Origin of the sequence: Rhodovulum sp. YNF3179, from assembly GCF_050586465.1 — a bacterium.
GTDB lineage: Bacteria > Pseudomonadota > Alphaproteobacteria > Rhodobacterales > Rhodobacteraceae > CAJXYS01.
Window position 1 is genome coordinate 436,805 of the sequence record NZ_JBOCEG010000001.1, and the last position, 110,107, is coordinate 546,911.

The following is a 110,107-nucleotide window of genomic DNA, read 5'->3' on the forward strand; positions in this document are numbered from 1 at the left end:
CCGCACGAATTGCGCGACCTGCTGAAGGCCCAGGAAGAGCTGGACTTCTACGTCTGAACTTTCGGGCGCGATGCCCGTGGTGTATTGCTGCGCCGAGATGCGCAGCCTCGGAGGCCGAATTCATGGTGACGACTGAAGATCAGTCGAGCAGGCTCGCGGGCACGCTGGACATGGTGGTCTCGCGTCTGGAGCAGGCCCGTCCTTTCGCGAAACACCGTCACCAGCCGGCCGTTCTGGACGTTGTCGGCCGGCTGCTGGCCGAACCCGGCGGACTGCAGGTCGTTTTCGGGGAAGCGTCCCGCATGGACCGGGCGGGCCTGTTCGGCGGTTCGGATTGGGATGCGCCCGAAGCGCTGCTGCCGCAGTTGGTTGGGCAGACGCTGGAGAGCGGCGATCGCGCCCTCATCGCGCTGGAGGTGGCGAGCCTGCTGCGGTTCCTGGCGATCGCCACGGGGGACGGCACCCATCGCAATCTCCATGCGGATGCCGCGCGGCATTTCCTGACCCAGGTCCTCGCGCATAACCTGCGGTACTTTTTCGAGGCCGCGAACGAGGCCGACCGGGAAACCGACCCCGATGGCCTTCGCCGGCGGGTTTTCGGCTTCATCGTCGCGCGGATCGGCTTCGGCGACGTGCTCGGGACCCTTGTCGAGGAAATCTGGCGGATCCTCGACCAGCGCCCCGTCGAGGTCGGGCCGGTCAAGGAGATGATCATGCAGATCTCGCTGGCCATGAGCGGCCAGGGCGTGGATCCGGGGCAAGAGCGACTTGGTGCCGACCGGCTTGTGAGCGCCCTGTTCGGGCCGACCTCCGCCTGCATCGACGATCCCGGGGTCGACCTGTTTCTCGACCGTATCGCCGCGCTCGATGAAAGCGGGCTGCAGCGCGAGGCCCTTGGCTTTTCAAGGGCCATGCACGACACGGGCCTCGTCTCCGACTACCACGCGGTGTTCCTGCGCTGGATTGCGACCAAGACCGACGCCGACTTCCTGCCCGATACGTTGGGCCTGGGGCCGACGGGCAAGGATTCCCTGCGTCGCTGGCGGGGGCTGGTCGGCGATCTCATCGAAACGGCGATTTCCGAGCACACGCCGCAGTCGGTTTACGGGCTGGCGCTGCTGCTCGATCGCGGGATCCTGCATTCCCCCCCGATCGTCCCGGCCCTGCAACGCCAGCTCCGGACGCGCCTGACAGCGCCGGTCGCCGAGCGTATCCGGCTTGCCTTCGGGGATCTGGTGGCGCCCGAAAGGCTGTTGCTGGCCGGGACGCTTTCGGTCCTGGGGCAGCCGCTCGGCCTGGGCCAGGGCGCCAACCCGACCTGTCAGTCCGCACGTGCGATCGCGATGTGGTCGTTCAACGATCCCGACTTCGTCCTGCACCTGATCCGGCAGGTCAGCGAGGTCGACAGCATCCTCATGCATTTCGAAGGCCAGCCCATCGAGTCGCGGGATATGCCGGCCGGCCTTGCGGCCGGGGCCCCGATCGATGCCGATCCGGTTTCCGTGGCGCTCGTGCCCCACCTGGACCGGATCTACGCCGAGATGGGGCGGCGCTGTGTCGGTCGGACCGGCGATCCGCATCGCTGGGTCAATCCCGAGTTCCATGGATGGTGGGTCGCGCGCGATTGCGTCGTCGCGGTCGATATCGCGACCGGCCTGCTCAGCGACTACACCGGCTTCGTAGAGCGGTTCTGCAGGGGCTATCATCCCGCCTTCAACGGCGGGCGCCCGGTCATCCACCCCCAGCCGGCCGGTATCGCGGTCACGGATTCGGCGGCGCGTTTCGTCGGGTGGCACGCGATCGCGATCCTGCGTGTGGAGACCGATCAGACCGGCGCACACCGGGTCTATTTCTTCAATCCGAACAATGACAGCGGCCAGGATTGGGGGGCCGGGGTCGTGGTGTCCACCAGCGGCAACGGCGAGCGCCATGGCGAGGGATCGCTGCCGTTCGAGCAGTTCGTCTCGCGGCTGTATCTTTTCCACGACGACCCGACCACAAGCGACACGGAGATCTACGTTCCGGAAGAGATTGCAGGCCGTATCGAGCGGATGGCGCTCGAAAGCTGGGCGGCGGACCGGAAGGTTCCGGATCCCGGCTCGATGGTGGGGTCAGCCGATCCTGGCACCTGACGACGCCGGCCGCCGGTCACGACCGCAAGCTGGTCCGGTCGAAGGCCGGGACAGCTGCCCCGGATATCGCATGGGGCGCGGCCGGCCGTCCTGACCGACCGTCGGAGAAACCGGCGCGTTCAGGCCCCGCCGACCGGGTCCCCCTTTTCCCGGGCCCCCGCGCGGCTTAGGTCTGCAAGAGGAAAGGAGGCCCGGTTTGAACACACAGGCATCCAAGCTACCCCCCGTTGACCCGGCATGCGTCGCCGCCGTGGAAAGAATTGGCGGTACGATCACCCCGCTGGACCCGATCGGCGCGCAGGTCAGCGGCATCGACCTTGCGTCCGGCGAGACGCCGCCGCGTGACGTTCTGGACGCGCTTGAACTTGAAATGGCGCGTCGGGGTTTCCTGGCCTTCAAGAACCGGAAGGCGATCGAACCCGAGGACTTCCTGCGCGCCAGCTGCTGGTGGGGCGGACGGGAGCTGCACAGCACGCATGGCGTCCACCCGGCGACGCCCGGAGGCAATCGCCACATCTTCCGGCTCTCGAATGATCGCCGGCACGGGATTCCGGATGTGGGGCCGCAATGGCACAATGACGGCAGTTTCACCCCGGCCACGTTTTCGCATTCGGGCTATCACATCATCCGGCCGGCCGAGCATGGCGGCGGGACGTATTTCGCCCATCAGGGCATCGCCTACGATATGCTCCCGGACGCGCGCAAGGAGCGTTGGGGGCGCCTGTCCTCCGTGAACTCCGCGTCGGGCGTGGTGCATCCGCTGTTCCACGAGCATCCCGTATCCAGGCAAAAGTGCATCTGGCTGCACCTGGGCATGACCGGCGCGGTGATCGAGAAACTGCCCGATGCGCCCGGTTTCCGCCTCTTGCAGGCGGACGAGCTGAAGCAGCTCTGTCACGCGTATAACGACATTCTGAATGCGGGTTTGGCGCAGGGATACGCGGTCGCCTACGAATACGAGGCGAACGATTGCGTCTTCATCGACAACCTGGCCGTCGCCCATCGCGCTGCGCCCGAGGCCCACATGCCGGCTGCGCAACAGGGCCTGCGGATCATGCATCGCAGCACGGTTCGCGGCGTAAAGGACCTGGCGCCGGGCTTCGAGCTGCCGCTCTACCTCGACATCGGTGCGGCCAGCCCCTTCGGCGAGGGCGTCTGGCAAGGCGGAGGCCTGGGCTTTCGCTGGGACGATGATATCCCCATGCAGAACTAGCAAGATCCCCGCCGGGCCGAGACGTCCGGGGCGCCGGGGGAAAACGCCCGGTGGCGGGGCAGGCGGTCACCGGCGGCTTTCCTTTTCGTCACGTCGCCGCATGATGGTTTGCACCGCCACCCCAGAGCGGCGAGAATGCCGGGGAAAACGGGCGCCGCAGTGTCGTGGCCAGCCCGCGTACCGTTCCACCCGATCCGGAGACCGATCTGATGCCAGGCCCCTTACAAGGAATTCGGGTCATCGACCTGACCACGATGATCTCGGGTCCGCTTGCCACGATGACCCTGGCCGACCAGGGCGCCGAGGTGATCAAGATCGAGCATCCGGACGGCGGCGACCACAGCCGGCAGGTCACGGGACGGCGGGGAGGCTTCTCGGCGTCTTTCCTGAACAACAACCGCGGCAAGAAATCCGTCACGCTGAACCTCAAGGATCCGCGCGGGGTCGAAGCGGCGCTGCGGCTCTGCGCAGGCGCGGACGTGTTCGTGCAGAATTTCCGCCCGGGCGTGGCGGACAGGATCGGCCTGGGCGAGGATGCCGTGCGCGCCGTTCGGCCGGACATAATCTACACGTCGATCGCGGGATTCGGCTTCGAAGGCGACTGGGCGCGCAAGCCGGTATATGACCCGCTGATCCAGGCCCTGTCGGGGCTGGCAAGCATCCAGGGCGGGGCCGATACGGCGCGCCCGCGGCTGGTGCGCACGATCCTGCCTGACAAGCTGACCGCGATCCAGACCGCCCAGGCCGTAACCGCGGCCCTCCTGGCGCGGGCCCGCACGGGTGCGGGCAGCCACGTGCAGATCTCGATGCTGGACACCGTGCTGGCGTTTCTATGGAGCTCGGACATGGCCGGCTATACCTTCGTGGGCGACGAAGCCAAGCCCGCCGGGCGTGCCGAGGCGCAAAGCTTTGTCGAGCTCATCTACCAGACCGCTGACGGGTGGATGGCGGTTTCGGCGCATACGGACAGCACATGGGCAGGGCTCTCGGCCGCGGTCCGCCGGCCCGACTGGCTTACGGATCCGCGCTTTGCAACCGTGGCCGCCCGCGAAGAAAACAAGCCCGCCAGGCTGGAGCTGACGCAGGAGGAACTGTTGAAGGACACGACCGACAACTGGATGCGCCGGCTGAGCGCGCAGGATGTCCCCTGTGCGCCGGTCCTGACCCGCGCCGAGGTCTGCGAGCACCCGCAGGTGCAGGCCAATCGCACCGTGATCGAGCAAGATCATCCCCAGGCAGGCCGCATACGCCAGGCCCGAACGCCCGCCCGCTTTTCCGCGACCCCGCCAGACGCCCCGCAGCCCGCCCGCAAGCTGGGTGAGGATACGCGCGCCGTGCTCGCAGAGGCAGGCTACGACGACGCGACCATCGACGGGATGATCGCGCAAGGCATCGCCACCGACACCCAGGATGCGTTCTCATGATCGACCTGTACTACGCGCCGACGCCCAATGGCTGGAAGGCCGCCATCATGCTCGAGGAGACGGGCCTCGCCTACCGTCCGGTACTGATGCGACTGGGCGAAGGGGACCAGTTCACGCCGGAGTTCCTGGAGATCAGCCCCAACGCCAAGATGCCGGCCATCGTGGATCATGCGCCGGATCCAGCCTGGGGGAACGATCCCGTTCCGGTGTTCGAATCGGGCGCGGTGCTTTTGTACCTTGCCGACAAGACCGGGCAATTCGCCCCGGGCAGGGACGATCTGCGCGCCCGCAAGGAATTGATGGAATGGCTCTTCTGGCAGGTGGGCAACCAGGGGCCGATGGCTGGACAGCTCAGCCATTTCCGGAACTATGCGCCCGAGGCGGATCGTGACTACGGTTTCAAACGCTACCTGGGCGAATACGACCGCAACCTCGGTGTCCTCGAAAACCGCCTGCAGGACCGCGACTATATTCTCGGGGAATACTCCATCGCCGACATGCTGGCCTTCCCATGGGCCTTTATCGCGAAACCGCTGGGCGCCTCGCTGGACGCGTTCCCGCGTGTCGCCGACTGGCGCGCACGGATCAAAACCCGCCCCGCCGTGCAACGCGCGATTGATCTGCACAAATCCGAGCAGAACAGCGGTCGGCACCGGGTGGACAACAACACGGTTCTTTTCAGCCAGAGCGCCGCATCCCTGAGGCCGAAAGCCAAGTGAGATCCGGCGCGACCATGTCCGGGCATGGCTGCCGCGCCCGTTTTCCGAGGCCGCGCGTGGCGCAAGGACCGGGGTCGCGACACCCGGTCCGTCCAGGCGGCGGATGATCTTTCCGGCGCGTCGAACGCGGGTCACGGGGCCTCGGGCAACTTGACCGTTCTTGCCGCCTTGAGTACAAGGCCGACATCGAGCGGGTATGGTGTAATGGTAGCGCCCCAGCCTTCCAAGCTGGTCGTGCGGGTTCGATTCCCGCTACCCGCTCCAGCCTTCTTCCCACGCCCTCCTGTCCGGCGGGTCGCACCGGCCCCGAGGCCCTTGCGGGAGCGGTCCCTTCGGACCGCCGCGAGGCCGGATCGCGGCCCGGTGCCGGCCCTGCGGCACCCGCGGGCTTGTGCCTGCGCGCGGGCTGTCCTAATTGGGGCTTCGGACCCCGGGAGGAACAGCGCGCATGGCTCGCCAGCCCAAGACCGTGACGGAAGAGCGTGACAAGTCCAAGCGCATCGGCGCGCTGCGGGCCCTTGTGCCGTTCCTGGCCCCCTATCGGCGCCTGCTTGCCGCCGCCGCCCTGGCGCTGGTCCTGACCGCGGCGGTGTCGCTGATCCTGCCGATGGCCGTGCGCCGGGTCGTCGACGGGTTCGGCGCCGGAGACGCGGCGCTGCTCGACAAGTATTTCGCGGCCGCGCTCGCCATCGCCGGGCTGCTCGCCCTGGGAACGGGGCTGCGCTATTACCTCGTGACGCGCCTGGGCGAGCGGGTGGTCGCGGATATCCGCAAGGCCGTCTTCGCGCGGGTGATCTTCCTGTCGCCCGCCTTCTACGAGAAGATCATGACGGGCGAGGTGCTGAGCCGCATCACCACCGACACCACGCTGATCCTGAGCGTGATCGGGTCCTCGGTCTCGATCGCGCTGCGCAACGCGCTGATCCTTTTGGGCGGCATGTCGCTGATGCTGGTGACCAGCCCCAAGCTGACCGGGCTCGTGCTGCTGATCGTGCCGCTGGTGATCGTGCCCATCATCGTGCTGGGCCGCCGCCTGCGCGTGCTGAGCCGCGAGAACCAGGACTGGATCGCGCGCAGTTCCGGCAACGCCTCCGAGGCGCTCTTGTCGGTGCAGACGGTGCAGGCCTTCACCCACGAAGCGCTGAGCCGCGCCCGCTTCGACAAGGTGACCGAGAACAGTTTCGACGTCGCGCTGCGCCGCGTCAGCACGCGGGCGCTGATGACGGTGATCGTGATCTTCCTGATCTTTACCGGCGTGGTCGGCGTGCTCTGGATCGGGGCGCGCGACGTGCAGGCCGGGTCGATGTCCGCCGGCGAGCTGGTGCAGTTCGTCATCTACGCGGTCATGGTCGCCGGCTCCGTGGGCGCGCTGACCGAGATCTGGGGCGAGCTGCAGCGCGCCGCGGGCGCGACCGAGCGCCTGCAGGAGCTTCTCGGCGCCGAGGACGGGGTGACGGATCCCGAGGCGCCTGTGCCGCTGCCGGCGGCGCCGCAGGGACGGATCGCCTTCGACGAGGTGACCTTCCACTATCCCGCGCGCCCCGAGACGGCGGCGCTGAACGACGTGTCGCTGTCGATCCGGCCGGGTGAAACCGTGGCGCTGGTCGGCCCCTCCGGCGCGGGCAAGACCACGGTGATCCAGCTGCTTCTGCGGTTCTACGACCCGGCGTCGGGGCGGATCACGCTGGACGGCACCGACCTGCGCGACATGGCGCGGGCTGACTTCCGGCGTGCGGTCGCCATGGTGCCGCAAGACCCGGTGATCTTCGCCGACACGGCGCGCGAGAATATCCGCTTCGGCCGGCCCGAAGCCACCGATGCCGAGGTCGAGGCCGCGGCGCGGGCCGCCCACGCACATGACTTCCTGTCTGCGCTGCCCGAGGGTTACGACACCTATGTCGGCGAGCGGGGCGTGATGCTGTCGGGCGGGCAGAAACAGCGGGTGGCGATCGCCCGGGCGATCCTGCGCGACGCCCCGGTGCTGTTGCTGGACGAGGCGACCTCGGCGCTCGACGCGGAATCCGAACGCGCGGTGCAGGACGCGGTCGATGCGCTGGCGCAGGAACGGACCACGATCATCGTCGCCCACCGTCTCGCGACCGTGAAGAAGGCCGACCGCATCCTGGTCTTCGAGGCCGGTCGCATCGTCGCCCAGGGCAGCCATGACGAGCTGGTGGCCCAGGGGGGGCTCTATGCCCGCCTCGCCCGGTTGCAGTTCACCGAGGGGCTCGCGGCAGAGTGAGAGACCCCGCCCGCGGCCGCCCGCGGCGGGCCGAATACCGTGGCGTCACACTTGCGCGGCGGCGGTTTTGACCACATCCTCCACGAATAAAGGGAGATCGGCGCCGCGGAAGACGGCGCAACGGGGAGGATGACGATGGCGCGTATGGCCACGCTCGCCGACAAGCGGGCGATCGAGAACGAGAAGCCATGGTCGGAGCGGTTGACCGCCCGCACCATGTACGAGTTCCTGACCCGGACGCGCGACGCCTTCCCCGACCGCGACGCGGTGTCCTTCCAGATCCTGTCCGGCGCGCGCGACAAGGCCGAGACCCTGACATGGCGCGACCTGCACGGGCGGGTCACGCAGGCGGCCAACCTCTTCCGCAGCCTCGGCATCGGCGAGACGGACGTGGTGGCTTACCTGCTGCCCAACGCCAACGAGACGGTGGTCACGCTTCTGGGCGGGTCGGTCGCGGGGATCGTCAACCCGATCAACCCGCTGCTCGACGCCGAGCAGATCGGCGCGCTGCTGCGCGAGACCGGTGCGAAGGTCCTGGTCACGCTGAAGGGCTTTCCGAAGACCGACGTCGCGCAGAAAGCGGCCGAGGCGGTGGCGATGGCGCCGAATGTCGAGACGGTGCTCGAGGTCGATCTGAACCGCTACCTGACCCCGCCCAAGTCCTGGATCGTGCCGCTCGTCCGGCCCAGGGTGCGGCCGGGCCACGCGGCCCGCGTGCTCGATTTCGCCGCCGAGATGCGCCGCCAGCGCGGCGATCGGCTCGACTTCGCCGACGCGGCAGGGGATCGCGTCGCCGCCTGTTTCCACACCGGCGGCACCACCGGCATGCCGAAGATCGCCCAGCACACCTATGCCGGCATGATCTACAACGGCTGGTGCGCGCATGAACTGCTCTTCACCGAGCAGGACGTGCTGATGTGCCCGCTGCCGCTGTTCCATGTCTTCGCGGCCTATCCGATCATGATGTCCAGCCTGGCCTCGGGGGCGCATGTGGTCTTTCCCACGCCCGCGGGCTATCGCGGCGACGGCGTCTTCGACAATTTCTGGCAGCTGATCGAACGTTGGCGGGTCACCTTCCTGGTGACCGTGCCGACCGCGGTCTCGGCGCTGATGCAGCGCCCGGTCGATGCCGACGTCTCGACGCTCAAGACGGCGATCTCGGGCTCTGCCGCGCTGCCGGTCGAGCTCTACACCAAGTTCCGCGATTCCACCGGGGTCGAGATCCTCGAGGGCTACGGCCTGACCGAGGCCACCTGCCTCGTCGCCTGCAACCCCTATCACGGCGAGAAGAAGGTCGGTTCGATCGGGCTGCCCTTTCCCTATACCGAGGTCCGCATCCTCAAATGCGCCGAGGACGGCACGGTCGAGGCGGAATGCGCCACCGACGAGGTGGGCGAGATCTGCGTGAGGAACCCGGGCGTCCTGACCGGACGGACCTATCTCGAGGATCATCGCAATGCCGGGCTCTTCGCGGATGGCGACTGGCTGCGGACGGGCGATCTGGGCCGCGTGGATGCCGACGGGTACGTCTGGATCACCGGCCGCGCGAAGGATGTCATCATCCGCGGCGGGCACAACATCGATCCCGCCATCATCGAGGAAGCGTTGGTCTCGCACCCGGACGTGGCTTTCGTCGGCGCGATCGGCCAGCCCGACGCGGTCGCGGGGGAACTGCCCTGCGCCTTCGTGGAACTGGTCGAGGGCGGTCGGGCGACCGGCGAAGACCTGCTTGCCTACGCCCGCGACAGGATCCATGAACGCGCCGCCATCCCGAAGCATGTCGAGGTTATCGGCGAACTGCCCAAGACGGCGGTCGGCAAGGTCCTGAAGAACGAGCTGCGCAAGAGCGCGATCCGCCGCGTCTATAGCGAGGCCCTCGCGGCAGAGGGGCTCGCCGCCGAGGTGATCGAGGTCTACGAGGACAAGAAGCGAGGCCTCGTTGCGCGGGTCGAAAGGACCGCGGCGGATGTCGATGCGGATGGCGTGTCGCATTGCCTCGGCAATTTCACGCGGCCCTGGGAATGGGCCGTCGACACCGCCCCGGCCCCCTGAACCCGCTCAGGCCCCGGCCTGGGCGAGGCTCCGCTCGACCAGCCCGCGATAGCCTTCCCCGAAGAGGCGCATGTGCACGATGGCCGGCCAGAGCTGGTAGATCGCGCGGCGCCGGGGCCAGCCGGCGTCCGGGGCGCCGTAGCGCGCCCAGAAGGCGGGCGCCGGGGTGGCGAACAGGCTCAGCATCGCCAGGTCCACCTCGGGATCGCCGTAGTAGCAGGCGGGGTCCACGAGGCCCGCGATCCGGTCCCCGTCGACCAGGATGTTCCCGGTCCAGAGATCGCCATGCAGCAGCGCCGGGCGCGGTGTCGCCGGCAGCAGCCCCGGCAGCCGCGCGGCAAGGCGCCTGATCCGGACGGCCAGGTCGGCCGGCAGATGCGCGATCTCCGGGCGAAGCCGCCGTTCGGCCCAGAAACCGGGCCAGTCCGGCGTGGCGGCGTTGGGGATGGCTACCGCGCCGAAGGCGTAGTCCTCGGGCCAGCCGTATCGCGGCCCGGTGGCCGCGTGCATCCCGGCCAGGACGGCGCCGAGCGCGCCCCAGGCCGCGGCCGAAATTCCGCCGCCGTCGGGCAGGCGTTCCATCACCAGAACGCGGTGGTCGGCGGCGATCACCGCGGGCGCCGGCGCGCCGGCGGCCCGGAGCGCGCGCAACATGGCGGCCTCGGTCCGGGGGGCGGGGCCGGACTTCGCGACCACGGCGCGCCCGTCGGCAAGCTCGAGGCCCAGCACGTCCGACAACGCGCCGCCGGCCAGCGTCGCGATCCGGACCGGGGTCTGTCCGAGCAGCCGCGTGGCGTCGGGGGCGATGGATGTCATGGGGCCACACTGCCACGCCCCGCGAAAGGCGCAAGCGGCGTCAGGCGTCGCCGGGCGGCCGGGTCAGCCTGCGGGGCCGCCGAGGATGTTGCGCACGGCGTCGCGCCGCATCTTGCGCATCGTCTCTTCGCGGTCCGCCACGCTGTTGCCAGCGCATTCCGCCGCGCCCGCACAGGCGGGCATGCCCGGCGTCTCGACCACCGTGGCGATGCGCCCCGGATGATCCTGGTAGCTGGGCTGGTCCGCCTGGTAGAGCAGGGCGCCCAGCCCAAGCATCACCCCGGCGACGGGGCCATATTCCTGGAGGCCCGCGGAGAGCTCCTCCAGGGCGACCCGCAGCTTCTGACGCGCATCCGCGCGCCATGCGCCACGGCGGGTATATAGGTCTGCAGATGACATGACCTGCCTCACTGTTGCTGCTCGATGTTTTTTGCTTCTTATGGTTAATATATAGTTGAAAAATCGATTTGTTTCAAATTTGGCAACAATTCGAAATCCGAGTGTGATATTAAAGTGCTGGAATTATAGGCGTTTTTGAAACGGCCCCACCCGTGGAAACCGCAGGCGCGCAGCGCTGCTCCCTGCAGGGAGCGCCGGTGGTCCAGTGACCGGATATCAGGTGGAAAAGGGGGGCGATGGTGCCGCAGGGGAGGATTGAACTCCCGACCTCACCCTTACCAAGGGTGCGCTCTACCACTGAGCTACTGCGGCCCGAATTCGTGCGGGTGCGTTTAAGCGCATTCGCGCCGGGACGCAAGCGCAATCTGGACCCTTTTCGCTGCCTGCGCTAGACATCCCCCATGACAAGAACACCCCCCAAATCCGGCAGTGGCGACGGCAAGCCCGGCAAACCGGCGACGGACCGCGAGACGCGGCTCAAGGCCGCGCTTCGGGCCAATCTGCGCCGGCGCAAGGCGCAGGCCCGCGCACGCAAGCCGGCCGACGGGGCCGGGGACAAGGACTGAGGCAGGCACATGGATTCCATCGTCATCCAAGGGGGCGCGCGGCTCGACGGCCGGATCCCCATCGCGGGCGCCAAGAACGCCTGTCTCACGCTGATGCCGGCGACGCTGCTGACGGACGAACCGCTCACGCTGACCAATGCGCCGCGCCTCTCGGACATCCGCACCATGGCCGAGCTGCTCGGCTCGCTCGGCGCCGAGGTCTCGACTCTGCAGCACGGCCAGGTGCTCGCCATGAGTTCGCACGACATCCGCAGCTTCAAGGCCGAGTACGACATCGTGCGCAAGATGCGGGCGTCGATCCTGGTGCTCGGCCCGCTCCTGGCGCGCCACGGCGAGGCGGTGGTCTCGCTGCCCGGCGGCTGCGCGATCGGCGCGCGGCCGGTCGACCTGCATCTGAAGGGGCTCGAGGCGCTCGGCGCGGAACTCGACCTCAGGGATGGCTATGTCCATGCCCGCGCGCCGCGCGGGCTTACCGGGGCCGAGGTGAGCTTCCCGCTGGTCTCGGTCGGTGCGACCGAGAACGTGCTCATGGCGGCGACGCTGGCCCGCGGCACGACCGTGCTGAAGAATGCCGCGCGCGAACCCGAGATCGTGGATCTCGCGAACTGCCTGGTGCGGATGGGCGCCCGGATCGAAGGCGCCGGCACCGATACGATCACCGTCGAGGGGGTCGACAGCCTGCACGGCGCCACCCACCCGGTGGTGATCGACCGGATCGAGCTCGGCACCTACATGCTGGCGCCCGCCGTCACCGGCGGCACGGTGGAGCTTCCGGGCGGGCGCCGGGACCTCGTGGCAAGCTTCGCCGACAGGCTCGAGGCGGCCGGGATCGAGATCGCCGAGACGCCCGGGGGGCTCCGGGTCAGCCGCCGGAACGGCGCGGTCCGCGCCGTCGACGTGACGACCGCGCCCTTCCCGGGGTTCCCGACCGATCTGCAGGCGCAGATGATGGCGCTGATGTGCACCGCCGAGGGCACCAGCCGGCTGGAAGAGACGATCTTCGAGAACCGCTTCATGCATGCGCCCGAGCTGATGCGGATGGGCGCCGAGATCGACGTGCATGGCGGCGTCGCGACCGTCAAGGGGGTCGAGCGTCTCCGGGGCGCGCCGGTGATGGCGACGGACCTGCGGGCCAGCGTGTCGCTGATCCTCGCCGCGCTCGCCGCCGAGGGCGAAACGGTGGTCCGCCGGGTCTATCACCTTGACCGCGGCTACGAGCGGGTGGAAGAAAAGCTCTCCGCCGTCGGCGCGACGATCGAAAGGGTGCCCGAGACATGACCGAGGATGCGCGCTTCGAGGACGGGGCGGAACGGCCCCTGCGGCTCAAGGCGCTGGACGCCGAGGATCTCTCCGTGATCTCCGCGCTGACCCAGGACGCGGTCTTCCCCGCGCGCGAGATGACCTGGCAGCCCGGCGCCCGGCGCTTCGCGCTGCTGATCAACCGGTTCCGCTGGGAAGACCGGGCTCGCACGGCACCCCGGAACCATGCGCCCGAACGCGTCCAGAGCCTCCTCGTGATCGAGGACGTCCGGGCCGTGGCCAGCCAGGGCGTGGCGCGCGACGATCCGGACATGGTTTTCTCGCTTCTGTCCATCGGTTTCGCGCCGGGCGCGGACGGCACCGGGCGGCTGACGCTGACGCTGGCCGGCGACGGGGCGATCGCGCTGGACGTGGAATGCCTCGACGTCCTGCTCAGGGACGTCACGCGGCCCTACGGCGCGCCCTCGGGCCGGGCGCCGGAGCATCCCCTGGACTGACCCCGTCCAGGTGGTGGAAATATCCCCGCCGGAGGCATGGAATCCCGGCCCTGCGGCCTGCCACGCGCCTTGACGCTTGAGGCCCCGGCGCGGCGGCGCTATGTCGGGGCCTGATCAAGGAGTTGCCGCATGCCCGTCTTCCTCTCCACTGCCGAGGCCGGTTTCGAGGCCCGCTTCGCCGATTTCCTCGATGCCAAGCGCGAGGCGGAAATCGACGTGGACGAGACCGTGGCCGGGATCATCGCCGATGTGCGCCGGCGGGGCGACGCGGCGGTGATCGAGCTGACCGCGAAATTCGACCGGCTCGACCTGACGCCCGCGACGCTGGCCTTCACCCCGGACGAGATCGAGGCCGAGATCGCCAGGGTCGACGCCGGGGACCGGGCGGCGCTCGAGCAGGCGGCGGAGCGCATCCGCGCCTACCACGCCCGCCAGCGCCCCGAAGACGCGGGCTGGACGGACGCGGCGGGCGCGGCGCTCGGCTGGCGCTGGACGCCGGTGGAGGCCGCGGGCCTCTACGTGCCCGGCGGGCTCGCCTCCTACCCGTCCTCGGTATTGATGAACGCCATCCCCGCCGCCGCCGCCGGGGTCGGGCGGCTCGTCATCTGCGCGCCCACCCCCGACGGCGTGGCCAATCCGCTGGTCCTGCTGGCCGCCCGCCTCGCCGGGGTCGAGACGGTCTACCGCATCGGGGGCGCGCAGGCCGTGGCGGCCATGGCCTACGGCACGGAGACCATCGCGCCGGTGGACAAGATCACCGGCCCCGGAAACGCCTTCGTCGCGGCGGCCAAGCGCCGTGTCTTCGGGCAGGTCGGGATCGACATGATCGCGGGCCCGTCCGAGATCCTCGTGATCGCGGATGCCGACAACGATCCGGACTGGGTGGCGCTCGACCTGCTGAGCCAGGCCGAGCACGACGAGAGCGCCCAGGCGATCCTGATCACCGATGACGCGGCCTTCGGGCAGGCTGTCGCGGCGGCCGTCGCGGCCCGGCTCGAGACGCTGGCCCGCCGCGCCATCGCCGGGCCGTCCTGGCGGGATTTCGGCGCGGTCATCACCGTGCGCGACCTCGACGAGGCCGCCGCCCTCTGCGACCGGATCGCGCCCGAGCACCTGGAACTGGCCGTGGCCGACCCCGACGCGCTGGCCGCGAAGATCCGCCATGCCGGCGCGATCTTCCTCGGCCGCTGGACGCCGGAGGCGATCGGCGACTATGTCGGCGGGCCGAACCACGTCCTGCCGACCGGCCGCTCGGCGCGCTTCTCCAGCGGCCTCTCGGTGCTGGATTTCATGAAGCGAACGACGCTGGCCAAGATGACGCCGGGCGCGCTGGCGGCCATCGGCCCGGCGGCCGAGCGGCTGGCGATCGCCGAGAGCCTCGAGGCGCACGGCCTGTCCGTGCGCGCGCGGCTCGACAAGCTGAACGAGGGCGCCCGATGACCGAGACCGGCCGCCTGTCCCATGTCGAGATCGACGATACCGGCCTGCCGGCGCCGACGCCCGAGATCGAGCAGGAGCGCCGCGTCGCGATCTTCGACCTGCTGGAAGACAACAGTTTCGTCCCCGAGATGCGCGAGGATCGCGCGGTGCCGCCCGGTCCCTACCGGCTGAACCTCTCGATCCGCGAGGGGCGGCTCGTGCTCGACATCCGCACGGAGGCGGGCGACCCGGCCGGCGAGGTTCACCTGTCGCTCGGGCCCTTCCGGCAGGTCGTGAAGGACTACTTCCAGATCTGCGAAAGCTATTTCGACGCGGTGAAAAAACTGCCGCCCAGCCAGATCGAGGCGATCGACATGGGCCGGCGCGGCATCCACAACGAGGGCGCGCGCATCCTCCAGGAGCGGCTGGAGGGCAAGGTCAGGGTCGATATCGACACCGCGCGCCGTCTCTTCACGCTGATCTGCGTGCTGCATTTCGGGGGCTGACGGGGTCGTGGCGGAAGATTTTCCCTCATCGGTGCTCTTCTGCTGCGACCATAACGCGATCCGCTCTCCGATGGCCGAGGGCATCATGAAGAAGTTGTACGGCCACCGCGCCTATGTGCAGTCGGCGGGCGTCAAGAACGATCTCGAGATCGACGGCTTCGCCGTCGCCGTCTGCCAGGAGATCGGCGTCGAGCTCTCGCGCCACCGCTCGCGCAGTTTCGACGACATGCAGGACTGGGGCGACGATCTCTCGGGCTTCGACCTGATCGTCGCGCTGTCCCCGGCCTCGCAGCGCCAGGCGCTGGAACTGACGCGCTATGCCGCGATCGAGGTGGAATACTGGCCGATCCTCGACCCGGCCGGTCTCGGGGAACACCGCGAGGACAAGCTGGCCGCCTACCGGCAGACCCGCGACCAGATCGTGGCGCGCATGATGGATCGCTTCGGCCCGCCGGATGTGACCGAGGCGGGCGCATGACGCTCAGGATCGCGCCGCTGACCGGCGCCGCGCTCGAGGCCGCCCTCGACGCGGTGGCCGAGCTGCGGGTTCGGGTGTTCCGGGACTGGCCCTATCTCTACGACGGCGACGCCGCCTATGAGCGGGCTTACCTGTCGGTCTACCGGGAAAGCGCCGGGGCCATCCTCGTCGGCGCCTTCGACGGAGACCGGCTGGTCGGCGCCGCGACCGGCACCCCGATGGAAGACCATGCCGGCGATTTCGCCGCGGCCTTCGCCGGGACCGGCTATGCGCTCGACGAGATCTTCTATTGCGCCGAGTCGGTGCTGCTGGCGGACTATCGCGGTCAGGGGGCGGGGCATCGTTTCTTCGATCTGCGCGAGGCCCATGCCCGCGCGCTCGGGCGGCGCTACTCGGCCTTCTGCGGCGTGGTGCGGCCGGCCGATCACCCGCGCCGGCCCGCCGGGTACCGCCCGCTCGACGGGTTCTGGCGCAAGCGCGGCTATCGCCCGCTGGACGGCGTGACGGCGCGGTTTCGCTGGAAGGACATCGACGAGGACGGGGAAACGTCCAAGCCGCTTCAGTTCTGGATCCGGGAGCTCTGAGCATGCGCATCGCCGCCGCCGCCTATCCGCTGGAACCGCTGCAGAGCTGGGGAGCCTACCAGGACAAGCTGTCCGCCTGGGTGGCCCAGGCGGCGGGGCAGGGGGCCGACCTGCTGGTCTTTCCGGAATACGGCGCGATGGAACTGGCCATGATCGCCGGGGCCGAGGCGGCGGGTGATCTCGAACGCGCGCTCCATGCGGTCTCGGCGCTGATCCCCGAGGCCGATGCGCTGCACGCCCGGCTGGCCGCCGATCACGGCGTCCATATCCTGGCCGCGAGCGCGCCGGTTTTCGCGGGCGGACGCCGCCCGGTGAACCGCGCGCGTCTCTTCGCGCCGGGGCAGGCGGGCCACCAGGACAAGCAGATCATGACCCGTTTCGAGCGCGGGCAATGGGATGTCGCGCCGGGCGGGGGGCTGACGCTCTTCGATACCGCGCTGGGCCGGATCGGCGTCCTGATCTGCTATGATGCCGAGTTCCCGCTGCTCGCCCGCGCGCTGGTCGAGGCTGGCGCCGAGATCCTGCTCGTGCCGTCCTGCACGGACAGCCTGGCCGGGTACTGGCGCGTGCGGATCGGCGCGATGGCCCGCGCGCTGGAAAGCCAGTGCATCGTCGTGCAGGCGCCGACCGTGGGCCCGGCCGGCTGGTGTCCGCCGGTGGACGAGAATGTCGGCGCGGCCGCGATCTATGGCCCGCCCGACCTGGGCTTCCCCGCGACCGGCGTGATCGCCGAGGGCGCCCTGGACCGGCCGGGATGGGTCTATGCAACCGTGGCGCGGGACGATATCGCCCGGGTGCGCGGCGGGGGCCAGGTGTTGAATCATGCCCACTGGTCCGAACAGGCCCGCCGCGTCCGGAACGTCACAATCACGCCCTTCGCCGCGATGCGGCCTTGAAAACCTGTCCAATTGGGCGCATTTAAGGGGCGCTTCGCGAGAAGCGACGTGCAACGAACAAAGGAGTGACCATGGCCAAGGAAGAAATGCTCGAATTTCCTGGTGTCGTGAAAGAACTCCTGCCGAACGCGACATTCCGGGTCGAGCTTGAGAACGGCCATGAGATCATCGCGCACACGGCAGGCAAGATGCGCAAGAACCGCATCCGGGTTCTGGCAGGCGACAAGGTTCAGGTGGAGATGACGCCCTACGACCTGACGAAGGGCCGCATCAACTACCGCTTCAAGTAATCCAGATGCGACTGGTTCTGGGCTCGGCCAGCCCCCGGCGGCGCGACCTGCTCGCGCAGATCGGGGTCGAGCCCGACGCCATCCGACCCGCCGATATCGACGAAACGCCAGCGCCCGGCGAGTTGCCGCGCCCCTATTGCGCGCGCATGGCGCGCGAGAAGGCGGCCGCCGTCGCGGCCGGGCCGGACGAGCTGGTGCTGACCGCCGACACGACCGTGGCGCTCGGCCGGCGCATCCTCGGCAAGCCCGCCGACGCCGCCGAGGCGGTGGAATTCCTGATGATGCTCTCGGGGCGGCGCCACCGGGTCATCACCGCCGTCGCGCTGCGCCACGGCGACACGATCCGCGCGCGCGACGTCGTCACCACCGTGCAGATGAAGCGGCTCTCGGACATGGAAATATCCTGGTACATCCGCACCGGCGACTGGCAGGGCAAGGCCGGGGCCTACGGCATCCAGGGCCCGGCCGGGGCGCTGATCCCCTGGATCAACGGCTCTTTCACGGGCGTGGTGGGCCTGCCGCTGGCCGAGACGGCCAACCTGCTGCGGGGCGCGGGCTACACGATTCCCGACGGGCCGGCGTCATGAAGGGGCGGGTCATCCTGCTCGATGAGATCGCGGGCCGCCGCGCGGCGGCGCTGATGGTCGACGGCCGGCTCGAGGACCTGCTGATCGACCCGCCCGAGAGCGCGCCGCCCGGCCCGGGCGCGATCTACCGCGCCCGGGTCGACCGCCAGATGAAGGGGCAGGGCGGCGTCATCCTGCAGCTCGGCGACGGGCAGCGCGGCTTCCTGCGCCAGGCCAGGGGCCTGACCCCGGGGCAGAGCCTTTTGGTGCAGGTCAACAGCTACGCCGAGCCCGGAAAGGCGCCCCCGGTCACGACACGCCTTCTCTTCAAGAGCCGCTACGCCATCGTCACGCCTGGCGCGCCCGGGCTCAACGTTGCGCGCTCGATCCGCGACGAGGCGGAGCGTGACCGGCTGCTCGAGATCGCCCACGCGGCGCGGGCCGATATGGATGCGGCCCTCGGGCTGATCCTTCGCTCCGCCTGCGCCGGGGTCGATGGGGACGCCATAGCAGAGGATATCGGCACCATGACCGATCTTGCGCGGAAGATCATGGCCGAGGACGGCGCCGGCGCGCCCGCGCCCCTGCTCGATGCGCCGGATGCAGAGCTGCTCGCCTGGCGCGACTGGGCCGATCCCGACCCCGACGCCGTGATCGACGAGGCAGGCGCGTTCGTCGCGCATGGCGTGCTCGACGAGATCGCGGCGCTCGCGGATCCCGTGGTGGCGCTCAGGGGCGGGTTCAGCATGGCGGTGGAACCCACCCGCGCGCTGGTCGCGGTCGACGTCAACACGGGCGGCGACACCTCGCCTGCGGCGGGGCTCAAGGCCAATCTCGCGGCGCTCCGCGCCCTGCCGCGCCAGCTCCGCCTGCGCGGGCTGGGCGGGCAGGTGGTGCTCGACCTCGCCCCCAGCCCCAAGAAGGACCGCCGCCAGATCGAACAGGCCGCGCGCGGCGCGCTGCGCACCGATCCGGTCGAAACCGCCCTTGTCGGCTGGACGCCGCTTGGCCATCTTGAGCTGCAGAGGAAACGCGAGAGACTGCCGCTCAAGGAGGCGCTGCCCGGATGACCTGCCCGATCTGCCACAAGGACACCGACCCCAAGTACCGGCCCTTCTGTTCGAAACGCTGTGCGGATGTCGACCTGGGCAAGTGGCTGACCGGGTCCTATGCCGTGCCCGCCGATACCCCCGAAGACCTGGACGAGGCCGCCGACGAGATCGTGACCGAGAGCCGGAAGCTGCACTGACACCCCGGTCGCGGCGCGGCGAAAAAACCCGCAATTCCGGTCTGGACACGCCCGGAAAGCTGTCCTAGTAAACCGCGACGGTCGGGCTGCGCCCCGGTCGCTCGCCCGGGTAGCTCAGTGGTAGAGCAGTGGATTGAAAATCCTCGTGTCGGTGGTTCGACTCCGCCCCCGGGCACCATTTTTCACCCAGATTCAAGGTCCCTGGGCCAGCCAGCCATTGCGGCTCCAGCGTATTCGCGGCGTGCGGGGGCGGGGCGTTCCGGGCGGTCCGCTGCATGGTTTGCATGGCAGGGATAGCCGTGTCGCGGCGTCGGGCGGGGCCGTCCCGTTGTCACGCGCGTTGATCCGGAGGCCGGACCGGGCCGCGGGCCCGAGGCCCCGGCCGGGCGATCCCGGACGGGCCTTGCGTTTTCAGCGGGCGCCACCGGATGCGCGCGGGGCTAGTTGTTGCTGCGCCCGTTGCCCCTGCCGCGGGCGGGGGCGCCATTGTCCCGGGCCCGGACGATTTCGTCTTCGTCCTCGTCTTCCGTCGCTTGCGCGCCGTCGATCTCTATGCCGAGCGCCTCGCGGGCCCGGTCGTCGGCCTGTTCGGGCAACGCGGGCGGCGTCCGGCGCGCTCCGGGCGGGGTCGCTTCGTCGCCATCTTCCGCCGCTGCATCGTCTTCCGCCCCGGCGACCTCTTCCGCCTCCGCGGCGTCTTCTGCCCCGGCGCCTTCATCTTCCCCGGCGGCCGCGGTGCGATCCTCGTCTGCCGGCTCTTCTGGCAGGGTTTCCTCCGCCGCGCTCTCGGCCACGGCTTCGGCGCCGGGCTCTTCCGCGCCCTCTGCCACGGCCTCGGCGCCGGGCTCTTCCGCGTCGTCGTCTTCTGCCGCCAGGGCCTCTTCCTCGTCCTGATCTTCCTCGTCGTCACTCACGGTCGCGCCAACGCCCGATCCGCTGACGGCCCCGCCGAAACGGCGCGTCGGCGTGCTGCCGGCCCCGTCGTCGGACATGGCGTCCTCTTCCGTCTCGGGGGACGGAGCCCCCGGCGCGGTCCCGGGGATCTCCACGCCGCCCAGTTTCTGGGTCGAGAGCGTTTGCCCGAGGGAGTCGGTCATCTTGCCGCTGCCGCTGGCGACCATGCTGAACACGCTGAGGGTGATCGAGATCGCGCTCGCCGTCAGCACGACCCACTCGACGGTCGTGCCCCCCGCGTCATCCCGGCGGAACAGTCTTACTGCAGCGCGCAAGTCTCGCATCTCGGTCCTCCGGCCGCCGGATAGACGGCCCCGGAATCCCGTTAACCAAAGGAATATGTCTTGGGATTGCTCCGATTCGGGCCATTCTTCGCCCAAATCTGGCGCTCGAGAGGCGCGCCGGCCGCGCGGGGGGGCGCGGAACCGCGTGGTGCGGGCGGCCGGACTCGAACCGGCACGGCCTTTCGGCCCAGGCATTTTAAGTGCCATGTGTCTACCATTCCACCACGCCCGCACGGCGCGGACGGGGCGCACCCCGTCCGCGTTTCCTAGCCGCGGGCCGTGGCGTTGACAATGGCGGGATGGCTCAGAGCTCGGTGCCCGGCTCCTCGATGAGCAGCCCGCGTTCGGGCAGCCACGGGTTCAGCTTGACGGCCTCGCGAAGCACGCCCTGGCTGGCCTTGATACGGCCGAGCTGCATCAGCGTCAGCGCCTTGCCCGACAGCGCGCCGACATGGTCCGGGCGCCGCGCGAGGGTGCGGTTCAGATCTTCCAGGGCACCGCCGTAATCGCCGGTGAGAAACCGCACGAAGGCGCGCTGGTTGTAGCCCTCGTAGTACTCGGGGCAGTAGGCGATGAGATCCTCGAACGCGGCGCGGGCGCCGTCGAAATCATAGGCGGCGCGGCGCGCCATGCCGCGGTCGAGCATTTCCTGCGCCCGCGCATCCGGGGCCGTCGCCCAGAACGCCCACATCGCGTCGGAGGCGCGCTGCCCGGCCAGCGGGTCGGGGGCGTTGCGCAGGTCTTCCATCAGCCGTGCGCGTTCCTCGGCGCGGTCGGGCAGGGGCGGGCAGTCGGCCAGGGCCGGGGCGGGCGCCGCAAAGGCGAGGGTAAGGACGAGCCAGCGCATGATGTCCCAGCATGACGCCGCAACGTGGCGCGTCAAGTCACGACGCCGTCAGCCCCGCCCGCCGGCAAAGCGGTCGTGCCAGGCGTCGCGCTCGTCGTCGCTGATCTTGCGGAAAAGCACGTCCGGCACCGTGAAGGCATGGCCCGCCGGCAGAGCGTCGAGCGCGGCGCGCATGTCCTCGGGCCAGCTGTCGTCCCGGGTCTGCAGCGCGCCCATCAGCGTGGCGCTCGCATCGGGGATGAAGGGCTGCGAGAGCACCGCGTAGACCCGGATCAGGTTGAGCGACAGCCGGATCGCCGCCGCGGCGGCCTCGGGATCGGTCTTGAACTTGGCCCAGGGCTCGGCGGCCTGAAGATACTCGTTGCCCTCGACCCAGATGGCGCGCAGCTCGGCGGCGGCCTTGCGGATTTCCATCGCCGCCATATGCGCGTCATACGCCGCGACGCGTTCCTGCAGATCGGAGACGAGCGCCTCTTCGGCAGGCCCCCAGGCGCCGCCGGCGGGCACCTCCTCGCCGAAACGCGACCGGCAGAACTTGGTGACGCGGCTGACGAAATTGCCGAGGACGTCTGCCAGGTCCTTGTTCGCGTTGGCCTGGAAATTCTCCCAGGTGAACTCGGCGTCCTGGTTCTCGGGCGCGTGGGACAGCAGCCACCAGCGCCAGTAATCCGCCGGCAGCAGCTCGAGCGCCTGGTCCATGAACACCCCGCGCCCCTGGCTGGTGGAGAACTGTCCGCCGTCGTAGTTGAGGTAGTTGAACGACTTGATGTAGTCGACCAGCTTCCAGGGCTCGCCCGAGCCCATGATCGTGGCCGGGAAGGAAAGCGTGTGGAACGGCACGTTGTCCTTGCCCATGAACTGGACGTAGGTGACGTCCTCCGCCCCTTCGTCGAGCCGCCACCAGCGCCGCCAGGCGGCCTCGTCATGGCCGTGGGCATCGGCCCATTCGGCGGTCGCCCCGATATACTCGATGGGCGCGTCGAACCACACGTAGAAGACCTTGCCCTCCATGCCCGGCCAATCCTGGTCGCCCTTCTTGACCGGCACGCCCCAGTCAAGGTCCCGGGTGATGCCGCGGTCGCGCAGACCCTCGCCGTCATGGAGCCATTTCCTGGCGATGGAGGTGGTCAGAACGGGCCAGTCGGTCTTGGAGTCGATCCAGGCCTCGAGCTGGTCCTTCAGCGCCGACTGGCGCAGGTAGAGATGCTTGGTCTCGCGCACTTCGAGGTCGGTCGAGCCCGAGATCGCCGAACGCGGATCGATCAGGTCGGTCGGGTCGAGCTGCTTGGTGCAGTTCTCGCACTGGTCGCCACGGGCTTTCTCGTAGCCGCAATTGGGGCAGGTGCCCTCGATGTAGCGGTCGGGCAGGAACCGGCCGTCGGCGTTGGAATAGACCTGCCGCTCGGTGACCTCCTCGATATAGCCGTTCTCGGCCAGCTTGCCGGCAAAATGCTGGGTCAGGGACTCGTTGCGCCCCGAGGACGAGCGTCCGAAATGGTCGAAGGACAGGCGGAACCCCTCGCCCAGCTTCTTCTGCACCTCGTACATCTCGGCGCAATAGGCCGCCACGGGCTTGCCGGCCTTGGCCGCGGCCAGCTCGGCGGGGGTGCCGTGCTCGTCGGTGGCGCAGATGAACATCACCTCGTGGCCGCGCGCGCGGCAGTAGCGCGCGTAGAGATCCGCCGGCAGCTGGCTGCCCACGAGATTGCCCAGATGCTTGATCCCGTTGATATAGGGGATCGCCGAGGTGATGAGGATGCGTGCCATGTCGTTGCCTTCGGTCCCGGTTCGCCCCCCGTGTAACGCCAAGCCGGGCCGAGGGCCAGAGGCCAGTGCGCGCCCCGCCCGCGGCGGATCCGGCCCCGCCACGGGGCGGGCCGGAGATGGTCCCGCGGGGCGCGGTTCAGCGCGGCGGGTCGTCGGCCCCGCCGCGGGTCCGGCCCATGAGCCGGCCCAGGATGAAGGTGGTGCGCGGCGTGTAGACGTAGCGCGTGTGCCGCGGCGCGCGGCGCCGCGTCCGCATGCGCCAGATCCCGAAGATCGAAAGGGCCAGGTGCGCCAGCGCGATGAAGGCGAACATGGCGGGCGGGCCGTAGCCGCCGATGAGCGCCGAGACCGCGACCGGGCTGGCGATCGCGCCGAAGGCGAACAGGAACATGAGCGAAGAGCTCAGCTCCACCGCGTCTTCGGGCGCGGCGAAGTCGTTGGCATGCGCGGCCGAGACCGAGAAGATCGGGAAGGTGGTCAGGCCGAAGACGACCGCCGCCGAGAAGACCGCGACCGTGCCGGAGGTGCTGAGCGCCACGGTCAGTCCGCAGGCCAGGATGGCCGCCACCGAGAGCCAGATCAGCACCCAGCGCCTGTCGAACTTGTCGGCGAGCCAGCCGATCGGGTACTGCGCCGCGGCACCACCGCCGACGAAGGCCGCGAGGAACAGGGCGATCTGGTCGGCACGCAGGCCCACCTCCTGGCCATAGACGGGCCCCACCATGCGGAACGCGGCGCTGGTGACCCCGGCCGTGACCACGCCGGCAGCGGCAAGGGGCGACAGCCGGATCGCCATCATCGGCTTCAGCCGCGGCGTCACCGGGGTGGCCGGCTGCGCCACGCGGGTCAGCGTCAGCGGCAGAAGCGCGGCACAGCAGAGGATCGCGAGAAGGTTGTACGAGACGTAGGAGGCCGGCTCCAGAACGCCGATCAGCAGCTGGGCGCAGAGCGACGCGCCCATATCCGCCAGCCGGTAGACGCCCAGCGTCCGCCCGCGCGTCGCATTGGTGACCTTGGCCTGCAGCCAGGCCTCGATCACCGTGTAACAGCCCGCGACGCACAGCCCGGACATGATCCGCATCCCGGCCCAGGCCAGCGGATCGACCACCAGCATATGCGCGAGGATCCCGATCGCGCCGGCGGCCGCGAAGGCCGCGAACGCACGCGCATGCCCGATCGAGCCCATCAGGCGCGGCGCCCACCAGCATCCGATGAAAAACCCGACGAAATGCGCGGAGCCGAGCAGGCCGACCTCGGCGGCGGTGAACCCCGAGGCCAGCCCCGACAGCGCGTCGAGCGGGGCGATGCCCCCGTTGCTGAGTTGCAGGAGGATGACCGACAGGAACAGGGCGGCGAAAGAGATGATCAGGCGCATGACCCGGTCAGTCTGCGCCGCCGCCACGGGGATGCCGCTCCGTTTGCGACATTGGACCGTCTTTTCGAAATGAGGCGCCCCCGTGCGGGGGCGCCGCGCTTTTCCTCTCGCGCGCGGTGCGCGCTCGGGGGTCTGCGACGCGGATATTTGAACCACTTGGATGGGACCTTGTCCTCCAGGTGGTGGAAATATCCCCGCCGGAGGCATGGAGTCCGGCGCCGCAGGCGCCCGTGCGAGAGATCAGCCGAAGGCTTCGGGACGGGCCTCGCGGGCCATGTGGTCGAGCACGGCGTTGACGAAACGCGGCTCGCGTCCCTCGGGATAGAAGGCGTGGGCGATGTCGACGAATTCGTTGACGACGACGCGCGGCGGCGTCTCTCCGATGACCAGCTCGGCGCCGGCGGCGCGGAACAGCGCGCGCAGCGTCGGGTCGATCCTGTCGATCGGCCATTTCGCGACCAGTGCGCGGTCGGTCATCTGGTCGATCTTCGCCTGCCGGGCGACGGCGCCCTCGATGAGCGCGCGGAACAGGTTCACGTCGCCCTCGGCAAGTTCCGTGACCTCGTCGTAGCCCCTGCCGAAACGGTGGGTCTCGAATTCGCGGCGCACCGTTTCGCTATCGCTGTCGGAGGCTTCCATCTGGAACAGCGCCTGCACGGCATAGAGCCGCGCGGCCGAACGCATCTGGCGCCTGGCGGTCCGGTCGGTCATGTGCGTTGCGGTCCCTCGTCGCCGTCGGCCGCGCCCGCCACCCGGAAGGCTTCGCCGGCCGGGCGGAACCCGATCCCCTTCGAAGCCCCGGCGTATTTCCGGAAGAGCGCGATCAGGTGGAGCGCCGCCGCCGCCGCGCCGCCGCCCTTGTTCTGGCCGCACGGTTCGGCGCGCACGACCGCCTGGTCGCGGTTTTCCACCGTCAGGATGCCGTTGCCGATATGCGCCCCCTCGAGCCCGAGCAGCATCAAGCCGCGCGAGCTGTCGTTGCACACGGTCTCGTAGTGGCTGGTCTCACCGCGGATCACGCAGCCCAGCGCGACGAAGCCGTCGAAATTCGACTGCCGGTGCGCGATGCGGATGGCCGGCGGAATCTCCAGCGCGCCGGGCACCTCGATGATCTCGGCGCTGCCGCCGGCCTCGGCGATCACCGCCTGGGCGCCGGCCAAGAGATCGTCCGCGATGTCCTTGTAGTAGGGCGCGACGACGATCAGCAGCTTCGGCGGGCGGTCGAACGCCGGCAGCGGCAGCGCGTAATGGGTTTCGGTTCCGGCCATGTCAGTCCTTCAGCGGGATGGGGCGCGTGCCCTCGATCGAGAGCCCGTAGCCTTCGAGCCCGACGACCTTTGGGCTCGGGGAATTGGTGAGCAGGACGAGCCGGCTCAGGCCGAGCGCGCCCAGGATCTGCGCGCCGAGCCCGTACTGGCGCAGCGTCTGCGGCGAGGCGGCGTCGCGGGTCATCTTCATTTCCGTGTCCCGCAGCAGCACGATCACGCCGCGGCCTTCCTCGGCGATCATCTTCATCGCGCCTTCCATCTGCCGGGCGCGGCCGGGGCGCAGCGCGAGGATGTCGTCCATCGGGTTGAGCGCGTGCATGCGCACCAGAACGGGCGCGTCGCCGGTGATGTCCCCCTTGGTCAGCACGATATGTTCCGCGCCATGCGTCTCGTCGGCGAAGACCCGCATCAGCCAGTCGCCCCCGAAATCCGAGGTCACGGCGCGCGCTTCGCGTTCGTTCACGAGGTTGTCGTAGCGGCGGCGATAGGCGATCAGGTCCGAGATCGTGCCGATCTTCATGCCGTGTCGCTGGGCGAAGCTCACGAGATCGGGCAGGCGGGCCATGCTGCCGTCCTCGTTCATGATCTCGCAGATCACGCCGGAAGGGTTGAGCCCGGCCAGCCGCGCGACGTCGACCGAGGCCTCGGTGTGGCCGGCGCGGACGAGCACGCCGCCGTCCTGCGCCCGCAGCGGGAAGACGTGGCCCGGCGTCGCGATATCGGCCGGCAGCGCGTTCGGGTCGGTGGCCACCGCCACAGTGCGCGCCCGGTCATGGGCCGAGATGCCGGTGGTCACGCCCTCGCGGGCCTCGATGGAAACGGTAAAGGCGGTTTCGTGGCGCGAGGAGTTTGACGAGGCCATCAGCGGCAGGCCGAGTGCGTCGATCCGCTCGCCCGGCAGCGCCAGGCAGATCAGTCCGCGGCCATGGGTGGCCATGAAGTTGATCGCGTCCGGGGTCGCCATCTGGCCCGGGATGACCAGGTCGCCCTCGTTCTCGCGGTCCTCGTGATCGACGAGGATGAACATCCGCCCGTTGCGGGCGTCGTCGATGATCTCCTCGATCGGCGAGATGGCGTCTGCGTAATCGTCTTCGGCGGCCATGGTCAGCTCCATTCCCTCAGCCGCGCGACGTAGCGCGCCATGGTGTCGATCTCAAGGTTGACCAGATCGCCTTCGGCCACCGCGCCCCAGGTGGTGACCGTCTTGGTGTGGGGGATCAGGTTGACGCCGAACTCGCATCCCGCGACCTCGTTCACGGTCAGCGAGGTGCCGTTCAGCGCGACCGATCCCTTGGGGGCGATGAACCGGGCCAGCGCCTCGGGCGCGCGGAAGGTGTAGCGGGTGGAGTCGCCCTCGTCGCGGCGGGCGGTCACCTCGGCCACCCCGTCCACATGTCCCGAGACGATATGCCCGCCAAGTTCGTCGCCCACGCGCAGGGCGCGCTCGAGATTGACGCGGGTTCCCTCGGCCCAGCCGGAGAGATTGGTCTTGGACACGGTTTCGGCCGAGATTTCCACGTCGAACCAGTCCGAGGGCGCGGCGCCCTTGGCGATCACCGTCAGGCAGACGCCGTCACACGCGATCGAGGCGCCGATCTCGATGGTGGCGGCGTCGTAGCCGGTCGCGATCCGCGCGCGCAGGTCGCCGCGGCGCTCGATCTCGCGGATCGTTCCGATATCGGTGATGATGCCGGTGAACATCGGGACACCCCTTGCCGTTTCGCCGCTGACCTATCCCGACCGGGCAGGCAGGGCAAGCCCGAAGGCGGCGCGGCGGCCGCGCTTAACCCCATGCTTACCGCGATGCGCGTTCCATGCCCCCCGCGGTGCGTGACAGGGCCTAGCTTGTCCGGCTAGACTCTCGTCGCTGGGCCGGACCGGTCTTGGCAGAGAGGTACCAGTTTGACGGGTAAAGGTCACGACACGGGCGCGGGCAGGCGCTTTCTCTTCCTGCAGGGGCCGCACGGCCCGTTCTTCTGGACGCTCGCGCGGATGCTGCGATGTGCCGGGGCCGACGTGGCGCGGGTCGGCTTCAACGCGGGCGACGCCGCCTTCTGGCCCGACCGCGCAAGCTACATCCCCTATCTCGGCCCGGCGGCGCGCTGGCCTGAAAGCCTTGCCGCGATCTGCGCGGAACGCCGGATCACCGATATCGTGCTCTATGGCGACACGCGCCCCGTCCACGCCGCGGCAGCGGCGCATGCGGCCGCGCAGGCGATCCGGCTCCATGTCTTCGAGGAGGGATATCTGAGGCCCTACTGGGTCACCTATGAGCGTGGCGGCGCAAACGGACATTCGGCCTTGATGCGGATGAGCGTCGCTGAAATGCGGGCCGATCTGGCCGGCATCGACCCCGACCTGCCGGAGGCCCCCGCCCGCTGGGGTGACCTGCGCCAGCACGTCTTCTACGGCGCGCTCTACCATTTCCACGTCCTGTGCCGGAACCGGGCCTACCCGTTGTTCCGCCCGCACCGGAGCCTGACCGTCGCAGAGGAATTCCGGGTCTATCTGCGGCGTCTGGTGACGATGCCGGTGCAGGCGCTGCGGCGCCACATCGCGACGCGGCGGGTCAGGACCGGCGGGTTCGCCTATCACCTCGCCCTGCTGCAGCTGCCGCATGATGCCTCCGTGCTGGCCCACAGCCCCTTCGCGGGCATGGAGGCGTTTCTGCGCCTCTGCATCGCGGAATTCGCCGCCGGGGCCCCGGCCCATCACCGGCTGGTGGTCAAGGCGCATCCGCTCGACGACGGGCGCCGGCCGCTGCGGCGCGTGACACGGGACCTGGCGCGGCGCCACGGGATCGGGGACCGTGTCCATTTCGTGCAGGGCGGCAAGCTTGCCTGGCTGCTCGATCACGCGCAAAGCGTGGTGACCGTGAACTCCACCGCCGCGCAGCAGGCGCTTTGGCGCGGCATCCCGGTGCGCGCCTTCGGGCAGGCGGTCTATGCCAAGCCGGAATTCGTGTCCGCCCAGCCGCTGGCGGCGTTCTTCGCCGATCCCGCGCCGCCCGACAGCCGGGCCTATCGCAGCTTTCGCCAGTATCTCCAGGAAACGAGCCAGGTGCCCGGCAGCTACTACTCGGCGGCGGGCCGCCGCCGGCTGGTCCGCCGCGTGACCGACATGCTGCTCGCGCCGGAAGATCCTTACGGCGCACTCAGGACCCGCAGCCGGCAAGGAATGGCCGGCGCATCGATGCCACACCCGTTCCGGGTTGTGGGTGGCCGGGAACGGTAGGACTGGTTTCAGGAAGGCATTTTCGCTATGGTTGTCCAAAATATAAAGGCAGGCAAGAGCAGCGAGGGACCCCCATTGCTGACATTCGGAACGGGGAAGAAGGCCAGGACCCTGGTCCTGACGGCGCTTGTCATTGCGCTTTCGGGCTGCGCATTGCCGCGGCCGGGGCCGAGCAAGCAGGAAATATTCGCGGGATCCGTGCAGCGCGAGGGCGACGCTTTCGTCGTCACGGTCAATGATCACGTCACGCGCGCCACGGCGGTCCGCCCGGCGCTGGGCTTCGGCGCCGCGTTCCGGTCCGCCGGGCGCATCGGGTCCGACACGATCCGCCCCGGCGACGTGCTCGGACTGGTGGTCTACGAGAACATCGAGGACGGGCTTCTGACCGCCGGTCTCTCCGGGCCGGCACCGCTCGACGAGATCCAGGTTGACAGCAGCGGCCACATCTTCGTGCCCTATGCCGGGCGCCTCCTTGCCGCGGGCAAGTCGCCCGAGGAGCTGCGCCGGCTCCTGACCCGCAAGCTGGACGCGCAGACGCCGGATCCGCAGGTCCAGGTCAAGCGCCTGGCCGGCGACGGCGCAACCGTCGCGCTGATGGGCGATGTCGGGGCAGAGGGGGTCTACCCGATCGAGCGTTCCACCCGCACGCTGTCCGGCATGCTGGCCAGGGCGGGCGGCGTGTCGATCGCCTCCGACGTGGCACAGATCACCGTCGTTCGCGGCAACCGGCGCGGCCGGGTCTGGCTGCAGGATCTCTACGACCATCCCGAGGCCGATATCGCGCTGCGTCCGGACGATCGCATCATCGTCGAGAAGGACCGGCGCGCCTTCACGGCGCTTGGGGCCACGGGGGCGCAGTCGCTGGTCGATTTCAACACGCGCAACCTCTCGGCGCTGGAGGCCATCGCCCAGGTCGGCGGGCTGAGTTCGGACCGCGCCGATCCGACCGGCGTCTTCGTGTTCCGCAACGAGCCTGCCGAGACCGCGCGGCGCGTCCTGGGGCGCGACGACCTCGCGGGCACCCAGAGGATGGTCTATGTCCTCGACCTGACCGAGCCGAACGGCATGTTCCAGGCCCGCGATTTCCTGATCCGCGACGGCGATACCGTCTATGTCACCGAGGCTCCCTACGTTCAGTGGCAGAAGACGCTGTCCGCGCTGACCGGGTCGGTGGGAACCGTCAGTTCGGTGAATTCCCTGGCCAACGGCAGCTGAGGCCCGGCCGTGCCCGGCTCCGGCGCCGAGAGAGCCCGTCGCGACACCGCCGCGGCGGCGGCCCGGCCTGTCTATGCGTTCAGCGCGGGTTTCTTCCGCCGGCCGTGGCTGCGGCGCCTCTTGGCGGTGGCGGGGTATGAGCTGCGCTTCGGTCTGCCGGGCGATGGCGATCTCGTGGCCGTCTGGGGGCGCGGACCGACGGCCTGGCGGGGCGAGGCGGTGGCGCGTCGACGCGGGGCGCAGCTGTTGCGGATCGAGGACGCGTTCCTGCGCTCGCTGCATCCCGGCCGGTCGGGCGGTCCTCCGCTCGGTCTGCTGATCGACGGCGAAGGTGTCCATTACGACGCGGGCCGGCCCAGCGCGCTGGAACGTCTGCTGGCGGGGGCGCGGCTGGACGACGCGGCGCTGATCGCGCGCGCCGAGGCCGGCATGGCCCGCATGCGGGCGGCACATCTCGGCAAATACGCCGCCTGCGACCCGGACGAGGATCCGCCCCCGCCCGGATACGTGCTGGTCGCGGACCAGGTGCGCGGGGATGCGGCGATCCGCCATGGCGGTGCGTCGGCGCAGACTTTTACCGCGATGCTCGCGGCGGCCCGCGCCGCGCATCCCCGGGCCCGCATCGTCATCAAGACCCATCCCGAAACCGCCGCCGGTCACCGGGCCGGTCATCTCACCCCCCGCGATCGCGATGGCCGGACGGACCTGCTGACCGCCCCGGTCTCGCCATGGCGGCTTCTCGACGGCGCGGCGGCGGTCTACACGGTCAGCTCGCAACTTGGCTTCGAGGCGATCCTTGCCGGGCATCGCCCCGTCGTTTTCGGCCAGCCCTTCTACGCGGGCTGGGGGCTGAGCGAGGATCGCAACCCGCCGCCGCGGCGCGGCCGGTCGCTGACGGCGGCACAGCTCTTCGCGGCGGCGATGCTGGAGGCGCCGGTCTGGTATGACCCGTTCCGCGACCAGCGCGCGGACTTCGAGACGGCGCTGGAAATCCTCGAGGCCGAGGCACGGGCCTGGCGGGCCGACCGCCGCGGTTACGTCGCGCTCGGCATGCGGCTCTGGAAGCGGCCGCAGGTGGCGCGGGTTTTCGGCACGGCCGGGCGCGGCGTGCGCTTTGCCGACGGCGCGGACAGGGCGCTCGGCCGCGCGGCGCGCGAAGGGCGCGACCTGCTGGCCTGGGCCGGGACAGCGCCCGACGGGATCCGGGACGCGGCGCGGCGACAGGGCGTGCGGTGCCTCGCCGTCGAGGACGGCTTTCTGCGGTCGCGCGGGCTGGGCGCGGCGCTGGTGCCGCCGCTCTCGCTGGTGGCCGACGATCTCGGCATCTACTACGATCCCGGCCGCGAAAGCCGGCTGGAGCGGCTGATCGCGGACTCCGCCGATCTGCCCGGATGGGCACTGGATCGCGCCCGGCGGCTGCGCGCGCAGCTGACCGCGGCCGGGCTGACGAAATACAATCTCGGCGGCGGCTTGCCCGCGCTGCCGCGTGATCGTCCGGTCATCCTCGTGGCCGGTCAGGTGGAGGACGACGCGTCGGTTCTCCGGGGCGCCGGGGCGGTTCGCGGTAATCAGGCACTGCTCGAGGCCGCGCGCCGCGCCCATCCGGACGCCTGTCTCGTCTACAAGCCGCACCCCGACGTGGAGGCCGGGCTGCGCCCGGGCGTGATCCCGGCCGCGCCGCTCGCCGCGCTGGCGGACGTGGTGGCGGCCGACGCCGACCCGGCGGCGTTGTTCGGGCGGGTCGACGCGGTCTGGACGCTCACCTCGCTGCTCGGGTTCGAGGCGCTCCTGCGCGGGGTGCCGGTGACCTGTCTCGGGGCGCCGTTCTACGCGGGCTGGGGCCTGACCGAGGATATCGGCCCGGTGTCCGCGCGCAGGCGGGCGCGGCCGAGCCTGGACGCGCTGGTCCACGCGGCGCTTATCGCCTATCCGCGTTACGTCGATCCGCTGTCGGGGCGGCCCTGCCCGGTCGAGGTCGCCGTCGACCGGCTGGGCGCCGGGATCGTGCCCCGCCCCGGCCCCGTCAATCGCGGCCTGTCGAAGCTGCAGGGCGTGTTTGCCGGACAGGCCTGGATCTGGCGGGGCTAGCTCAGGCCCGGTCCCAGAGCTGCATGGCGTCGTCACCGATGGCCCGCGTCTCGCGCAGGGTGAACCGCGGCGCCGCCGCCAGGCGGTCCAGGCCCATGGCGCCGAGCGCCGGTCGCCCCTCGGCGCCGATCGCGAGGCCGGCGGAAAACGTCACCAGCGCGTCGGCGCACCCGGCCGAGAGCAGCGCGGCGGCCAGTGTTCCGCCGCCCTCGCAGAACACGCGTGTCAGCCCGGCCGCGCCGAGTTGCCCCAGCGCGTCGGCGATGTCGAGATGTCCGTCAGGGCCGGTTTCACAGGGCAGCAGGCGTGCCCCGGCCCGCGTCCATGCCTGCCGCGCGGCCTCTGGCGCTTCGGCACCGTGGCAAAGCCAGACCGGCACCTCGCGCGCGGTGCGGCCAAGCCGGCTCTCGGTCGACACAGAAAGCCGGGTGTCGCAGATCACGCGCACCGGCTGGTGTCCCATGCCAAGCCCCCGCACGGTCAGCGCGGGGTTGTCGGCCCGTGCCGTGGCGCTCCCGACCATAACGGCGTCGTGGCGCGCGCGCTGGGCATGCACCTCGCGCCGGGCCGCCGGTCCCGTGATCCAGCGGCTTTCGCCGTCGGCGGTCGCGATCCGCCCGTCGAACGTGGCGGCAAGTTTCAGCGTCACCATCGGCCGCCCCGCACTTACGCGCAGCAGGAAGCCGCGGTGATCGCGCCTGGCCTCGTCGCAGCGCAGCCCCGTCTCGACGGCGATGCCGGCGGCGCGCAGCCGACCGTGCCCACCCCCCGCCACCCGCGGATCCGGGTCTTCGAGTGCCGTGACGACCCGCGCGACACCGGCTGCGGCCAGGGCATCGGCACAGGGCGGGGTCTGGCCATGATGGGCACAGGGTTCGAGGCTGACATAGGCGGTGGCGCCCCGCGCCGCGGCGCCGGCCTGGGCGAGGGCCTGCGTCTCGGCATGGGGTCGGCCGCCCGGCGCCGTCCAGCCCCGGCCGTGCAGGCGGCCATCCTTCACGATCACGCAGCCGACGGCGGGGTTTGGCCAGACACGTCCCATGCCGCGCCGGCCCAGCGCCAGCGCCAGGCCCATCCAGCGGTCGTCGCCGGGCAGGGGCACGGGATCAGTCTTCGGCCGGGGCGGGCGGGCGCAGTTCCGAGACGAAGCTCTCGAAATCCTCAACCGCCTGGAAGTTCTTGTAAACGCTGGCGAAACGGACATAGGCCACGGTGTCGATCCGCGCCAGCGCCTCCATCACGATCTCGCCAATGGTCTTCGAGGGAATGTCGGTCTCGCCCATGCTCTCGAGGCGGCGGACGATCCCCGAGATCATCTGCTCCATCCGCTCGGGATCGACCGGGCGCTTCTGCAGGGCGATCCGGATCGAGCGTTCCAGCTTGTCGCGGTCGAAATCTTCGCGCTTGCCGTTGGACTTGATCACCACGAGGTCGCGGAGCTGCACGCGCTCATAGGTGGTGAAACGCCCGCCGCAGGCCGGACAGAACCGTCGCCGCCGGATCGAAACGTGATCCTCGGCAGGCCGGGAATCCTTCACCTGCGTGTCGATGTTTCCGCAAAACGGGCAGCGCATCGCCTCTCCCTCGGTGGTGGTGGCCTGTTATCCACAGAGACTATAGGGGAGCCGCCATAATTTGGGTAGGGGGCAATTGCCGCCCCAATATGCAGAGGAGCCGCCCCTGGGCCCTGCCGGGCACGCACGGACTTGCCTGTGCCGGCCCGGCATGATCCCCTGCCGCAGGGAGGTTCCTTGGCCGACCGGAGCGGTGACGACCGGGGCGGCACGCCGAACGCGAACCGCCCGTAGCGGCGCGGCCCGGTCTGCCGTCGGCGGTCCGCCAGGCGGTGGATGCCGATCCGGGCGCGTCATCGGACACGGGCAGGATTTCCAGCGGCTGGAGACGGTTTTTCCCCCGGCATCCGGACATCCCCGCGAAGGATGCCGTGCTTTTCGACATCTCGGGGTGAACCGTTGCGCGTCCCGTGCGTTGGCCGGGGCCATGACGCATTGAAAAAGGAGATAGCCGATGCGCCGCAGAACATTGCTCATCACCGGGGCCTCGACCGGCATCGGGGCGGCCACCGCCCGCGCCGCCGTGGCTCGTGGCTGGAATGTCGGGCTCTTCGCCCGAAGCGCCGAGAAGCTCGCCGCGCTCGCCGACGAACTCGGCGATGCCGCGCTGGTGGTGCCGGGGGACGTGACGCGCGAGGCCGATATCGCCCAGGCCGCCGATCGGGTGGCCGGGCATTTCGACCGGCTCGACGCCGTTTTCGCCAATGCGGGCATGGGGCTCGACACGCCGGGAACCGAGGCCGGCGATCCGGAGGAATGGCGGCGCATGCTCGACGTCAACATCATGGGGGTTCTGCTGACCACCCGCGCGGCCCTGCCGCATCTGCGCGAGACGCAGGGCCATCTCGTCCTGACCGGATCGGCGGCCGGGCGCCGGCATATCCCGGGCTCGATCTACGGGTCCAGCAAATGGTTCGTGCACGGCTATGCCGGCAACATGGCCGAGGAGATGGCCGAATGGGGCGGGCGGTGCACGGTGATCGCGCCGGGCATGGTCGACACGCCCTTCTTCGACGCGCCGAAACCGGACAAGCTGCAGGCCGAGGACGTGGCCGATGCCGTCCTCTACGCGCTCGAGGCCGATCCGCGTGCCGCGGTGCGCGAGGTATTCCTGATGCCGCGCAACTAGGAACGTCCCGGGGCGGGGCTGCGTTGGCCCCGTGCAAGCAAGGAAAGGAGGCTCCCATGAGTATCGCACGCGTTACCGAGATTTCCGCGACATCGCCCACGAGTTTCGACGATGCCGTCAAACAGGGGATCGAGCGCGCCTCCAAGACGCTCCGCCATATCCAGGGCGCCTGGGTCAAGGACAACAACGTCGATGTCGAGAACGGCGCGGTGACGGCCTACCGGGTCAACATGCAGGTGACCTTCCTGCTGGACGACTGACGCGGGCCGGCGCCGGGCGTCAGCGCGAAAGATGCGCCGCGACCTGCCGCCGGTGGGGCGCGGCGCGATGTTCGAAGAGATAGATACCCTGCCACGTGCCGAGGCGGGGCCGCCCGTCCCGCACCGGAATCGACAGGCTGACCGGCATCATCGCCGCCTTGATGTGGGCCGGCATGTCGTCGGGGCCTTCCATGCGGTGGGTGAGGTAGGCCATGGACGGATCGTCCGCCGGCGGCACCAGCCGGTGGAAGAAGGCCGCGAGATCGCGGCGGACGTCGGGGTCGGCATTTTCCTGGACCAGAAGCGAGCAGGAGGTGTGGCGTACGAAGAGCGTCAGGACGCCGTCGCCCGCATCCCGGCACCACGCGCAGACCTCGTCGGTGAACTCGTAGAGCCCGGGGCCGCGCGTGGCGATGGTGAAGGTCGTTTGCATCCCGTGCCGCCCGGGCCCCGTGGCCGTCAGTCGAAGAGCCGCATGCCCTGCTGGTCGATCATCTGCCTGGCCTTGCGCAGCGCGGCGGTCTCCGCCTCGTCCCGGTCGCGCAGCATGTCCGCGCGGATCAGGTGATGATGCCGGGTCTCCCCGTCCTCGGTCTCCGCCTCGATCCGGGCGGCCAGCCGGAACTGGCCGCCTTCGGGGATCGGCTCGGGCGTGATGCGGAAGCCCTTGTACTCCTCGGTCTCCGCGGCACGCGCCGCGTCGGAGCCGCCCGCGCCGCCACCGGTGCCGAAGAGTTTGGAAAGTAGGGACATCTGGGCCTCCGTTCAGTGTCGTTCTAAGGCTAGCCGATTGCGCCGTCTTGGCAAACCTCACGTCCGCTGTCTTAGGTATCCGGCGCCAGGCCGTGCGAAGACCTTCAGTGCGGGAGGCGTCGCCTACGTCATGCTCAGGCGTTTTCAGTGGCGTCATGCGACGGTGAACGCATATCGTTACAAAACTCCCGCAGGGCGTGAACGAGACCGACCCGAGCTTCGGGGTGAAACCTCAAGTCAGCATCGGCAAGGTTACCACCTGCCGCGATCCACTTCCTGCCGGCCGAAGCGGCCGCGTCGGCATTTCTATCATCATTGATTTCGTAGGAGTAGCGCCCCTTTTCGAAGGCATTTCGAAGATCATCGAACAACTTCTTAAGGTCGTCGAGCGCCGGCTCCACTGCGAGCCGGCATTTGGCCTCGTTGTATATCTTGTCTCGGCTGTCCTCTGAGAGCATGTTCCAAATCTTCCAATAATCATGGGAAGGTGGCCGAAACTCGGTCTCCAAGAGGACGGCCGCCTTGAGATAAATCTCAAAACCGATGATCCCCAGCATCGACACCCCGTTTTCACTGTAACAGCCGATAGAAGAAAGTTGGTCGGCGTCGGCCAGATACCCTTCAGCGACGTCAATCATCCGGCGGGCGATCTCGTCGGCCTGGGCGCCTTCAAAGTTCGGCACGGTAGGCCGCCCCGTCACTGATCCAGGAACGACCGCAGCTTGCGCGACCGGCTCGGGTGCTTGAGCTTGCGCAGCGCCTTGGCCTCGATCTGGCGGATCCGTTCGCGGGTCACCGAGAATTGCTGGCCCACTTCCTCGAGCGTGTGGTCGGTGTTCATCCCGATGCCGAACCGCATGCGCAGCACCCGCTCCTCGCGCGGCGTCAGCGACGAGAGCACGCGGGTCGTGGTCTCCTTCAGGTTTTCCTGGATCGCGCTGTCGAGCGGCAGGACGGCGTTCTTGTCCTCGATGAAGTCGCCGAGCTGGCTGTCCTCCTCGTCGCCGATGGGCGTCTCGAGCGAGATCGGCTCCTTGGCGATCTTCATCACCTTGCGCACCTTCTCGAGCGGCATCTGCAGCTTCTCGGCCAGCTCCTCGGGCGTCGGCTCGCGTCCGATCTCGTGCAGCATCTGGCGGCCGGTCCGCACCAGCTTGTTGATCGTCTCTATCATGTGGACCGGGATGCGGATCGTGCGGGCCTGGTCGGCGATCGAGCGCGTGATCGCCTGCCGGATCCACCAGGTCGCGTAGGTCGAGAACTTGTAGCCGCGGCGATACTCGAACTTGTCGACCGCCTTCATCAGCCCGATGTTGCCCTCCTGGATCAGGTCCAGGAACTGCAGCCCGCGATTGGTGTATTTCTTGGCGATGGAGATCACGAGGCGCAGGTTGGCCTCGACCATCTCCTTCTTGGCGATACGCGCTTCCTTCTCGCCCTTCTGAACCTGGGCGACGATGCGGCGGAATTCCTCGATGTCGAGGCCGACATACTGGCCCACCTGGGCCATCTCGGCGCGCAGTTCCTCGACCTTGGGCCGCGAGCGGTCGGTCAGGGTCTGCCAGCCGCGGCCGGGCTTCTCGGCCATGCGGTCGATCCAGTTCGGGTCCAGCTCGGCCCCGCGATAGGCGTCGACGAACTCGCGGCGGTTGATGCGGGCCTGGTCGGCCAGCTTCACCATGCTCGAGTCGATCGACATGATCCGGCGGTTGATCCCGTAGAGCTGGTCGATCAGCGCCTCGATACGGTTGTTGTGCAGGTGCAGCCCGTTCACCAGCTCGACGATCTCCGAGCGCAGCGCCTGGTACTCGTCTTCCTCCGAGGAGGAAAAGGTCGAGCTTTCGTTCAGCGTCGCCGAGAGCCGGTTGTCCTGCATCTCGGAGAGCTGCGCGTAATCGGCGGCGATCCGGTCGAGGGTTTCCAGCACCCGCGGCTTCAGCGCGGCCTCCATCGCGGCGAGCGACATGCTCGCCTGGTCGTCTTCCTCGTCCTCGCCGTCCTCGCTTTTGATCGGGTTGCCGTCGGCATCGTATTCGGGCGCCTTCTCGGCAGATCCCTCGGAGGACTTCTCGGCCGGTGCGGCGGTCGTGTTGGCCGCTTGCAGCTCGTCGACGACGGCGCCGTCCTCGTCGCCCTCCATCCCGCTGCCGAAGGTGGCCTCGAGGTCGATCACGTCGCGCAGCAGGATGTCTTCGTTCAGAAGCTCGTCGCGCCAGATCGTGATGGCCTGGAAGGTCAGCGGGCTCTCGCAGAGCCCGGCAATCATGGTGTTCCGGCCGGCCTCGATCCGCTTGGCGATGGCGATCTCGCCCTCGCGCGACAGCAGCTCGACCGAGCCCATCTCGCGCAGATACATCCGGACCGGGTCGTCGGTGCGGTCGAGCGTCTCAGAACTCGACTGCGCGACCGTCACTTCCTTGGAGGTCGACGTCTCGACCACTTCCGTGGCGCCCTGGTCCTCCTCGGCCTCTTCCTCCTCGATCACGTTGATGCCCATCTCCGAGAGCATCGACATCACGTCCTCGATCTGCTCGGAGCTGACCTGGTCGGGGGGAAGGACCTGGTTGAGCTGGTCATAGGTGATGAAGCCCCGGGCCTTGGCGTCCGCGATCATCTTCTTGACCGCGGCCTGGCTCATGTCGATCATCACTTCGGTATCTGACTGCTCTTCCGGCTTTTCGGCTTCGGTATCCTTGGCGGCCATCCGTCTCTCCTCTGGCGCGGAACTGATTCGCTCGTTCCGGCTTCCCGCGAATCAATCCTGACACCCGGTGATTCGCAAATCAATTTCCCATCGCGGGCGCAGAGCGCCCTGCGCTAGCTGTCCTTCCGGTCCCCGTCTAGCCCGAGAGAGCCCAGCAAATCCTGGAATTGCCGGCGTTCCTCGCGGTTCATCTTGGCGCCGCTCGGCGCGATATCGTATTCCGCCTTGTCGTCCGCCGTCGTCCGTCCCGCGGCGTTGCGCGCCTCGGCGGCCTGCGAGAGCCGCCATGTCAGCCCCTCGTCGGCGAGCCGGGCGACGTCCTGCATCGCTTCGTCCACCTCGCGCCGTGCCCCGCGCCGCGCGGAAAGTTTCGCCAGTTCCTCGGCCAAAGTCATCTGGGCCAGGTCCGGGTCGTCCCGGCGGCGGATGGCGGGCGCGATCTGCACATGGCTGAGGGCAAAGAGCTTTTCAAGAGGCGCCGCGCCCAGCTCGGCCTCGATCGCGTCACGCAGCCCGGCCGCGTCGGCCCCGTGCCGGTGGCCGTGGCGCAGCAGCGCCGCGTGGATCGGCGCCAGGTCGGGCGCCGTGCACTCCAGCGTCTCGAGGGCGCTCTCGAAAGGCTCGATCACCTCCGGGTGGGTCAGCGCGATGGCCAGGATGACGGCCTCGTGCAGGCGATCCTCGACCCCGCCGCCCCCCTGGCGCGCCAGGATCGAGTCGCGGGTCGTGGCCATCGGTACCGCATGTGCCGGCCGGCGCGGCGTCCAGCCCCGTCCGGCCGCGCCCCGTGCCTGGGGCCGCCCCCCGCCGAAAAGTTCCGCGCGCAGCCGCTTCACCTCGGCGAAGTAGTGGTTGCGGATCGAGGTGTCGCGGATCTGCCCGATCACCTGTTTCAGCCGCGAATCGAGCGCGGCGCGCCGTTCCGGGCTGTCGAAGACATGGCCCTCGGTCTCGCGATCCCAGAGCAGGCGGACCATGGGCTGCGCGTTCTCGACCAGCCGGCGCATCGCGCCCGCGCCCTCGGCCCGGATCAGGTCGTCGGGATCCATCCCCTCGGGCATCAGGCAGAAGCGCAGCGACCGGCCGGCCTCGAGCAGCGGCAGCGCCAGGTCGATCAGCCGCCGCGCCGCGCGCAGGCCCGCCGTGTCGCCGTCGAGCGCGATCACCGGCTCCGGGGCGAGTCGCCAGAGCAGGCGCAGCTGGTCCTCGGTGATGGCGGTGCCGAGCGGGGCCACCGTCGCGCCGAGCCCCGCCTCGACCAGCGCGATCACGTCCATGTAGCCCTCGGTCACGATCAGCGGCTCGCCCTTGCCCGCCGCGGTGCGCGCGGGGCCGTGATTGTAAAGCGTGCGGCCCTTGTCGAAGAGCGCGGTCTCGGGCGAGTTCAGGTATTTCGCGCCGTCCTCCGGATCCATCGCGCGGCCCCCGAAGGCGATGCAGCGCCCGCGCGGATCGCGGATCGGGAAGATGATGCGGTTGCGGAAGGTGTCGTAAGGCTTGCCGCCGCGCGACGAGGGCTTGGCCAGCCCACAGTCGAGGATCGTCTGTGCATCCACGCCCGCCCCGGTCAGGTGATCCCAGAGCCCCTGCCAGGCGTCCCGGGCGAAGCCCAGCTCGAACCGCTCCTGCGCCTCCGGCCCGAGGCCACGACCCTCCAGGTAATCCCGCGCCGGGGCCGCCGCGCCGGTCTTGAGCTGCGTCCTGAAATGGCGCAGCGCCATTTCCATCACCTCGGCCAGCCGGCTGTTCCGGTCCGCCTTCTCCTTGGCTTCGGGGTCGCGCCTCGGCATCTCCATCCCGGCTTCGCGGGCGAGGATCTCGATCGCTTCCATGAAACCGACGTTCTCGGTCTCGCGGACGAAGGAGATCGCATCGCCCTTCGCGTGGCAGCCGAAGCAGTAGTAGAAGCCCTTGCGATCGTCGACGTGGAAGGAGGCGGTCTTTTCCTGGTGGAAGGGGCAGGGCGCCCACATGTCGCCCTTGGCCTGGTTCGATTTCCGCGTGTCCCAGATCACCTTGCGCCCGGCCACCTGCGAGAGCGAGGTGCGGTTGCGCAGTTCGTCCAGGAATCCGGGGGGCAGGCTCATGTTCCGAATATCGTGCGCCGTCCCGGCGCTGGCAAGGCCGGAAAGCCGCGCGGCCCCGGCCGCGCGGCGATTCGATGCGCGCCGCGCGGGGGATATTTGTGCCACTTGGATGCAGGCACGGACTCCCCGCTTCCAAGTGGTCCAAATATCCTCGCGCCGCAGGCGCGAAACCGTGGCGCGCCGGTCAGCGGTCGGTCTCGACCGCGATGCGCTGGCGGAGCGCGCCCGTCTCGCGGTCGAAGATCAGGATCTCGTCCGCCGCCGTGACGACGGCATACCAGTCGCCCGCCTGGGTGAAGGCCGTGGCGCGGGTGCCGTCTGGCAGCGCGATGGTCTCGGGCAGCGGCGCGGGGGGCGTCACGTCCGGCAGACGGATGACAAGCAGCGTCACCAGCGCTACAAGCCCCGCGATCATGGTGATCATCAGCACGATCACCAGCCCCTGCAAGAGCCGCAGCCCGCGCGGCATCGCCACCGGTTCCGGAGCCTCGTCCATGGTCGATCCTTCCTCGCGCATCCTTCGGGTGGAGATCGGCGCCGATCCCGCCCCGCGCCTTGATAAGGCCTTGGGCGCCGCGGTGCCAGAGGCGGCTGCGCTGTCGCGCTCGCGCCTGGCGCGGCTGATCGCCGAAGGCGCGGTGCGGCGCGACGGTGCCCCGGTCACCGATCTCAAGCACAGGCCGCACCCGGGCGAGGTCTACGAGATCCGGCTGCCCGAGGCCGCCGAGCCCGCGGCCCGTCCCGAGCCGATCCCGTTGGACATCCGCTACGAGGATCCGGATCTCGTCGTGGTCGACAAGCCCGCCGGCATGGTCGTGCACCCGGCGCCCGGGGCCTGGACGGGCACGCTGGTCAACGCGCTGCTTCACCATTGCGGCGACAGCCTCTCCGGCATCGGGGGCGAGAGGCGCCCGGGCATCGTGCACCGCATCGACAAGGAGACCTCGGGGCTGCTCGTCGTGGCCAAGACCGACCGCGCCCATCACGGCCTGGCCCGGCAATTCGCGGCGCACACGGTCGACCGGCATTACCGTGCCCTCTGTCACGGGGTGCCCGACCGGGCCGATCCGCGGCTGGCCGGGATGGCGGGGATCAGCTTCGAGCCGGGCGGCGTTATCCGGATCGCCGCCGCCATCGCGCGCCACAGGACCGACCGCCAGCGCATGGCGGTGACCCGCAGCGGGGGGCGGCACGCGGTGACGCGGCTGCGCGTGCTGGAAGCTTTCGCCGGTGCCGCGGCACTCCTCGACTGCTGGCTCGAGACGGGGCGGACCCACCAGATCCGGGTGCATCTGGCGCATGTCGGCCACGGGCTGATCGGCGACCCGGTCTATGGCCGGCGCCGCCTGGCCGGGCGCGGTCTCGCCCCGGGCGCCCCGGAGCAAGCGGCGGCCTTTCCGCGCCAGGCGCTGCATGCCGCGACGCTCGGCTTCACCCATCCCGTCACCGGCGCGGCGCTGGCCTTCGAGAGCCCGCTGCCGCCGGATTTCGCGGCGCTTCTGGCCGCGCTGCGTGGCGATGGCTGACCCGTCACGGCGCCGCACGGCTGCGTGAGCGCGTGTTTCAAGTGCTGGAATCCGCCGGGCCAGCCGTTAAACTTCTGTCAACGCTTCGGAACTAGAGGCGGGGCGCGCGGTTTTGGCCTTGAAGCCCCTGCCGAGGCTCCATAGCTCTGACCGGGTCCGCCAGCCCGGAGAAAGGGACAGTCTCATGAGTTACGCAAATCTGCCCGCCCCGTCGCCGGAACAAGGTCTGAACCGGTATCTCCAGGACATCCGCAAGTTCCCGATGCTGGAGCCCGAAGAGGAATACATGCTGGCCAAGCGCTGGGTGGACCACCAGGACACCGAGGCCGCGCACCAGCTCGTGACCAGCCACCTGCGTCTGGCCGCAAAGATCGCCATGGGATATCGCGGCTACGGCCTGCCCACGGCCGAGGTGATCTCGGAGGCCAATGTCGGCCTGATGCAGGCCGTCAAGCGCTTCGATCCCGAGAAGGGGTTCCGCCTGGCGACCTACGCGATGTGGTGGATCCGCGCCTCGATCCAGGAATACATCCTGCGATCCTGGAGCCTGGTGAAGATGGGCACGACGAGTGCCCAGAAAAAGCTCTTCTTCAACCTGCGCAAGGCCAAGGCGCGCATCGGCGCGCTCGAAGAGGGCGACCTGCGCCCCGAGAACGTCAAGCAGATCGCCCATGACCTGAACGTCACGGAGGACGAGGTCATCGCCATGAACCGCCGGCTTTCGGGGTCGGACGCGTCGCTCAACGCGCAGGTCGGCGCCGAGGGCGAGACGACGACCGAATGGGTCGAGTGGCTCGAGGACGAGGACGCCAACCAGGCCGAGGCCTATGCCGAGCAGGACGAGCTTCAGTCGCGGCGGGAGCTGCTGGTCGAGGCGATGGAGGTCCTGAACGACCGCGAGAAGGACATCCTGATGCAGCGCAAGCTGCGCGACACGCCCGCCACGCTGGAAGAGCTTTCCGGCCAGTACGGCGTCAGCCGCGAGCGCATCCGCCAGATCGAGGTGCGGGCCTTCGAGAAGATCCAGAAGAAGATGCGCGAGCTGGCGCGGGAACGGGGCATGTCGAACGGCGCCGCGGCCTGAAGGGTTGCGCCGCGCGGCTGGGCGCGTAGGCTCGGGGCGGGAGGATCGCCCGATGACCGACACCGTGCGCTGGGGCGTGCTTGGCGCGGCCAAGATCGCCCGGACCGCGCTTTGCCCCGCCATACATCTCGCCCGGGACGGGGTGCTGGCCGCGCTGGCCACCCGCTCGGCGGGGAAGGCGGCGCCGTTCACCCGCCGCTATCCGGGCCTGCGGGTGCACGAGACCTACGATGCGCTGTTGGCCGACCCGGAGATCGACGCGGTCTACATCCCGCTGCCCAACGAACAGCACGTGGACTGGACGCTGCGGGCGCTCGACGCCGGCAAGCACGTGCTCTGCGAGAAGCCGATCGCGCTGGCGTCCGGCGAGATCGACCGGCTGGTCGCGCGGCGCGACGCGACCGGGCTGCTGGCGGCAGAGGCCTTCATGGTGGTGCACCACCCGCAATGGGCCCGCGTGCGCCAGCTGCTGGCGGAAGGCGCGATCGGGCGGCTGGCCGAGGTGCAGGGCGTCTTCACCTATTACAACGACGACATGGGCAACATCCGCCAGCACGCCGCCCATGGCGGCGGCGGGCTGCGCGATGTCGGGGTCTATCCCATGGTCACGACACGGTTCGCGACAGGCGCCGAGCCGGACGCGGTGACCGCCCGGCTCACGCGCGAGAACGGGGTGGATGTCTATGCCCGGGTCTGGGCCGATTTCCCCGGTTTCGCGCTGTCCTTCTACTGCGGCATGCGGATGCTGCGCCGCCAGGAGATGGTGTTTCACGGCACCGAGGGCTGGATCAGGCTGCAGGCTCCCTTCAACCCGAACATCTACGCCGACGGGCGGCTCGAGTGGCGGCGGCCGGACGGCGTCGAAGAGGTCGAGACCTATACCGGGATCGACCAGTACGTCCTGCAGATCGAGGCTTTCAACGACTCGGTCCTGACCGGTGCGCCCTTTGCCTGCCCGTTGGAATTTTCGCGCGGGAACCAGGCGGCCATCGATGCCGTTTTCTCGGCAGCCGAATGATCCCGGGTTGAGGCAGGTCAAGGACTGGTGCCCGCCTCCCGGGGCAGGATCGGCTGCAGAACGAGACACTGCCTGTGGAGATCAGAATGAAACCGGTTCGCACATTGGTGGTTTTGGCTAACGAAGGCACAGTACGCTTTCTCGAGAACGAGGGCGTCGGCAAGGGGCTGACCGAGATTGCCACCTACGACGCCGATGCAGAACGGATCGCGGAGACCGAGTTCGCCGACCAGCCGGGGCGCTCGCGCGGCGCGCCGGGGCAGGCGCGGCACGGCTACGCGCCGCCCGAAAGCGAGCGCGAACATGCGCGGGCGCTCTTTGCCGACCGCGTGCTGGCCGAGTTGCGCTCGGCCTGGAACGCGGGCGTCCATGATCGCCTGGTGATCGCCGCGCCGCCCAAGATGCTGGGCGAGCTGCGCGCGCGGCTGGACACGCTGTCGGATCACGTGACGGCCGAGCTGGACAAGGATCTGGTGAAAATCCCGCTGCGCGACCTGCCGGGGCACTTCTCGGATGTCGCGGCCTTCTGAGGAGCGGAAGAGATGACCCATCGCGACCCCGCGGGCGAAGACGGCGAAGCTCTCGCCCGGGACGGCATCTGGATGCGCGGGCTCTGGATGCTCGTCCTCGTCTTTCTCTTCGGGCTGGCCGAGGCGGTGCTGTTCGCCGCGACCGTCGTCCAGTTCCTGTGGATCCTGGTCAAGCGCGAGCGGAACCGGATGATCGCCGATTTCGGCGCCGGTCTCGCCAACTGGCTGGCGATCACCGCACGCTACCAGACCGGCCAGAGCGACCGGAAACCCTTTCCTTGGACGGCCTGGGAATAGGCCCTCGGGCCTATTCCTCCATCGCTTCCAGCTCGTCGATCATCGCCGCGATCATGTCGAGTCCCTTGTCCCAGAACCGCGGGTCGCTGGCATCCAGGCCGAAGGGCGCCAGCAGATCCTTGTGGTGCTGTGATCCGCCCGCCTTGAGCATGTCGAAATACTTGTCCTGGAAGCTGTCGCCGCCCTCGGCATAGACGGCATAGAGCGCGTTCACCAGCCCGTCGCCGAAGGCGTAGGCGTAGACGTAGAAGGGCGAGTGGATGAAATGCGGGATATAGGCCCAGAAGGTCTCGTAGCCCTCCATGAAGCGGAAAGCGGGGCCGAGGCTCTCTTCCTGGACCTGCATCCAGATCGCGTTGATGTCGTCCGGCGTCAGCTCGCCCTGGCGCCGCGCGTCGTGGACCCGGCACTCGAAATCGTAAAAGGCGATCTGGCGCACGACCGTGTTGATCATGTCCTCGACCTTGCCGGCCAGCAGCGTCTTGCGCTCGGCCTGGGTCTCGGCGGCATCGAGCAGCTTGCGGAAGGTCAGCATCTCGCCGAAGACGCTCGCGGTCTCGGCCAGCGTCAGGGGCGTCTGCGACAGGAGTTCGCCCTGGCCCGCGGCCAGCACCTGGTGGACCCCGTGGCCAAGCTCATGGGCCAGGGTCATCACGTCCCGCGGCTTGCCGAGATAGTTGAGCATCACGTAGGGATGCACGTCCACGACGGTCGGGTGCGCGAAGGCCCCGGGCGCCTTGCCGGGCTTCACGCCGGCGTCGATCCAGCCCTTGTCGAAAAACGGCTGCGCAAGTTCCGCCATGCGCGGCGAGAAGCCCGCATAGGCGTCGAGAACGGTGGTCTTGGCGGCCTCCCAGTCGTAGACGCGGGGCTCGTCGGTCGGCAGCGGCGCATTGCGATCCCAGATCTCGAGCTTGTCGAGCCCCATCCATTTCGCTTTCAGCGCATAGTAACGGTGGCTGAGTTTCGGATAGGCGGCGACCACCGCGTCGCGCAGCGCCTGCACCACCTCGGGTTCCACGTCATTGGCGAGGTGGCGCGACGTCTGCGGGGTCGGAAGGCCCCGCCAGCGGTCCTCGATTTCCTTTTCCTTGGCCAGCGTGTTGGTCACCCGCGCGAAAAGCGGCAGCCTGTCCCGGAACACCGCCGCCAGCGCCTGCGCGGCCGTCTCGCGCCGGGCGCGATCGGTGTCGGTCAGCAGGTTCAGCGTGGACTCGAGCGGCAGCGCCTCGCCGTCGACCTCGAAGGTCAGCCCGGCCATCGTCTCGTCGAAGAGCCGGTTCCAGGCCGCGGCGCCCACCACGGACTGGTCGTGCAGGAACTTCTCCAGCTCGTCCGACAGCTGGTAGGGCTTCATCGCGCGCATCCGGTCGAACACCCGGCGGTAGCGCGCGAGATCGGCGTTCTCGGCGAACCAGCCCTCCAGCGTTGCGTCGGGGATGCGGTTCACCTCGAGCGAGAAGAAGACCAGCGGCGTGGTAAAGCTGGTCAGCCGATCCTGCAGGTCGCCCAGGAGCTTGCCGCGCTCGGGGTCGGTCGTGTTCTGGTGATAGCGCAGGCCGGCATAGGACATGATGCGGCCGGCGACGATGTCGATCTTCTCGTAGCGCAGCACGCAGTCGAGCATGCCCTTGGCATCGAGCCCATCCAGCCGGCCCTGGTAGTCGCGGGCGAAATCGGCGCAGGCGGCCTCGAGCCAGTCGAGATCGCGCTTCAGTTCCGGCGCGTCCGGGCTTTCATAGAGGTCCGTCAGGTCCCATTCCGGCAGGTCACCGAACGCGCCCCCCTGCGCATCGCGCGCATCTCGGGGAAACGCGGGGCGGGTCGGGCGCGGGGAATGGGTCATGCGGGATCCTCTCTGACTGTTTCAGATCGACATAGGCCGGGGCATGGCCAGGCTCAACCCCGCGCGTCCTGCGCCGCGGATCAGGCCCTCAGAGCTCGATCTCGCCGCCATCCGACGGGGGCAGGTCTTCCTGCGGGGCGGGGGCATCCGGCTTGCGGCGGATGATGATATCCCCGTTCGGCAGCATCTCGGGCGCCTCGTAGGCCGACAGGTCGTCGATCATCGACTGCAATTCCTCGATCACTGGGGCCAGCTCGCCGAGGATCGCCTCGAGGATCAGGCGCGTGCCCTCGGACAGGCGGTCCATGCCTTGCTGCAATTTCCGATCGTCCTGCGCGCCGCTGTCCGGCACGTCCTGTGCGGCGGCGGGGGCGACGGCAAGCATCGCGGCGAGGAGAAAGGCGGCGGGGCGTGTCATGCCGTGAATATGGGGCGTCCCGCGCCCCCTGTGAAGATCAGAAATCCAGATCCACCGTGACGGGGAAGTGGTCCGACGCGGCCAGCAGCGCCGCGTGCAGTTCCGGCGTGGCGTAGCAGACCGGATCGTCGAAAGGGTGCCAGATCCGCCAGCGCGGCCGGTGCGCACAAAGATCGTGCGACAGCATCACGTAGTCCAGCAGCGCGTTCAGGTAGCGGTTCTCGTGCTGGATGTAGAAGCGCGCGGTCGTCTGCCGCGGCCCGACCGGTTGCAGCACCGCCTTGCGGGCATGGGGATCGTGAAGCGTGAGCCGCTCGTCGTCCCCGTCGCCGTCGAAACCGGCGACGATCTCCATCGCCGACCGGCCGAAGAGCTTTTCGTATTCGTCGAGCCCGGGACCGTCGTTGAGATCGCCGAGCACGATCAGGGGCTCCCCGGCGCGGAGATGGCGCTCGATCCGGCGCCGGAGCCAGATGCACTGCGCGAGCTGCGTGCGCCGGGCCTGGATGGCCAGCCGGGTCAGGGCCTCGGGTGTCTGGGCGCCGTGCGGGGCCTTGGACTTGAGATGCACCCCGATCATCCGGAAGGCCGGGCCCGCGCGCGGCGTCACCGCAAGCTCCAGCGGCGGTTTCGAGAACCGGATGACCTCGGGCGCGCTGTCGACGTCCACGTCCCAGCGGAAGGCCGAGTCGAAGCGCGGCGCCCCGTCCGAGCCTTTCTTGCCGGCCGGCTCGCCGATCGGGTCATGCCGCGCGGACAGGGTGTCGGGGTCGTAGAGCAGCGCGATCTCCTGCTGGGTGTCGTTGAGAAACCCCGTCACCGCCTTGCGGGTCCTTAGGTCGAACGCCGCCGCGAAACCCTCCAGCGCAAGCGCGGTGGAGCGTCCGTTGCCGTTGCCGCCGTCGGGTGCCTCGATCACCATGACGGCGTCGGAATCGAGGGCGGTGAACACGATGCCGAGCGCCTCGGCCTGGTCGCGGCGCGTCACCCCGTGTCGCCCCGAGGGCGCTGCGTCCGCCGCGAGCCGGTTCTCGCCGTCGAAGAGCGCGTTGAACCACTCGATGTTGTATGTCGCGATCCGCATCGGCATCAGGCGGCGCGGTCGCCGCTGATCTCGTCCCAGGCCTCGTTCAGCGCCACGAGCCGTTTCTCGGCCAGCTTCACCGCCTCTTCGGGCACGCCCCGCGCGAGCATCCGGTCGGGATGCGTCTCGCGCACGCGGGCGCGCCAGTGGCTGCGGATCTCGTCGAGGCTCATCTCCGGCGTGACGCCGAGCACGTCGTAGGGGTCGGGCTGCGCGTCCGGGACGAACCGGGTCCGGATCGAGCGGAAACAGCTGTCCGACAGGCCGAAGATCCCGGCCGTGCGGGCCAGGAAGTCGTCCTCCTTGGGGTGATAGGTGCCATCGGCCATCGCGATGTGAAAGAGTCCCTCCATCAGGTCGATCAGGACCTCGTGATCCCCGTCGAACATCGTGGCGATCCGCCGGGCGTAATCCTCGTAGCCGGTGACGTCCTGGCGCGCGAGATTGAAGACCCGCGCGGCGTTCTTTTCCTCCTGCGGGGGGATGGTGAAGACCTGCCGGAAGGCCGTGACCTCGTCGCGGGTGACCTGCCCGTCGGCCTTGGCCATCTTGGCGCCCAGCCCGATCACCGCGATGGCGAAGGCCACCGAGCGTTCGGGCGGCGTGCGCAGCCGCTCCAGCACGGCCGCCAGGGTTTCGCCCTTGCGGAGCGCGGAGAGGGCATCGGCGATACGGGTCCAGAGCGACATGGGCGGCCTGCTGTCTTGCGCGCCCCGAGGCTACACGTCCCGCGCGCCGATGTCACCGCGGGGCGCCCGCGCCGGCCCTGCGTCAGAGCGTCTTTCGCATCAGCACGAGATCGTGGAACCGGCCGAACTTCCAGCCGACGTCGGGCAGGGTGGCGGCGTGGGCGTAGCCGATCGCGGTGTGAAAGGCGATGGCGCCGGGGTTCCCGGCACTGATCCCGGCCCACATGGAATGGACGCCGCGCGCGCGGGCATGGTCTTCGAGCGCGGCCATGAGCCGGCGGCCCGTCCCGCGCCCCGTCGCCCCGGGGGCCAGGATGACCGTGTGTTCCATCGTGCGGGCATAGCCCGCGCCACCGCGGAACTGGCCATAGGTGGCAAAGCCGACGGGTCCCGCCTCGTCTTCGGCGACGAGGAAGGGCAGCGCCGCCCCGGCCTTCTCGTCGATGAGCGCGGCGATCTCTCGCGGGGTCTTCTCCACGCTGTTGAAGGTGATCTCCGTGTCGCGGATCACGTGGTTCCAGATCGCGGCGATGGCCGCGGCGTCCGCCTGCGTGGCTGTCCGCAGCCGCATCTCAGCCGCCGCCGAGATGGGGGTAGGCGGCGGCGTAGCGCGCCCATTTGTGTTCGCCGCACACGACGGGCGCATAGCGGGGCGGGCTGTCCGGCCCGGTGCAGGCCGCGAGCGGCGCGACCACCGTCTCGGCGTCGAAGTCGAAGAAGAACGGCAGCGAATAGCGATCCCGCCCCGAGACGTTGATGACGCGGTGCAGGTTCGCCAGGTAGCGGTCGTTGGTCAGCCGCTGGAGCATGTCGCCCACATTGATGACGAAGGCGTCCGGCACCGGCGGCGCCTCGATCCAGACCCCGTCGCGGTTCATCACCTGCAGCCCGCCCGCGTCGTCCTGCGCGAGGATCGTCAGGCAGCCGTAATCGGTATGCGCGCCGATCCCGATCAGGCTGTCGTCGTCGACCCGCGTCTGCGGCGGGTAGTGCAACATCCGCTGGATGCCGATCGGCTCTTGCATCAGCGGGGCGAAGTGATCGGCCGGCAGGCCGAGCGACAGCGCGATCCCGGCCATGATCTGCCGGGCCAGGTCCAGCATCGCGTCCTGATAGGCCATCATGTCGGCGCGGAACTCCGGCAATGATGGCGGCCAGGGCGTCGGGCCGAAGAAGGGCCGCACGCGCCCGTCCGCGGCCTCGCGCCCGAGATCGAAGATTTCCTTCAGGTCGCGCGTTCGGCCGGGATCGTTGGTCTCGCCGAAGAAGCCGGTATAGCCATGCAGCGCGGGGCCCGAACCGGTGATGTGCAGCGCCGTCTTGTCTTCCTCGGGCAGGGCGAAGAAGGCTTCGGCGGCCGCGAAGGCGCGGGCGGTGACGTCTTGCGCCACGCCGTGTCCGGTCACGTACATGAAGCCGATATTGCCCAGCGCGTGGGCGATCCGCGCGGCCAAGGCGGCGGTGTCGCCGCCGGTGCGCAGCGGCGTCAGGTCCACCGCCGGCACATGGTCCAGCGCCAGGCGTTCGGCGCGCAGCCGGTCGTCGAGAAGGCCGATCAGGTCGTCGGGCATGAGGCGTCCCCGCGTGGTTTCGCCAGATATCGCGGTGCAGCCCGGGATTTGCAAGACACCCCCCTTATCGGGTGATCTGGATCAAGGGCGTCGGCCATGGCCTCGGCTATGCTCCCGCCATCACCCGGCATGCCCGCGGCGTGCCAGTGCGGAGGGAAGCCATGACCGAGAAACCGGACGCGAAACCGACCCATTACATCAACGTGCCCGAGGCCGTGGGCGTCTTCGACAGCCACGAGGGTCTGCAGGCCGCGATCTATGACCTGATGATCGCCGGGTTCAGCCGGTTCGACATCAGCGTGCTGGCCAACGAGAAGGTGCTGGAGGAAAAGCTCGGCAACGCCTTCTGGCGGGCCGAGGAGCTGGAAGACGAGCCGGAGGCGCCGCGCGCGCATTTCGTCTCCGAGGAGGCGCTGGGCGAATTCGAGGGCGGCCTGGTCGGGGGCTTCTTCTTTCTCGGCTCGGCCATCGCGATGACGGCGATGCTGACCCCGGCGAGCACGCTGGCGGCCTCCATCGCGGCGGTGGCGATCGGCGGCACGCCGGGCGCGGCCATCGGCGCCGTCCTGGCACGCCGGGCCAACCGCGAGCACAAGGAATACTACGAGAACCAGGTCCGCCATGGCGGCATCCTGCTCTGGGTGCGGGTGGGTTCGCCCGAGAAGCGCGAGAAGGCGGTGAAGATCCTCGAAGGCCATTCCGGCCGCGACGTCCACATCCACGACTGGAGCGAGTGACGCCCTAGACCGCGGGCGCCCCGGCGCCGTCACGGGCGGCGAAACGGCGGCCGCGGCGCTCCACCGTCCAGGCGCGCGGCGGCGCGGTGCGCGCGCGGCGCCGTTCCAGCCGCCAGAGGCTGACATCCTCGGCGTGGCGGGGGGCGAGATGCCAGCGGCTCTCCACCCCCGGTGCACCGCCGGCGCCGGGGATCAGCAGCACGCCCGTGGGGGTGCCGTGCCCCTCGGCCGCGCCGGTCTCGGCGGCGAGATGCAGCCGGCGCACCGGCGTCAGTCCCGGCGGTTCGGGCAGCTCCACCACCGCCAGCGCAATCATGCCGCTGCGCAGCGTCTCTTCCATGCACCAGAGCAGGTCCTCCGCCCGTTTCGGCGTGGCCTCGATCAGCCGGGCCGGGTCCACGAGGGCGACCATGCCCTCGGGGTTGAGCGAGTCGGGCGCCCAGGCGGGCCGGATCCAGAGGATCGGTCCCGACGTCTCGCGCGCGAGCATCAGCGCAAGCGTACGCCGGGCCGGGCCGCAGAACTCATGCACCCGGCCCGGCGCGAGTTCCGGCCCGTCGAGAAAGCGCATCCCCGGCCGGGGCCGGGGCGCACCGCGAGTCAGCAAGGCGGAATCCATGCGGGAAACCGTAGCCTGTTCTTCTTATGTTCTCAAGCATCGCGATCCCGTGGCGGTCCGGGAAGAAGGGGTCACATTCGCATGTGAAATGGACTACGCTCGACCCGCTGAAGACCGCCCCGGATAACGGCGGCGACACAAAACGGGAGGAAAACCGATGAACATCATGCGCGGTATCATGGCACTTTGCGTCGCGGGCGGGCTGGCCGCCGCGGCCCAGGCCGATCACGCCGGCAAGATCGTCTACCACGTCTCGGAGATCGAGAAGGTCGGCTTCGCGCTCGGCAATATCCGCAATCACATCAACGGCGTGGGCGGCGCGGAGCATGTCGAGATCGTGCTGGTCGCCCACGGCCCCGCGCTCAAGGCCTTCCACGACACCATCGACGCCAACCCGAAGATCATGGACCGGGTATCGGCCCTGCAGGGGGCCGGCGTCCGGTTCGAGGCCTGCGGCAACACGATGAACGCCCAGTCGGTGTCGCTCGACGACCTGATGGGCAGCTTCGCGCGCCGTGACGAGGGCGGGGTGGTGCGTATCGCCGATCTGCAGTCGCAGGGGTATCTCTACATCCGGCCCTGAGCCCGGCGCCCCCTTGTCATCGGCGCTGGGGCCGTTATCCCTGTCCCCGACCGATCAGCGGAGGGACCATGCGGAAAAACCGGCTCGGGCGCACGGAGATAGAGGTCTCCGAGCTTTGCCTCGGCTCCATGACCTGGGGCACCCAGAACACCGAGGCCGAGGGCCATGCGCAGATCGACATGGCCCTCGACCACGGCGTCAATTTCATCGACACCGCCGAGATGTACCCGGTCAACCCGGTCCGCCCGGAAACCGTGGGCCGGACGGAGGAGATCATCGGCAGCTGGGTCGCGGCGAACGCGGCGCGGCGCGGTGACGTGATCATCGCCACCAAGGTCTCGGGCGAGGGCAACAGGAACGTGCGGGACGGTGCGCCGATCTCGCGCGCGACCATCGCGGGCGCGGTCGAGGACTCGCTGCGCCGGCTGCAGACCGACTACATCGATCTCTACCAGCTGCACTGGCCGAACCGGGGATCCTACCATTTCCGGCAGAACTGGTCCTACGATCCGTCGGGCCAGGACCGCGGCGCGACCGTCGCCCACATGATCGAGGTGCTCGAGGTGATGGCGGAGCTGCGCCAGGCCGGCAAGATCCGCCATTTCGGTCTCTCGAACGAAACGGCCTGGGGCATGGCGACGTGGCTGCGCCTCGCCGAGGAGCGCGACCTGCCGCGGGCGGTCTCGATCCAGAACGAGTACTCTCTGCTGTGCCGGCTCTACGACACCGACCTCGCCGAGCTGTCGATCAACGAGGATGCGGGGCTTCTGGCCTTCTCGCCGCTGGCGGCCGGGCTTCTCAGCGGGAAATATGCCGGTGACGTCGCGCCCGAGGGCACGCGCCGGGCGCTCAACCCGACGCTGGGCGGGCGCACCGCGCCCCGTGTCTGGGAGGCCGTGTCGGGCTACCTGGCGATTGCCTCGGAACATGGTCTCGATCCCTGCCAGATGGCGCTCGCCTGGGCGGCGCGGCGGCCCTTCACCACCTCGGCGATCTTCGGGGCGACAACCCCCGGGCAACTCGGGACCGCGCTGGGCGCGGCGGAGATCACGCTCTCCGAAGCGGTGCTGGCCGAGATCGACGCGATCCACCGCGCGCACCCGATGCCCTATTGATCGGCCGCGTCAGCCGACCAGCAGCACCAGCGCGAGGATGCTCGCCACCACGAGCGCGATGCCGGTCAACTCGCGCCGGGTGCTCTTTTCGCGGAACACCAGCCACGAGGTCAGCAAGGTAAAGACCAGCTCCACCTGGCCCACCGCCTGCACGTAGGCCGCCGTCTGCAGCGTGAAGGCGGTGAACCAGCCCAGGCTGCCGGCGACGCTGGTCAGCCCGACCAGCCCGGTGATCCGCCAGTGCCGGAAGACGCGCCGGATCTCGCCCCGCTCGCGCCAGGCGAGCCACGCCCCCATCACGAGGGCCTGCGCGGTGGTGACCGCGGCCAGCGTCACCGCTGCGCGCAGCAGCGCATCGCCCCCCTCGAGGGCGAGCCCGGCCGCGCGGTAGCCGGTGGCCGAGATCCCGAACATCGCGCCCGCGCCCAGCCCGAGCCCGGCCGAGGGGTTCAGCAGCCGGCGTGCCCAGCCCTGGCCGGGCGCCGGCGTGGGCGGATCCGACAACAGCACCACGCCCGCGAAACCGACCGCGATGGCGCCGAGCGCGGCGGGCGGCACCGCCTCGCCCAGCACGACGAAGCCCACCAGCGCGGTCTGGAAGGTCTCGGTTTTCTTCAGGGTGATCCCCACCGCGAAGTTGCGCCGCCCGAACAGGGCCACCACGAAGACCGTGCCCATGATCTGCGCGACGCCCCCGGTCAGCGCCGCCACCCAGAAGCGCGCATCCATGCCCGGCAGCGCGGTGTCGCGCACAGCCAGAAGGGCGGCGACCAGGGCGACCGCCAGCGGCGCGCCCCAGACGAAGCGCGCGAAGGTCGCGCCCGCGGTCGAGAGATGCGTCCCGGCGAGGCGCTTCTGCAGCAGGAAGCGCAGGTTCTGCAGGAAGGCCGCGGCGACGGTGGCGAGGATCCAGGCGTCCATGCCGTCTCATGCCACGGGGCTCACGCCCAGTCGAGCAGACGTGATGCAACTTCGCCCCGGACCGCCCGTATATAGGGGACAGGAGGTAGCCATGTTTCATCGACGCACATTCCTCGCCACCGCCGCCGCGGCGCTCGCCACGGCCGGGCGCGGCCAGGCCCAGGACTTCGAGATCACGCTGAGCGAGGCGGAGTGGCGCGCACGCCTGACGCCCGCGCAATTCGCCATCCTGCGCGAGGAGGCGACCGAGCGCGCCCATTCCAACAGCCTGATGGGCGAAAGCTCCGACCTGTTGAAGGAAAGCCGCGCGGGCACCTATCACTGCGCGGGCTGCGCGCTGCCCGTCTACGACTCGGCGACGAAATACGACAGCGGCACCGGCTGGCCCAGCTTCTACGAGGCCATCGCGGGCAATGTGGGCACCAAGAAGGATCGCAAGCTGATCTTCGTCCGGACCGAGGTGCACTGCGCCCGCTGCGGGGGGCATCTCGGCCACATCTTCGACGATGGCCCGCCGCCCACCGGCAAGCGGCATTGCATCAACGCGCTGGCGCTGACCTTCACCCCCGCGTGACGGTGCCGCGGCGCCGCCAGATCGGATGCGGGACCGGGTCCTTCGGCGCCCAGAGATAGCGGCGGAAGATCTCGGCGTAGGATCGGTAGACGTAGCCCTCGTTCCGCGCGAGATACCGCGCCCGGTTGGCGGCGTAGAGCCGGCGCAGCCGATACCAGGGCACCGCCGGGTGCATGTGGTGAACCACGTGCAGGTTGTTGTTCAGGAACAGCAGGGCCAGCGGCCCGCGATCCTCGATGATCACGGTGCGTCCGCGGGCCTTTTCATGCGCCTGGTGCTCGAGGAAGGTCCGGATCTTCAGCAGGCTCATGCCCATGTAGGCTGCGGCGACATAGGCCCAGAGCGGCATCTGCGCGACCGCCGCCAGCCAGACCCCGACGGGGACCAGCCCCAGCGCATGCCAGGCCCAGGCCGCCATCACACGGCGTGACCCGGCGCGGATCAGCCGGATATCGCCGGCCACGAAGCTGACCAGCCCCACCGCCGGGCCGATGACGATGCGGCCGAGCAGGGTGTTGTTGATTTTCAGGATCGCCCGGACCGGCCAGGCGAGCCGGTCCCAGACATCCGGGTCGAGGTAGTTCGATTCCGGGTCGTCATACGGATCGGTCAGTATCGAGTCCTCGTGATGGGCCAGATGCGTGTCGCGGAAGCGGATATAAGGCACGAAGAGCCCCACGGCCGGGAAGACCAACGCCTCGCTCAGCCGACGGCTGCGGAACGGGTGGCCGTGCAGCACCTCGTGGCTGAGAGAGGAGTGCAAGGCGAGCGCCAGTCCGGTCACCAGGATGCCGGCCGCGACCGACCAGCCGGCGACCAGGGTGGTGCCGACCGCCCAGGTCGCGTAGCAGAGCCCGACCAGCCCCAGCGTCGGCCACTCGATAGAAGGGGACGGGCCACGCAGCCGGCTCATGGCCAGACCACGCCGGGCCGGCAGCGCGCAAGGGGCAGGTGACAACGCGATCGCGTCTCCATCAGTCCTCCGATGTGTGAAACCTGACAAGCAGTAGCGCGGCTTGACCGGAGCGAACATTCCGGGAATGCTAAACATAAATCCAACAAACGTTAGAAAAATCACCAATGCAGACCAAGATGGACAAGCGCGACCGCGCCCGGCTCCTGCGGGAACGCCTGGCCGAGGCGATGGCCCAGGCCGGTTTGAACCAGAGCGCGCTGGCCCGCGCGGTGGGGGTCGACCGCTCGACCGTCTCGCAGATCCTGACGCGCGACGAAACGCGCCTGCCCAACGCCCAGGTGATCGGGGAATGTGCGACGACGCTGAAGGTCTCGGCCGACTGGCTGCTCGGCCTGACCGAGCGGCCCGAGCGGCCGGGCGACCTGATCGGTGCCGGCCTGACCATGACCGCGGCGCCGCGCACCTCGGTGGACGAGCAGATCTACACCTGGCACCGCGAGGCGGCGGGCTTCAAGATCCGCCACGTGCCGGCAACCCTGCCGGACATGCTGAAGACCCGCGAAATGCTGCGCTGGGAATACGCCGGCCATTTCAGCCGAACCCCCGACCAGGCCATCGGCGCGGTGGAGGATCGGCTGGCCTGGATGCGGGCGACCGAGTCCGACTACGAGATCGCCTTCCCGGTCCACGAGCTGGAAAGCTTCGCGCGCGGCGAGGGGTATTACCGCGGGCTCGCCCCCGAGATCCGCCGCGACCAGCTTGACTGGTTCGCGCATCTCTACGACCAGATCTACCCGACCCTGCGCATCTTCCTGTTCGATGCCCGGCTGGTGTTTTCCGGCCCGTTGACGGTGTTCGGCCCCCGCATGGCGGCGATCTACATGGGCCACCACTACATCGTCTTCCGCGAGGGCGAACGGGTACGCACGCTGATCCAGCATTTCGACCGGCTGGTCCGCGAGGCCGTGACCGATGCGCGCGAGTTTCCCGATGCGGTGGCGCGTCTGCGCGCGGAGATCGGCTAGGCCGCAGGCCGGGCCGGGGTCAGACCCGGGGGGCGGGGTTTTCCGTATGCCCGTCCACCGCCACCGCCTGGCCCGAGATCATGCGCGCCGCGTCCGACGCCAGGAAGACCGCCATGCCGGCCACGTCCTCGGCCGTGGCCCAGCGGCGCAGCGAACTGCCCGACGCATAGCCCCGGTAGAGCGCTTCGGGCGTCGTGCCTTCGGCCGCGGCCTGCCGGGCGAGCACCCCGTCCATGCGCGGGCCTTCCACCGCGCCGGGGCAGATCGCATTGGCCCGGATCCCGTGCGGGCCAAGCTCCATCGCGAGGGTTTTCATCAACCCGATCACGCCCCATTTCGCGGCGGCGTAAGGCGCGCGGTTCGGGTAGCCGTGCAGCCCGGCCGTGGACGAGGTCAGCAGGATGATGCCGCCGCCGGCAGGTTTCATCATCCGCGCCGCACCCTGGGCCGCCAGGAAGGCGCCGTCGAGATTGACCCCGAGGCAGCTGCGCCATTCCGCCAGGGTGACGTCCTCGACGCCCGCCGTGGGCCCGGCGATCCCGGCATTCGCGCAGAGCACGTCCAGCCCGCCCCAGCGCGTCGCGACGGCCTCGTAGAGCGTGGCCATGCCCTCCGGGTCGGCGGCGTCGACGCGGGTCGCCTGCCAGTCCGCCGGGCAGCCGGCCAGCGCGTCCGCGTCGATATCCGTCACCCAGATCGCGGCGCCTTCCCCGGCGAAGGCCCGGGCCATGGCCAGACCGATCCCGCTGGCGCCCCCGGTGACGAGAACCCGGCGCGCCCTCACCGCTTCTGTCCCACGGCCCGGCCGATCCCCTCGGGCCGGGGCAGGGCGGCGTGGGCCGCGGCGATCCGGCCGAGCTTTTCGGCGATGTGATCGGCCGGCGGCGCGGCGCGGCGGGTGCCGAGATCGACGTGGAGAAGCATATGCTCGCCCGTCGCAAGGAGCCGCCCGTCCTCGTGCAGCAACTCGTGGAAGACGTGCATCCTCTTGCCTTCCCCCGCCAGGCAGAGCGTCCGCACCCGGATGCGCGCGCCGGCATGCACCTCGGCGACGTGGCGGATATGGGTCTCGACGGTGAAGAAGCTGCCGCCGGTGGCGATATAGGCGGCGTCGCAGCCGATTATTTCCATGAACCGGTCGGTGGCATGGCCGAAGACCGTCAGGTAATGGGCCTCGTTCATGTGGCCGTTGTAGTCCGTCCAGTCGAGCGGGACCGCCCGGTGGATCGTTTCGATCGGCGCATCGAAGCTTTCCGGCTTCGGCGGCGCCATGCGGCGATCCTGCAGGTTCAGCACCTGTCCCGCGCCCCAGTCGGCCCATTTGAGTCCGCGCAGGATCGCGACCAGGTTGGCATCGCGGATCGCCTCCAGCTCACGGATCGGGTGCGCGCCGGATTGCGCGTCGGACTGGTCGGCGATGGTGTCGACGAGATCCTCGGTGAACTCCGGCACGTCCGTCAGCCGTGTCCAGGGCAGCTGCAGGCAGGGGCCGAACTGGGCCATGAAATGGCGCATGCCCGCCTCGCCGCCCGCGAGACGGTAGGACTCGAACAGCCCCATCTGCGCCCAGCGCAGCCCAAAGCCGTAGCGGATCGCGTCGTCGATCTCCTCGGTGGTCGCGACGCCGTCGCGCACCAGCCAGAGTGCCTCGCGCCAGACCGCCTCGAGCAGGCGGTCGGCGATATGCGCGTCTATCTCGGCCCGAACGTGGAGTGGCTTCATCCCGAGACCCGTCAGCACCGCCTTGGCGGTCTCGACCGTCGAGGCCGGGGTGTCCGGGGACGCCACGACCTCCACCAGCGGCAGCAGGTAGACGGGGTTGAAGGGATGGGCGACGATGATCTGCCCCGGTCGCGCGGTGCCCCTTTGCAGGTCGGTGGGCGTGAAGCCGCTGGTCGACGAGGCAATGATCGCATCCGCCGCGCAATGGGCCTGGATCTCGGCATAGACGGCGTGTTTCGCCTCCAGCCGCTCGGGCACGCTTTCCGCGATCCAGTCCGCGCCTGCCACGGCCTCCGCGATGCTGTCGGCGTGGCGGAGCGTCCCCTCGGCGGGCAGCGCCACGCCGTAAAGACCGGGCGCTGCGCGGCGGGCGTTGTCGAGCACGGCGGTGATCTTGCGTTCGGCGTCGGGGTCGGGGTCGTAGACCGCCACGTCCCAGCCCATCAGCAGGAACCGCGCGGCCCAGCCGCCGCCGATGACCCCGCCCCCGATGATCGCTGCCTGTCCGGTCATGATCCGCGTCTCCTCAGGCGTCCAGCGGTGCGCGCTTGGTCAGGCCAAGCTTCGCGCGGGCGCCGGCGGCGTCAAGGACGGTCGCGCCCATCGACTCGACGATGCCGCGGGCCTTCTCCACGAGATCGGCATTCGTCGCGAGCACGCCCTTCTCCAGGTAGAGATTGTCCTCGAGCCCGACGCGCACATGGCCGCCGGCCAGCACGGCGGCCGCGACATAGGGCATCTGGTTGCGCCCCAGCCCGAAGGCCGAAAAGGTCCAGCCTGCGGGCACGTTGTTCACCATCGCCATGAAGGTGTTGAGATCATCGGGCGCGCCCCAGGGCACCCCCATGCAAAGCTGCACCAGCGCGGGATCGGTCAGGATGCCCTCCGCCACAAGCTGCTTGGCGTACCAGAGATGCCCGGTATCGAAGGCCTCGATCTCGGGCTTCACGCCCATCCCGGTCATCATGCCGCCCATGGCGCGGAGCATTCCCGGCGTGTTGACCATGACGTAGTCCGACTCGGCGAAGTTCATCGTCCCGCAATCCAGCGTGCAGATCTCGGGCCGGCAGAGCCGGACATGCTCCACCCGCTCCGCCGCGCCGATCATGTCGGTATTGGCGGCGTCGTGGGGCAGGGGCGCGTCGGTCGGGCCGAGCGTCAGGTCCCCGCCCATCCCGGCGGTCAGGTTCAGCACCACGTCGATGTCGGCGGCGCGGATGCGCTCTGTCACCTCGCGGTAGAGTGTGACCGCGCGCGAGGGCGTGCCGCTTTCGGGATCGCGCACGTGGCAGTGCACGATCGCCGCGCCGGCCTTCGCGGCGGCGATGGCGCTGTCGGCGATGGCCTCGGGGCTGCGCGGGACATGGGGGCTCTTGTCCTGGGTGCCCCCCGACCCGGTGATGGCACAGGTGATGAAGACCTCGCGGGTCATGGCCAGCGGCATGGCGTCTCTCCTTCCCGTTTGTCCGGCCTGCATTAAGCCGCGAAGCGCGAGCGGGTGCAAACCATCGCTGCCCGGGCGTTCAGCGGCGGCCGTAATAGAGCCCGACCACGTGTTCGGCCTCGGCAAAGAAGAGCCACCGCGCGGCCAGGAGCCCGATCACGTGCAGAAGCACCGCGACCGCCGCTGCCAGGTGACCGGCCGGCACGATCGACAACACGAGCGCGGGCAGGATCGCGCCGGAGAGCAGCGCGATCAGCCGCAGCCGTTCCGCACGGCGGCGGCCGACGACGAAGACCATTTCCTTCAGCAGGTAATTCGGACCGGTATGCGGCGGCTCGAGCTGGCGGACCTTGCCCATGAAGCCCAGCCCCGTCGCCGTTTCGGCGGTGCTGCCGGCGGCGTGGAACAGCTTGTCGCCGGTCCGCCAGTACAGCAGCTGGGCGCCGGCCAGCACGAGGAACAGCAGCGCCGCGGCATAGATCTCGCCCGACAGCAGCGCGCCGCCCGAGATCGCGTAGAGCAGGAACAGGGTCGGCACCAGCCAGTGATTCCAGCGCGGCACCGCCCTGAGCGAGGCGTAGATCATCGAGGTGGAAAAGACCGTCGCAAGCGCCAGCAGGCTGCCGACCGCGCCCAGAAGCCCGAGCCGCGTCTCGAAAAGCCAGAGCGCCAGCGCATAGGGGCCGAAGACCAGCAGCGTGGCGACCGACAGCACCGCCTCGCGCGAGAGCCAGGACGAGCGCCACTGGCTGAAGGCCTTGAACGCGCGCTCCGGGTGGCCGAGATGGAAGGCAGAGGCCATCAGCCCGCCGGCCGCCAGCGCATAGGCGATGAAGAAGAAGGCGAAGGCGCTCCAGCCGGTGACATCCGGCACGCCGACCCCCAGCCAGGCCAGCAGTCCGAAACCCAGCCCCGAGATGGCGGTGAAGACGATGATGGAGGGTGCCGGATGCATCAGCGCCCCCCTGCGCCGAGCGCGCGGTCCAGCCAGCCGAGAAAGCCCTGGGGCGCGTCCGCGACCGGTTCGAGGAAGGGGGCCAGCACGTCGACTGGGCCGTCGTCGGGCGGCGGGCTCGGCACGCGGTCGGCCTTGGGCCGGGGCGGCAGGTACTGGTTGACCGGCTTGGTGCCCTGTTCGGGCATCAGGTCCATGCCGCCCCGCGCGGCCACCAGGCGGCTGACATCGCTGTCGGGGTCGGCGAGGTCGCCGAAATGCCGCGCCCCGGCCGGGCAGGTCCGCACGCAGGCCGGTTCGCGATCTTCCTCTGGGAGGTGCTCGTTATAGATCCGGTCGACGCAGAGGGTGCATTTCTTCATCACCTTCTCCTTGCCGTCCATCTCGCGCGCGCCGTAGGGGCAGGCCCAGGCGCAGAGCCCGCAGCCGATGCAGTCGGTCTCGTTGACCAGTACGATACCGTCCTCGCCGCGCTTGTAGCTGGCGCCCGTGGGGCAGACGGTGACGCAGGGCGCGTCGTCGCAATGCAGGCAGCTCTTGGGGAAATGGACGACGGCGGCGGGGCCGTCGTCGGGCACGGTCTCGTAGGCATGGACGCGGTTGAGGAACGTGCCCTCCGGCTCGGCGCCATAGGCGTCCAGATCGGCCAGCGGCGCGCCGTAGCCCTGCGTGTTCCAGCCCTTGCAGGCGACGACGCAGGCGTGGCACCCGACGCAGGTATCGAGATCGATCACCAGGCCGAGCTTCTTTTCCGTGCGGTCGGGCAGGCTGGTCATGACATCACCTCCGTGGCGAATTGGGCCAGATCGGCGTTGAAGCGGTCGGGGTTTTCCCAGAAGGGCACATGCCCGCAGCCCGGGTAGCTGAGGCTGCGCCCGCCGGGCAACGCCGCGCGCACCTCGTCGGCCATGGCGGGCAGGCAGACTTTCTCGCCTTCGCCGAAAATGGCGAGGGCGGGTTTCGTCAGGGCCTCGAGCTCGGGGCGGTAATCCTCCGAGCGGAGTCGCGCGGCCTTGCGGACATGGGGCGGGCAAAGCATGTTGAATCCGGTCATCAGCGCCAGGTCCTGCTTCGACGGCGTCTTGGCGAAACAGGCCCGCAGGAAGCCGATGGTCGCGGTCAGGTTTGCCTCCTGGTCCTCGGAATACATGCCGGTCGCCTTCACCGCCGGGCTGCGCTTTTCATGCACCCCGACGGCCGCGCCCTGGCCCATGCGGATGGTCGAGCCCACAAGCACCAGCCCGGCGATGCCCGCATCGCCATGCACGCGGAGATAATCGCAGGCGACCCAGCCGCCCATCGACCAGCCGACGAGCAGGGGCCGGTCGAGGCCCAGCGCGGCGATGATCGCCGCGATGTCCCCGGCCCAGGGCGCCGAGGTGTCATAGGCGGCGGCATCCTCGGGTTTCGCCGAGGCGCCGTGGCCGCGCAGATCCGGGGCCACCAGCCGGAAGCGGTCGGCAAGATCGCCGCCCATCTGTTTCGACCAGGACATGTGGTGCTGCGACCAGCCATGGATCAGCAGGAGCGCGGGGGCATCCTCGGGGCCCCGGTCCCGGACATGCAGCCGCACGCCGTCCGCGCCCGCGATCTCGAGTTTCCTCATGCCTTGCCGCCCTTGAAGGCCAGGTTCCGCGGCCCGCGCCCCACCGGCGAGCGCTGGGCCGGAACGGCCGGGCGGCTGGCGTGATCGTCCGGCGGGGTGGTCTTGTCGATCCGCACGCGCAGGTCGTACCAGGCGGCCTGGCCGGTCACCGGGTCGGAGTTCGCCCAGCGCAGCCCGTCGCCCTTGGGCGGCAGCAGCTCGTGGATCAGGTGGTTGAGCAGGAACCCCTCGCGCGCCTCGCGCGCGGTTTCGTCCAGCGCCCAGGCGCCGCGGCGCTTGCCGATGGCATTCCACGTCCAGACCGTGTCGCCGTTGAGCGCCTCCATCAGCGCCACCGGCACCGTGATCTCGCCATGCGGCGAGGTCAGCCTGGCCCAGTCGCCTTCCTCGAAGCCATGGGCATCCCAGACCTTGCGCGGCACGTAGAGCGGGTTGACCCCGTGGATCTGGCGCAGCCACGCATTCTGGCTGCCCCAGCTGTGATACATCGCCATCGGCCGCTGGGTCAGCGCATGGAGCGGGAAGTCGTCTTCGCTGACGGCGGTCTCCTCGAAGGGGGGATACCAGAACGGCAGCGGGTCCATGGTCTCGCTCAGCCGCGCGCGCAGGTGGTCGGGCGGTTGCCGGTGGCCATGGCCCTCGGCGGCCAGCTGGAACCGGCGCATCGGCTCGGAATAGAGGTTGAAGACATAGGGCTGCGGGCTGTCGTAGAGACCTGTCTCCACCGCCCAGTCCTGGTAGGCGGCGTTCCACGGCTTGAAATACTGCGCTTCCTCGGGGATGTGCGCCAGCCAGAAGCCGCCGTTCTCGATGTAGCGCTCGATCTGCGCGGGGTTGGGCGCGCCACGCCCATGCGCCGACCCGTCGCCGCGCCAGCCCGCCAGCGGCCCGATGCCCGGGCGGCGTTCGTGGCGCACCATGTAATCGGCATAATCGGCATAGGCCGGGTTGCCCTCTTCGTCCACCATGCCGGGCAGGCCAAGCCGGTGGCCCAGATCCAGCAGCACCGACTGGAAACCGCGCACGCCCGCGTGTCCCGGCCGCTCGGGCGCGATCACCGGCCAGCGGAGCGAATCCGCCGCCGCGTCGGCCTCGGAAATCGGACGGTCGAGCAACGAGATGCAGTCGTGGCGTTCGAGATAGGTCGTGTCCGGCAGCACGAGGTCGGCATAGGCCACCATTTCCGACGAATAGGCGTCCGACACGATGATGTGGGGGATGACGTGGTCGCCGTTCGCGTCGGTATCGGTCAGCATCTCGATGACGCGCTTGGTGCTCATCGAGGAATTCCACGCCATGTTCGCCATGTAGAGGAACAGCGTGTCGACCGGGTAGGGATCGCCGGCATGGGCGTTCGAGATGACCATGTGCATCATCCCGTGCGCCGAGAGCGGGTTTTCCCAGGAAAAAGCCTTGTCGATGCGGGCCGGCCGGCCGTCTTCGGTCAGCGCAAGGTCCTCGGGGCCCAGCGGGTAGCCCAGGTGCGGCCCGTCGAGCGGCTGGCCGGGCCGGGCCTTGCAATGCGGGCGCGGATGGGCCTCAGGGGGCTTGGGGTAGGGCGGCTTGAAGCGGAAGCCGCCGGGCACCTCGACCGAGCCCAGCAGGATCTGCAGCATGTGCAGCGCCCGGCAGGTCTGGAAACCGTTGGAATGGGCCGAGATACCGCGCATCGCGTGGAAGGAGACCGGCCGGCCGATCATCTTCTCGTGGCGCTGGCCCTTCCAGTCGGTCCAGGGCCGGTCGATCACGATCTCTTCCTCGAAGGCGGTGCGGGCCAGTTCGGCCGCGATGCGGCGGATGCGGTCCGCCGGGATGCCGCAGCGCGCGGCCACCGCTTCGGGGGCGTAGGCCGGGTCGAGATAGCGCTCGGCCATCAGTTGCAGGACCGGGCGGTGCGTCGTGCCCGCGATCCGCACCCCCTGGGCAAGGTCGGGCTCCACCCCCGGCGCGTCGTGGGGCACGGGCTTGCCCGTGGCCCGGTCGCGCACCAGCGGCGTGCCGTTCTCGTCACGCAGGAAGAGCCCGTGGTCAGGGGAACCGGCGTCGCCGTTCACGAGGAACGGCGCATTGGTGTAGCGGATCAGGTAGTCGAGATCGATTTTCCCCGCGCGCATCAGTTCGTGCACGAGCGCCAGGATGAACAGCCCGTCGGTTCCGGGCGTGATGCCGACCCATTCGTCGGCGATCGCGTTGTAGCCCGACCGGATCGGGTTCACCCCGATCACCTTGGCGCCCCGCTCCTTGAGCCGCCCGAGCCCCATCTTGATCGGGTTGGAATCGTGGTCCTCGGCCACGCCGAAGATCATGAAGAGCTTGGTGCGTTCCCAGTCGGGCTGGCCGAATTCCCAGAAGGCGCCGCCCATCGTGTAGATGCCGGCCGCCGCCATGTTGACCGAACAGAACCCGCCATGGGCCGCGTAGTTGGGCGTGCCGAAGGCCTGTGCCCACCAGCCGGTGAAGCTCTGGGACTGGTCGCGGCCGGTGAAGAAGGCCAGCTTTTCCGGCGCGGTCTCGCGCAGTGGCTTCATCCAGCGCACCGCGGTTTCCAGGGCCTCCTCCCAGGTGATCTCCTCGAATTCGCCGGACCCGCGCGGCCCCGTGCGCCGCAGCGGCGCCCGCAGCCGTGCCGGCGACAGGTGCTGCATGATCCCGGCCGATCCCTTGGCGCAGAGCACGCCGCGGTTCACCGGGTGATCGCGGTTGCCCTCGATGTAGCTGACCTGTCCATCCTTGAGATGCACGTTGATCCCGCAGCGGCAGGCGCACATGTAGCAGGTGGTCTTGCGCAGCTCGTCCGAGACGGGCGGCGAGGTGTCGAATTCGGGTTGCTTCCCCATGCCGTTTCCCGGCCCTCCCTGTGTCTGGGGCCAGAAAAGCGGATTTTCCGCAGCGGTGCGACCGAATTTTTTCTTGCCGCTTCCGTAAGATCAGATTTCGCGTCGGCTCACAGCCGGTCGAAATAGGATCGGCCGTCCTCGTGGTGGAAGAAGGGAACGCTTTCGGGCGGCCGGCCGGCGTCGAGCAGCGCCTGCACCTCGGCCAGCACCACCTCGGTGATGAAGGGCAGGTCCAGCGCGCGGACCGCGTCCAGATCGGCCCAGTGCAGGTGGCTGAGCTCGTCCTCGGCGCGCGAGAAATCGTCCGGATCGCCCAGCAGGAGATCGGCATCGGCCAGGAAGAACCGCGCGTCGAAGCGGCGCGGCCGGCCCTTGGGCGTGATCGCGCGGAAGATAAAGGTCAGGCCCTCGCCGGAGGGCAGCGCGCCCTGGTCGAGAAAATCGTGCCAGTCGGGGTGAAAGGCCGGGCGGCGCGCTGGGGCGGCCGTGTCGGCCCGGCCGAGCGCGAGTCCCGTCTCTTCCCAGAGTTCGCGGATGCCCGCCAGCACCAGCGGGCGGGCGAGCGCCGGGTCGCATGCCTCGGCCAGCCGGCGCATCGTGTCGGCATCCGGCAGCGCGGCAAGGTCCGCCCGGTGGTCGGCATCGTCCAGGGCGCCGCCCGGGAAAACGAATTTCGAGGGCATGAAGGCTGCGCCGGCACCGCGCTGCCCGACCAGGATATGCGGATCCGTCGCCCGGTCACGCACCAGGATCACCGTCGCGGCGTTACGGATTTCCGGCTCGGGGGCGGGCGGGGTCATTCGGCGGGGGTGGTGGCGTGATCCTCGCCGAAGCCATGCATGCGTTTGGCCCATTGCAACCCGACCATGGCGCCCTTCAGCCGCGGCAGCAGGAACAGCGACAGCGCGACCGCGCCGACCGAGAAGACCGCCGCCAGCAGCAGCGGATCGGGCCGAAGCGCGGTAAAGGCCCAGAGAATCAGCGGCGCCATCAGGTGGCCGACCAGCAGGATCGTCAGGTAGGCTGGCCCGTCATCGGCGCGATGATGGTGCAGTTCCTCACCGCAGACCGCGCAGTCATGGCGCACCTGCAGGTAGGAACGCATCAGCGGCCCGGACCCGCAGCTGGGGCATTTGCGGCGCCAGCCGCGCAGCATCGCGGGGCGTGCAGGGCGGTCGGGCGCGGAGGTCCGCTGGAGGCCGGAGTGATCGAACATGGAGCAAACTTAGGGCGCCCGCCGGCCGATGACACCCGTTGCGACGCCATTGCGGCGCGATGTCGCAAAAATCCGCACAGCCGGCGACGGAACCTGTGCCGCGGGCCGTGAAAGACACAGAGGCACGGGCGACGGGCCCGTGCCGTGAAGACAGACAGAAAGGATGGATACATGACCAGTTGGAGGTTCTCCAAGCTCGCACTCGCCCTCGCGCTGGGCGGCGCCGTCACCGCCGGGGCCGGCATGGCCCTGGCCGACCGGGGCGCCGGCGGCGCGCGGGGCGCGCAGATGCCTTTCGAAGAGATCGACGCCGACGGGGACGGGCGCGTGACGGCCGCCGAGATGGAGGCCTATCGCGATGCCCGCCTGGCCGAGGCTGACGCCAACGGTGACGGCGCGCTCGACAAGGCGGAGCTGATCGCGGCCGCCGAGGCGCGGCGGGCGGCCCGCCTGGCGCGCATGGCCGACCGCATGCTGGAGCGGCGGGATGCCGATGGCGACGGCAAGCTCTCCGCCGAGGAGCTGGCCGAGGCCGGTCGCGGGATGCGGCTCTTCGAGCGGCTCGACGCCGATGGCGACGGGGCCGTGACCGAGGCGGAAGTCGCCGCGATGCACGGCGCCCGCATGGGCCGGCATGGCGGCGGTGATCGACACGGTCACGACGGGCGCGGCCCGGGTCCGCGCTGGTTCGGCGACTGAACGGCGCCGGCGGGCGCTCCGATGCGCCCGCCGAACCGCACCACGCGATTGCCAGGCGCCCGCGCTGCGGCTAGGCCTCCGGATCATGCGCATGTCCCCAGACCCCGATGCGGATCTCAGCGACGACGTTCTGCTCCTGCGCTACGCCAATGGCGATGGCGCGGCCGCGCGGGTACTGACCGCGCGGCATGCGCCGCGGGTGCTGGGGCTGGCGCAGCGGATGCTCGGCGACCGCGCCGAGGCCGAGGACGTGACGCAGGAGGCGATGCTGCGGCTCTGGCGCCGGGCGCCCGATTGGCGGCAGGGCGAGGCCCGGCTCTCGACCTGGCTCTGGCGCGTGACGGCCAATCTCTGCACCGACCGGCTCCGCCGGCGGCGGGGCGTGGCGCTCGACTCGGTGCCCGAACCCGCCGATGCCGCGCCTTCGGCCGATCAGCGGCTGATGGCGGCCGACCGGGTGGCGGCGCTCGACCGCGCGCTCGCCGCCCTGCCGGAACGCCAGCGCCTCGCGGTGGTGCTGCGCCATATCGAGGGGGCCTCGAACCCCGAGATCGCCGAGACGCTGGACACCAGCGTCGAGGCCGTCGAAAGCCTGCTGGCGCGCGGTCGCCGCGCGCTGGCTGCCGCGCTGGGCGGCGAGAAAGAGAAACTGGGACTGGACCGATGAGCGAAGATCCGAAAAGGGGCCAGGGGCCCGACGATCGGCTGGAGGCCTGCTTCGCGGCGGCGCGGGCCGCGCGGCCCGCGCCGGGCGCGGCGCTGACCGCGGCGATCCTGCGCGACGCGGCGGCGGCACAGGACGACCGGGCCGCCGCCGCCGCGGCGGCGGCCGGGCAGTCGCGCGGCGCGGCCTGGCGCGGGCTCTGGCGGGCGCTTGGCGGCTGGCCCGCGGCCGCGGCCCTGGCGGGCGCGCTGGTGCTGGGGGTGATCCTGGGCGTGGCCGTGCCTGACCCCGTGGACCGCCTCGCGGCGGTCTGGCCCGGCGCGGCTGTGGATGCAATCGAAACGGGCGGCGCCTTTCCGGGCTATGCCGACCTGATGACGGAGGGCTGAGATGACCGAAACATCGCAACCGACACCGCCCTCGAACCGGCGCTGGGTCAAGATCGTGCTGGTCGTTTCGCTCGCGCTCAACCTGGCGGTGCTGGGCGTGGTCGCCGGGGGGCTCATCGCGCGGCATCGCGCGATGGATGCGCCGCCGATGATCGAGCGCGCGCTCGCCCCCCTGGGGCTGCGGCTCTATGCCCGCGCGATGGATGCCGAGGATCGCCGCGCCGTCATCGACGCCGCGCGGGACCGGCGCGCGGATCTTGCCGCCGGGCGTTCCGCGCTCAGGGAACATTTCGCGGCGTTGGCCGGGGCCCTCCGGGCCGAGCCCTTCGATCCCGCCGCGGTCGCGGCGGCGCTGGCGGACCAGCGCCGCGCCGCCGGGCGGCAACTGGCGCTGGGCCAGGATATCCTGGTCGACCGGATCGCCGCGATGCCGCGTGAGCGGCGCCTGGATTTCGCGGCCCGGATCGAGGCGGCGCTGGACCGGCGCCGCTGACCCGGCCGGGGCCGTTCAGGCGGCGCTTGCGGCAAAGCGGACCAGGTTCCGCCCGCCGGATTTCGACGCGTAAAGCGCCGAGTCGGCCTCGCGCAGGAGCGTGGTCACCTCGTCCCGGCCCGGATGGCCAAGGGCCACGCCCACGCTGAGCGTGACGGGGAACGGCATCTCGACGCCGGGCAGCCGGAACGGCGTCGCGGCCACGGTCTTGCGCAGCCGTTCTGCCGCGATCCGCGCCGCGTCGAGCCCGGTGTCGGGCAGCGCGGCCATGAATTCCTCGCCGCCATGGCGCGACAGCAGATCCTCGCCGCGGAGATTGTCGCGCAGCCGCGCCGCGACCTCCGCCAGAACCGCGTCGCCCGCCATGTGCCCGAAGCGGTCGTTGATCTGCTTGAACCGGTCGATGTCCAGCAGCATCAGGGTGAAGATCTTGCCGGTCTCGGCCGCGCGAAGCGCGATGCGGTTCAGGTGGGTCAGCGCGTAGCGGCGGTTGTAGAGCCCGGTCAGCGGGTCGATCACCGCAAGCCGCAGCCCGTCCTGGACCGAGGCGCGCAGCCGGTCGGAATAGCGCTTGCGCCGGATCTGGCTGCGCACGCGCACGGCCAGTTCATGCGGATCCGAGCCCGCGAAGACGTAGTCGTTCGCCCCAAGATCGAGCGCCGCCGCGGCGGTGGCGATATCGCCGTCCGGCACGATCAGGATGAAGGCGCTGTGGCGGGTGGCCGGGCGCGCGCGCAACTCCGACAGCAGATCGAGCGCCGCGGCCTTGCGACCCGGGTCCATGCCGATCAGGACGAGGTCGGGCCGCGCGCTCGGCGTGCGGCCGGACAGCGCGGCCCGCGCATCGACCACGTCCACCCGCTCCGTCAGGAGCCGCCGGAGCGCCGCGGCCGATGCCGGGATCCCGTCGGCCTTGACGATCTGCACCGCTGCGGGCCGGCCGGCGACCGGGGCGGGCGCGGCGTCTTCCTCGAGCCCGAGCGCGCGGCAGGTCTGGGCGCGCAGGCGCAGTTCGTCCACGATGGTCTTCTCGCGCAGGAGGTTGCGGACCCGGGCAAACAGCGCCTGGTCGGCGACCGGCTTGGCGAGGAAATCATCCGCGCCGGCCTCGAGCCCGCGCAGACGTGCCGCGCTGTCGAGTTCGGCGGTAAGCATCACCACCGGGATATGGCGCGTCGCCGGGTCGGCCTTGAGCCGCGCGCAGACCGCGAAGCCGTCGAGCCCGGGCATCACCGCGTCGAGCAAAACGATATCGGGCCGGTCGCGCCGCGCGACGGCCAGCGCCGTCTCGCCGTCCTCGGCCTGCAGCACGTCGTAGAAAGCCTCGGCAAGCTTGGCCCTCAGCACGACGCGGTTGGTCGCGACGTCATCCACCACAAGGATGCGACCGGACATGCGGATCCTCCAGAAAGAGAAAGCTCCTGCAAGTTCTCGTTGAGAGATGTTAAGAAAACCTTTCGCAGGGCGTTTTTCACGGGAGCAGGCAGGTCGATGCGGCAGGACGAGGCGGAAACCATCGCGATCCGGGCGCTGGGATGGATCGCGGCCGAAGAGGGGCTTTTCGAGGTGTTTCTCGACGCGACCGGCTGCGATGCGGGGGAGGTGCGCGCAAGGGCCGCCGACCCCGACTTCCAGGGTGCGGTTCTCGATTTCCTGCTGCTGTCCGACCAGCACGTCACCGGCTTCTGCGATGCGGCCGGGCTGGCCTACGACGTCCCGCTCAGGGCGCGCGCGGCGCTGCCGGGGGGCGGTGCGCCCGACTGGACCTGAGGCGCCGCCGCTGCGCGGCGATCCATGCCTCCGGCGGGGATATTTCCGCCACCTGGACGATCAGAGGTCGATCTCTACGATGCCGCCCGGCGCTGCCGCGCGGGACTGGCAGAGGATCATCGCCGTGTCGCGTTCGCGATTGGAGAGCACGAAATCGCGATGCTCCACCGCGCCTGAGAGCACGGTGCACTTGCACACCCCGCAGAGCCCGTCGGCGCATTTCACGTCCACGTGGATCCCCGCGGCCCGCAGCGCATCCGTCGGCGCCGTCTCGGCGGGCACGGCGACGTCGCGGCCCGACCGGGCGAGGCGCAGCGTGAACGGGTGGTTCTCGTAGTCCGGCTGCTCGGGCACCGAGAAGTACTCGAGATGCCGCGCCGCCTCGGGAAAGCCGTTCCGCGCCGCCGCCGCGACGACGGCGGACATGTAGCGCTCCGGCCCGCAGGTGTAGACATGGGCGCCCGGTTGCCAGGTCAGCGTCCGATCGAGGTCCGCTCGGGTGCCTTCGTCGGAAAAATGCAAGTGAACGCGGTCAAACCAGGGGAAATCCGCGAGATCATGCAGGAATCCTGCATGCCGGTGCCTGCTGCAGGAATAGTGCAGCGCGAAGCCAGCGCCGATCGCGTGCAGCCTGTGGGCCATCGCGATCATCGGGGTGACCCCGATGCCGCCGCCCATCAGATAGGTGAAGCCGGCGGTTTCATCGAGCGGGAAATGATTGATCGGTCTCGAGATGAAGACGCGCCGGCCCTCCTCGAAGATCCGGTGCATGAGCCGCGATCCGCCACGGCCCTCTTGCTCGCGCAGGACCGCGATCTGGTAGCGCGACCGGTCCGCCGGGTCGCCCGAAAGCGAGTACTGGCGGAAGAACTCCGGCGCCACCACCACGTCGATATGGGCGCCGGCCGGGGCCGGTGGCAGCGGCGCGCCGTCGGGATGGACGAATTCGTACTTGGTGACCGCGTCGGTCATCGGCTCGACCTTGGAGACGACGACCTGCATCACCGGCGCGTCGGCCCGGTCGTTCGTGTAGACGTGTTCGGGCGGCTCTCCGGCGGCGCGGCGGCGGCGATGTTCGGCGGCCGGGATCATCGCCTCGTAGGCGCGGATGCCGGCCTCGCGGTCCATCGGGAAGGGCCAGGGCCAGGGCGGGGGGGCCAGCGGCGCCGGGTAGACGGCCAGCGTCTGGTCCGCGTGGCGAAGCTTCAGGTCCTTCTGCAGGGGGCGGCGGTTCACCGGTTTCGCCGTCGGGTCGTAGGGGCCCTCATCGACCATCTCGAGATTCCACCACCAGGTCTTGACCGGGTTGATCTCGCCGTTGCCGGCGATGTCGTCGAGCTTCGCCAGGACCCGCGCCGAGCCCGGCAGGTGCATCGCCGCCCAGCGGAACGGCGCCTCGGCAAAGAGGCCTTCGAGGTTCCAGGGGCAGGTCTTCATGCAGCGCCCGCACATCGCGCCGCCCTCGGTGGTGATGCGGTAGGTGGTGCATTTCTGGCTGTCGGACTTCCAGATCTCGTAGCCGTTGAACATGCGTTTCGGCCCGGCCGTGATCGCGCCCGAGGGACACTCGCGGGCGCATTTGTTGCAGGCCGCGCAGAAGCGCTGCAGGCCGAAATCGATGGGCTTGTCATGGGCCATCGGCATGTTCGTCGTCACCACCCCGGATTTGAGCCGCGGGCCGAGATAGGGGTTCAGGATCACTTCGCCGATGCGGCTGACCTCGCCCAGCCCCGAGAGCAGCAGGAGCGGGGGGTGCAGAACCTCGTCATCGGTCACCGAGTGGACCCGGGCCGTGTAGCCCAGGTTGCGAATGTGCTGGGCGAGCACCCCGCCCAGCAGCGAAAACCGGAGATAGGCGCGCATGGACTGGGCGCAGGCGATCCAGTCGTCGCCGCTGGCGCCTTCCATCGTCTCGTGGCCCTGGTCGATGATCATCGAGATGGCATTGGCATGGTAGGGCGTGATCGGCGCGCCGCCGGCATCGTGTGAGTAATAGGCCCAGTCCGGGCAGTCCGACAGCCCGACCGCGTCGACGCCGAGAAAATAGAGCGTGGCCTTGATGTTGTCGGCGTTGCGTCGCGGATCGTCCAGGGCGGGATCGACGGTCTCGGCCGCCGGACCGTCCTGGAGCAGCGTGAAGGCCCCGAGCGAGGGGCGGAAGGCGAAGGCGGCGGCGGATTTGCGCACGTAGTTGCCGTTCTTCGCCGCCTCTTGCTGGGGCTTGCCCATGTCACCGAAGAGGGCCCGGGCGAACATGTTCGCACGCTTGGGGACACGTGCGACGTTCGCCCGGTCGATATAGGTGGTCGGATCGTCGACTCTCTTCAGGTTTTCAAAGGGATGTGCGCCATCCCGGAAATCCCGCTTCAGGTAGGGATCATGTTTGCCGGCAGACTTCGCATTCCGCCCCAATCCCGTCTTCCAACTTATTGGTAAAGATACGTTTTGTGAAAGCGGCTTATCCGGGGTCACTTCCAGATCCGTCGTCACAACGGCGAGCCCGAAGCGCCTGCCGAGAAACGGGTTCTCGGCCTGGCCGTCCCGTGCCGCCGCGAGGCCGGCGCGCAGAGCCAGGCGTTCCAGGTGTATGTCGCTGGCCGCCGCCGAATGCGCGCGCGCCTGCCAGCCGAGCGACCGGATGTAGGCGGCCAGCGTGACCGCCGTTTCCATGCCGCGCAGGCAGGCGCGGTGCGCCTGTGCCCCGGCGATCCAGTCGGTGCCGGGTTCGCCCGGGCGCGGGTCGCGCGGATAGTCGTAGAGGAAGACCAGCGCATGCGTGTGATCGGTGCAGGCCGGGGGAGCGGCGGCCACCGCCTCTTTCAGGCTCGCCATGACGACGTCGATCCCGGCGGCGAGGGTTTTCGTCTGCATGCTGCGCAGTTTCCCGGCCAGCCGGTCAACGTCCGGGTTGCGGATCGGCGCGTCGAGCCAGTCCCCGGGGCCGATCCGCGCGACCCCGACCATCGCCGCGTCGCAGAAATAGCCGAATGCCTTGAGATGGCGGGCGCGTTCATCCGGGTCCGCGGGAATGGCGGCCCGGTCACGTTTGACCGCGCCCTCGCGGGTGGCGTCGAGCATCGCCTGGTAGTCCTGCATCGCGTTGACCACCGATCGCGGATCCTCGGGGCGCCGGAAGCGGAGCCCGCGCATCGCTGCCAGCGTATCGAGCCCCGCGGGCGCGTCGGCGCGGGCCAGCCGCTCGAGCGGGAAGCCGCCCAGGTGCATCGGGCGGTTCCGGTAGGAAAAGAGCTTGCCCATGGGCGGTCTCTCAGAAACTGCTCAGCGGCTGATCCTCGCCCGCCCGGAGCTTGTACAGGAGCCGCAGCAGCGCCTCGCGCTCCGCGGCGGTCAGCTTGGCGTTGAAATGCGCGTTGTTCTCGAGCCCCGCGGGCAGCGCGGCCGTCAGCCGGCGCATGCCCTCCGCGGTGGCGCGGACTTCGGTGGTGCGCCGGTCGCGGGTGCCGTTGTGGCGGGTGATGAGCCCCTCGGCCTCCATCTGGCGCAGCGCCCGCGAGGCGACGGTGCGCCCAATGCCGATGAAGGCGGCGATGTCGGAGGGCGCGGTCAGGCCTTCCTCTTCCACGGCCAGCAAGATGCACCAGCCAATCCGGGTCAGGCCGGCCTCGCGCAGGCCGTCCTCCAGCCGGCGCTCGAAAACGCGCGCGGCCAGGGTCGCCTGGTAGCCGAGCGAGTCGTGCAGCGCGTAGCGCCGTTCGGGGATCGGGGCGGGATCGTTCATGCCGGGAAAGGTCGGCCAAACCGCCGAGGGGGTCAAGGCTGGCCTTTCCCGTTCCGCTGGGCTATGCGGCCGGCGGGGACATTCTGGGAGGAGAGGATGATCGGGGGGATACTCTTCGACAAGGACGGTACGCTGTTCGATTTTCACGCCACCTGGGCGGCCTGGGCGCGGGTTTTCCTGCGGGACATCGCGGCGGGCGACGATTGCCGCGCCGCCGGGCTGGCCGGGCGCATCGGCTACGATTGGCAGGCCGGGCGCTTCATCCCCGGCAGCGTGGTGATCGCCGGCACGCCCGAGGAGATCGCCACGGCCCTCCTGCCGGAACTGCCGGGCTGGCACTTGCCGGATCTGGTGGCGCGCATGAACGCTGCCGCGGCGCAGGCCCCGCAGGTCGAGGCCGTGCCGCTGGTGCCGCTGCTGGCGGACTTGCTGGCGCGGGGCCTGCGGCTGGGCGTGGCCACCAATGACGCCGAGGCGCCCGCCATTGCGCACCTGACCGCGGTCGGTATCCGCGGCGCCTTCGATTTCGTGGCGGGGTATGACAGCGGGCACGGCGCCAAGCCCGGCCCCGGCATGCCACTGGCCTTCGCAGCCCGCACCGGCCTGGCGCCGGACCGCCTGGTCATGGTGGGTGACAGCCGCCATGACCTCGAGGCCGGCCGGGCCGCCGGGCTGCGCAGCGTGGCGGTCCTGACCGGTCCCGCGCGGGCCGAGGAGCTGGAGGATCTGGCCGAGGCCGTGCTGCCGGATATCGGCCACCTGCCGGCCTGGATACGCGCCGAGCGCTGAGCCCCGCCGCGCGACGCGAAAGCGGCCAATCCTGATCTGAATCCGACGCGATCCGTCGCAATCCGGAAACAACTGGCCCCGTCAAAGGTGTCTCTTGGCCTCTGAAGACCAAGGGAGGCAGACGTGGCAGAGGCACGAAAACGACGCGGCGGCGGGCGGGCCGGCAATGTCCGGCTCGCGGATACGCGGGCCATCGGGCAGAGCCCCTGGCGTATCCCGGAAAACCCCGATCGTCCGGTCGAGCCGCTCGACGAGGCGGGGGTTCAGGCCGTCCACGAAGGCGCGATGCGCATCCTCGAGGAGATCGGCATCGAGTTCCTCAACGACGAGGCGCGCGGGATCATGGCCGAGGCCGGCTGCACGGTCGAGGGCACCAATGTCCGGATGGGGCGCGATTTCGTGATGGAGATGGTCGGCAAGGCGCCGTCGCAGTTCACGATCACGCCGCGCAACCCCGACCGGCAGGTCACCATCGGCGGCAGGCACATGGTGTTCGTCAACGTCTCGTCGCCGCCGAACTACTGGGACATGGACACGGGCAAGACCCCGGGGACCCGCGAGCACTGCCGGAACCTCCTGAAACTGACCCAGTATTTCAATTGCATCCACATCGCGGGCGGCTATCCGGTCGAACCGGTGGACGTCCACGCCAGCGTCCGCCATCTCGACGTGCTCTTCGACAAGCTGACGCTGACCGACAAGGTCGCGCATGCCTACAGCCTCGGGGCGGAGCGCGTCGATGACGTGATGGAAATGGTTCGGATCGCGGGCGGCCTCAGCCACGAGGAATTCGAGGCCACGCCGCGGATGTACACCAACATCAATTCCACCTCGCCGCTGAAGCACGACATCCCGATGCTCGACGGCTGGATGCGCTGCGTGCGGCGCGGGCAGGCGGTGGTCGTCACCCCCTTCACGCTGGCCGGCGCCATGGCGCCGGTGACCATGGCGGGCGCGGTGGCGCAGTCGCTGGCCGAGGGACTCGCGGCGATCGCGCTGGCGCAATACATCCGGCCCGGTGCGCCCTGCGCCATCGGGACCTTCACCTCGAACGTGGACATGCGCTCGGGCGCGCCGGCCTTCGGCACCCCGGAATACATGCGTGCCACCCAGATGACCGGCCAGCTCGCGCGGTTCTACGGGCTGCCCATGCGCGCCTCCGGCTCCTGCGCGGCGAACGTGCCGGACGGGCAGGCCATGTGGGAGACCTCGAACGCGCTCTGGGCGGCGGTCCAGTCGGGCACGAACATGGTCTACCACGCGGCCGGCTGGCTCGAGGGCGGGCTGATCGCCAGCCCCGAGAAATTCATCATGGACTGCGAACTCATCCAGCAGATCCAGCGCTATTTCGAGCCCGCCACCTACGCGACATCGGCCGACGACATCGCCGTCGACGCGATCCGCACCGTCGGGCCGGACGGGCATTTCTTCGGCACCGAGCACACCCAGGACCGGTACACCACCGCGTTCTACGCGCCCTATCTCAGCGACTGGCGCAATTTCGAGGCCTGGCAGCTCGACGGGGCGGTCTGGACCTCCGTCCGTGCGCACAACGTCTTCAAGGCGATCATGGCGGAGTTCGAACCGCCCCCGATGGATGACGCCATTCGCGAGGAACTCGCGGGGTTCGTCGAGCGCCGCAAGGCCGAGGGCGGCGCCCCCACCGATTTCTGAGCCGCCCGTCTCGCCGCTGGAACCCCCCGGCGCGAGCGGCTACTCTGCCCCCGGCAAGCGCGGAGGACGGCATGGCGACGGATCGGGACCTGGCACGCAACCGGCTGGCTCTGGGGGGCTTCGGTGCCGTGGCGGGGCTGTGCCTCTGGCTGCTGTTCGACCGCTTCGACGATTTTCCCGGGCTGGAACGGATCCTTCTTCTGGGCGGCGGCATCGCCATCCCCCTGTTCGGTGGCGTCCTGGCGATGACCGGGCCGCTTGCCTTCGGGCGGGCGCTGCGCGCGGCGTTGCCGCTGGCGGTGGTGGCGGGCGGTTTGCTGCTGCTGGCGTCGTTCCGCTTCGCGTCGGTCCGGGACTATCTCGGTGCCTGGCATCCCGTGGCGGCCTATCTCGGGGTCGTGTGCCTGATCCCGCCTTTCCTCGTCGCCCGTGAAACCGGCCCCGGCGGCTGGAATGACTACGCCGCGCTGTTCCGCGAGGCCTGGTCGATGGTCGTGCGCGGCGCGACGGCGTTGCTTTTCGTGGGCGTCTTCTGGCTGGTCTACGCGCTGTCCGATACCCTGCTCGGCCTTGTCGATGTCGACGTGCTGGGCGATCTCGCCGGCGAGGGATGGTTCGCGGCGACGCTCTCGGGCGCGGTTCTGGGTATGGCGCTGGCCGTCCTCAACGAACTCGCCGCCTACCTGTCGCCGTCGCTGGTCCTGCGGCTGTTGCGACTGCTGCTGCCCGTGGTGGCGGCGGTCGTCACGCTGTTCCTGGTGCTGGTCCCGGTGCGCGGGCTCGAGGACGCTTTTGGCGGGCTGTCGGCCGCGGCGGTCCTGCTGGCGATGGCGATCGGGGCGATCACGCTTGTCGCGGCCGCGCTGGACGACTCCGACGACATGGCGGCCGAAAGCCCCCTGATGCTGGGGGCGGCGCAGTTGGTGTCGCTTCTGCTGCCGGTGCTGGCGGGGCTGGCGGCCTATGCGGTCTGGCTTCGGGTCGAGCAGTATGGCTGGACGCCGGATCGTCTCGTGGCGGCGGTCGCGGCGGCGGCGGTGATGGGATATGCGCTGCTCTATGCCGGGTCGGTGGCGCTGCGCGGGCGGTGGATGGCACGCATCCGTCGCGGCAACGTCGCGATGGCGGTCGGCATCGTCGCCGTCGCGGCGCTCTGGCTGACCCCGGTGATCAATGCCGAGCGGCTCTCTGCCAAGAACCAGGTGGCGCGCTTCGCCGCGGGCGAGACGCCGGTCGCGGCGCTCGATCTGTGGTCGATCGGGCGCGACTGGGGCAAGCCCGGAAAAACCGCGCTCGCCGAATTGCGGGCCATGACCGATCATCCGGAACATGCCGTCCTGATGGAACGTCTCGATGCGCTCGCCCGCGCCGAGAGCCGGTACGCCTTCGCCAATGCCCTGCCCGCCGATCCCGAACGCGCGGCGCGGCTTTCCGAACGGCTGCGGGCGGCGCCGGACGGCCGCGCCCTGCCGGACGGGTTCGTCGCAAGACTGGCGCCCGCGACCCAGGCCTGGGCGGACGAAAGCTGTGCCCGTGCACTCGCGGATGGCAGCCCGGGCTGCACCGTGCTGTTCGCCGATCTCGTGCCCGCCTGGGCGGGCGAGGAGGCTCTGCTCTTCCTCGACAATCCCGGCCGCATGGGACTCCGGGTGCGGCTGCTGCAGGCGGCGCCCGGCGGCTACCGCGACGCCGGGGATCCGCTGCTCTACGGGGCGCGGCTTGCGGATATGGACCCGGACGTGCTGATCCCCGCGCTCCGTGCCGGGGCCTTCAGCATCGGGACGCCGGACATCCCGGCGCTTCGGATCGAGAACGGCCCGACGCTGGTGCCGCGCCCCTGACCGCTTGGGGCTTTCTTAAGACCTGCCCGCTAGCTTCCGTCCCTGATCGCGGCAGAGGGCGCCATGCACGGGCTGATCAACACGTCCATCCAGTCATTCGTCATGCAGGTGTATGGCAACGCGGCCTGGTCAGAGATCTGCCTGCGCGCGGATCTCGGCTTCGATCGCTTCGAGACCATGCTGACCTATGACGATGGCCTGACGGAGGCGGTGATAGAGGCCGCCGTCGACGTGCTGGGAAAGGACCGTGGCGCCATACTCGAGGACATGGGGCACCATCTCGTGACCAATCCCGCATCCGAGCCGCTGCGCCGGCTGCTGCGCTTCGGCGGCGAGAACTTCGCCGATTTCCTGCATTCCCTGGACGAGTTGCATGACAGGGTCCGGCTGGCCCTGCCCGATCTGGAACTGCCGCGCTTCGACGTGCGTGAACATGCACCGGCATCGTTCAGCCTGCATTTCGATTGGTCGGCTTCCGGTCTCGGCCAGGCGGTCCTCGGGGCAATCCGGGCGATGGCCGATGACTACGGCACCCTGGCGGTGCTGGACTACGCGCCGCGGGGCGTTCACGGCGAGAGCGAGACGATCACCGTCAGCCTTCTGGAAAGGCACCATGCCGCGGGCCGCGACTTCGCGTTGGCCCGGGCCGAACCGTGAGCCGCGCCGCCATGGCCGGGGACGGGGCAGACGCGTGGGATGCCACGACGGGACCGCGCCTGACATTGTGCGGGCTCGACCGGCTGATGCCGCTGCATGTCTGGGTGGGGCCGACGGGGCATGTGCAGCGCGTGGGCCCGACGCTGGCAAAGCTCAGACCCGGCGAGGGGCTGGCGGGCCGGCGTCTGCTGGAGGTGTTCGAGCTGCGCCGGCCGCGTGGTGTCCACCGCTTCGCCGATCTTCTGGGGCGCGACGGCGCGAAGCTGCAGCTGAGCTTCCGCGCCGCGCCCCGCACCAGCCTCAAGGGGGCGTTCGTCCGCCTGGCGGACGGGCAGGGGGCGCTGCTCGATCTGTCGCCCGGGCTGAGCGTCACCGACACGGTCGCCCGGTTCGGGCTGACGGGCAGCGATTTCCCGCCCTCCGATCCGACGGTCGAGATGCTCTACCTGATCGAGGCGCAGTCTGCGATCCTGGCGGAATCGCGCAAGCTGAACCGCCGGCTCGACGAGGCCCGGCTCGCCGCGGAACGCGAGGCGCTGACCGACACGCTGACCGGGCTCCGGAACCGCCGGGCGCTGGAGCATCTGCTCGAACGCCTGACCGACGCGCACCTGGCCGAGCCCTTCGGGCTGATGCATCTCGACCTGGATTATTTCAAGCAGGTCAATGACAGCCTCGGCCATGCGGCCGGGGATCATGTTCTCTGCCATGTCGCCAAGGTCCTGGGCGAGGAGACCCGCCGCGACGACATGGTGGCGCGGATCGGCGGCGACGAGTTCGTCGTGATCTGCCGGCGCTGCGACGACCCGGCCACGCTCGACCGGATCGCGCGGCGGATCATCGCGCGGCTCGAGGTGCCGATCCCCTATGCCGGCCATGTCTGCCGGGTCAGCGCCAGCATCGGGACCACGATCTCGAGCGCCTATGCCCGGCCGACCTCTGCGCGGATGCTGCGTGACGCCGACCGCGCGCTCTACGCGTCGAAAGACGGCGGCCGCGCTCGTCACACGCTCTTCGCGGTGGCAAAGCCCGGCGTGGCCGGCCGCAAGACGTCCTGAGCCCCGCGGCGCGGGGCCGCCGGGAAGCCGCGCAGGCCCGGCGGAGCGGCTTCACGGACGCACTAAATTCTAGCCTTTCCCCCCGATTGCGCCTAAAGATTGGGCTTCTGGCCTGAGGAGCAGAGGCAACACGCGCCGCGCGGCTCCGTCGCGGCGGCCATTGCCTAATATCTCATCATGAGTGACGGCGGGATCTTCGATGAAATGCATGGCGCCACCGGGCAGCTTCGCCGCCCTTACGCCGCGTTCAAGACCTGGTTCGACGCCGAGGCCCCGAAGCGGCTGCGCGCCAAGCAGCGCGAAGCCGAGGACCTGTTCCGGCTCACGGGCATCACCTTCAACGTCTATGGCCGGGCCGAGGCCGAGGAACGCCTGATCCCCTTCGACATCGTGCCGCGCATCATCTCGGCGCGCGAATGGCAGAAACTCTGCCGCGGGATCGAGCAGCGGGTCCGCGCGCTCAACGCCTTTCTTCACGACATCTATCACCGCCAGGAGATCGTGCGCGCCGGGCGCCTGCCAGTCGAAATGGTGGCGAAGAACGATGCGTTCCTGCCCCAGATGATCGGCGTCGAGCCGCCAGGCGGCATCTATACCCATATCGTGGGCATCGACCTCGTCCGCACGGGCGACGACAGTTTCTACGTGCTCGAGGACAACGCGCGCACGCCCTCGGGCGTGAGCTACATGCTCGAGAACCGCGAGACGATGCTGCAGATGTTTCCCGAGCTGTTCTCGCTGAACCGCGTCGCGCCGGTCGAGACCTACCCCGCGGATCTGCGCCGCTCGCTCGCGGCCTCGGCGCCGCCTGACAGCAGCGGCACGCCGACCGTCGCGGTGCTGACGCCCGGGATCTACAACTCCGCCTATTTCGAGCATGCCTTCCTCGCCGACAAGATGGGGGTCGAACTGGTCGAGGGCCAGGACCTGCGGGTCGTCGACGGGCGCGTGGCGATGCGCACGACGCTGGGTTACCAGCCGGTCGACGTGCTCTATCGCCGGGTGGATGACGGTTTCCTCGATCCGCTCAACTTCAATCCCGACAGCGCGCTGGGCGTGCCGGGCATCATGGATGTCTACCGCGCCGGGCGCATCACCATCGCCAACGCGCCGGGCACGGGCATCGCCGACGACAAGGCGATCTACAGCTACATCCCCGAAATCGTCGAGTTCTACACCGGCGAGCGCCCGATCCTGGAAAACGTGCCGACATGGCGCTGTTCCGAACCGGACTCGCTGGCCTATGTGCTCGACAACCTCGAAAACCTCGTCGTCAAGGAGGTGCACGGGTCCGGGGGCTACGGGATGCTGATCGGCCCGGCCGCCAGCCGCAAGGACCTTGCCGAGTTCCGCCGCAAGCTGCGCGCGCGCCCGACGAATTACATCGCGCAGCCGACGCTCGCGCTGTCCACCGTGCCGATCTTCACCCGCAGCGGGCTGGCCCCGCGCCACGTGGATCTGCGCCCCTTCGTCCTGGTCAGCCCCGAGGGCGTGAAGATCACGCCGGGCGGGCTGACGCGGGTCGCGCTGAAGAAGGGTTCTCTGGTCGTGAATTCCTCTCAGGGCGGCGGCACCAAGGACACCTGGGTGCTGGAGGATTAGGCGCATGCTGGGAAAGACCGCGAACGGGCTTTACTGGATGTATCGCTATCTCGAGCGGGCCGAGAATACCGCCCGTCTGATCGAGACAGGCCAGCGCATCGCGCTGACCCGCTCGGGCAACGGCGACGCGGACTGGGAGCCGGTGATGCAGACCGCGGGCGTGGCCGGCGGCTACCACGCCGCCCATGACAGCGTCAGCAAGGAAGCCGCGATCGACTGGATGCTGCGCTCGCGCGACAACGCCTCCTCGGTGCTCTGTTCGATCGACGCGGCGCGCCAGAACGCCCGTCTGGTGCGCACCGCGCTCACCCACGAGGTCTGGGAGGCGATAAACGGCTGCTACATGGATGTGCGCCGGGTGCTTGCCCGCAAGCTCGGCGAGCGGGACCTGACGCCGGCGCTGAAGTCGCTCCGCCAGCGCACGGCGCTGGTGCGGGGCGCGACCCACGGCACGATGCTGCGCAACGACATCTTCAATTTCTGCCGGATCGGCACCTTTCTCGAACGCGCCGACAGCACCGCGCGCATACTCGACGTGAAATACTACGTGCTGCTGCCCTCGGTGGCGTCGGTCGGCTCGTCCATCGACAACGTGCAGTGGGAGACGATCCTGCGCTCGGTCTCGGCCATGGGCGGCTTCCGGTTGGTCCACGGCAATCGCGTCACCCCGCCCGAGATCGCGCGGTTCCTCATCCTCGACCGGCGGATGCCGCGCAGCCTGAATTTCTGCGTCTCCAAGATCCGGGACAATCTGGGCTACCTTGCACAGGACTACGGCGCGCGGCTGCCGTCGCACGATATCGTCGACGGGCTGGCGGCCCGGCTGATGGCCAACGAGATCGACGAGATCCTCGAACTCGGCCTGCACGAATACATCGAGGAGGTGCTCGCGGCGCTGGGCGAGGCGGGACGCCAGATCGAGATCGACTACAGGTTTGCCGAATGACGCTGCGCCTGCATATCACCCATGTCACGCGGTACAGCTTCGACGCGCCCGTGCCCTACGGACTTCAGCAATTGCGCAAGACGCCGAAATCCGGGCGCGGCCAGGAAATCCTTTCCTGGGAGACACGGGTGGAGGGCGGCCGCAAGGAGCTGAGCTTCGAGGATCACCACCACAACACCGTCGAACTCGTCAGCTTCGAGCGGGGCACCACCGCGCTGACCGTGCGTTGCGAGGGCGCGGTGGAGATGACGGAAACCCACGGCGTCATCGGGGCCCATCGCGGGCCCGCGCCGCTCTGGCTTTTCGGGCGCGCGACGCCGCTGACCCGGGTTGGGCCCGAATGCCGGACGCTACTGAAGGGGCTCGGCGACGGCCCGTATCTCGACCGGCTCCACGCGCTCTCGGCGGTCATCAGGGAGAGGGTCGCCTATGAAATCGGTGCCACCCATGCCGGCTCGACGGTCGAGCAGGCGCTCGCCGCGGGCCGCGGCGTTTGCCAGGACCACGCCCATATCTTCGTGGCCTGCGCGCGCGAATTGGGGGTTCCGGCGCGCTACGTCTCGGGCTATCTGATGCTGGACGACCGCACCACGCAGGAGGCAGCCCATGCCTGGGCCGAGGCCCATCTCGAGGGACTTGGCTGGGTAGGCTTCGACGTCTCCAACGGGATATCGCCCGATGCGCGCTACGTGCGGGTCGCCACGGGGCTCGACTACGCCGAGGCCGCGCCGGTGCGGGGCACCACCTATGGCGGGGCCGGCGAGGCGCTCTCCGTCGAGATCGAGGTGGCACAGCAGTAAAGGCCCGCCATGACCTATTGCGTTGGAATGATGCTCGACCGCGGGCTGGTCTTCATGTCCGACACGCGGACAAATGCGGGGCTCGACAATATCTCGTCCTTCCGCAAGCAGCATCGCTGGGCTGCGCCCGGCGACCGGGTCGTCACCCTGATGGCGGCGGGTAACCTGGCGACCACACAGGCGGTGGTCAGCATCCTGGATGAACGCACCAAGGCACCGGAAGAGCGCCAGCCGTCCCTGATGTCGATGCCCTCGATGTTCCAGGTCGCGCGGCTCGTGGCCGATACGCTGCGCGAGGTGATCAGCCAGCACGCCGAAACCGGCCAGCGCGCCGATTCGAGCTTCAACGCGACGCTGATCCTGGGCGGCCAGATCGCCGGCGGCCCGCCGCGGCTTTTCCTGATCTATCCGGAGGGCAATTTCATCGAGGCGAGCGCCGACACGCCCTTCTTCCAGATCGGCGAGACCAAGTATGGCCGGCCAATCCTCGTGCGGGCCTATGACCCGGCGATGGGCTTCGACGAGGCGATGAAGCTGCTGCTGGTAAGCTTCGACTCGACCGTGAAGGCCAACCTGACCGTCGGCGCGCCCTTCGACTACCACCTCTACGAGGCCGACAGCCTGGCGGCCGGCCCGACCGGCCGGATCGAGGCCGACGATCCCTATTTCGAGAGCCTGTCGAAACGCTGGGGGGCGGCGCTGAAAGAGGCGCTGGAAAACCTGCCGCCCTTCGACGGGGCGGGGTGACGTCGCAGATCCGATAGCCTGATCCATCGGCACCGCCGTCGAGGCACCGTCCCCCGCCGAGATGCCGGCGCGTGGCTCCGTCGCGACGACGCGGGGGGACGGGCGGTGTCGTCGTTCCCGCCGACGGGCAAGCCGGCCCGGCCCTGTCAGCCCGTGTCCGAAACCTGCCGCACCACATCCGTCACCGAGCCGTCCCTGTATTCCGAAACGGCGACGATCCGGCCATCCGGGCGCGGCGGAGGATGCCTGGTCGCGACGGTCGCGGCCCGCGATACAAGCTCCCCGATCGCGATGACGGGCAGCCCGGCATGCCGCAGCCTGTCCGCAAGCTCCGCGCGGGCCGGGTTCACGGCGATCCCCGCCTCGGTCACGATCACGTCGACGGTGGCCCCGGGCGTGGTCACCGTCGTGACGGCGGGCACGATCTTGGGAAAACCCGCGGCCGTCAAACGCGTCGTGACGACGCTGAGGCGCGCGCCTGCGGCGGTGTCGGCATGGCCGCCCGACCCGCCGATCAACAGACCGCCGGCCTTGGTGGTGACGTTCACGTTGAAATCGAGATCTACCTCGGCCGCCCCCAGAACCACGGCGTCCAGCCGGTCCACGACCGCGCCCCCGATATGCGGCCCGGCATAGACGGCGGCCGACACGGCCTGGTGGCGCAGGTCGTCGCGATAGGACCGCACGGCGGCGAGATCGAAGCACTGCACGTCGAGCAGCCCCGCGAAAAGCCCCGCGTTCAGCATGTCGACGTGGAACCCGGTGATCCCGCCCGAGCAAAAGCTGCCGGTGATGCCGCGCGCGGCCATCTCGCCGCCGACAGCGGCCGCGGTCGCCAGCGAGATGCCGCCGGCGCCCGTCTGGAAGGAAAACCCGTCGGTCATAAGGCCGCTGGCCGCGATCGCAGCCGCGGCCCGGGCGCCGATTTCGAGGCTGACCGGGTCTTCCGCCGGGCGCGTGGTGCCCGATGCGATCCCGGTCGGATCACCGATACGGTCGATGCAGACGACCCCGTCGACCTTGTCCTGCGGGATGTCGATTGCCGGGGCAGGGTAAGGCACGAGCGTGTCGGTGACGGCGATCACCCGGCCGGCGACCGCGACATCGACCATCGGGTATCCAAGCGTGCCGCAGGCGGTCTGTCCGGCGCGGCCCGAGATATTGCCAAGCGCATCGGCCGCGGGCGCGGCGATGAAGGCCACGTCGATCGCCAGATCGCCGCGGTCGAGGGCGCGCGCCCGGCCGCCATGGGTGCGCAGGATGACCGGTTCAGCCAGGCGCCCCTGGCTCACCGCCTCGGCGACCGGGCCAGAGATGTAGCTGGCCGAGAGCCGGGTCACCGTGCCTTCGCGGATATGGTCCACCAGCGGGGCATGGACCGGGAAGATCGAGGAGGCCGCCACGTGCAGGTTCCTTATCCCGCGCCGTGCCAGGGCCTCCAGCACCCGGTTCAGGACCGCGTCTCCGTTGCGAAGATGATGGTGGAAAGAGATCACCGCGCCGTCCGATAGGCCGCTGGCCGAGATCGCGTCGTCGAGATCGGCGTGCAGCTTGGCCCGGCGCGCGCCGGTCTTGGCCGCGGCAAGGCGGTCGGCGTGGCCGTCCGCCGGCGTACGGATCGGCCCGTAGCCTGGGATGCGCTTTGGTAACTCCGGCATGAGCATTCCTGCAAAGATGGAACCGGGCGGGTTTCGCGTGCCATCGGGTTGCGATGGACCGTTCCCATTAAGCACGCGCGACGGGCAATGCCCAGACGCAGCTACGCGGGCTGGTCCGCCGTCGCCACCTTGCGCCGCGGGTCAGGCGGGGCCCCGCACCGACCCTCGTTGCTGTTGTCAGTTCGGAAGGGTCTGATACCCTTCTGCGGTGAAAATGTCATCGCGCGTGGCATGTCGCACCCCGCCCGGCCCGGAGCCCGCAGATGCGGGAAGACGGCGGTGGGCGCTTGCCGCGTGCGGCCGAACCCCTGACGGGCCGCGCCTGCGGGAGATGAGCACATGAACCGGTCCCTGCGTCGGCGTTTCGCCGCACGGAACAAGCCGAAGAAGAAGATCGTCCTGTCCTGGGACAGCGCGCGCGCGCGGATCGCGTCGATGCGGGCGCTGGCGGGGCGTCCGGCGCAGAACCCGAAGATGCTCGAGAAGGTCAAGACCGCGCTGGCGGGGCAGCTCGATCGCGCCCGGGAGGAGGGCCGGCCGCTCAAGGAGCATGTCGGCGCGGCGCGGGACGGCACCCACGCGCTGGAGGTCGCGACGACCGAGCTCGACCGGCAGGACGAGGCCGGCATCGCCGGCGCTCTCGGCGGGGCGCCCGCCTGCCGGATGGGCTGTGCCTTTTGCTGTGTCCTGCGGACCGGCCCCGAGGACAGCGGTCTTCTCGTGACAGAGGCGGAGGCCCGGCGGGCCGGCGCCGCGCTGGCCAAGTTGCAGGGGCAGCCCGACGGGCGCAGCTGGATCGCGCAGGCCTGCCCGGCGCTCGATCCCGAGAGCCGCGCCTGCCGGATCTACGAAAGTCGTCCGGTCATGTGCCGATCGGTCTACAACACCGATGCGCAGCCCTGCGCCGATCTGGTGCGCAGCGGCGGCGCGCGGGGCTACACGCTCAACTCGGACGCGGCGGACATCCATTACCTGGCCCATGCCATCGGGGTCACAACCGTGGGCGAAGGGGCGACCGGAACGGTCTACAGCTTCGCGCGCTTCGCGGGCGAGGTGATCGACGGGGCCGGGATCGACCAGGCGCTGAGCCGGGCCCGGTTCCCGAAGGGCACCATCGACAAGGAAGTGCTGGTCAAGGCCGATTGACCCGGCGCTGCGGCCCTGGCCCTGGGGAACGGCGCCCGCGTGGGGCGGGCAAGGGGGCGGGTCCCCCGGATGCCAAACCGGCCCGCCCTGCGACCGGGCCCGCTGTCCCGGCCTCGGGGGCTAGTGACCCTGCGCCAGGATATCGGGCCTTTTGCGCTGCGCCGCCACGCCCTCGGCCTCCACCTGGTCATGCAGCCACGCGGAGAATTCGCGGATCATCGGGTCGTCCTTCCGCGTGTTCGCATACGCGACCGAGTAGATCACGAAGGGCATGGTCACGGTATCGAACAGCCTGACGAGCGTGCCGTTTTCCAGCGTGCCCCGGACCACCGCGTCATAGGCAAGCGCCACGCCCTGTCCCTTCTCCGCCGCGGTCGTGGCCAGCTCGCAATTCGGAAAGGTCGGGCCCCGGGGAAAGGCGGGCGGGTTGACGTCCGCCGCTTCGAACCACTCGCCCCAGGCATCCATCGTCTCGTCATGCATCAGCGTCGCCCGGCACAGGTCCTCGGGGTCGTGAAGGTTTTCGCGTTCTTTCAGGGCCGGGCTCGCCACGGGATAGCGGGCCGACTGCATCAGCGGTTCGGTCACCACCCCCGGAACATGCGCATCCGCCCACTGGATCACCACGTCGGCCCCGTTCGAGGAGAAATCGGTCGACGGCGCCCCGTTCGAGACGGAAATCCGGATCCGGTCACCGAAGGCGAGATCGCCCAGGCGCGGCACCAGCCAGCGGGCGGCGAAACCGGGTGTGCAATGCACGCGGAAGGGCTTGCGCCCAGCCTCCTTCACCGTGCGGGTGGTTTCGTCGAAGAGGTCGAGAAGCGCCGTCACTTTCCGCGCATAGGCCTGTCCGGTCAGCGTCAGTTCGATCCTGTTGCCGGACCGACGGAAGAGAGCTGTATCCAGGTAGTTCTCGAGCGCGCGGATCTGGTGGCTGACCGCCGACGCGGTCAGGCAAAGCTCGTCCGCCGCATCCTTGATGCTTCCCTTGCGGGCCGCAGCCTCAAAGGCGCGGACGGCGGCAAACGGCGGAAATTCCCGTGTCAAAACGCCTTCCCCTGTAACCGCGCCCATTGTTTAATTCGCCAAATATGGCACATACGGGGATTTTGCTCAATTCTCGCGCCATTCCTGGAAACAGGCATCCCGTAAATACTGAAATCCCTTTCCTGTCGGGACCGCGGTTCGGCGGCGCCGGGCGCTTTCACGATCCCCCGGGTTGGCCTGTGCGGGTGTGACGGACCCCCGGCGCGCGGGAGGATACCGCGCGCCCCGCGATGCCGATCAGGACCATCCCAGGCGGTGGATGTCGATCTCGTATTTCGGGTGCTGCTCCGCGCCCGTCACGCCGCTCTTGTAGTGGCGGAAAATGGCGCGGAAATAGGGAATGATCGCGACGCCGTCATCGACCATCATCTGTTCCAGCTCGGCCATCACCTCTTGCCGCGCGGTGTCGCCGGCAATCGCGTTGGCCTCCGACAGAAGCGCGTCGAACGCTTCGGAGCGGTAACCCGCCTCGTTCCAGGTTGCCGTCGAGCGGTAGGCGAGGTTGAGGTTCTGAATACCCGTCTCGCGATGGCCCCAGTTCGTGGACGAGAACGGATACTTGGTCCAGTCGTTCCAGAAGGTCGAGCCCGGCATCACGGTGCGCTTCACCCGGAAGCCGGCATCGCGCAGCTGCGCCGCAACCGCGTCGGTCGTGGCCTTGATGAACCCGTCATCGATGGAGATCAGCTCGTGCTCGAAATCCATCATGCCGGCCTCTTCCATCAGGCGGCGGGCTTCCTCGACGTTTCTTTCATGGCCCGGGATATCGGCGTGGTCGGGGTTCACGCCGGGTGCGACGTGATAGTTGTTGTTCGATACGCTGCCACGGTTCGAAAGGCCAAGCTCGAGCGGCACGGTGTTGTCGACCGCCAGCTGCAGCGCCCGGCGCACGCGCACATCTTCATAAGGGCGCATGCCATCGACCTCGGCCTCCTGGTTGGGGCGGATCACGACGGTGGCCGCGGTGCCGATCTCGCTGCGGGTCCAGCCGATCGTGTCGAAAATTTCGAGGAAATCGGCCACCGTTTCGTAGACCATGTCGAACTCGTCCGAGTCCGCCCCCGCCAACCAGGCGGCCGGGTCGGTGCCGTAGTCCAGGAATTCGACCCGGTCCAGCCAGGCTTCTCCCCAGTAGGTGTGATCGGGGTTCTTCACCAGCACGACCTTTTCGCCGACGCGAAACTCATCGAAGACGTAGGCCCCGGTGCCGATCCCGTGGTCCCCGACCGAGGTGCCGATAAGGTCGCGATGCATGATCGCGGCCGGGTAGTCGGCCATGCCGAACATCAGCGTGCCATCGGGGTGGCGCAGGGTCAGCCGGACGGTGTGGCTGTCGACGATCTCGACCGCCCCGTCCGCGGCGACGCCGTTCTCGACCAGCGCGGCCATCCGTGTCGCCATCGAGTTGCCCTCGACCGCCTCGTCGCACCAGCCGATGACGTTCGCGGCCACGTCCTCGGCGGTGAAATCGTCGCCGTTGTTCCACTTGACGCCTTTTCGGACGTTCAGCGTGTACACGGTGGCGTCGTCATTGGCCTCCCAGCTTTCCAGCAGGACCGGTTGCAGGGTGCCGTCGCGCTGAACTTCCGCCAGGTACTGGATGATGCCGCGGGTCTGGTTCGCCATCTCGGGCCAGTCATAGGTGCGCGGATCCTTGAGTTCACGGCAGTTCATCTGGATGCGCAGCGTCCCGCCCATCTGCGGAGACGATGCCCGCGCTTCGGCGTTCAGGCCGATCAAGCCGTAGGCGGTCGTGGCGGAGACGCCGAGCGCCGTTGCGCGGCCAAGGAATTCCCGGCGGCTCAGCAGTCCCTGGCGGTGTTCGCGCGCATGCAGCTCCGCGGCCGGATGGATACGCCCCTGTTGGGTTTCGAGTTTGGTCATGGCGCGTCGTCTCCCTCGTTTGTCAAGCTGACCCCGGCTGTCTGGCGGCGTCGATCCGGCCGAGACGCGTCCGGTATTTCCCACGCAGTCTGTTCCCTCGTGGCGTTGTCCAGTTTTGTCCGGTCACGAACTGCCCGGAACTCTCGCGACAGATAAGGTGAATCGTGATCGCGGCAAGAAATCTGTCGCCCGCGGGCCGGCCCGACCGGATCGCCCGCACGGACGATGACCGCCTTGTCGCTTGGCTTTCGACACGCCCCGCCTTGCAGAGATGCTTCCGCCGCTCTCGCCTCACGCGGCGTCGCCGCCCGAGATCGCGGCCGTCGGGGAACCGGGCTGCCGGCGGGCTGCGACGTTCGCGGTCGGCGCCTACTCTTGGATCGACTCGAGGTAGTAGACCAGGGCCAGGATCCGTCCGCGCCCGACCATGTCCGCGGTCTCTCCGCGCTGGCTGCTTGCCGAGGCCTGGAAGCGTTCGCCCCAGATGGGCATATCGCCCCCGTGGGCACGAACATCGCGACCGTCAATGAGTTTCAGCGTGTTGTTGAACGGGAAATCGCCCCCACCGGTACGCTCGGTGATCTTGGTCAGACTGGGGGTCTTGATCTGGAGAAGACCGGCGAGGGGGCCGTCACCCTTGCCGGACTCGCCGTGGCAGCCGGCACAGGCCACCATATACTCGCGCGCCCCGGCCTCGATCGTCGCGTCCTGGGCAAGGGATTGGGCGGGCATAGCGATGAGGAAAGCACCAAGTATCGCGTAGAACCTATTCATTTCCAGAACTCCTCTCTCTGAGTGGAAACATGGTTTAAATGGTCTGCGACTGAATACTGTAACGCGAAGCCTACACAGCCCCGCCGCGAAGCTGATTGATTTCGATCAAGGTCCCAATCCCGTTGCGGAGAACCAATCCGGTTTTCCGGAATTCTCGAACGGAAATCCTTCGGTAAGCTGATCCCCGCGCGACCCGAAAACACGCCGCGGGGCAGGGAGGGGAGCACCCCGCCCTCGTTTCGGATCATTTCCGCGATCGTTGTTCGTCAGGGCAGGAAAATCTCCCGCACGCGAACCGGGATATCGAGGATCGCGACGGTCTCCTCCGATCCGTCGAAGATCGCCGCGAGGTCCGCGATCGAGATGGACAACGCGTAGGTGCCAGTCAGCGGTTTTCCCATGGCGCCGCTCATCACGACGTCGGTCAGGCTGTCATAGCGGTAGATCCGGTAGAAATCCGGGTTGGCTGCCGAAAACGACTTCGCTTCGCTGGCACTCCAGACGCGGTTGCCGGTTGTGTGGTTCAGCGTCATCTCGAGCGCGTCGTCGCCGAGGGTCAGCTTCCAGCTATCGAGGCTGGTGCGCCCGCCATTCGCCGGACCGCTGATGGAGGTGGTGCGCGAGACGTCCGCCGGAACGTTGACACCGTAGGGATCCGTCCCGGGCGGTTCGGTCGAATAGGTGCGCAGGACGAAGATCCGGACGCCGTCGCCGTCGACCTGTTTGCCGAGACCGAGGAAGACGACGGCCCGGCGGCTGGCCGGGTCCAGCGCCTTGCCCTGAGCGTCGAGCATCAACATCCCGTCGACGAAGGATACAAGCAGGTTGGCGTCCTTGAGCGGCCCGCGTGGAAAGCCGATCGGCGCCCATCCGTCGGGCATGAAGGCTTGCACGGCGGCAGCGTCGGCCTTGACGCCGACGATGACGCGGCTGTCGACATTCGTGCCCGCGAAGGTTTCCGCACGGGCTGCAGACCAAGATGTTCCAAGGATAACGACGGCCAGAAGAACGACCGCTGGACCCAGAATCGAATTTCGCATGGAAGGCCTCCCTTTCTGCATCATGGCAGGCAGACGGCGCCGGCCCGTTCCGCGACTGGAAGCATCGCTTTATCGCGACGCTTCCAATATGACGTGGATCAAGGCAGGCATTTTCGACAATCGAGACCTCTCGGCAAAAATGCCCTGCCAGGAAATGTGTTCGCCGATCTCTGCATCAGCCTTTCGAAGGTTTCACGATATGCGAAACCCTCCTTTCGCCGATTACTGCTGGATCGATTGCAGATACATCGCCAGTGACAGCACCCGGCCACGAACCTCGATCTCCGAGGCGTAGTCGCCCATGCCCTCGGCGTCGGCTTCGAAACGGTTCCCCCACACGGGCATCGGGTATCCGTGGCCATGGATGCCGGAGCGACCGTCGATCGTCATGATGACATCGAGCATGGGGAATGCGCCGTCATTGGCCGCGCTGAGCTGGGTGAGATCGCTGACCTCGACCGTCATGAGTTCCGCCAGCGGGCCGTCACCGGTTCCGGAAGCACCATGGCAGCTGGCGCATGAATTCATGTATTCTGCCTGCCCGGCCCCTGCATCCTGAGCCTGTGCGGGGACGGCGACCTGGAGGGCAAGAATGGCCGCGGAAAAGGTTGTGATGAATTTCATTATTCGCTCCCTGAATTCTATTTCGCCTCGACGCCAGAAAGATACTAGGAGTTGCATGTATTCCAATTGATTCAGATCAAGACCCGGCGGAACGGCCGTACAGGCCGGATCTGAAATTGGGGTCCAGGGTTCTTGAGGACCTGCCGAATGGCACCCATTTCGTTTCTGCGGGCCATCCATTGTGGTCCCATGCGATATCGCTTTTCATGGATATGGAGCGGCCGGGTGAACCCCTGCCGGCTGTTTCACCGTCCCAAGGGAGATCTGAAATGAAAAAGGCCATTCCGCCGCTCATGCTTGCCGCGCTGTCGATGGCGGCGATACCGGGCCATGCGCAGGAAAATGAGCGCCTTGCGGTCTGCGAGCTTACACGCGACATGGCCAAGGAAACGAATGACTTCACCCAGGAGCTGATGTTGATCCTGGTGCGGAGCCTCAAGGAAGACCTGTCCGACAGTGCGAGCAACCCGTATCTCGTCCAGATCGAGGAAGCGCTGAAGGAACGCCGCGCCAGCTTCAGCGCGCATGTGGAAAGGTTCCGCGAATTGTGCTGACGCGCCCGTGCCGGGCCGTCGAGCACCGTCACCGGACAAGCGCCGCGCCCCCGGCGGCCGCGCAGCCCTGCGCGATGTCAAATTGCACCATTCGCGCCGGGGTCTGGCCACATTCATATGGTGATCATGCGCTTCAACGGGGTGCTGCAACGCGCCCCGACCGGATAGGGAGCGTTCGATGGAACTGGCCAGACACGCCATCTTGACCCGTCTCTTCGGGCCATGGTCCCGGAGCCGCCGTTTTTTGCGGGACGACTCCGGCATGGCGCTTTCCGAGTATGTCGTCCTGCTCGGCTTGCTGAGTGGATCCGTCGCGGTGACGGTCATGCATTTCGGCGCGGCGCTCGCCGGCGCGTGGAGTTCCCAGGGCGCGTTCATTCAGTCCGGTCTCGAGGGGGCGGGGCGCGAGGAGCGCGGCGCCGTCACATCCCCGGCGGAGGAGCCCGGCCGGTGTCGTGGCGCTGGAATGGTGGGCAACCCTGGCAACGACAAGCAGGTTGGCTGTGCCGGCGAAAGGCCCGGTCGCGGTAAACGCTAGTTCGCGCCGGCGCACCACCTTGCGCGCGCCCGGCCGGCGGCCCACGCGACGGGCAGGAAGACTGAAAACACCGCGCCGAGAAACAGATCCTGCCCCATGAACGCCACACCGAGCGCCCCGATCGCCGCGAAAATCCAGACCAGGATCGCAAGAGCAATGCAGCCGAAAATATGCATAGTGCAAACTAGATTGTTTCCGGGTGGCGGGGTCAACCGCCCTTGCCGCGGCACATCCTGAGAATCCGGTCTTTCCGAATGCGCTCGGAACCGTAATTCGCCCTGATGATCCACGGATTTTCCTGCGCAGGGCCGTTCGCCGACAATCGCGGCAGGCCGTCTTTTCCGCGCTTGACGTCTGACCTGGAAAACAGGTGTTACCGAAATGCCGGTTGGTCACAAACGCATATTTTCGCCCTACCGTGATACACGGAAAAATGGTGCTTGTGTGTTGGTGGGAAATGGGACCACTATTTCCACGAAATAGGGTCTGGAAACTATTCAGTGCAGCGACGGAAGATTCTCATGTTCGATCAGACATACGGGCTTGTGCCGAGCCCCGACGACACTGGGGCCTTCCGTGGACTGCATGGCAAAGGGAAAAATCCGCGGTTCCTCTCGCGCAGCAGCGGTCTTGCGCTCGCGGCCGCGGCGCGCTTCACGAAAGCGTCGCGGAGACATTCCGCTCTGGCCCTGGTCGCCCTCGGCCTTCTGGGGGGCACGGGGCCAGCCTGGGCGACCTGCACAATATCTGGCGGCGCAAGTTCCGCTTCCGGGACGCTCGTGCCGAATTCCGACGATACGGTGGATTGCACCGCCAGCAACGCGGTCTCGATCGACAACGAGGCGGCAACCGGCGTCACCGTGACAGTCGACGGCGGAGCTGCCCTGGAGCCCACGCCGCCACTCAGCGCGATCAACCTGGGCGAAGGCGCAAAAATCTTCAACGATGGCATTATCGTTGGAAAGAATACGCCCCGAACCGGCACCATAGTCATCCGGGACGCAGGCAACCGCGTCGTCAACAGAGGCTCTATCCTGTCCACCAACACAGAAGCGATCGAAGGGTCGCTTTTCGCGAATCGCACGACCGGGGCCGTGCTGGAGAACAGCGGCATCATCAGCACGACCGCGAGCGGTGTCTCAAACGTAACTGCCGTAACTCTCGCGGAAAAAGCCCGGGTGATCAACTCTGGCGACATCCTTCTTTTTTCGGATGGTGACGGCGCTCCGGCTGCGCTGAGCGTATCTTCTGGCAGTGTCATAGAGAACGAGGCGTCGGGCAGAATTCAGGCGCGCTTGAGCTCCTCGCCGGTCAGCGGATCAGTGAACGGACTCTCGGCTGTCCGGATCGGTGAAGGCGCCGAATTGAACAACGCGGGGACGATCGAAGTCATCGATGTCGTAGGGAATGCAAGGACATCAGCCGTAAGTGTGTTCGGAAAAGGAAACATAGCCCGAATCGTGAACAGCGGCACGATCGACGCTTCGAGCGGACGGGATGGCATTCGAAGCAACGACGCGCTGCGTGTGGAGAATTCGGGAACCATACGGGGCGGTACAGGTGTCGCCGTAGCAATTTCTGACGGTGACGGGAGTTCCGTCCTCCTGCAGCAGGGATCGAGCATCGATGGCGACATCTCGGTCAGGTCGTTGGCGAGCGTGCGACTGACGGACGCCGAGTTGGGCAACAATCAGCAGGTCATCGACTTCTGCAACAATAACCCGGACGACAGTGTCTGCAACAGAGCGGTCCCAAACCTGCCGACGACGGCCACCCTCCAGCTGGAGGGAACGGGCAGCGAGGACGACCTGATCAGCGGCTTCAACGTCATCGAGGTGCGCGGCGACGGGACCTGGACGCTGGACACGGCGCTTCAGGCCGGGTCCGCCACGGACCAGTTCCAGACCGGCGATTTTCGAGGGCCGCTGGAAATTGACGTGCAGGGCGCTGGCGGTCTGCTCGACCTGACCGGGGTGATCTCGGACAATCCTGACGGCACGCTCGCGGAGGTCAAGAAACTCGGCCCCGGCACGCTCATCCTGACCGGAACGAACACCTACACGGGCGGCACCGAAATCAGCGCGGGCACGCTGCAGGTCGGGGATGGTGGCAATTCCGGCTCTATCACGGGCGACATTGCAAACGAAGGGACGCTCGTTTTCAACCGCAGCCGCCTGCTGACATATGGTGGTGAAATTTCGGGAAGCGGCGGTGTCGAACAAGCCGGAACCGGCGTTACCGTTCTGACCGGTGCAAACAGCTATACCGGCGGAACGCTGATCTCTGATGGCACGTTGCAGATTGGTGTTGGCGGCTCGATCGTGGGTGATGTGACCAATAACTCATTGCTGACATTCAACCAGGGCGCGAACAGTACATTTGGCGGTGATATCAGCGGCACTGGCACGGTGCGCAAAGTCAACCCGACCATTTTGTTCCTGACCGGGACAAACACCTATACGGGTGGCACGGAGATTAGAGACGGAACAGTGCAGATTGCCGGCGGCGGTTCGATCGTCGGGGATGTATCCAATAACGGGCTCCTGACGTTCAACCAAGCCAAAGATAGCACGTTCAGCGGCATTATAAGTGGCACGGGTGGGGTCAAGAAGGTGGGCGCGAACACCCTGACTCTTACCGGCGACAGTTCCGGGTTTGCCGGAACAACGACGGTCGATGGCGGCACGCTTGCAATCCAGAACAAGCTGGGCGGCGACGTTTCGGTTATGCCGGGTGGCACCCTCGCCGGGAATGGCTCGGTTGGCGGGTTGGACGCCAGTGGTACGATTTCACCGGGAACGTCTATCGGAACGCTGACCGTCAACGGCGACGCGGCGTTCCGCGCCGGCAGCACACTCCTTGCGGAGGTCGACCCGGCCGCAGTCCAAAATGCTGACCGTTTGGCAGTGAACGGGGACGTGACCGGCATCGACGATCTGACGATAGAGGTGGTGCCGCTCTCGCCGGGGCTGACAGCGGCCGATTACGTGGCGGCGAACACCTACACGGTTCTCACCGCCGCCGGAAGCATCGACGGTGACAATCCCGGGATCCAGCTTGACGGCGGTCTGCCGGCGCTGGTCGACGTCAATGTCGTCGGGACCCCCAGCGCGGACGGCCAGGTCGAGCTGAACTTCACGGATATCACGCTTGGTCAACTGTCGAAGAAGGCAAAGGTTCAGACCGGCAGCAAGAACCACGCCACGGTGGTCGGGGCCATTGCCAACACCGCCACGACGGCACCGACGACGCCATTGCCGTCGAGCACGACCACCACGGTCGGCCAGGCTGTCCAGACCCTGACGAACGCGCAGCTCGCCCAGCTGAACGACGTGCATATCGAACCCTTCTCTTCCTACCAGTCGGTGAGCCTCGAGGATTACGACATGGTCGCCGGGATCGTCCTGAGCGAGGCAGGCGGCGCCGGGCTGTCCTTTGGCGGGATCAGCGCGCCCGCGCAGCTTGCCGCGGCGACGCAGGATGTCGACGTGACACGCGGACCGATCGCGGCGCCCGGGGCCGACCGCGGCGTCTGGGGATCCCTGGCTTTCGTGGACGGGACCGTCGACGGTAAGGCCGGGGTCGGGAGCTTCGACTACAGCGTGAAAGGCCTCGTGCTCGGGGCCGATCTCGTCTCCGACGGTGTGATGCGGGCAGGCGTGTTCGGTGCGCTGAACCGCATGGAGCTTGGCGAACACGACACCGTCGATCAGGTCATCGAGGGCGACTCCTATCACGTCGGCGCCTATGGCAGCTGGCAGCGGGGCGACGGCCTGACCCTGAGCGGCGTCGTCGGCTACGCGTTCGGCGATCACGAGAGCACCCGCGTCGTGCCGGACGTGGGGGGCTTCACCGGCGGCACCGCCAGGGCAGAGTTCGACAGCCGCGGTTTCTACATCGGCGCCGAGGCTGCGCAACGCTTCGACCTGACGGGCGGGGTCGCGGTGACGCCCTCGGTTTCGGCGATCTTCGCCCAGGTCACCCAGGACGGCGCGACCGAAAGCGGCGGCGGCGATTTCAACTTTGCCCTGGACGAGAGCACGGCCGACTCCCTGATGACGACCGTGGGTCTGACCGCCGAGCGCCGGATGGAAACCGCGTCGGGCAGTTGGAAACTGCTCGGCTCGGCGCATTATCACTATGACTGGCTGGCGGCCGAGGACGCGTTCCATGACATCACGGCCAGCAATCCCATCACGGGCACCATCACCCAAGTGGGCCAGAACCGCGGGGCACATGGCCTGACGGCCGGGCTCGGCATCAGCGGCCAGCTGACCGAGTCCATCGCCGTCGGCGCGGGTTACGCCTATGGCTGGAACGAAGACGGCGAGGAGCATGCGCTGAGCGCGAGTTTCTCGATGACCTGGTGACCCGCGGCATGGCGCGGGCCGCCACGCGCGCCGGACGTGGCGGCCTTGTGCCTTGGCCCGCCACGCGCCGGGTGCCGTAGAGGCAAGACGCTTTCCGGCACAGATGCCGCGCCGGGCCGCGGATCGGCGCGGCGACGGTCACCGGGGCGGGTCCGGCGGCACTATGGTTTTCCCGCCCCCGTATCGGGGCCGGTCCGTCCGAGCGCGTACATCACACACCAGAACACCAGTCCCACGGAAACGCTTACGACGAAGCCGCCGGGGATGAAGAAGAGTTCGGAAAAGAAGAGGCGTCTTATCGTCGAGGGTGCCGAGATGACGCTGACGAGCGCGAGGCCGATTTGCCCCAGGACGCCGAACGCCAACACGGTCGGCAGCAAGCCGTGCGGGAAAGGTTTTTCAAGCCGGCGATTGAGCGCGAACATCACGGCAAGCACCGGCGCAGCGTAAGGGGGCACGATCACAAGCAGCAGCGGCAGTGCGCACGGACCGTCGTAGCACGCCGACGGGTTGGCCCTGAAGATCAGGTATCCCGCCGCCATCGGTAGAAGGGCGGCGAGGACTCCGGCCAAGACGTAGTGTCCCGCTGGCGCAGCCTTCTTGAAGAACGCGATCATTGGCCTTCCCTGCACTGTCGCATAGGGGGGGTCAGTTTCGAACAATGTAACGGTGGTGGCAATGATCGGTCTGACCGCGACCGTGTTATTGCCTACGCTTACGGGTTTCCTATCATTGCGCGGTGCCGCCGGGAGGTGACGTCATGGCCCAGCCCGTTCAGTATCGTGTGACAGGCATGGATTGCGCCGCGTGTGCCGCGAAGATCGAGAATGCCGTGCGCGCGGCTGGTATAGAGAACCCGCTTGTCTCGACAGCCTCGCAAGTCCTGACACTGGATGTTGCGCCAGGCGATGAACGACTTGAAGCCGTTGAACGGTCGGTTTCGGATGCCGGCTATCACCTCGATCGGATGCAGCCCGGAGCCGCGGAGACGGCGCAAGAGACATCGCATCACCTGACCGCCGGGTATCGACGGGCGCTCTGGATCGTGGTTGCGCTCAATCTGGGATACGGCGTGATCGAGATGGTCGGTGGTTTCGTCGCCGGGTCGCAGGCATTGAAGGCGGACGCCCTCGACTTCATCGGTGACGGCCTGATCACGTGCCTCGGTGTTCTGGCCATTGGGTGGCGCCTGCTCTGGAGAGCGCGATCCGCATTGCTCCAGGGCGTGTTCCTGGATGCGCTCGGGATCGGCGTCGTCGGAAACACGATTTGGCGCGTGTTCGCGCAACACCCCGTGCAAGCGGAACTGATGGGCGTGCTCGCCCTGGTCGCGCTCGCGGTCAATGTCGCGGCCGCGATGGTTCTGGTACCGCATCGCGCCGGTGACGCGAATGTCCGGGCGGTCTGGCTGTTTTCGCGGAACGATGCTATCGGCAACGCGGCCGTGGTCGGGGCGGCAGGCGTCGTGGCGTTGACCGGTCAATCGTGGCCCGACCTGGTTGTCGCCTTCGCGATCGCGGCGCTGTTCCTGCAGTCGTCCTGGGTCATCGTTCGCGATGCCCGCCGGGACATCGCAGGATCGCGGAACTGACCCTCGGTCGGGTTAACGGCTCACGCTGACATAGCCCCGCGTCTTGCCGTCATTCGCCGAGTCTATGGTGTTCATCGCCTCAAAGAGCGCGGTCGCCTCGACCCAGATGGGCGGGTACTTGTATCGGGTCACGTCAAGAATGAGGAACCGATCCGTATCTTCGTCATAGGCGCCCAGGGGCGAGATATGGCCACCGGACTCCTGGCCGATAGCTTTCCTCAGGTAGTTCACGAGAATGAAATGATCGTCGTCCTCGAGCTGGGTGATGGCGGTCTGCCGGAAGGTGTCGAGGTCGGAGTCGGCAGCGTGGACCACCTCCACATCAAGGTCATGCGCCGCAAGCACGCCTCCGAATTGATTGAGGGTCATGCCGTAGGGCGGGTTCACGATCGCCGAGGCCGGCATCACGGCCTCTGCGGCCGGCGTGAAGATATTGTCTTGATCGAACATCCCGAGCCCGAGCGTCATGTCCGAGGCCGGCCGCGGCACGTTCAGCGCATTAAGCACCATCGCAATCGTCGCCGGCCCGCAATAGGCGGGGTTGTCCTGCGTTGTGAAATGGATGCTCAGCGGGAAATAGTCCGTGTTTGCCTCGGCGCCGAAGAGCATCTCTGCGCCCTCGGGTGTCGAAAGGCTTACCAGACCGTCGGGCAGGGGTAGGGTCTCTGCCTGCGCCGTTGGCACAGCGGCCACCACGGCAAATGCCGCAGCGAAAGCGAGTCGTTCGATACAATTCATTCCTGGCCCCATTGCGAAAATGAATAAGTGAATTCCACCCGCACCCTAGCATTCCGCGGACATGCGCGCCACGCTGCGCGCCCAAGCCCGTCCACGCCGCAGAGGCGCATCCGCGGGATGGGGCCCCGGCAAACCGGCGCGGGGTGCGACCCAGGCCGGCAATGGGTGCCAGGCAGTCGCCCGTCCAGCTTTGCCGAAGGTCTGCCGACCGGACAAGGTGGCCCCCGTTGCGCGTGGTAGCGGACGGCCTCGGCGCTGTTTGCGCGGCCATTTCCCGCGATTTGCGCTGCACGCGAAAATTCGGAAACTGACCTTTGAGACCTCTCTGTGCTAGCGTTCTCGCCGTAAGCAAAGGAGACGGCCATGCGCGTCGCGGTCATGGGAGCGGGTGCTCTGGGGGGCTATTTCGGTGGTCGATTGGCGACGGCCGGTCATGAAGTCACGCTGATTGCGCGCGGCACCCATCTCGATGCCCTTCGACGAAACGGGTTGACGATACGCAGCCCCAAGGGCGACGCCCATATCCCCGACATCGAGGCAACGGATGATCCTGGCGATGTCGGACCCGTTGATGTGATCATATTTGCCGTGAAAAATCAGGATGTTGATGCGTCGGCCAAGGCTCTTGTGCCGGTGCTTGGGCGGGACACCTGGGCGATCACGGTTCAAAACGGTGTCAGGGCGCCAGAGCGACTGGCCGAAATTCTCGGGAATGAACGGGTGGTGCCAGGGGTCGTGCGAATGCCCGGCGACATTTCTGCCCCGGGTGTCATCCGACACTCTGCAAACTTCGACTTTATCCATTTCGGAGAGCTGGACGGCCAGGTCACGGAACGGGTTAAAGGGTTTCGGGACGCCTTGGTCGAAGCCGGGTGCATGGCGGAAATATCGACGGATATCCGGACCGAGCTTTGGCGCAAATTCACGATGCAGGCCTCTTTCGCGTCGGTCAGCGCGCTTACACGTCTGGACGTGGGCGTAATCCGCGAGAGCTCGGAGTGCTCTTCGATGTTCCATTCGAGCATGAAGGAGACGGCAGCCGTCGCGCAGGCAGTTCTGCCGGATCTCGGCGAGGATCTGTCGACCGCGGCGTGGGACTTCATCCAAAAGGTTCCGCCCAAGGCGCACGCATCGATGCTGGACGACCTGAACCGCGGAAAGCCGATCGAGATTGACTATCTCTCCGGTGAAGTGGTCAGGCTAGGCCGCAAGCACGGCGTACCGACGCCAATTCACGGGTTCTTCCTGGCCTCGCTTGCCCCCTTCAGATACGGCGCTCCCGGGTAACGTGGCGAGAGTTCCGCAACCGCCCCCGCATGCGGTCGCCCCGTGATCTGCGCGGGCCGTCGTCCAACTGTGCCCAAGGCCCGCCCGGCGGGCTTTCGGACCTTCCGCCGCGGCGCCCCGACCGACCCGTTCTCGACATCTGGATCTCTGCCTGGCCGCGCTATCGTGCCGATGTCCGCGCCTGCACCGACTTCAATGCCGGGTAGAGCGCCCGGTAACCTTCGAGTCGCGACGTCAGCCTCGGCGTCTCGTCGGTGCGGGGCTCGAACCATCGCCTGACCACCGGCTTGGTCATGACATCCGCCTGGCTGCCGTCGCCGTTTGCGACAATGGCCATTCGCGCAGCGCCGAGAGCCGGCCCGATATCGGCGCCTGCGGCCCGTCCGATGCAACACCCGGTCACATCGGCGATGGTCTGTACCAGAAAATCGCTTCGCGTTCCGCCGCCGATGGCGAGGAGCCTATTCGGCATTCGTCCCGCCTCCGACAGGGCGTCGACGGCGTCGGCGAACGAAAACGCGATGGCCTCGACGACACTGCGCATCAGGCTCCCCTGCGAGGTCGTCTCTCCGAGACCTGCGAAGCCCGCGCGGATTTCGGTATCGCCATGCGGCGTGCGTTCGCCCGTCAGGTAGGGCAGGAACAGCGGCCCGGGCGGCGCGGCTTCCGCCTCCGCCAGCAGGTCGCCGATCGGCCGCCGGAGAAGATCGGCGAGCCATGCGATCGGCCGGGCACCGTTCAGCATCGCCGCCATCTGAAACCAGTGATCCGGGACGGTATGGGCATACGCATGGATGCGGCTGGCGAGGTTGGGCCGGTAATCCGCCGTGGTGAGGAAAAGCTGCCCGGAGGTGCCCAGCGAAACAAACCCGTCCCCGTCCGATACCGCGCCGATGCCGACGGCCCCGGCTGCGGCGTCGCCCCCTCCGACGGCGACGGGAATGCCGGCCGTCAGGCCGAGTTCCGCCGCCGGCGCGGGCAAGAGCGCGCCGGCCACCTCGGTTCCGTGGCGCACCTTCGGCATCCACCTGACGTCCGTGGCACTCGCCGCGCAGAGGCGTTCGGACCAGCAGCGCGTGCTTTCGTCGAACCACGATGTGCCGGCGGCATCGGACGGGTCCGTCACCAGTCGCCCATGCAGGCGCAGGCCGAGGTAATCCTTCGGCAGAAGGACCGAGGCGATCCGTGCGTGGTTTTCGGCCTCGTGGCGGGACAGCCACAGCAGTTTCGGCGCGGTGAACCCGGCCATGGGCGGTGCGCCTGCGATCCGTCCGGCATCCGGTACGGCCGCCAGGATCTCGGCACATTCCACGGTCGCGCGCGCGTCGTTCCACAGGATGACCGGGCGCACCGGCCGGTGGTCACCGTCGAGCAAGACGGCGCCATGCATCTGGCCCGACAGGCCGACGGCCCGAACCTGCGACCGCAGCGCCGGGTCGATCGCCGCCATCGCGACGCGGGTCGCGTTCCACCACGACGCGCAGTCCTGCTCGCTCGCGCCGTCGAACGGGTGGGACACGGCAAGCGGCGCGGAGGCGGTCGCCGCAACGCGGCCGTCCGGGTCGACGACGCAGACCTTGACGGCCGATGTTCCGAGGTCGATGCCGAGATACATTCCTGCTCCTTTGGCGCCGACGATGCCCGGCGTCCCGAGGCCGGCGCCGTCGGCTCCGTGAAGGGCGTCCGCCCGGGTGACCAGACCAACCTGCATGGCGGTGCAGTTGCAAGAAAATTCTTTACTCGAGTCATGTTTTGGGGGTTCTTTATGGGGATGGAGTTGAACGAAGGGGCCGCCCCGCCCAGCTGTATAGGCGCGACAGGGGTGTATGCATGAGCGAGCAAAAGATTCGGAACATGGAAGAGTTCGCGGCGCTGAGCGGGCTTTCCCGTCCGACGGTGTCGAAGTATTTCAACGATCCCGCCAGCGTCCGGCCGCGGACGCGCGAACGCATCGAGGCAGCCCTCGAGCGCTACGATTTCCGCCCCAACATCTATGCGGTCAACCAGAACCGAAGCCTGACCAAGAACGTGGGCATCGTCGTACCCTACCTTGCCGACCCCTTCTTCGCCGAGATCGCCCGCATCATCGAGTTGCGCTGTATCGAAGCCGGCTTTTCGCCGATCCTTTACAGCGCGCATGGCGAGAGCAGGCTGGAGAAGGAGATCCTCGAGGGGCTGACCGCGCTCAAGCCGGCGGGCGTCTTCCTTGCACCGCTCGGGCGGCTTTCCGACCGACTGGTGATCGAGCGCTTCTGCCGTGACGTGCCGACGGTGCTGTTCGACAGCAACATCGAAGGCATGGGCGAAGCCTTTGTCGGATCGGACAATTTCAGCTTCGTGCAGCAAACGGTGGACTATCTCTGCCGGACGGGATCGCCGCCGTGCTTCTTCGAGATGCGCAACCCGGCGAACCCAAACGCCAACAAGCGGCGCAACGCCTATCTCCGGGTCATGGAGGCGGCGGGGGTCGAGCCGCAGGTGGTCAAGGTCCAGGGCGAAGGCTGGGGCTTCGAGGAGATCGGGCGGCAGGGTGCGCACGAGCTTCTCGCCTCCGGGCGCCTGACGACCGATACCGTGCTGTGCAGCAACGACCGACTCGCGATCGGCTTTCTCGCGGCATGCTGCGAGCGCGGACTGCGCGTGGGACGCGGCGACGGCTGCGCTCTTCGGGTGGCGTCGCACGACGATCATCCGTTCTCGCGTTTCACCTGCCCGTCGCTCACGACGGCCGCCCATGAATACGAGGCCGTGGCGGCCAAGTGTATGGAAACGTTGTTCTCCTTGATCGAAGCGGGCGGCCGTTTCGAGAGCAGGGCCGAAACCCTGATCCCCGCACGCTTGATCCTGCGCGCATCCGCCTGATGTCCTATAATTGACGCGCGTAAAGAAAATTGTTGACGCACGGTAAGTCCGGGCCGTAGCTTTCGGAGCACATAGCATCCAACTTAGGGAGGATACGGATGTTCACGAAAACCGCGCTTCGCGCGTCTTCTGCCCTTGCGTTCTGCGTCTTCGCGACGGCCGCAACGGCCCAGGACACCACCATCACCATCGCCACCGTCAACAACGGCGATATGATCCGCATGCAGGGCTACACCGACCAGTTCACCGAGCAGACGGGCATCGGCGTCGAGTGGGTGACACTCGAAGAGAATGTCCTGCGCCAGCGGGTGACGACCGACATCACCACCAATGGCGGCCAGTTCGACATCATGACGATCGGCATGTACGAGACGCCGATCTGGGGTGCAAACGGCTGGCTCGTGCCGCTTGACGACCTGTCCGAGGAATACGACGTCGACGACATCCTGCCGGCCATGCGCGGCGGTCTGAGCCATGACGGCACGCTCTATGCCGCGCCGTTCTACGGCGAGAGCTCGATGGTCATGTACCGCACCGACCTCATGGAAGAGGCCGGACTGGAGATGCCCGAGGCACCGACCTGGCAATTCATCCGGGACGCGGCCGAGGCGATGCATGACACCGAGAACGAGGTCTACGGCATCTGCCTGCGCGGCAAGCCCGGCTGGGGCGAAGGCGGCGCCTTCATCACGGTGACGGCGAACTCCTTCGGCGCGCGCTGGTTCGACGAGGACTGGAACGCCCAGTTCGATCAGCCCGAGTGGGAAGAGGCGCTGACCTTCTTCGTCGATCTGATGAACAGCTACGGCCCGCCGGGCTACGCGACCAACGGCTTCAACGAGAACCTCTCGCTGTTCCAGCAAGGCCGGTGCGGCATGTGGATCGACGCCACCGTGGCCGCGTCCTTCGTGACCAACCCCGACGACTCCACCGTGGCCGACAGCGTCGGCTTCGCGCTGGCGCCGAACTCCGAGGGCGTCGAGAAGCGGTCCAACTGGCTCTGGGCCTGGGCGCTCGCGATCCCGGCCGGCACCCAGCAGGAGGATGCCGCGAAGCAGTTCATCGAGTGGGCGACCTCGAAGGAATACATCGAGCTTGTCGCCGAGAACGAAGGCTGGGCGAACGTGCCTCCGGGCGCGCGCACCTCGCTTTACGAGACGCCTGCCTACCAGGAGGTCCCGTTTGCAGAGATGACGCTGGAGTCGATCAACGCCGCCGATCCGACGAACCCGACCGTCGATCCGGTGCCCTATGTCGGCATCCAGTTCGTCGCGATCCCGGAATTCGCGGGCATTGCCACCGAGGTCAGCCAGGAATTCGCCGAGGTCTATGCAGGCCAGCAGAGCGTCGACCAGGCGCTTGAGAACGCGCAGGCACTGACCAACGACGCGATGGAGGCGGCGGGCTACCGCTGAGCCTTTCCCCCCGACTCTCCCGGGGGCGGTCCTTCCGCCCCCGGTGCTTCGGCCCCGCGGACATCCGACCGTTTGCCGCGTAGGGCGACCCCGCGCACAGGTGAGGTGAATTTATGGCCACCCGGCATTCCCGCTTCGCTGCGAGATTCATGATGGCGCCGGCCGTGATCCTGCTTCTGGGCTGGATGCTCGTGCCGCTGACCATGACGATCTACTTCTCGTTCAAGCGTTACCTTCCGATGCGTGGCGACTCGCTGGAGCGCGGCCTCGACTGGGTGGGCTTCGAGAACTACGCGCGTTTCATCAACTCCAGCTCTTTCTGGCCGAGCATACAGGCGACGCTTCTGATCGTGGGGGGCGTTCTGGTGATAACGGTGACGCTTGGCATTCTGCTCGCCATCCTTCTCGATCAGCCGTTCTGGGGGCAGGGCATCGTTCGCATTCTCGTGATCGCGCCGTTCTTCGTGATGCCGACCGTGTCCGCGCTGGTGTGGAAGAACATGATGATGGACCCGGTCAATGGCATGTTCGCCTATCTCTGGCGCTTCTTCGGGGCGGAACCCGTATCCTGGATGTCCGACGCCTCGGTGCAGTCGATCATCCTGATCGTGTCGTGGCAATGGCTGCCCTTCGCGACCCTGATCCTGCTGACCGCGATCCAGTCGCTCGACAGCGAGCAGTTGGAGGCCGCCGAGATGGACGGGGCGCCGGTGCTGTCCCGGTTCTTCTACATCATCCTGCCCCACCTCGCGCGGGCGATTACCATCGTCGTCCTGATCCAGACGATTTTCCTGCTGTCGATCTTCGCGGAAATCTTCGTGACCACCGGCGGCTCCTTCGGCACAAGGACGCTCACCTACCTGATCTTCCAGCGTGTTGTGGACAGCCAGAACATCGGGCTGGGATCGGCGGGCGGCGTCTACGCGATCATCCTCGCCAACATCGTCGCGCTGTTCCTGATGCGCATCGTCGGCAAGAACCTGGACCGGTAAGGGGGGGCGGAGATGGCACGCGCAATTACCACACGCCGCAAGATTGTCACCACGGGCGTCGCATGGGCGATCGGGTTGCTGATCTTCTTCCCGATTTACTGGACGATCCTGACCAGCTTCAAGACCGAGGCGCAGGCGATCAACAACCCGCCGCTCTTCTGGGGCTTCGATTTCACGCTGGAAAACTACGCCCTCGTGCAGGAGCGCTCGGACTACATGCGCTTCCTCTGGAATTCGGTGATCATCGCGGGCGGCTCGACCTTGCTCGGCATCCTCGTCGCGGTGCCGGCCGCGTGGTCGATGGCCTTCGTGCCGTCGCGCAGGACCAAGGACATCCTGCTTTGGATGCTGTCGACCAAGATGCTGCCCGCGGTCGGCGTGCTCTATCCGATCTCTCTGATCTTCGTGCAGTTCAACCTGCTCGACACGCGGATCGGCCTGACCCTCGTGATCATGCTCATCAACCTGCCGATCATCGTCTGGATGCTCTACACGTATTTCCGCGAAATCCCGGTCGACATCCTCGAGGCGGCGAGGATGGACGGCGCGGGCCTCAGGCAGGAGATACTCTACGTGCTGACGCCGATGGCCATTCCGGGCATCGCGTCGACGGTGCTGCTCAATATCATCCTGGCCTGGAACGAGGCGTTCTGGACGCTGAACCTGACGGCCGCCAACGCCGCGCCGCTGACCGCCTTCATCGCCAGCTATTCCAGCCCCGAGGGCCTGTTCTATGCCAAGCTCAGCGCGGCCTCGACCATGGCGATCGCCCCGATCCTTATCCTCGGCTGGTTCAGCCAGAAGCAACTCGTCCGCGGCCTGACCTTCGGCGCGGTGAAATGAGCCCCAAGCCAGCGAAGCGGTAGGGCATAAAGGGAGACACGAGCATGGGACACATCACGCTCGACAAGGTCAGCAAATCCTTCGCGGAGGTGGAAGTCATCCCTCCGCTCGACCTGACCATCGAGGACGGGGAGTTCGTGGTCTTCGTCGGCCCGTCGGGCTGCGGCAAGTCCACGCTGCTCAGGCTTATCGCGGGGCTGGAGGACGTCACCTCGGGCGAAATCTGCATCGACGGCGAGGAAGCGACAAGCGTGCCGCCGGCCAAGCGCGGTCTCGCCATGGTGTTCCAGTCCTACGCCCTCTATCCGCACATGTCGGTTCGCAAGAACATCGCCTTCCCGCTGCGCATGGCGGGGATGGATCAGGCCGAGCGGGATCGCCGGGTGAATGCGGCCGCTGACGTGTTGAACCTGACCGATTATCTCGACCGCCGCCCGGGTCAGCTTTCGGGCGGCCAGCGCCAGCGCGTCGCCATCGGGCGGGCCATCGTGCGCGAGCCCGCGGCCTTCCTGTTCGACGAGCCGCTGTCGAACCTCGATGCCGCGTTGCGGGTGGGAATGCGGCTGGAGATCTCGGAACTCCACAAGCGGCTCAAGACGACGATGATCTACGTCACCCACGACCAGGTGGAGGCCATGACGATGGCCGACAAGATCGTGGTCCTGCGCGCGGGCAACATCGAGCAGGTGGGCTCTCCGCTCGAGCTCTACCGCAACCCGCGCAACCTGTTCGTGGCCGGCTTTATCGGCAGCCCGAAGATGAACCTGATCAACGGGCAGATCGCGTCGGCGCATGGCGCCGCGACCATCGGCATCCGGCCCGAACATGTCGCGGTCTCGGCCGAGGCCGGCGACTGGCACGGCAAAGTCGGCGTGTCGGAGCATCTCGGGTCGGACACCTTCTTCCACGTCACCTGCGAGGACATTCCCGAGCCCGTCACCGTGCGCGTCGGCGGGGAGGTCGATCTGCATTATGGCGACGAGGTCTGGCTCACTCCCGATACAACCCATCTCCACCGTTTCGACAAGGAAGGGCTGCGCATCGGATGAGACGCCTCGAGGGGAAAACGGCGCTGATCACGGGCGCGGCGAGGGGCATCGGAAAGGCGTTCGCAGAGGCCTATGTCCGCGAAGGGGCCCGGGTGGCCATCGGTGATATCGACATCGACCGCGCCCGCATCTCGGCCAGTGAAATCGGCGAGGCCGCCACCGCCGTCGAGATGGACGTGACCCGGCAGGACAGCATCGACGCCGCGGTCGCCGCCACGGCGGACGCCTTCGGACAGATAGACGTGCTGATCAACAACGCCGCGATTTTCACCGCCGCGCCAATCGTCGAGATCGAACGCGACGACTATGCCCGTATCTTCGACATCAATGTCTCGGGCACGCTCTTCACGATGCAGGCCGTCGCCCGGCACATGATCGAGAGGGGCATACGCGGCCGCATCATCAACATGGCGAGCCAGGCGGGCCGCCGGGGCGAGCCGCTCGTCGCGGTCTATTGCGCGAGCAAGGCGGCGGTGATCAGCCTGACGCAGTCGGCGGGGCTGAACCTCATCCGGCACGGGATCAACGTCAACGCCATCGCGCCCGGCGTCGTGGATGGTGAGCATTGGGACGGCGTCGACGCGTTCTTCGCGCAATACGAGGGCAAGGCCCCCGGCCAGAAGAAGCGCGAGGTTGGCGAGGCGGTG

Annotated in this window: 109 protein-coding genes and 4 tRNA genes (2 of these 113 cut by a window edge); 62 read left to right on the top strand and 51 right to left on the bottom strand. The window is 68.5% G+C overall.

Annotation, left to right across the window (positions count from 1 at the left end):
• From ACQ5SP_RS02230 to ACQ5SP_RS02265, 8 genes are all read left to right on the top strand, one after another.
• Positions 1–57 carry the end of an ATP-grasp domain-containing protein gene (locus ACQ5SP_RS02230; RefSeq protein ID WP_430935983.1) on the top strand. It extends 1,170 nt beyond the left edge of the window, so the window shows 57 of its 1,227 coding nt (coding positions 1,171–1,227); its start codon lies off the left edge, out of view; its stop codon occupies positions 55–57.
• A 65-nt stretch (positions 58–122) separates the two neighbouring features.
• Positions 123–2,132 (top strand): hypothetical protein, encoded by a 2,010-nt coding sequence (locus ACQ5SP_RS02235; RefSeq protein WP_430935985.1) that lies wholly within the window; start codon positions 123–125, stop codon positions 2,130–2,132.
• A 196-nt stretch (positions 2,133–2,328) separates the two neighbouring features.
• Complete coding sequence (locus ACQ5SP_RS02240) at positions 2,329–3,345, top strand: TauD/TfdA dioxygenase family protein (RefSeq protein WP_430935987.1); 1,017 nt, start codon at positions 2,329–2,331, stop codon at positions 3,343–3,345.
• A gap of 209 nt (positions 3,346–3,554) precedes the next feature.
• Positions 3,555–4,769: a CaiB/BaiF CoA transferase family protein gene (locus ACQ5SP_RS02245; RefSeq protein WP_430935989.1), complete on the top strand. Its 1,215-nt coding sequence runs from the start codon at positions 3,555–3,557 to the stop codon at positions 4,767–4,769.
• The gene (locus tag ACQ5SP_RS02250) at positions 4,766–5,488 is read left to right on the top strand and encodes a glutathione binding-like protein (RefSeq protein WP_430935991.1); all 723 of its coding nucleotides are present in this window, start codon (positions 4,766–4,768) and stop codon (positions 5,486–5,488) included. The genes ACQ5SP_RS02245 and ACQ5SP_RS02250 overlap by 4 nt, the downstream gene beginning before the upstream one ends.
• A gap of 190 nt (positions 5,489–5,678) precedes the next feature.
• Positions 5,679–5,752: transfer RNA gene (locus ACQ5SP_RS02255), tRNA-Gly, on the top strand.
• Between the two features lie 184 nt (positions 5,753–5,936).
• The gene (locus ACQ5SP_RS02260) at positions 5,937–7,730 is read left to right on the top strand and encodes an ABC transporter transmembrane domain-containing protein (protein ID WP_430935993.1); all 1,794 of its coding nucleotides are present in this window, start codon (positions 5,937–5,939) and stop codon (positions 7,728–7,730) included.
• A 135-nt stretch (positions 7,731–7,865) separates the two neighbouring features.
• Positions 7,866–9,782, top strand: coding sequence for an acyl-CoA synthetase (locus ACQ5SP_RS02265; protein WP_430935995.1), 1,917 nt, complete (start codon positions 7,866–7,868; stop codon positions 9,780–9,782).
• A gap of 6 nt (positions 9,783–9,788) precedes the next feature.
• Here the strand turns inward: ACQ5SP_RS02265 and ACQ5SP_RS02270 are convergent, their stop codons facing one another.
• The 3 genes from ACQ5SP_RS02270 to ACQ5SP_RS02280 all read right to left on the bottom strand — a co-directional run bounded on the left by ACQ5SP_RS02270 (position 9,789) and on the right by ACQ5SP_RS02280 (position 11,309).
• Positions 9,789–10,598, bottom strand: a complete 810-nt coding sequence (locus ACQ5SP_RS02270) for a fructosamine kinase family protein (RefSeq protein ID WP_430935997.1) — start codon at positions 10,596–10,598, stop codon at positions 9,789–9,791.
• A gap of 63 nt (positions 10,599–10,661) precedes the next feature.
• Positions 10,662–10,997: a hypothetical protein gene (locus ACQ5SP_RS02275; RefSeq protein WP_430935999.1), complete on the bottom strand. Its 336-nt coding sequence runs from the start codon at positions 10,995–10,997 to the stop codon at positions 10,662–10,664.
• A gap of 237 nt (positions 10,998–11,234) precedes the next feature.
• A tRNA-Thr gene (locus ACQ5SP_RS02280) sits at positions 11,235–11,309 on the bottom strand.
• Positions 11,310–11,398: 89 nt separating this feature from the next.
• On the opposite strand from ACQ5SP_RS02280, the gene ACQ5SP_RS02285 reads away from it, so the two are divergent.
• From ACQ5SP_RS02285 to ACQ5SP_RS02345, 13 genes are all read left to right on the top strand, one after another.
• Entirely contained in the window at positions 11,399–11,563 is a 165-nt protein-coding gene (locus ACQ5SP_RS02285) for a hypothetical protein (protein WP_430936001.1), read from the top strand.
• Positions 11,564–11,572: 9 nt separating this feature from the next.
• The gene (gene murA / locus ACQ5SP_RS02290; protein ID WP_430936003.1) at positions 11,573–12,841 is read left to right on the top strand and encodes a UDP-N-acetylglucosamine 1-carboxyvinyltransferase; all 1,269 of its coding nucleotides are present in this window, start codon (positions 11,573–11,575) and stop codon (positions 12,839–12,841) included.
• Positions 12,838–13,320, top strand: a complete 483-nt coding sequence (locus ACQ5SP_RS02295) for a DUF2948 family protein (RefSeq protein WP_430936005.1) — start codon at positions 12,838–12,840, stop codon at positions 13,318–13,320. The genes murA and ACQ5SP_RS02295 overlap by 4 nt, the downstream gene beginning before the upstream one ends.
• 129 nt (positions 13,321–13,449) lie before the next feature.
• Positions 13,450–14,760, top strand: coding sequence for a histidinol dehydrogenase (gene hisD / locus ACQ5SP_RS02300; protein WP_430936007.1), 1,311 nt, complete (start codon positions 13,450–13,452; stop codon positions 14,758–14,760).
• Entirely contained in the window at positions 14,757–15,245 is a 489-nt protein-coding gene (locus ACQ5SP_RS02305; protein ID WP_430936009.1) for a UPF0262 family protein, read from the top strand. The genes hisD and ACQ5SP_RS02305 overlap by 4 nt, the downstream gene beginning before the upstream one ends.
• A 31-nt stretch (positions 15,246–15,276) precedes the next feature.
• Complete coding sequence (locus ACQ5SP_RS02310) at positions 15,277–15,723, top strand: low molecular weight phosphatase family protein (RefSeq protein ID WP_430936263.1); 447 nt, start codon at positions 15,277–15,279, stop codon at positions 15,721–15,723.
• Complete coding sequence (locus tag ACQ5SP_RS02315; protein ID WP_430936011.1) at positions 15,720–16,307, top strand: GNAT family N-acetyltransferase; 588 nt, start codon at positions 15,720–15,722, stop codon at positions 16,305–16,307. The genes ACQ5SP_RS02310 and ACQ5SP_RS02315 overlap by 4 nt, the downstream gene beginning before the upstream one ends.
• A gap of 2 nt (positions 16,308–16,309) precedes the next feature.
• Positions 16,310–17,203: a carbon-nitrogen hydrolase family protein gene (locus ACQ5SP_RS02320; RefSeq protein WP_430936013.1), complete on the top strand. Its 894-nt coding sequence runs from the start codon at positions 16,310–16,312 to the stop codon at positions 17,201–17,203.
• Positions 17,204–17,274: 71 nt separating this feature from the next.
• Positions 17,275–17,493 (top strand): translation initiation factor IF-1, encoded by a 219-nt coding sequence (gene infA / locus ACQ5SP_RS02325; protein ID WP_011455993.1) that lies wholly within the window; start codon positions 17,275–17,277, stop codon positions 17,491–17,493.
• 5 nt (positions 17,494–17,498) lie between these two features.
• The gene (locus tag ACQ5SP_RS02330) at positions 17,499–18,080 is read left to right on the top strand and encodes a Maf family protein (protein ID WP_430936015.1); all 582 of its coding nucleotides are present in this window, start codon (positions 17,499–17,501) and stop codon (positions 18,078–18,080) included.
• Positions 18,077–19,129 (top strand): ribonuclease E/G, encoded by a 1,053-nt coding sequence (locus ACQ5SP_RS02335; RefSeq protein WP_430936017.1) that lies wholly within the window; start codon positions 18,077–18,079, stop codon positions 19,127–19,129. Before ACQ5SP_RS02330 ends, ACQ5SP_RS02335 begins: the two co-directional genes overlap by 4 nt.
• The gene (locus tag ACQ5SP_RS02340; RefSeq protein ID WP_430936019.1) at positions 19,126–19,308 is read left to right on the top strand and encodes a DNA gyrase inhibitor YacG; all 183 of its coding nucleotides are present in this window, start codon (positions 19,126–19,128) and stop codon (positions 19,306–19,308) included. The genes ACQ5SP_RS02335 and ACQ5SP_RS02340 overlap by 4 nt, the downstream gene beginning before the upstream one ends.
• A gap of 103 nt (positions 19,309–19,411) precedes the next feature.
• A tRNA-Phe gene (locus ACQ5SP_RS02345) sits at positions 19,412–19,486 on the top strand.
• Positions 19,487–19,748: 262 nt separating this feature from the next.
• Here the strand turns inward: ACQ5SP_RS02345 and ACQ5SP_RS02350 are convergent.
• The 9 genes from ACQ5SP_RS02350 to ACQ5SP_RS02390 all read right to left on the bottom strand — a co-directional run bounded on the left by ACQ5SP_RS02350 (position 19,749) and on the right by ACQ5SP_RS02390 (position 27,504).
• Positions 19,749–20,546: a hypothetical protein gene (locus tag ACQ5SP_RS02350; protein ID WP_430936021.1), complete on the bottom strand. Its 798-nt coding sequence runs from the start codon at positions 20,544–20,546 to the stop codon at positions 19,749–19,751.
• Positions 20,547–20,692: 146 nt separating this feature from the next.
• Positions 20,693–20,778 (bottom strand) — tRNA-Leu (locus ACQ5SP_RS02355).
• Between the two features lie 72 nt (positions 20,779–20,850).
• Positions 20,851–21,393, bottom strand: a complete 543-nt coding sequence (locus ACQ5SP_RS02360; RefSeq protein WP_430936023.1) for a tetratricopeptide repeat protein — start codon at positions 21,391–21,393, stop codon at positions 20,851–20,853.
• 48 nt (positions 21,394–21,441) lie between these two features.
• Positions 21,442–23,160: a methionine--tRNA ligase gene (metG, locus tag ACQ5SP_RS02365; protein ID WP_430936025.1), complete on the bottom strand. Its 1,719-nt coding sequence runs from the start codon at positions 23,158–23,160 to the stop codon at positions 21,442–21,444.
• 136 nt (positions 23,161–23,296) lie between these two features.
• On the bottom strand, positions 23,297–24,535 hold the full coding sequence (locus tag ACQ5SP_RS02370; protein ID WP_430936027.1) for an MFS transporter: 1,239 nt from the start codon (positions 24,533–24,535) through the stop codon (positions 23,297–23,299).
• A gap of 240 nt (positions 24,536–24,775) precedes the next feature.
• Complete coding sequence (gene nusB, locus ACQ5SP_RS02375) at positions 24,776–25,246, bottom strand: transcription antitermination factor NusB (protein WP_430936029.1); 471 nt, start codon at positions 25,244–25,246, stop codon at positions 24,776–24,778.
• On the bottom strand, positions 25,243–25,803 hold the full coding sequence (locus ACQ5SP_RS02380; RefSeq protein ID WP_430936031.1) for a 6,7-dimethyl-8-ribityllumazine synthase: 561 nt from the start codon (positions 25,801–25,803) through the stop codon (positions 25,243–25,245). The genes nusB and ACQ5SP_RS02380 overlap by 4 nt, the downstream gene beginning before the upstream one ends.
• A gap of 1 nt (position 25,804) precedes the next feature.
• Positions 25,805–26,905 (bottom strand): 3,4-dihydroxy-2-butanone-4-phosphate synthase, encoded by a 1,101-nt coding sequence (ribB, locus tag ACQ5SP_RS02385; protein WP_430936033.1) that lies wholly within the window; start codon positions 26,903–26,905, stop codon positions 25,805–25,807.
• A 2-nt stretch (positions 26,906–26,907) separates the two neighbouring features.
• A complete protein-coding gene (locus ACQ5SP_RS02390; protein WP_430936035.1) occupies positions 26,908–27,504 on the bottom strand; it encodes a riboflavin synthase in 597 nt (198 codons plus the stop codon).
• Positions 27,505–27,705: 201 nt separating this feature from the next.
• Here ACQ5SP_RS02390 and ACQ5SP_RS02395 point away from each other — a divergent pair, with 201 nt between their 5' ends.
• The 3 genes from ACQ5SP_RS02395 to ACQ5SP_RS02405 all read left to right on the top strand — a co-directional run bounded on the left by ACQ5SP_RS02395 (position 27,706) and on the right by ACQ5SP_RS02405 (position 32,340).
• Positions 27,706–29,037 (top strand): capsule biosynthesis protein, encoded by a 1,332-nt coding sequence (locus ACQ5SP_RS02395; protein WP_430936037.1) that lies wholly within the window; start codon positions 27,706–27,708, stop codon positions 29,035–29,037.
• A gap of 78 nt (positions 29,038–29,115) precedes the next feature.
• Entirely contained in the window at positions 29,116–30,252 is a 1,137-nt protein-coding gene (locus ACQ5SP_RS02400) for a polysaccharide biosynthesis/export family protein (RefSeq protein ID WP_430936265.1), read from the top strand.
• 9 nt (positions 30,253–30,261) lie between these two features.
• Positions 30,262–32,340 carry a capsular polysaccharide biosynthesis protein gene (locus ACQ5SP_RS02405; protein ID WP_430936039.1) on the top strand — a complete coding sequence of 693 codons (2,079 nt, stop codon included), beginning with the start codon at positions 30,262–30,264 and terminating at the stop codon, positions 32,338–32,340.
• A 1-nt stretch (position 32,341) separates the two neighbouring features.
• Here the strand turns inward: ACQ5SP_RS02405 and ribD are convergent, their stop codons facing one another.
• Positions 32,342–33,415: a bifunctional diaminohydroxyphosphoribosylaminopyrimidine deaminase/5-amino-6-(5-phosphoribosylamino)uracil reductase RibD gene (ribD, locus tag ACQ5SP_RS02410; RefSeq protein WP_430936267.1), complete on the bottom strand. Its 1,074-nt coding sequence runs from the start codon at positions 33,413–33,415 to the stop codon at positions 32,342–32,344.
• A gap of 31 nt (positions 33,416–33,446) precedes the next feature.
• On the bottom strand, positions 33,447–33,914 hold the full coding sequence (nrdR, locus tag ACQ5SP_RS02415) for a transcriptional regulator NrdR (RefSeq protein WP_430936041.1): 468 nt from the start codon (positions 33,912–33,914) through the stop codon (positions 33,447–33,449).
• A gap of 454 nt (positions 33,915–34,368) precedes the next feature.
• On the opposite strand from nrdR, the gene ACQ5SP_RS02420 reads away from it, so the two are divergent.
• Both ACQ5SP_RS02420 and ACQ5SP_RS02425 read left to right on the top strand, forming a co-directional pair.
• Positions 34,369–35,043, top strand: coding sequence for an SDR family oxidoreductase (locus ACQ5SP_RS02420; protein WP_430936043.1), 675 nt, complete (start codon positions 34,369–34,371; stop codon positions 35,041–35,043).
• A gap of 56 nt (positions 35,044–35,099) precedes the next feature.
• Positions 35,100–35,303 carry a dodecin family protein gene (locus tag ACQ5SP_RS02425; protein WP_430936045.1) on the top strand — a complete coding sequence of 68 codons (204 nt, stop codon included), beginning with the start codon at positions 35,100–35,102 and terminating at the stop codon, positions 35,301–35,303.
• A gap of 19 nt (positions 35,304–35,322) precedes the next feature.
• Here the strand turns inward: ACQ5SP_RS02425 and ACQ5SP_RS02430 are convergent, their stop codons facing one another.
• The 6 genes from ACQ5SP_RS02430 to ACQ5SP_RS02455 form a co-directional block, all read right to left on the bottom strand.
• Complete coding sequence (locus tag ACQ5SP_RS02430; protein WP_430936047.1) at positions 35,323–35,736, bottom strand: secondary thiamine-phosphate synthase enzyme YjbQ; 414 nt, start codon at positions 35,734–35,736, stop codon at positions 35,323–35,325.
• A 26-nt stretch (positions 35,737–35,762) separates the two neighbouring features.
• Positions 35,763–36,056, bottom strand: coding sequence for an HlyU family transcriptional regulator (locus ACQ5SP_RS02435; protein WP_430936049.1), 294 nt, complete (start codon positions 36,054–36,056; stop codon positions 35,763–35,765).
• A gap of 134 nt (positions 36,057–36,190) precedes the next feature.
• On the bottom strand, positions 36,191–36,739 hold the full coding sequence (locus tag ACQ5SP_RS02440) for a hypothetical protein (RefSeq protein ID WP_430936051.1): 549 nt from the start codon (positions 36,737–36,739) through the stop codon (positions 36,191–36,193).
• A gap of 14 nt (positions 36,740–36,753) precedes the next feature.
• Entirely contained in the window at positions 36,754–38,760 is a 2,007-nt protein-coding gene (gene rpoD / locus ACQ5SP_RS02445; protein ID WP_430936053.1) for an RNA polymerase sigma factor RpoD, read from the bottom strand.
• A gap of 113 nt (positions 38,761–38,873) precedes the next feature.
• The gene (dnaG, locus tag ACQ5SP_RS02450; protein ID WP_430936055.1) at positions 38,874–40,847 is read right to left on the bottom strand and encodes a DNA primase; all 1,974 of its coding nucleotides are present in this window, start codon (positions 40,845–40,847) and stop codon (positions 38,874–38,876) included.
• A 184-nt stretch (positions 40,848–41,031) separates the two neighbouring features.
• Positions 41,032–41,343, bottom strand: coding sequence for a DUF6476 family protein (locus tag ACQ5SP_RS02455; RefSeq protein WP_430936057.1), 312 nt, complete (start codon positions 41,341–41,343; stop codon positions 41,032–41,034).
• On the opposite strand from ACQ5SP_RS02455, the gene ACQ5SP_RS02460 reads away from it, so the two are divergent.
• From ACQ5SP_RS02460 to ACQ5SP_RS02480, 5 genes are all read left to right on the top strand, one after another.
• Positions 41,342–42,373: an RluA family pseudouridine synthase gene (locus ACQ5SP_RS02460; RefSeq protein WP_430936059.1), complete on the top strand. Its 1,032-nt coding sequence runs from the start codon at positions 41,342–41,344 to the stop codon at positions 42,371–42,373. The two genes, ACQ5SP_RS02455 and ACQ5SP_RS02460, sit on opposite strands and share 2 nt — an antisense overlap.
• A gap of 184 nt (positions 42,374–42,557) precedes the next feature.
• Positions 42,558–43,457 (top strand): RNA polymerase sigma factor RpoH, encoded by a 900-nt coding sequence (rpoH, locus tag ACQ5SP_RS02465; RefSeq protein ID WP_430936061.1) that lies wholly within the window; start codon positions 42,558–42,560, stop codon positions 43,455–43,457.
• A gap of 52 nt (positions 43,458–43,509) precedes the next feature.
• Positions 43,510–44,475: a Gfo/Idh/MocA family protein gene (locus ACQ5SP_RS02470; RefSeq protein ID WP_430936063.1), complete on the top strand. Its 966-nt coding sequence runs from the start codon at positions 43,510–43,512 to the stop codon at positions 44,473–44,475.
• Between the two features lie 86 nt (positions 44,476–44,561).
• On the top strand, positions 44,562–45,005 hold the full coding sequence (locus ACQ5SP_RS02475) for a host attachment protein (protein ID WP_430936065.1): 444 nt from the start codon (positions 44,562–44,564) through the stop codon (positions 45,003–45,005).
• 12 nt (positions 45,006–45,017) lie between these two features.
• The gene (locus tag ACQ5SP_RS02480; protein ID WP_430936067.1) at positions 45,018–45,302 is read left to right on the top strand and encodes a DUF4389 domain-containing protein; all 285 of its coding nucleotides are present in this window, start codon (positions 45,018–45,020) and stop codon (positions 45,300–45,302) included.
• A gap of 10 nt (positions 45,303–45,312) precedes the next feature.
• Here the strand turns inward: ACQ5SP_RS02480 and ACQ5SP_RS02485 are convergent, their stop codons facing one another.
• The 6 genes from ACQ5SP_RS02485 to ACQ5SP_RS02510 form a co-directional block, all read right to left on the bottom strand.
• Positions 45,313–47,148: a M3 family oligoendopeptidase gene (locus ACQ5SP_RS02485; protein ID WP_430936069.1), complete on the bottom strand. Its 1,836-nt coding sequence runs from the start codon at positions 47,146–47,148 to the stop codon at positions 45,313–45,315.
• An 88-nt stretch (positions 47,149–47,236) separates the two neighbouring features.
• Positions 47,237–47,566, bottom strand: coding sequence for an AAA+ family ATPase (locus ACQ5SP_RS02490; RefSeq protein WP_430936071.1), 330 nt, complete (start codon positions 47,564–47,566; stop codon positions 47,237–47,239).
• 37 nt (positions 47,567–47,603) lie between these two features.
• Positions 47,604–48,650 carry an endonuclease/exonuclease/phosphatase family protein gene (locus tag ACQ5SP_RS02495; RefSeq protein ID WP_430936073.1) on the bottom strand — a complete coding sequence of 349 codons (1,047 nt, stop codon included), beginning with the start codon at positions 48,648–48,650 and terminating at the stop codon, positions 47,604–47,606.
• Between the two features lie 5 nt (positions 48,651–48,655).
• Positions 48,656–49,339, bottom strand: coding sequence for a TerB family tellurite resistance protein (locus ACQ5SP_RS02500; RefSeq protein WP_430936075.1), 684 nt, complete (start codon positions 49,337–49,339; stop codon positions 48,656–48,658).
• Positions 49,340–49,421: 82 nt separating this feature from the next.
• Positions 49,422–49,910: a GNAT family N-acetyltransferase gene (locus ACQ5SP_RS02505; RefSeq protein ID WP_430936077.1), complete on the bottom strand. Its 489-nt coding sequence runs from the start codon at positions 49,908–49,910 to the stop codon at positions 49,422–49,424.
• Between the two features lies 1 nt (position 49,911).
• On the bottom strand, positions 49,912–50,910 hold the full coding sequence (locus ACQ5SP_RS02510) for an isopenicillin N synthase family dioxygenase (protein ID WP_430936079.1): 999 nt from the start codon (positions 50,908–50,910) through the stop codon (positions 49,912–49,914).
• Positions 50,911–51,071: 161 nt separating this feature from the next.
• Between ACQ5SP_RS02510 and ACQ5SP_RS02515 the strand changes: the two genes are divergently transcribed.
• On the top strand, positions 51,072–51,647 hold the full coding sequence (locus tag ACQ5SP_RS02515; protein ID WP_430936081.1) for a hypothetical protein: 576 nt from the start codon (positions 51,072–51,074) through the stop codon (positions 51,645–51,647).
• Positions 51,648–51,651: 4 nt separating this feature from the next.
• Here the strand turns inward: ACQ5SP_RS02515 and ACQ5SP_RS02520 are convergent, their stop codons facing one another.
• Positions 51,652–52,266, bottom strand: coding sequence for an ImuA family protein (locus ACQ5SP_RS02520; protein WP_430936083.1), 615 nt, complete (start codon positions 52,264–52,266; stop codon positions 51,652–51,654).
• A gap of 157 nt (positions 52,267–52,423) precedes the next feature.
• Between ACQ5SP_RS02520 and ACQ5SP_RS02525 the strand changes: the two genes are divergently transcribed.
• Together ACQ5SP_RS02525 and ACQ5SP_RS02530 are read left to right on the top strand one after the other, a co-directional pair.
• Positions 52,424–52,849 carry a DsrE family protein gene (locus tag ACQ5SP_RS02525; protein ID WP_430936085.1) on the top strand — a complete coding sequence of 142 codons (426 nt, stop codon included), beginning with the start codon at positions 52,424–52,426 and terminating at the stop codon, positions 52,847–52,849.
• A 68-nt stretch (positions 52,850–52,917) separates the two neighbouring features.
• The gene (locus tag ACQ5SP_RS02530) at positions 52,918–53,964 is read left to right on the top strand and encodes an aldo/keto reductase (RefSeq protein ID WP_430936087.1); all 1,047 of its coding nucleotides are present in this window, start codon (positions 52,918–52,920) and stop codon (positions 53,962–53,964) included.
• 9 nt (positions 53,965–53,973) lie between these two features.
• Here ACQ5SP_RS02530 and ACQ5SP_RS02535 read toward each other — a convergent pair whose 3' ends face one another.
• Positions 53,974–54,885, bottom strand: coding sequence for an EamA family transporter (locus ACQ5SP_RS02535; protein WP_430936089.1), 912 nt, complete (start codon positions 54,883–54,885; stop codon positions 53,974–53,976).
• 91 nt (positions 54,886–54,976) lie between these two features.
• Between ACQ5SP_RS02535 and msrB the strand changes: the two genes are divergently transcribed.
• The gene (gene msrB / locus ACQ5SP_RS02540; RefSeq protein ID WP_430936091.1) at positions 54,977–55,459 is read left to right on the top strand and encodes a peptide-methionine (R)-S-oxide reductase MsrB; all 483 of its coding nucleotides are present in this window, start codon (positions 54,977–54,979) and stop codon (positions 55,457–55,459) included.
• Here msrB and ACQ5SP_RS02545 read toward each other — a convergent pair.
• Positions 55,446–56,372, bottom strand: coding sequence for a fatty acid desaturase (locus tag ACQ5SP_RS02545; protein WP_430936093.1), 927 nt, complete (start codon positions 56,370–56,372; stop codon positions 55,446–55,448). The two genes, msrB and ACQ5SP_RS02545, sit on opposite strands and share 14 nt — an antisense overlap.
• Positions 56,373–56,539: 167 nt before the next feature.
• Here ACQ5SP_RS02545 and ACQ5SP_RS02550 point away from each other — a divergent pair, with 167 nt between their 5' ends.
• Positions 56,540–57,400, top strand: coding sequence for a helix-turn-helix domain-containing protein (locus ACQ5SP_RS02550; protein ID WP_430936095.1), 861 nt, complete (start codon positions 56,540–56,542; stop codon positions 57,398–57,400).
• Between the two features lie 19 nt (positions 57,401–57,419).
• Here the strand turns inward: ACQ5SP_RS02550 and ACQ5SP_RS02555 are convergent, their stop codons facing one another.
• The 9 genes from ACQ5SP_RS02555 to ACQ5SP_RS02595 form a co-directional block, all read right to left on the bottom strand.
• On the bottom strand, positions 57,420–58,184 hold the full coding sequence (locus ACQ5SP_RS02555) for an SDR family oxidoreductase (protein WP_430936097.1): 765 nt from the start codon (positions 58,182–58,184) through the stop codon (positions 57,420–57,422).
• On the bottom strand, positions 58,181–59,635 hold the full coding sequence (locus tag ACQ5SP_RS02560) for a carnitine 3-dehydrogenase (protein WP_430936099.1): 1,455 nt from the start codon (positions 59,633–59,635) through the stop codon (positions 58,181–58,183). The genes ACQ5SP_RS02555 and ACQ5SP_RS02560 overlap by 4 nt, the downstream gene beginning before the upstream one ends.
• A 13-nt stretch (positions 59,636–59,648) precedes the next feature.
• Positions 59,649–60,566: a 3-keto-5-aminohexanoate cleavage protein gene (locus ACQ5SP_RS02565; protein ID WP_430936101.1), complete on the bottom strand. Its 918-nt coding sequence runs from the start codon at positions 60,564–60,566 to the stop codon at positions 59,649–59,651.
• Between the two features lie 79 nt (positions 60,567–60,645).
• Positions 60,646–61,521: a dimethyl sulfoxide reductase anchor subunit family protein gene (locus ACQ5SP_RS02570; protein WP_430936103.1), complete on the bottom strand. Its 876-nt coding sequence runs from the start codon at positions 61,519–61,521 to the stop codon at positions 60,646–60,648.
• Entirely contained in the window at positions 61,521–62,297 is a 777-nt protein-coding gene (locus ACQ5SP_RS02575; protein ID WP_430936105.1) for a 4Fe-4S dicluster domain-containing protein, read from the bottom strand. Before ACQ5SP_RS02575 ends, ACQ5SP_RS02570 begins: the two co-directional genes overlap by 1 nt.
• Positions 62,294–63,127: an alpha/beta fold hydrolase gene (locus ACQ5SP_RS02580; RefSeq protein ID WP_430936107.1), complete on the bottom strand. Its 834-nt coding sequence runs from the start codon at positions 63,125–63,127 to the stop codon at positions 62,294–62,296. Before ACQ5SP_RS02580 ends, ACQ5SP_RS02575 begins: the two co-directional genes overlap by 4 nt.
• Positions 63,124–65,964 (bottom strand): molybdopterin oxidoreductase family protein, encoded by a 2,841-nt coding sequence (locus ACQ5SP_RS02585; protein ID WP_430936109.1) that lies wholly within the window; start codon positions 65,962–65,964, stop codon positions 63,124–63,126. Before ACQ5SP_RS02585 ends, ACQ5SP_RS02580 begins: the two co-directional genes overlap by 4 nt.
• A gap of 107 nt (positions 65,965–66,071) precedes the next feature.
• Positions 66,072–66,764: an NUDIX hydrolase gene (locus ACQ5SP_RS02590; protein ID WP_430936111.1), complete on the bottom strand. Its 693-nt coding sequence runs from the start codon at positions 66,762–66,764 to the stop codon at positions 66,072–66,074.
• Positions 66,761–67,180, bottom strand: a complete 420-nt coding sequence (locus ACQ5SP_RS02595; RefSeq protein WP_430936113.1) for a DUF983 domain-containing protein — start codon at positions 67,178–67,180, stop codon at positions 66,761–66,763. The genes ACQ5SP_RS02590 and ACQ5SP_RS02595 overlap by 4 nt, the downstream gene beginning before the upstream one ends.
• Before the next feature lie 171 nt (positions 67,181–67,351).
• Between ACQ5SP_RS02595 and ACQ5SP_RS02600 the strand changes: the two genes are divergently transcribed.
• The 4 genes from ACQ5SP_RS02600 (at position 67,352) to ACQ5SP_RS02615 (ending at position 69,425) form a co-directional block, all read left to right on the top strand.
• Complete coding sequence (locus ACQ5SP_RS02600) at positions 67,352–67,879, top strand: EF-hand domain-containing protein (RefSeq protein WP_430936115.1); 528 nt, start codon at positions 67,352–67,354, stop codon at positions 67,877–67,879.
• Between the two features lie 85 nt (positions 67,880–67,964).
• Positions 67,965–68,546 carry an RNA polymerase sigma factor gene (locus ACQ5SP_RS02605; protein ID WP_430936117.1) on the top strand — a complete coding sequence of 194 codons (582 nt, stop codon included), beginning with the start codon at positions 67,965–67,967 and terminating at the stop codon, positions 68,544–68,546.
• Positions 68,543–68,932 (top strand): dihydroorotate dehydrogenase, encoded by a 390-nt coding sequence (locus ACQ5SP_RS02610; protein WP_430936119.1) that lies wholly within the window; start codon positions 68,543–68,545, stop codon positions 68,930–68,932. Before ACQ5SP_RS02605 ends, ACQ5SP_RS02610 begins: the two co-directional genes overlap by 4 nt.
• 1 nt (position 68,933) lies before the next feature.
• Positions 68,934–69,425, top strand: coding sequence for a periplasmic heavy metal sensor (locus ACQ5SP_RS02615; RefSeq protein WP_430936121.1), 492 nt, complete (start codon positions 68,934–68,936; stop codon positions 69,423–69,425).
• Positions 69,426–69,440: 15 nt separating this feature from the next.
• On the opposite strand, the gene ACQ5SP_RS02620 is transcribed toward ACQ5SP_RS02615, so the two are convergent.
• The gene (locus tag ACQ5SP_RS02620) at positions 69,441–70,820 is read right to left on the bottom strand and encodes a diguanylate cyclase (protein ID WP_430936123.1); all 1,380 of its coding nucleotides are present in this window, start codon (positions 70,818–70,820) and stop codon (positions 69,441–69,443) included.
• Positions 70,821–70,916: 96 nt separating this feature from the next.
• Here ACQ5SP_RS02620 and ACQ5SP_RS02625 point away from each other — a divergent pair, with 96 nt between their 5' ends.
• Positions 70,917–71,195 (top strand): DUF3572 domain-containing protein, encoded by a 279-nt coding sequence (locus ACQ5SP_RS02625; RefSeq protein WP_430936125.1) that lies wholly within the window; start codon positions 70,917–70,919, stop codon positions 71,193–71,195.
• A 60-nt stretch (positions 71,196–71,255) separates the two neighbouring features.
• Here ACQ5SP_RS02625 and ACQ5SP_RS02630 read toward each other — a convergent pair whose 3' ends face one another.
• Together ACQ5SP_RS02630 and ACQ5SP_RS02635 are read right to left on the bottom strand one after the other, a co-directional pair.
• Positions 71,256–74,453 carry a reductive dehalogenase gene (locus ACQ5SP_RS02630; protein ID WP_430936127.1) on the bottom strand — a complete coding sequence of 1,066 codons (3,198 nt, stop codon included), beginning with the start codon at positions 74,451–74,453 and terminating at the stop codon, positions 71,256–71,258.
• Positions 74,454–74,463: 10 nt separating this feature from the next.
• Positions 74,464–74,934: a MarR family winged helix-turn-helix transcriptional regulator gene (locus tag ACQ5SP_RS02635; RefSeq protein WP_430936129.1), complete on the bottom strand. Its 471-nt coding sequence runs from the start codon at positions 74,932–74,934 to the stop codon at positions 74,464–74,466.
• Positions 74,935–75,030: 96 nt separating this feature from the next.
• Here ACQ5SP_RS02635 and ACQ5SP_RS02640 point away from each other — a divergent pair, with 96 nt between their 5' ends.
• The 9 genes from ACQ5SP_RS02640 (at position 75,031) to ACQ5SP_RS02680 (ending at position 85,048) form a co-directional block, all read left to right on the top strand.
• Positions 75,031–75,723: an HAD family hydrolase gene (locus ACQ5SP_RS02640; protein ID WP_430936131.1), complete on the top strand. Its 693-nt coding sequence runs from the start codon at positions 75,031–75,033 to the stop codon at positions 75,721–75,723.
• A 123-nt stretch (positions 75,724–75,846) separates the two neighbouring features.
• A complete protein-coding gene (locus tag ACQ5SP_RS02645; protein ID WP_430936133.1) occupies positions 75,847–77,397 on the top strand; it encodes a trimethylamine methyltransferase family protein in 1,551 nt (516 codons plus the stop codon).
• 71 nt (positions 77,398–77,468) lie between these two features.
• The gene (locus ACQ5SP_RS02650; protein ID WP_430936135.1) at positions 77,469–79,238 is read left to right on the top strand and encodes a DUF4153 domain-containing protein; all 1,770 of its coding nucleotides are present in this window, start codon (positions 77,469–77,471) and stop codon (positions 79,236–79,238) included.
• Between the two features lie 63 nt (positions 79,239–79,301).
• The gene (locus ACQ5SP_RS02655; protein ID WP_430936137.1) at positions 79,302–79,895 is read left to right on the top strand and encodes a heme NO-binding domain-containing protein; all 594 of its coding nucleotides are present in this window, start codon (positions 79,302–79,304) and stop codon (positions 79,893–79,895) included.
• Positions 79,892–80,953, top strand: a complete 1,062-nt coding sequence (locus ACQ5SP_RS02660) for a diguanylate cyclase domain-containing protein (protein ID WP_430936139.1) — start codon at positions 79,892–79,894, stop codon at positions 80,951–80,953. Before ACQ5SP_RS02655 ends, ACQ5SP_RS02660 begins: the two co-directional genes overlap by 4 nt.
• Before the next feature lie 177 nt (positions 80,954–81,130).
• Positions 81,131–82,555 (top strand): circularly permuted type 2 ATP-grasp protein, encoded by a 1,425-nt coding sequence (locus tag ACQ5SP_RS02665; RefSeq protein WP_430936141.1) that lies wholly within the window; start codon positions 81,131–81,133, stop codon positions 82,553–82,555.
• Between the two features lie 4 nt (positions 82,556–82,559).
• Complete coding sequence (locus tag ACQ5SP_RS02670; protein WP_430936143.1) at positions 82,560–83,501, top strand: alpha-E domain-containing protein; 942 nt, start codon at positions 82,560–82,562, stop codon at positions 83,499–83,501.
• A 2-nt stretch (positions 83,502–83,503) separates the two neighbouring features.
• The gene (locus tag ACQ5SP_RS02675; protein ID WP_430936269.1) at positions 83,504–84,301 is read left to right on the top strand and encodes a transglutaminase family protein; all 798 of its coding nucleotides are present in this window, start codon (positions 83,504–83,506) and stop codon (positions 84,299–84,301) included.
• Between the two features lie 9 nt (positions 84,302–84,310).
• Positions 84,311–85,048 carry a peptidase gene (locus ACQ5SP_RS02680; RefSeq protein WP_430936145.1) on the top strand — a complete coding sequence of 246 codons (738 nt, stop codon included), beginning with the start codon at positions 84,311–84,313 and terminating at the stop codon, positions 85,046–85,048.
• A gap of 146 nt (positions 85,049–85,194) precedes the next feature.
• Here ACQ5SP_RS02680 and citF read toward each other — a convergent pair whose 3' ends face one another.
• A complete protein-coding gene (gene citF / locus ACQ5SP_RS02685; RefSeq protein WP_430936147.1) occupies positions 85,195–86,706 on the bottom strand; it encodes a citrate lyase subunit alpha in 1,512 nt (503 codons plus the stop codon).
• Positions 86,707–87,045: 339 nt separating this feature from the next.
• Between citF and ACQ5SP_RS02690 the strand changes: the two genes are divergently transcribed.
• The gene (locus tag ACQ5SP_RS02690; protein WP_430936149.1) at positions 87,046–87,852 is read left to right on the top strand and encodes a YkgJ family cysteine cluster protein; all 807 of its coding nucleotides are present in this window, start codon (positions 87,046–87,048) and stop codon (positions 87,850–87,852) included.
• Positions 87,853–87,972: 120 nt separating this feature from the next.
• Here the strand turns inward: ACQ5SP_RS02690 and ACQ5SP_RS02695 are convergent, their stop codons facing one another.
• The 5 genes from ACQ5SP_RS02695 to ACQ5SP_RS02715 form a co-directional block, all read right to left on the bottom strand.
• Positions 87,973–88,899 (bottom strand): LysR substrate-binding domain-containing protein, encoded by a 927-nt coding sequence (locus tag ACQ5SP_RS02695; protein ID WP_430936151.1) that lies wholly within the window; start codon positions 88,897–88,899, stop codon positions 87,973–87,975.
• Between the two features lie 237 nt (positions 88,900–89,136).
• Complete coding sequence (locus tag ACQ5SP_RS02700) at positions 89,137–90,783, bottom strand: ABC transporter substrate-binding protein (RefSeq protein WP_430936153.1); 1,647 nt, start codon at positions 90,781–90,783, stop codon at positions 89,137–89,139.
• Between the two features lie 369 nt (positions 90,784–91,152).
• The gene (locus ACQ5SP_RS02705; protein ID WP_430936155.1) at positions 91,153–91,557 is read right to left on the bottom strand and encodes a c-type cytochrome; all 405 of its coding nucleotides are present in this window, start codon (positions 91,555–91,557) and stop codon (positions 91,153–91,155) included.
• 266 nt (positions 91,558–91,823) lie between these two features.
• Entirely contained in the window at positions 91,824–92,597 is a 774-nt protein-coding gene (locus tag ACQ5SP_RS02710; protein ID WP_430936157.1) for a hypothetical protein, read from the bottom strand.
• A gap of 222 nt (positions 92,598–92,819) precedes the next feature.
• Complete coding sequence (locus ACQ5SP_RS02715) at positions 92,820–93,221, bottom strand: c-type cytochrome (protein ID WP_430936159.1); 402 nt, start codon at positions 93,219–93,221, stop codon at positions 92,820–92,822.
• Between the two features lie 269 nt (positions 93,222–93,490).
• Here ACQ5SP_RS02715 and ACQ5SP_RS02720 point away from each other — a divergent pair, with 269 nt between their 5' ends.
• Both ACQ5SP_RS02720 and ACQ5SP_RS02725 read left to right on the top strand, forming a co-directional pair.
• Entirely contained in the window at positions 93,491–93,775 is a 285-nt protein-coding gene (locus ACQ5SP_RS02720) for a hypothetical protein (RefSeq protein ID WP_430936161.1), read from the top strand.
• A 178-nt stretch (positions 93,776–93,953) separates the two neighbouring features.
• Positions 93,954–94,313, top strand: a complete 360-nt coding sequence (locus ACQ5SP_RS02725) for a Flp family type IVb pilin (protein ID WP_430936163.1) — start codon at positions 93,954–93,956, stop codon at positions 94,311–94,313.
• On the opposite strand, the gene ACQ5SP_RS02730 is transcribed toward ACQ5SP_RS02725, so the two are convergent.
• A complete protein-coding gene (locus ACQ5SP_RS02730) occupies positions 94,310–94,489 on the bottom strand; it encodes a hypothetical protein (protein WP_430936165.1) in 180 nt (59 codons plus the stop codon). The two genes, ACQ5SP_RS02725 and ACQ5SP_RS02730, sit on opposite strands and share 4 nt — an antisense overlap.
• Positions 94,490–94,834: 345 nt before the next feature.
• Between ACQ5SP_RS02730 and ACQ5SP_RS02735 the strand changes: the two genes are divergently transcribed.
• A complete protein-coding gene (locus ACQ5SP_RS02735; RefSeq protein WP_430936167.1) occupies positions 94,835–98,683 on the top strand; it encodes an autotransporter domain-containing protein in 3,849 nt (1,282 codons plus the stop codon).
• 161 nt (positions 98,684–98,844) lie between these two features.
• Here the strand turns inward: ACQ5SP_RS02735 and ACQ5SP_RS02740 are convergent, their stop codons facing one another.
• A complete protein-coding gene (locus ACQ5SP_RS02740; RefSeq protein WP_430936169.1) occupies positions 98,845–99,300 on the bottom strand; it encodes a hypothetical protein in 456 nt (151 codons plus the stop codon).
• 143 nt (positions 99,301–99,443) lie between these two features.
• On the opposite strand from ACQ5SP_RS02740, the gene ACQ5SP_RS02745 reads away from it, so the two are divergent.
• A complete protein-coding gene (locus ACQ5SP_RS02745; RefSeq protein WP_430936171.1) occupies positions 99,444–100,274 on the top strand; it encodes a cation transporter in 831 nt (276 codons plus the stop codon).
• A 12-nt stretch (positions 100,275–100,286) separates the two neighbouring features.
• On the opposite strand, the gene ACQ5SP_RS02750 is transcribed toward ACQ5SP_RS02745, so the two are convergent.
• The gene (locus tag ACQ5SP_RS02750; protein WP_430936173.1) at positions 100,287–101,012 is read right to left on the bottom strand and encodes a phytochelatin synthase family protein; all 726 of its coding nucleotides are present in this window, start codon (positions 101,010–101,012) and stop codon (positions 100,287–100,289) included.
• 363 nt (positions 101,013–101,375) lie between these two features.
• Between ACQ5SP_RS02750 and ACQ5SP_RS02755 the strand changes: the two genes are divergently transcribed.
• The gene (locus ACQ5SP_RS02755) at positions 101,376–102,299 is read left to right on the top strand and encodes a 2-dehydropantoate 2-reductase (RefSeq protein ID WP_430936175.1); all 924 of its coding nucleotides are present in this window, start codon (positions 101,376–101,378) and stop codon (positions 102,297–102,299) included.
• Between the two features lie 160 nt (positions 102,300–102,459).
• Here ACQ5SP_RS02755 and xylB read toward each other — a convergent pair whose 3' ends face one another.
• A complete protein-coding gene (xylB, locus tag ACQ5SP_RS02760) occupies positions 102,460–103,914 on the bottom strand; it encodes a xylulokinase (RefSeq protein WP_430936177.1) in 1,455 nt (484 codons plus the stop codon).
• 215 nt (positions 103,915–104,129) lie between these two features.
• On the opposite strand from xylB, the gene ACQ5SP_RS02765 reads away from it, so the two are divergent.
• From ACQ5SP_RS02765 to ACQ5SP_RS02790, 6 genes are all read left to right on the top strand, one after another.
• Positions 104,130–105,161, top strand: a complete 1,032-nt coding sequence (locus ACQ5SP_RS02765) for a LacI family DNA-binding transcriptional regulator (RefSeq protein ID WP_430936179.1) — start codon at positions 104,130–104,132, stop codon at positions 105,159–105,161.
• 98 nt (positions 105,162–105,259) lie between these two features.
• A complete protein-coding gene (locus ACQ5SP_RS02770) occupies positions 105,260–106,576 on the top strand; it encodes an ABC transporter substrate-binding protein (RefSeq protein ID WP_430936181.1) in 1,317 nt (438 codons plus the stop codon).
• Positions 106,577–106,689: 113 nt separating this feature from the next.
• Entirely contained in the window at positions 106,690–107,568 is an 879-nt protein-coding gene (locus ACQ5SP_RS02775) for a carbohydrate ABC transporter permease (RefSeq protein WP_430936183.1), read from the top strand.
• A gap of 12 nt (positions 107,569–107,580) precedes the next feature.
• A complete protein-coding gene (locus ACQ5SP_RS02780) occupies positions 107,581–108,411 on the top strand; it encodes a carbohydrate ABC transporter permease (RefSeq protein WP_430936185.1) in 831 nt (276 codons plus the stop codon).
• A 44-nt stretch (positions 108,412–108,455) separates the two neighbouring features.
• Positions 108,456–109,460 (top strand): ABC transporter ATP-binding protein, encoded by a 1,005-nt coding sequence (locus tag ACQ5SP_RS02785; protein WP_430936187.1) that lies wholly within the window; start codon positions 108,456–108,458, stop codon positions 109,458–109,460.
• Positions 109,457–110,107 carry the 5' portion of an L-iditol 2-dehydrogenase gene (locus ACQ5SP_RS02790; RefSeq protein WP_430936189.1) on the top strand. It continues 123 nt past the right edge of the window, so only the first 651 of its 774 coding nucleotides appear in the window; its start codon is at positions 109,457–109,459; the stop codon falls past the right edge of the window. Before ACQ5SP_RS02785 ends, ACQ5SP_RS02790 begins: the two co-directional genes overlap by 4 nt.

Bases quoted from the DNA above. Each gene is read 5' to 3' on its own strand.
- ACQ5SP_RS02235 (WP_430935985.1), top strand. From the start codon at position 123: ATGGTGACGACTGAAGATCAGTCGAGCAGGCTCGCGGGCACGCTGGAC.
- ACQ5SP_RS02245 (WP_430935989.1), top strand. From the start codon at position 3,555: ATGCCAGGCCCCTTACAAGGAATTCGGGTCATCGACCTGACCACGATG.
- ACQ5SP_RS02250 (WP_430935991.1), top strand. From the start codon at position 4,766: ATGATCGACCTGTACTACGCGCCGACGCCCAATGGCTGGAAGGCCGCC.
- ACQ5SP_RS02260 (WP_430935993.1), top strand. From the start codon at position 5,937: ATGGCTCGCCAGCCCAAGACCGTGACGGAAGAGCGTGACAAGTCCAAG.
- ACQ5SP_RS02265 (WP_430935995.1), top strand. From the start codon at position 7,866: ATGGCGCGTATGGCCACGCTCGCCGACAAGCGGGCGATCGAGAACGAG.
- ACQ5SP_RS02270 (WP_430935997.1), bottom strand. From the start codon at position 10,598: ATGACATCCATCGCCCCCGACGCCACGCGGCTGCTCGGACAGACCCCG.
- ACQ5SP_RS02275 (WP_430935999.1), bottom strand. From the start codon at position 10,997: ATGTCATCTGCAGACCTATATACCCGCCGTGGCGCATGGCGCGCGGAT.
- ACQ5SP_RS02285 (WP_430936001.1), top strand. From the start codon at position 11,399: ATGACAAGAACACCCCCCAAATCCGGCAGTGGCGACGGCAAGCCCGGC.
- murA (WP_430936003.1), top strand. From the start codon at position 11,573: ATGGATTCCATCGTCATCCAAGGGGGCGCGCGGCTCGACGGCCGGATC.
- ACQ5SP_RS02295 (WP_430936005.1), top strand. From the start codon at position 12,838: ATGACCGAGGATGCGCGCTTCGAGGACGGGGCGGAACGGCCCCTGCGG.
- hisD (WP_430936007.1), top strand. From the start codon at position 13,450: ATGCCCGTCTTCCTCTCCACTGCCGAGGCCGGTTTCGAGGCCCGCTTC.
- ACQ5SP_RS02305 (WP_430936009.1), top strand. From the start codon at position 14,757: ATGACCGAGACCGGCCGCCTGTCCCATGTCGAGATCGACGATACCGGC.
- ACQ5SP_RS02315 (WP_430936011.1), top strand. From the start codon at position 15,720: ATGACGCTCAGGATCGCGCCGCTGACCGGCGCCGCGCTCGAGGCCGCC.
- ACQ5SP_RS02320 (WP_430936013.1), top strand. From the start codon at position 16,310: ATGCGCATCGCCGCCGCCGCCTATCCGCTGGAACCGCTGCAGAGCTGG.
- infA (WP_011455993.1), top strand. From the start codon at position 17,275: ATGGCCAAGGAAGAAATGCTCGAATTTCCTGGTGTCGTGAAAGAACTC.
- ACQ5SP_RS02330 (WP_430936015.1), top strand. From the start codon at position 17,499: ATGCGACTGGTTCTGGGCTCGGCCAGCCCCCGGCGGCGCGACCTGCTC.
- ACQ5SP_RS02335 (WP_430936017.1), top strand. From the start codon at position 18,077: ATGAAGGGGCGGGTCATCCTGCTCGATGAGATCGCGGGCCGCCGCGCG.
- ACQ5SP_RS02340 (WP_430936019.1), top strand. From the start codon at position 19,126: ATGACCTGCCCGATCTGCCACAAGGACACCGACCCCAAGTACCGGCCC.
- ACQ5SP_RS02350 (WP_430936021.1), bottom strand. From the start codon at position 20,546: ATGCGAGACTTGCGCGCTGCAGTAAGACTGTTCCGCCGGGATGACGCG.
- ACQ5SP_RS02360 (WP_430936023.1), bottom strand. From the start codon at position 21,393: ATGCGCTGGCTCGTCCTTACCCTCGCCTTTGCGGCGCCCGCCCCGGCC.
- metG (WP_430936025.1), bottom strand. From the start codon at position 23,160: ATGGCACGCATCCTCATCACCTCGGCGATCCCCTATATCAACGGGATC.
- ACQ5SP_RS02370 (WP_430936027.1), bottom strand. From the start codon at position 24,535: ATGCGCCTGATCATCTCTTTCGCCGCCCTGTTCCTGTCGGTCATCCTC.
- nusB (WP_430936029.1), bottom strand. From the start codon at position 25,246: ATGACCGACCGGACCGCCAGGCGCCAGATGCGTTCGGCCGCGCGGCTC.
- ACQ5SP_RS02380 (WP_430936031.1), bottom strand. From the start codon at position 25,803: ATGGCCGGAACCGAAACCCATTACGCGCTGCCGCTGCCGGCGTTCGAC.
- ribB (WP_430936033.1), bottom strand. From the start codon at position 26,905: ATGGCCGCCGAAGACGATTACGCAGACGCCATCTCGCCGATCGAGGAG.
- ACQ5SP_RS02390 (WP_430936035.1), bottom strand. From the start codon at position 27,504: ATGTTCACCGGCATCATCACCGATATCGGAACGATCCGCGAGATCGAG.
- ribD (WP_430936267.1), bottom strand. From the start codon at position 33,415: ATGGGCCTGGCGCTGGCGCTGGGCCGGCGCGGCATGGGACGTGTCTGG.
- nrdR (WP_430936041.1), bottom strand. From the start codon at position 33,914: ATGCGCTGCCCGTTTTGCGGAAACATCGACACGCAGGTGAAGGATTCC.
- ACQ5SP_RS02420 (WP_430936043.1), top strand. From the start codon at position 34,369: ATGCGCCGCAGAACATTGCTCATCACCGGGGCCTCGACCGGCATCGGG.
- ACQ5SP_RS02425 (WP_430936045.1), top strand. From the start codon at position 35,100: ATGAGTATCGCACGCGTTACCGAGATTTCCGCGACATCGCCCACGAGT.
- ACQ5SP_RS02430 (WP_430936047.1), bottom strand. From the start codon at position 35,736: ATGCAAACGACCTTCACCATCGCCACGCGCGGCCCCGGGCTCTACGAG.
- ACQ5SP_RS02435 (WP_430936049.1), bottom strand. From the start codon at position 36,056: ATGTCCCTACTTTCCAAACTCTTCGGCACCGGTGGCGGCGCGGGCGGC.
- rpoD (WP_430936053.1), bottom strand. From the start codon at position 38,760: ATGGCCGCCAAGGATACCGAAGCCGAAAAGCCGGAAGAGCAGTCAGAT.
- dnaG (WP_430936055.1), bottom strand. From the start codon at position 40,847: ATGAGCCTGCCCCCCGGATTCCTGGACGAACTGCGCAACCGCACCTCG.
- ACQ5SP_RS02460 (WP_430936059.1), top strand. From the start codon at position 41,342: ATGGTCGATCCTTCCTCGCGCATCCTTCGGGTGGAGATCGGCGCCGAT.
- ACQ5SP_RS02455 (WP_430936057.1), bottom strand. From the start codon at position 41,343: ATGGACGAGGCTCCGGAACCGGTGGCGATGCCGCGCGGGCTGCGGCTC.
- rpoH (WP_430936061.1), top strand. From the start codon at position 42,558: ATGAGTTACGCAAATCTGCCCGCCCCGTCGCCGGAACAAGGTCTGAAC.
- ACQ5SP_RS02470 (WP_430936063.1), top strand. From the start codon at position 43,510: ATGACCGACACCGTGCGCTGGGGCGTGCTTGGCGCGGCCAAGATCGCC.
- ACQ5SP_RS02475 (WP_430936065.1), top strand. From the start codon at position 44,562: ATGAAACCGGTTCGCACATTGGTGGTTTTGGCTAACGAAGGCACAGTA.
- ACQ5SP_RS02480 (WP_430936067.1), top strand. From the start codon at position 45,018: ATGACCCATCGCGACCCCGCGGGCGAAGACGGCGAAGCTCTCGCCCGG.
- ACQ5SP_RS02485 (WP_430936069.1), bottom strand. From the start codon at position 47,148: ATGACCCATTCCCCGCGCCCGACCCGCCCCGCGTTTCCCCGAGATGCG.
- ACQ5SP_RS02490 (WP_430936071.1), bottom strand. From the start codon at position 47,566: ATGACACGCCCCGCCGCCTTTCTCCTCGCCGCGATGCTTGCCGTCGCC.
- ACQ5SP_RS02495 (WP_430936073.1), bottom strand. From the start codon at position 48,650: ATGCGGATCGCGACATACAACATCGAGTGGTTCAACGCGCTCTTCGAC.
- ACQ5SP_RS02500 (WP_430936075.1), bottom strand. From the start codon at position 49,339: ATGTCGCTCTGGACCCGTATCGCCGATGCCCTCTCCGCGCTCCGCAAG.
- ACQ5SP_RS02505 (WP_430936077.1), bottom strand. From the start codon at position 49,910: ATGCGGCTGCGGACAGCCACGCAGGCGGACGCCGCGGCCATCGCCGCG.
- ACQ5SP_RS02510 (WP_430936079.1), bottom strand. From the start codon at position 50,910: ATGCCCGACGACCTGATCGGCCTTCTCGACGACCGGCTGCGCGCCGAA.
- ACQ5SP_RS02515 (WP_430936081.1), top strand. From the start codon at position 51,072: ATGACCGAGAAACCGGACGCGAAACCGACCCATTACATCAACGTGCCC.
- ACQ5SP_RS02520 (WP_430936083.1), bottom strand. From the start codon at position 52,266: ATGGATTCCGCCTTGCTGACTCGCGGTGCGCCCCGGCCCCGGCCGGGG.
- ACQ5SP_RS02525 (WP_430936085.1), top strand. From the start codon at position 52,424: ATGAACATCATGCGCGGTATCATGGCACTTTGCGTCGCGGGCGGGCTG.
- ACQ5SP_RS02530 (WP_430936087.1), top strand. From the start codon at position 52,918: ATGCGGAAAAACCGGCTCGGGCGCACGGAGATAGAGGTCTCCGAGCTT.
- ACQ5SP_RS02535 (WP_430936089.1), bottom strand. From the start codon at position 54,885: ATGGACGCCTGGATCCTCGCCACCGTCGCCGCGGCCTTCCTGCAGAAC.
- msrB (WP_430936091.1), top strand. From the start codon at position 54,977: ATGTTTCATCGACGCACATTCCTCGCCACCGCCGCCGCGGCGCTCGCC.
- ACQ5SP_RS02545 (WP_430936093.1), bottom strand. From the start codon at position 56,372: ATGAGCCGGCTGCGTGGCCCGTCCCCTTCTATCGAGTGGCCGACGCTG.
- ACQ5SP_RS02550 (WP_430936095.1), top strand. From the start codon at position 56,540: ATGCAGACCAAGATGGACAAGCGCGACCGCGCCCGGCTCCTGCGGGAA.
- ACQ5SP_RS02560 (WP_430936099.1), bottom strand. From the start codon at position 59,635: ATGACCGGACAGGCAGCGATCATCGGGGGCGGGGTCATCGGCGGCGGC.
- ACQ5SP_RS02565 (WP_430936101.1), bottom strand. From the start codon at position 60,566: ATGCCGCTGGCCATGACCCGCGAGGTCTTCATCACCTGTGCCATCACC.
- ACQ5SP_RS02570 (WP_430936103.1), bottom strand. From the start codon at position 61,521: ATGCATCCGGCACCCTCCATCATCGTCTTCACCGCCATCTCGGGGCTG.
- ACQ5SP_RS02575 (WP_430936105.1), bottom strand. From the start codon at position 62,297: ATGACCAGCCTGCCCGACCGCACGGAAAAGAAGCTCGGCCTGGTGATC.
- ACQ5SP_RS02580 (WP_430936107.1), bottom strand. From the start codon at position 63,127: ATGAGGAAACTCGAGATCGCGGGCGCGGACGGCGTGCGGCTGCATGTC.
- ACQ5SP_RS02585 (WP_430936109.1), bottom strand. From the start codon at position 65,964: ATGGGGAAGCAACCCGAATTCGACACCTCGCCGCCCGTCTCGGACGAG.
- ACQ5SP_RS02590 (WP_430936111.1), bottom strand. From the start codon at position 66,764: ATGACCCCGCCCGCCCCCGAGCCGGAAATCCGTAACGCCGCGACGGTG.
- ACQ5SP_RS02595 (WP_430936113.1), bottom strand. From the start codon at position 67,180: ATGTTCGATCACTCCGGCCTCCAGCGGACCTCCGCGCCCGACCGCCCT.
- ACQ5SP_RS02600 (WP_430936115.1), top strand. From the start codon at position 67,352: ATGACCAGTTGGAGGTTCTCCAAGCTCGCACTCGCCCTCGCGCTGGGC.
- ACQ5SP_RS02605 (WP_430936117.1), top strand. From the start codon at position 67,965: ATGCGCATGTCCCCAGACCCCGATGCGGATCTCAGCGACGACGTTCTG.
- ACQ5SP_RS02610 (WP_430936119.1), top strand. From the start codon at position 68,543: ATGAGCGAAGATCCGAAAAGGGGCCAGGGGCCCGACGATCGGCTGGAG.
- ACQ5SP_RS02615 (WP_430936121.1), top strand. From the start codon at position 68,934: ATGACCGAAACATCGCAACCGACACCGCCCTCGAACCGGCGCTGGGTC.
- ACQ5SP_RS02620 (WP_430936123.1), bottom strand. From the start codon at position 70,820: ATGTCCGGTCGCATCCTTGTGGTGGATGACGTCGCGACCAACCGCGTC.
- ACQ5SP_RS02625 (WP_430936125.1), top strand. From the start codon at position 70,917: ATGCGGCAGGACGAGGCGGAAACCATCGCGATCCGGGCGCTGGGATGG.
- ACQ5SP_RS02630 (WP_430936127.1), bottom strand. From the start codon at position 74,453: ATGGGCAAGCTCTTTTCCTACCGGAACCGCCCGATGCACCTGGGCGGC.
- ACQ5SP_RS02635 (WP_430936129.1), bottom strand. From the start codon at position 74,934: ATGAACGATCCCGCCCCGATCCCCGAACGGCGCTACGCGCTGCACGAC.
- ACQ5SP_RS02640 (WP_430936131.1), top strand. From the start codon at position 75,031: ATGATCGGGGGGATACTCTTCGACAAGGACGGTACGCTGTTCGATTTT.
- ACQ5SP_RS02650 (WP_430936135.1), top strand. From the start codon at position 77,469: ATGGCGACGGATCGGGACCTGGCACGCAACCGGCTGGCTCTGGGGGGC.
- ACQ5SP_RS02655 (WP_430936137.1), top strand. From the start codon at position 79,302: ATGCACGGGCTGATCAACACGTCCATCCAGTCATTCGTCATGCAGGTG.
- ACQ5SP_RS02665 (WP_430936141.1), top strand. From the start codon at position 81,131: ATGAGTGACGGCGGGATCTTCGATGAAATGCATGGCGCCACCGGGCAG.
- ACQ5SP_RS02670 (WP_430936143.1), top strand. From the start codon at position 82,560: ATGCTGGGAAAGACCGCGAACGGGCTTTACTGGATGTATCGCTATCTC.
- ACQ5SP_RS02680 (WP_430936145.1), top strand. From the start codon at position 84,311: ATGACCTATTGCGTTGGAATGATGCTCGACCGCGGGCTGGTCTTCATG.
- citF (WP_430936147.1), bottom strand. From the start codon at position 86,706: ATGCCGGAGTTACCAAAGCGCATCCCAGGCTACGGGCCGATCCGTACG.
- ACQ5SP_RS02690 (WP_430936149.1), top strand. From the start codon at position 87,046: ATGAACCGGTCCCTGCGTCGGCGTTTCGCCGCACGGAACAAGCCGAAG.
- ACQ5SP_RS02700 (WP_430936153.1), bottom strand. From the start codon at position 90,783: ATGACCAAACTCGAAACCCAACAGGGGCGTATCCATCCGGCCGCGGAG.
- ACQ5SP_RS02705 (WP_430936155.1), bottom strand. From the start codon at position 91,557: ATGAATAGGTTCTACGCGATACTTGGTGCTTTCCTCATCGCTATGCCC.
- ACQ5SP_RS02710 (WP_430936157.1), bottom strand. From the start codon at position 92,597: ATGCGAAATTCGATTCTGGGTCCAGCGGTCGTTCTTCTGGCCGTCGTT.
- ACQ5SP_RS02715 (WP_430936159.1), bottom strand. From the start codon at position 93,221: ATGAAATTCATCACAACCTTTTCCGCGGCCATTCTTGCCCTCCAGGTC.
- ACQ5SP_RS02720 (WP_430936161.1), top strand. From the start codon at position 93,491: ATGAAAAAGGCCATTCCGCCGCTCATGCTTGCCGCGCTGTCGATGGCG.
- ACQ5SP_RS02725 (WP_430936163.1), top strand. From the start codon at position 93,954: ATGGAACTGGCCAGACACGCCATCTTGACCCGTCTCTTCGGGCCATGG.
- ACQ5SP_RS02730 (WP_430936165.1), bottom strand. From the start codon at position 94,489: ATGCATATTTTCGGCTGCATTGCTCTTGCGATCCTGGTCTGGATTTTC.
- ACQ5SP_RS02735 (WP_430936167.1), top strand. From the start codon at position 94,835: ATGTTCGATCAGACATACGGGCTTGTGCCGAGCCCCGACGACACTGGG.
- ACQ5SP_RS02740 (WP_430936169.1), bottom strand. From the start codon at position 99,300: ATGATCGCGTTCTTCAAGAAGGCTGCGCCAGCGGGACACTACGTCTTG.
- ACQ5SP_RS02745 (WP_430936171.1), top strand. From the start codon at position 99,444: ATGGCCCAGCCCGTTCAGTATCGTGTGACAGGCATGGATTGCGCCGCG.
- ACQ5SP_RS02750 (WP_430936173.1), bottom strand. From the start codon at position 101,012: ATGAATTGTATCGAACGACTCGCTTTCGCTGCGGCATTTGCCGTGGTG.
- ACQ5SP_RS02755 (WP_430936175.1), top strand. From the start codon at position 101,376: ATGCGCGTCGCGGTCATGGGAGCGGGTGCTCTGGGGGGCTATTTCGGT.
- xylB (WP_430936177.1), bottom strand. From the start codon at position 103,914: ATGTATCTCGGCATCGACCTCGGAACATCGGCCGTCAAGGTCTGCGTC.
- ACQ5SP_RS02765 (WP_430936179.1), top strand. From the start codon at position 104,130: ATGAGCGAGCAAAAGATTCGGAACATGGAAGAGTTCGCGGCGCTGAGC.
- ACQ5SP_RS02770 (WP_430936181.1), top strand. From the start codon at position 105,260: ATGTTCACGAAAACCGCGCTTCGCGCGTCTTCTGCCCTTGCGTTCTGC.
- ACQ5SP_RS02775 (WP_430936183.1), top strand. From the start codon at position 106,690: ATGGCCACCCGGCATTCCCGCTTCGCTGCGAGATTCATGATGGCGCCG.
- ACQ5SP_RS02780 (WP_430936185.1), top strand. From the start codon at position 107,581: ATGGCACGCGCAATTACCACACGCCGCAAGATTGTCACCACGGGCGTC.
- ACQ5SP_RS02785 (WP_430936187.1), top strand. From the start codon at position 108,456: ATGGGACACATCACGCTCGACAAGGTCAGCAAATCCTTCGCGGAGGTG.